Source organism: Lysinibacillus parviboronicapiens, assembly GCF_003049575.1.
Classification (GTDB): domain Bacteria; phylum Bacillota; class Bacilli; order Bacillales_A; family Planococcaceae; genus Lysinibacillus; species Lysinibacillus parviboronicapiens.
Genome location: NZ_PYWI01000002.1, coordinates 115,344 through 230,686 on the forward strand (window position 1 = coordinate 115,344; position 115,343 = coordinate 230,686).

Annotated in this window: 102 protein-coding genes, 2 pseudogenes, 1 riboswitch and 1 other annotated feature (1 of these 106 only partly in view); of the genes and pseudogenes, 78 read left to right on the forward strand and 26 right to left on the reverse strand. The window is 38.5% G+C overall.

The genetic code is table 11. The features are described 5' to 3' along the window. Both C9J35_RS02970 and C9J35_RS02975 read right to left on the reverse strand, forming a co-directional pair. A protein-coding gene (locus tag C9J35_RS02970; RefSeq protein ID WP_107923375.1) for an NAD-dependent epimerase/dehydratase family protein crosses the window boundary here: on the reverse strand, positions 1–98 show its beginning. It extends 808 nt beyond the left edge of the window; 98 of the gene's 906 nt are visible here — the first part of the coding sequence; its start codon is at positions 96–98; its stop codon lies off the left edge, out of view. A gap of 88 nt (positions 99–186) precedes the next feature. Then, complete coding sequence (locus tag C9J35_RS02975) at positions 187–3,213, reverse strand: transglycosylase domain-containing protein (protein ID WP_107923376.1); 3,027 nt, start codon at positions 3,211–3,213, stop codon at positions 187–189. A 102-nt stretch (positions 3,214–3,315) separates the two neighbouring features. After that, positions 3,316–3,518 (forward strand) — a binding site (T-box leader). Positions 3,519–3,587: 69 nt separating this feature from the next. On the opposite strand from C9J35_RS02975, the gene tyrS reads away from it, so the two are divergent. Beyond that, positions 3,588–4,856, forward strand: a complete 1,269-nt coding sequence (tyrS, locus tag C9J35_RS02980) for a tyrosine--tRNA ligase (RefSeq protein ID WP_054767249.1) — start codon at positions 3,588–3,590, stop codon at positions 4,854–4,856. A 48-nt stretch (positions 4,857–4,904) separates the two neighbouring features. Here the strand turns inward: tyrS and C9J35_RS02985 are convergent, their stop codons facing one another. Continuing rightward, positions 4,905–5,714 (reverse strand): cobalamin-binding protein, encoded by an 810-nt coding sequence (locus C9J35_RS02985; RefSeq protein ID WP_107923377.1) that lies wholly within the window; start codon positions 5,712–5,714, stop codon positions 4,905–4,907. Positions 5,715–5,845: 131 nt separating this feature from the next. Then, positions 5,846–7,051, reverse strand: a complete 1,206-nt coding sequence (locus tag C9J35_RS02990) for an iron-containing alcohol dehydrogenase (RefSeq protein WP_054767250.1) — start codon at positions 7,049–7,051, stop codon at positions 5,846–5,848. A gap of 819 nt (positions 7,052–7,870) precedes the next feature. On the opposite strand from C9J35_RS02990, the gene C9J35_RS24020 reads away from it, so the two are divergent. Continuing rightward, positions 7,871–8,062 (forward strand): hypothetical protein, encoded by a 192-nt coding sequence (locus C9J35_RS24020; protein WP_235616184.1) that lies wholly within the window; start codon positions 7,871–7,873, stop codon positions 8,060–8,062. Positions 8,063–8,266: 204 nt separating this feature from the next. Here the strand turns inward: C9J35_RS24020 and C9J35_RS03005 are convergent, their stop codons facing one another. Together C9J35_RS03005 and rpsD are read right to left on the reverse strand one after the other, a co-directional pair. Next, complete coding sequence (locus C9J35_RS03005; protein WP_107923378.1) at positions 8,267–9,124, reverse strand: PhzF family phenazine biosynthesis protein; 858 nt, start codon at positions 9,122–9,124, stop codon at positions 8,267–8,269. Positions 9,125–9,528: 404 nt separating this feature from the next. Beyond that, positions 9,529–10,131 (reverse strand): 30S ribosomal protein S4, encoded by a 603-nt coding sequence (gene rpsD, locus C9J35_RS03010; RefSeq protein ID WP_054767251.1) that lies wholly within the window; start codon positions 10,129–10,131, stop codon positions 9,529–9,531. A gap of 468 nt (positions 10,132–10,599) precedes the next feature. Here rpsD and C9J35_RS03015 point away from each other — a divergent pair, with 468 nt between their 5' ends. Beyond that, positions 10,600–12,483: a sensor domain-containing diguanylate cyclase gene (locus tag C9J35_RS03015; RefSeq protein ID WP_107923379.1), complete on the forward strand. Its 1,884-nt coding sequence runs from the start codon at positions 10,600–10,602 to the stop codon at positions 12,481–12,483. A 95-nt stretch (positions 12,484–12,578) separates the two neighbouring features. On the opposite strand, the gene C9J35_RS03020 is transcribed toward C9J35_RS03015, so the two are convergent. Together C9J35_RS03020 and hisJ are read right to left on the reverse strand one after the other, a co-directional pair. Continuing rightward, complete coding sequence (locus tag C9J35_RS03020) at positions 12,579–13,058, reverse strand: free L-methionine (R)-S-oxide reductase MsrC (protein WP_054767252.1); 480 nt, start codon at positions 13,056–13,058, stop codon at positions 12,579–12,581. A gap of 24 nt (positions 13,059–13,082) precedes the next feature. Next, a complete protein-coding gene (gene hisJ / locus C9J35_RS03025; protein ID WP_107923380.1) occupies positions 13,083–13,877 on the reverse strand; it encodes a histidinol-phosphatase HisJ in 795 nt (264 codons plus the stop codon). Between the two features lie 198 nt (positions 13,878–14,075). Between hisJ and ezrA the strand changes: the two genes are divergently transcribed. The 5 genes from ezrA (at position 14,076) to C9J35_RS03050 (ending at position 22,014) form a co-directional block, all read left to right on the forward strand. After that, positions 14,076–15,776 carry a septation ring formation regulator EzrA gene (gene ezrA, locus C9J35_RS03030; RefSeq protein WP_107923381.1) on the forward strand — a complete coding sequence of 567 codons (1,701 nt, stop codon included), beginning with the start codon at positions 14,076–14,078 and terminating at the stop codon, positions 15,774–15,776. Positions 15,777–15,962: 186 nt separating this feature from the next. Then, complete coding sequence (locus tag C9J35_RS03035; RefSeq protein ID WP_107923382.1) at positions 15,963–19,094, forward strand: sensor histidine kinase; 3,132 nt, start codon at positions 15,963–15,965, stop codon at positions 19,092–19,094. Positions 19,095–19,228: 134 nt separating this feature from the next. Then, the gene (locus C9J35_RS03040) at positions 19,229–20,389 is read left to right on the forward strand and encodes a cysteine desulfurase family protein (RefSeq protein WP_107923383.1); all 1,161 of its coding nucleotides are present in this window, start codon (positions 19,229–19,231) and stop codon (positions 20,387–20,389) included. After that, on the forward strand, positions 20,386–21,594 hold the full coding sequence (gene thiI, locus C9J35_RS03045) for a tRNA uracil 4-sulfurtransferase ThiI (RefSeq protein WP_107923384.1): 1,209 nt from the start codon (positions 20,386–20,388) through the stop codon (positions 21,592–21,594). Before C9J35_RS03040 ends, thiI begins: the two co-directional genes overlap by 4 nt. A 201-nt stretch (positions 21,595–21,795) precedes the next feature. Beyond that, positions 21,796–22,014 carry an alpha/beta-type small acid-soluble spore protein gene (locus C9J35_RS03050; RefSeq protein ID WP_010860203.1) on the forward strand — a complete coding sequence of 73 codons (219 nt, stop codon included), beginning with the start codon at positions 21,796–21,798 and terminating at the stop codon, positions 22,012–22,014. 87 nt (positions 22,015–22,101) lie between these two features. On the opposite strand, the gene thiE is transcribed toward C9J35_RS03050, so the two are convergent. The 3 genes from thiE to thiM are packed head-to-tail and all read right to left on the reverse strand — an operon-like array spanning position 22,102 to position 24,306. Then, complete coding sequence (thiE, locus tag C9J35_RS03055; RefSeq protein WP_054767253.1) at positions 22,102–22,737, reverse strand: thiamine phosphate synthase; 636 nt, start codon at positions 22,735–22,737, stop codon at positions 22,102–22,104. Continuing rightward, positions 22,730–23,551 (reverse strand): bifunctional hydroxymethylpyrimidine kinase/phosphomethylpyrimidine kinase, encoded by an 822-nt coding sequence (gene thiD, locus C9J35_RS03060; protein WP_107923385.1) that lies wholly within the window; start codon positions 23,549–23,551, stop codon positions 22,730–22,732. Before thiD ends, thiE begins: the two co-directional genes overlap by 8 nt. Further along, positions 23,551–24,306: a hydroxyethylthiazole kinase gene (thiM, locus tag C9J35_RS03065; protein ID WP_054767254.1), complete on the reverse strand. Its 756-nt coding sequence runs from the start codon at positions 24,304–24,306 to the stop codon at positions 23,551–23,553. The genes thiD and thiM overlap by 1 nt, the downstream gene beginning before the upstream one ends. 86 nt (positions 24,307–24,392) lie before the next feature. Then, positions 24,393–24,491: riboswitch (TPP riboswitch) on the reverse strand. Between the two features lie 190 nt (positions 24,492–24,681). Here thiM and mbcS point away from each other — a divergent pair. From mbcS to C9J35_RS03090, 5 genes are all read left to right on the forward strand, one after another. Beyond that, positions 24,682–26,268 (forward strand): acyl-CoA synthetase MbcS, encoded by a 1,587-nt coding sequence (gene mbcS / locus C9J35_RS03070; RefSeq protein ID WP_107923386.1) that lies wholly within the window; start codon positions 24,682–24,684, stop codon positions 26,266–26,268. A gap of 180 nt (positions 26,269–26,448) precedes the next feature. Continuing rightward, positions 26,449–27,462, forward strand: coding sequence for a signal peptide peptidase SppA (gene sppA, locus C9J35_RS03075; RefSeq protein WP_107923387.1), 1,014 nt, complete (start codon positions 26,449–26,451; stop codon positions 27,460–27,462). A 12-nt stretch (positions 27,463–27,474) separates the two neighbouring features. After that, positions 27,475–28,086 (forward strand): RDD family protein, encoded by a 612-nt coding sequence (locus C9J35_RS03080; RefSeq protein ID WP_107923388.1) that lies wholly within the window; start codon positions 27,475–27,477, stop codon positions 28,084–28,086. Positions 28,087–28,341: 255 nt separating this feature from the next. Beyond that, positions 28,342–28,845: a thiol peroxidase gene (gene tpx, locus C9J35_RS03085; protein WP_054767256.1), complete on the forward strand. Its 504-nt coding sequence runs from the start codon at positions 28,342–28,344 to the stop codon at positions 28,843–28,845. Positions 28,846–28,934: 89 nt separating this feature from the next. Next, the gene (locus tag C9J35_RS03090) at positions 28,935–29,864 is read left to right on the forward strand and encodes a class I SAM-dependent methyltransferase (RefSeq protein WP_107923389.1); all 930 of its coding nucleotides are present in this window, start codon (positions 28,935–28,937) and stop codon (positions 29,862–29,864) included. 72 nt (positions 29,865–29,936) lie between these two features. Here the strand turns inward: C9J35_RS03090 and C9J35_RS03095 are convergent, their stop codons facing one another. Continuing rightward, entirely contained in the window at positions 29,937–30,389 is a 453-nt protein-coding gene (locus tag C9J35_RS03095; RefSeq protein WP_107923390.1) for a universal stress protein, read from the reverse strand. Positions 30,390–30,689: 300 nt separating this feature from the next. Between C9J35_RS03095 and ald the strand changes: the two genes are divergently transcribed. Beyond that, positions 30,690–31,811, forward strand: a complete 1,122-nt coding sequence (gene ald / locus C9J35_RS03100; RefSeq protein ID WP_107923391.1) for an alanine dehydrogenase — start codon at positions 30,690–30,692, stop codon at positions 31,809–31,811. 218 nt (positions 31,812–32,029) lie between these two features. Here the strand turns inward: ald and C9J35_RS03105 are convergent, their stop codons facing one another. Further along, positions 32,030–33,118, reverse strand: coding sequence for a M24 family metallopeptidase (locus C9J35_RS03105; protein WP_107923392.1), 1,089 nt, complete (start codon positions 33,116–33,118; stop codon positions 32,030–32,032). Positions 33,119–33,245: 127 nt separating this feature from the next. Between C9J35_RS03105 and C9J35_RS03110 the strand changes: the two genes are divergently transcribed. After that, a complete protein-coding gene (locus C9J35_RS03110; protein WP_107923393.1) occupies positions 33,246–33,929 on the forward strand; it encodes a metal-dependent hydrolase in 684 nt (227 codons plus the stop codon). A 153-nt stretch (positions 33,930–34,082) separates the two neighbouring features. Then, positions 34,083–35,390, forward strand: coding sequence for a DRTGG domain-containing protein (locus C9J35_RS03115; RefSeq protein ID WP_010860190.1), 1,308 nt, complete (start codon positions 34,083–34,085; stop codon positions 35,388–35,390). Between the two features lie 146 nt (positions 35,391–35,536). On the opposite strand, the gene C9J35_RS03120 is transcribed toward C9J35_RS03115, so the two are convergent. Then, on the reverse strand, positions 35,537–35,842 hold the full coding sequence (locus C9J35_RS03120) for a YtpI family protein (protein ID WP_010860189.1): 306 nt from the start codon (positions 35,840–35,842) through the stop codon (positions 35,537–35,539). A 90-nt stretch (positions 35,843–35,932) separates the two neighbouring features. On the opposite strand from C9J35_RS03120, the gene C9J35_RS03125 reads away from it, so the two are divergent. From C9J35_RS03125 to C9J35_RS03160, 8 genes are all read left to right on the forward strand, one after another. Continuing rightward, complete coding sequence (locus C9J35_RS03125; RefSeq protein ID WP_107923394.1) at positions 35,933–36,877, forward strand: DHH family phosphoesterase; 945 nt, start codon at positions 35,933–35,935, stop codon at positions 36,875–36,877. A 26-nt stretch (positions 36,878–36,903) separates the two neighbouring features. After that, a complete protein-coding gene (dnaE, locus tag C9J35_RS03130; protein WP_107923395.1) occupies positions 36,904–39,987 on the forward strand; it encodes a DNA polymerase III subunit alpha in 3,084 nt (1,027 codons plus the stop codon). A gap of 129 nt (positions 39,988–40,116) precedes the next feature. Then, complete coding sequence (locus tag C9J35_RS03135; protein ID WP_107923396.1) at positions 40,117–40,749, forward strand: FadR/GntR family transcriptional regulator; 633 nt, start codon at positions 40,117–40,119, stop codon at positions 40,747–40,749. A 30-nt stretch (positions 40,750–40,779) separates the two neighbouring features. Beyond that, positions 40,780–41,637: an acetyl-CoA carboxylase, carboxyltransferase subunit beta gene (gene accD / locus C9J35_RS03140; RefSeq protein ID WP_107923397.1), complete on the forward strand. Its 858-nt coding sequence runs from the start codon at positions 40,780–40,782 to the stop codon at positions 41,635–41,637. After that, entirely contained in the window at positions 41,630–42,586 is a 957-nt protein-coding gene (locus tag C9J35_RS03145) for an acetyl-CoA carboxylase carboxyltransferase subunit alpha (protein WP_107923398.1), read from the forward strand. The genes accD and C9J35_RS03145 overlap by 8 nt, the downstream gene beginning before the upstream one ends. A gap of 230 nt (positions 42,587–42,816) precedes the next feature. After that, the gene (gene pfkA, locus C9J35_RS03150) at positions 42,817–43,776 is read left to right on the forward strand and encodes a 6-phosphofructokinase (protein WP_107923399.1); all 960 of its coding nucleotides are present in this window, start codon (positions 42,817–42,819) and stop codon (positions 43,774–43,776) included. Between the two features lie 26 nt (positions 43,777–43,802). Continuing rightward, complete coding sequence (gene pyk, locus C9J35_RS03155; protein ID WP_107923400.1) at positions 43,803–45,563, forward strand: pyruvate kinase; 1,761 nt, start codon at positions 43,803–43,805, stop codon at positions 45,561–45,563. 225 nt (positions 45,564–45,788) lie between these two features. Further along, positions 45,789–46,178 carry an FxsA family protein gene (locus C9J35_RS03160; RefSeq protein WP_107923401.1) on the forward strand — a complete coding sequence of 130 codons (390 nt, stop codon included), beginning with the start codon at positions 45,789–45,791 and terminating at the stop codon, positions 46,176–46,178. Here C9J35_RS03160 and C9J35_RS03165 read toward each other — a convergent pair. Then, positions 46,162–47,127 carry an AI-2E family transporter gene (locus tag C9J35_RS03165; RefSeq protein ID WP_235616185.1) on the reverse strand — a complete coding sequence of 322 codons (966 nt, stop codon included), beginning with the start codon at positions 47,125–47,127 and terminating at the stop codon, positions 46,162–46,164. The two genes, C9J35_RS03160 and C9J35_RS03165, sit on opposite strands and share 17 nt — an antisense overlap. Positions 47,128–47,380: 253 nt before the next feature. Here C9J35_RS03165 and citZ point away from each other — a divergent pair, with 253 nt between their 5' ends. The 24 genes from citZ to C9J35_RS03285 all read left to right on the forward strand — a co-directional run bounded on the left by citZ (position 47,381) and on the right by C9J35_RS03285 (position 71,752). Next, positions 47,381–48,496, forward strand: a complete 1,116-nt coding sequence (gene citZ / locus C9J35_RS03170) for a citrate synthase (RefSeq protein WP_054767257.1) — start codon at positions 47,381–47,383, stop codon at positions 48,494–48,496. A gap of 80 nt (positions 48,497–48,576) precedes the next feature. Then, positions 48,577–49,839 (forward strand): NADP-dependent isocitrate dehydrogenase, encoded by a 1,263-nt coding sequence (gene icd, locus C9J35_RS03175; protein WP_107923403.1) that lies wholly within the window; start codon positions 48,577–48,579, stop codon positions 49,837–49,839. Positions 49,840–50,020: 181 nt separating this feature from the next. Beyond that, on the forward strand, positions 50,021–50,959 hold the full coding sequence (mdh, locus tag C9J35_RS03180; protein ID WP_107923404.1) for a malate dehydrogenase: 939 nt from the start codon (positions 50,021–50,023) through the stop codon (positions 50,957–50,959). A 338-nt stretch (positions 50,960–51,297) separates the two neighbouring features. Next, positions 51,298–51,738, forward strand: coding sequence for a MaoC/PaaZ C-terminal domain-containing protein (locus tag C9J35_RS03185; RefSeq protein ID WP_054767259.1), 441 nt, complete (start codon positions 51,298–51,300; stop codon positions 51,736–51,738). A gap of 56 nt (positions 51,739–51,794) precedes the next feature. Further along, positions 51,795–52,511: a response regulator transcription factor gene (locus C9J35_RS03190; protein WP_107923405.1), complete on the forward strand. Its 717-nt coding sequence runs from the start codon at positions 51,795–51,797 to the stop codon at positions 52,509–52,511. Further along, on the forward strand, positions 52,508–54,061 hold the full coding sequence (pnpS, locus tag C9J35_RS03195) for a two-component system histidine kinase PnpS (protein WP_054767260.1): 1,554 nt from the start codon (positions 52,508–52,510) through the stop codon (positions 54,059–54,061). The genes C9J35_RS03190 and pnpS overlap by 4 nt, the downstream gene beginning before the upstream one ends. A gap of 492 nt (positions 54,062–54,553) precedes the next feature. Next, complete coding sequence (locus tag C9J35_RS03200) at positions 54,554–54,922, forward strand: CidA/LrgA family holin-like protein (protein WP_054767261.1); 369 nt, start codon at positions 54,554–54,556, stop codon at positions 54,920–54,922. Then, on the forward strand, positions 54,919–55,632 hold the full coding sequence (locus C9J35_RS03205) for an LrgB family protein (protein ID WP_107923406.1): 714 nt from the start codon (positions 54,919–54,921) through the stop codon (positions 55,630–55,632). Before C9J35_RS03200 ends, C9J35_RS03205 begins: the two co-directional genes overlap by 4 nt. A gap of 120 nt (positions 55,633–55,752) precedes the next feature. Then, positions 55,753–56,739, forward strand: coding sequence for an FtsH protease activity modulator HflK (hflK, locus tag C9J35_RS03210; protein ID WP_107923407.1), 987 nt, complete (start codon positions 55,753–55,755; stop codon positions 56,737–56,739). Then, positions 56,739–57,749, forward strand: coding sequence for a protease modulator HflC (gene hflC, locus C9J35_RS03215; protein WP_107923408.1), 1,011 nt, complete (start codon positions 56,739–56,741; stop codon positions 57,747–57,749). Before hflK ends, hflC begins: the two co-directional genes overlap by 1 nt. Positions 57,750–57,912: 163 nt before the next feature. Continuing rightward, on the forward strand, positions 57,913–58,341 hold the full coding sequence (locus C9J35_RS03220) for a DNA polymerase I (protein WP_107923409.1): 429 nt from the start codon (positions 57,913–57,915) through the stop codon (positions 58,339–58,341). Between the two features lie 224 nt (positions 58,342–58,565). After that, positions 58,566–61,193 carry a DNA polymerase I gene (gene polA, locus C9J35_RS03225; protein ID WP_107923410.1) on the forward strand — a complete coding sequence of 876 codons (2,628 nt, stop codon included), beginning with the start codon at positions 58,566–58,568 and terminating at the stop codon, positions 61,191–61,193. Between the two features lie 12 nt (positions 61,194–61,205). Next, a complete protein-coding gene (gene mutM / locus C9J35_RS03230) occupies positions 61,206–62,078 on the forward strand; it encodes a bifunctional DNA-formamidopyrimidine glycosylase/DNA-(apurinic or apyrimidinic site) lyase (protein WP_107923411.1) in 873 nt (290 codons plus the stop codon). 13 nt (positions 62,079–62,091) lie between these two features. Next, positions 62,092–62,685: a dephospho-CoA kinase gene (gene coaE / locus C9J35_RS03235; protein WP_107923412.1), complete on the forward strand. Its 594-nt coding sequence runs from the start codon at positions 62,092–62,094 to the stop codon at positions 62,683–62,685. A 296-nt stretch (positions 62,686–62,981) separates the two neighbouring features. After that, entirely contained in the window at positions 62,982–64,004 is a 1,023-nt protein-coding gene (locus C9J35_RS03240; protein WP_107923413.1) for a glyceraldehyde-3-phosphate dehydrogenase, read from the forward strand. Positions 64,005–64,220: 216 nt separating this feature from the next. Then, positions 64,221–64,691 carry a transcriptional regulator NrdR gene (nrdR, locus tag C9J35_RS03245; RefSeq protein ID WP_107923414.1) on the forward strand — a complete coding sequence of 157 codons (471 nt, stop codon included), beginning with the start codon at positions 64,221–64,223 and terminating at the stop codon, positions 64,689–64,691. Between the two features lie 18 nt (positions 64,692–64,709). After that, positions 64,710–66,077: a replication initiation and membrane attachment family protein gene (locus C9J35_RS03250; RefSeq protein WP_235616186.1), complete on the forward strand. Its 1,368-nt coding sequence runs from the start codon at positions 64,710–64,712 to the stop codon at positions 66,075–66,077. Positions 66,078–66,101: 24 nt separating this feature from the next. Then, positions 66,102–67,031 carry a primosomal protein DnaI gene (dnaI, locus tag C9J35_RS03255; RefSeq protein ID WP_268807907.1) on the forward strand — a complete coding sequence of 310 codons (930 nt, stop codon included), beginning with the start codon at positions 66,102–66,104 and terminating at the stop codon, positions 67,029–67,031. Positions 67,032–67,432: 401 nt separating this feature from the next. Further along, positions 67,433–69,367 carry a threonine--tRNA ligase gene (gene thrS, locus C9J35_RS03260; RefSeq protein ID WP_107923415.1) on the forward strand — a complete coding sequence of 645 codons (1,935 nt, stop codon included), beginning with the start codon at positions 67,433–67,435 and terminating at the stop codon, positions 69,365–69,367. A gap of 383 nt (positions 69,368–69,750) precedes the next feature. Then, positions 69,751–70,254, forward strand: a complete 504-nt coding sequence (gene infC, locus C9J35_RS03265; RefSeq protein WP_054767264.1) for a translation initiation factor IF-3 — start codon at positions 69,751–69,753, stop codon at positions 70,252–70,254. A 31-nt stretch (positions 70,255–70,285) separates the two neighbouring features. Beyond that, on the forward strand, positions 70,286–70,486 hold the full coding sequence (rpmI, locus tag C9J35_RS03270; protein ID WP_054767265.1) for a 50S ribosomal protein L35: 201 nt from the start codon (positions 70,286–70,288) through the stop codon (positions 70,484–70,486). A gap of 59 nt (positions 70,487–70,545) precedes the next feature. Then, positions 70,546–70,905, forward strand: a complete 360-nt coding sequence (gene rplT, locus C9J35_RS03275) for a 50S ribosomal protein L20 (RefSeq protein WP_010860160.1) — start codon at positions 70,546–70,548, stop codon at positions 70,903–70,905. Between the two features lie 292 nt (positions 70,906–71,197). Then, positions 71,198–71,455: a hypothetical protein gene (locus C9J35_RS03280; RefSeq protein WP_153062938.1), complete on the forward strand. Its 258-nt coding sequence runs from the start codon at positions 71,198–71,200 to the stop codon at positions 71,453–71,455. Between the two features lie 24 nt (positions 71,456–71,479). Further along, positions 71,480–71,752 carry a DUF1294 domain-containing protein gene (locus C9J35_RS03285; RefSeq protein ID WP_054767267.1) on the forward strand — a complete coding sequence of 91 codons (273 nt, stop codon included), beginning with the start codon at positions 71,480–71,482 and terminating at the stop codon, positions 71,750–71,752. 94 nt (positions 71,753–71,846) lie between these two features. On the opposite strand, the gene C9J35_RS03290 is transcribed toward C9J35_RS03285, so the two are convergent. Then, positions 71,847–72,239, reverse strand: coding sequence for a sigma-w pathway protein ysdB (locus tag C9J35_RS03290; protein WP_107923416.1), 393 nt, complete (start codon positions 72,237–72,239; stop codon positions 71,847–71,849). 104 nt (positions 72,240–72,343) lie between these two features. Between C9J35_RS03290 and C9J35_RS03295 the strand changes: the two genes are divergently transcribed. From C9J35_RS03295 to C9J35_RS03345, 11 genes are all read left to right on the forward strand, one after another. Then, complete coding sequence (locus tag C9J35_RS03295) at positions 72,344–72,829, forward strand: dUTP diphosphatase (protein WP_054767268.1); 486 nt, start codon at positions 72,344–72,346, stop codon at positions 72,827–72,829. 118 nt (positions 72,830–72,947) lie between these two features. After that, the gene (locus C9J35_RS03300) at positions 72,948–74,036 is read left to right on the forward strand and encodes a M42 family metallopeptidase (protein ID WP_107923417.1); all 1,089 of its coding nucleotides are present in this window, start codon (positions 72,948–72,950) and stop codon (positions 74,034–74,036) included. A 406-nt stretch (positions 74,037–74,442) separates the two neighbouring features. Further along, complete coding sequence (gene argF, locus C9J35_RS03305; RefSeq protein WP_054767269.1) at positions 74,443–75,408, forward strand: ornithine carbamoyltransferase; 966 nt, start codon at positions 74,443–74,445, stop codon at positions 75,406–75,408. Positions 75,409–75,852: 444 nt separating this feature from the next. After that, positions 75,853–76,752, forward strand: a complete 900-nt coding sequence (locus tag C9J35_RS03310) for a LysR family transcriptional regulator (protein WP_107923418.1) — start codon at positions 75,853–75,855, stop codon at positions 76,750–76,752. Positions 76,753–76,952: 200 nt separating this feature from the next. Then, complete coding sequence (locus C9J35_RS03315; RefSeq protein ID WP_107923419.1) at positions 76,953–78,281, forward strand: LLM class flavin-dependent oxidoreductase; 1,329 nt, start codon at positions 76,953–76,955, stop codon at positions 78,279–78,281. A gap of 46 nt (positions 78,282–78,327) precedes the next feature. Further along, entirely contained in the window at positions 78,328–79,341 is a 1,014-nt protein-coding gene (locus tag C9J35_RS03320; protein ID WP_107923420.1) for an LLM class flavin-dependent oxidoreductase, read from the forward strand. A gap of 13 nt (positions 79,342–79,354) precedes the next feature. Continuing rightward, positions 79,355–79,633, forward strand: coding sequence for a glutaredoxin family protein (locus tag C9J35_RS03325; RefSeq protein WP_107923421.1), 279 nt, complete (start codon positions 79,355–79,357; stop codon positions 79,631–79,633). An 18-nt stretch (positions 79,634–79,651) separates the two neighbouring features. Then, positions 79,652–80,476 carry a transporter substrate-binding domain-containing protein gene (locus C9J35_RS03330; RefSeq protein WP_107923422.1) on the forward strand — a complete coding sequence of 275 codons (825 nt, stop codon included), beginning with the start codon at positions 79,652–79,654 and terminating at the stop codon, positions 80,474–80,476. A 26-nt stretch (positions 80,477–80,502) separates the two neighbouring features. Continuing rightward, positions 80,503–81,207: an amino acid ABC transporter permease gene (locus tag C9J35_RS03335; RefSeq protein ID WP_107923423.1), complete on the forward strand. Its 705-nt coding sequence runs from the start codon at positions 80,503–80,505 to the stop codon at positions 81,205–81,207. Between the two features lie 11 nt (positions 81,208–81,218). After that, positions 81,219–81,926 carry an amino acid ABC transporter permease gene (locus tag C9J35_RS03340; RefSeq protein ID WP_107923424.1) on the forward strand — a complete coding sequence of 236 codons (708 nt, stop codon included), beginning with the start codon at positions 81,219–81,221 and terminating at the stop codon, positions 81,924–81,926. A gap of 17 nt (positions 81,927–81,943) precedes the next feature. Continuing rightward, complete coding sequence (locus tag C9J35_RS03345) at positions 81,944–82,456, forward strand: GNAT family N-acetyltransferase (protein ID WP_107923425.1); 513 nt, start codon at positions 81,944–81,946, stop codon at positions 82,454–82,456. Between the two features lie 99 nt (positions 82,457–82,555). Here C9J35_RS03345 and C9J35_RS03350 read toward each other — a convergent pair whose 3' ends face one another. Together C9J35_RS03350 and C9J35_RS03355 are read right to left on the reverse strand one after the other, a co-directional pair. Further along, positions 82,556–83,164: a hypothetical protein gene (locus C9J35_RS03350; protein ID WP_107923426.1), complete on the reverse strand. Its 609-nt coding sequence runs from the start codon at positions 83,162–83,164 to the stop codon at positions 82,556–82,558. Next, entirely contained in the window at positions 83,161–83,427 is a 267-nt protein-coding gene (locus C9J35_RS03355; protein WP_107923427.1) for a hypothetical protein, read from the reverse strand. The genes C9J35_RS03350 and C9J35_RS03355 overlap by 4 nt, the downstream gene beginning before the upstream one ends. Positions 83,428–83,537: 110 nt before the next feature. On the opposite strand from C9J35_RS03355, the gene C9J35_RS24465 reads away from it, so the two are divergent. The 3 genes from C9J35_RS24465 to C9J35_RS24035 are packed head-to-tail and all read left to right on the forward strand — an operon-like array spanning position 83,538 to position 84,227. After that, entirely contained in the window at positions 83,538–83,726 is a 189-nt protein-coding gene (locus C9J35_RS24465) for an ATP-binding cassette domain-containing protein (protein ID WP_438941195.1), read from the forward strand. Then, positions 83,710–84,024 carry an ATP-binding cassette domain-containing protein gene (locus C9J35_RS24470; RefSeq protein ID WP_268807903.1) on the forward strand — a complete coding sequence of 105 codons (315 nt, stop codon included), beginning with the start codon at positions 83,710–83,712 and terminating at the stop codon, positions 84,022–84,024. The genes C9J35_RS24465 and C9J35_RS24470 overlap by 17 nt, the downstream gene beginning before the upstream one ends. Positions 84,025–84,077: 53 nt before the next feature. Next, complete coding sequence (locus C9J35_RS24035) at positions 84,078–84,227, forward strand: hypothetical protein (protein ID WP_235616188.1); 150 nt, start codon at positions 84,078–84,080, stop codon at positions 84,225–84,227. A 73-nt stretch (positions 84,228–84,300) separates the two neighbouring features. On the opposite strand, the gene C9J35_RS03365 is transcribed toward C9J35_RS24035, so the two are convergent. Continuing rightward, positions 84,301–85,680, reverse strand: coding sequence for an FAD-binding oxidoreductase (locus C9J35_RS03365; protein WP_107923428.1), 1,380 nt, complete (start codon positions 85,678–85,680; stop codon positions 84,301–84,303). Positions 85,681–85,758: 78 nt separating this feature from the next. Next, positions 85,759–85,968: a small acid-soluble spore protein SspI gene (sspI, locus tag C9J35_RS03370; protein WP_010860143.1), complete on the reverse strand. Its 210-nt coding sequence runs from the start codon at positions 85,966–85,968 to the stop codon at positions 85,759–85,761. Positions 85,969–86,202: 234 nt separating this feature from the next. Here sspI and C9J35_RS03375 point away from each other — a divergent pair, with 234 nt between their 5' ends. Both C9J35_RS03375 and C9J35_RS03380 read left to right on the forward strand, forming a co-directional pair. Further along, complete coding sequence (locus tag C9J35_RS03375; protein ID WP_107923429.1) at positions 86,203–86,730, forward strand: sigma-70 family RNA polymerase sigma factor; 528 nt, start codon at positions 86,203–86,205, stop codon at positions 86,728–86,730. Positions 86,731–86,937: 207 nt separating this feature from the next. After that, positions 86,938–89,109, forward strand: a complete 2,172-nt coding sequence (locus C9J35_RS03380; RefSeq protein ID WP_235616189.1) for a bifunctional diguanylate cyclase/phosphodiesterase — start codon at positions 86,938–86,940, stop codon at positions 89,107–89,109. A gap of 92 nt (positions 89,110–89,201) precedes the next feature. On the opposite strand, the gene C9J35_RS03385 is transcribed toward C9J35_RS03380, so the two are convergent. The 3 genes from C9J35_RS03385 to C9J35_RS03395 all read right to left on the reverse strand — a co-directional run bounded on the left by C9J35_RS03385 (position 89,202) and on the right by C9J35_RS03395 (position 91,131). Further along, on the reverse strand, positions 89,202–89,393 hold the full coding sequence (locus C9J35_RS03385; RefSeq protein ID WP_054767271.1) for an H-type small acid-soluble spore protein: 192 nt from the start codon (positions 89,391–89,393) through the stop codon (positions 89,202–89,204). A gap of 12 nt (positions 89,394–89,405) precedes the next feature. Next, on the reverse strand, positions 89,406–89,564 hold the full coding sequence (locus C9J35_RS03390; protein WP_107923430.1) for a YfhD family protein: 159 nt from the start codon (positions 89,562–89,564) through the stop codon (positions 89,406–89,408). Between the two features lie 157 nt (positions 89,565–89,721). Beyond that, entirely contained in the window at positions 89,722–91,131 is a 1,410-nt protein-coding gene (locus tag C9J35_RS03395; protein ID WP_107923431.1) for a glycoside hydrolase family 18 protein, read from the reverse strand. Positions 91,132–91,321: 190 nt separating this feature from the next. Here C9J35_RS03395 and C9J35_RS03400 point away from each other — a divergent pair, with 190 nt between their 5' ends. Beyond that, positions 91,322–92,671, forward strand: coding sequence for an FAD-binding oxidoreductase (locus C9J35_RS03400; protein WP_107923432.1), 1,350 nt, complete (start codon positions 91,322–91,324; stop codon positions 92,669–92,671). Between the two features lie 91 nt (positions 92,672–92,762). Here the strand turns inward: C9J35_RS03400 and C9J35_RS03405 are convergent. Together C9J35_RS03405 and C9J35_RS03410 are read right to left on the reverse strand one after the other, a co-directional pair. Further along, positions 92,763–95,650: pseudogene (locus C9J35_RS03405) on the reverse strand (DEAD/DEAH box helicase). Between the two features lie 34 nt (positions 95,651–95,684). Further along, positions 95,685–96,080 (reverse strand): (deoxy)nucleoside triphosphate pyrophosphohydrolase, encoded by a 396-nt coding sequence (locus C9J35_RS03410; RefSeq protein WP_107923433.1) that lies wholly within the window; start codon positions 96,078–96,080, stop codon positions 95,685–95,687. A gap of 247 nt (positions 96,081–96,327) precedes the next feature. Here C9J35_RS03410 and C9J35_RS03415 point away from each other — a divergent pair, with 247 nt between their 5' ends. The 7 genes and pseudogenes from C9J35_RS03415 to C9J35_RS03445 all read left to right on the forward strand — a co-directional run bounded on the left by C9J35_RS03415 (position 96,328) and on the right by C9J35_RS03445 (position 105,977). Then, positions 96,328–96,810, forward strand: coding sequence for a PTS sugar transporter subunit IIA (locus tag C9J35_RS03415; protein WP_107923434.1), 483 nt, complete (start codon positions 96,328–96,330; stop codon positions 96,808–96,810). Positions 96,811–97,081: 271 nt separating this feature from the next. After that, positions 97,082–98,474, forward strand: a pseudogene (nagE, locus tag C9J35_RS03420) (N-acetylglucosamine-specific PTS transporter subunit IIBC). A 132-nt stretch (positions 98,475–98,606) separates the two neighbouring features. Then, a complete protein-coding gene (locus C9J35_RS03425; protein WP_054767273.1) occupies positions 98,607–99,371 on the forward strand; it encodes a TrmH family RNA methyltransferase in 765 nt (254 codons plus the stop codon). A 558-nt stretch (positions 99,372–99,929) separates the two neighbouring features. Continuing rightward, positions 99,930–100,967 carry a phenylalanine--tRNA ligase subunit alpha gene (gene pheS / locus C9J35_RS03430; protein ID WP_107923435.1) on the forward strand — a complete coding sequence of 346 codons (1,038 nt, stop codon included), beginning with the start codon at positions 99,930–99,932 and terminating at the stop codon, positions 100,965–100,967. Between the two features lie 12 nt (positions 100,968–100,979). Beyond that, positions 100,980–103,397: a phenylalanine--tRNA ligase subunit beta gene (gene pheT, locus C9J35_RS03435; RefSeq protein ID WP_107923436.1), complete on the forward strand. Its 2,418-nt coding sequence runs from the start codon at positions 100,980–100,982 to the stop codon at positions 103,395–103,397. A 211-nt stretch (positions 103,398–103,608) separates the two neighbouring features. Continuing rightward, positions 103,609–103,815 carry a hypothetical protein gene (locus C9J35_RS03440; protein WP_054767274.1) on the forward strand — a complete coding sequence of 69 codons (207 nt, stop codon included), beginning with the start codon at positions 103,609–103,611 and terminating at the stop codon, positions 103,813–103,815. Positions 103,816–104,009: 194 nt separating this feature from the next. Then, on the forward strand, positions 104,010–105,977 hold the full coding sequence (locus C9J35_RS03445; RefSeq protein ID WP_107923437.1) for a methyl-accepting chemotaxis protein: 1,968 nt from the start codon (positions 104,010–104,012) through the stop codon (positions 105,975–105,977). Between the two features lie 100 nt (positions 105,978–106,077). On the opposite strand, the gene rnhC is transcribed toward C9J35_RS03445, so the two are convergent. Further along, the gene (rnhC, locus tag C9J35_RS03450) at positions 106,078–107,007 is read right to left on the reverse strand and encodes a ribonuclease HIII (protein WP_054767278.1); all 930 of its coding nucleotides are present in this window, start codon (positions 107,005–107,007) and stop codon (positions 106,078–106,080) included. Positions 107,008–107,143: 136 nt separating this feature from the next. Here rnhC and zapA point away from each other — a divergent pair, with 136 nt between their 5' ends. From zapA to C9J35_RS03480, 6 genes are all read left to right on the forward strand, one after another. After that, positions 107,144–107,404, forward strand: coding sequence for a cell division protein ZapA (gene zapA, locus C9J35_RS03455; RefSeq protein WP_054767279.1), 261 nt, complete (start codon positions 107,144–107,146; stop codon positions 107,402–107,404). Positions 107,405–107,409: 5 nt separating this feature from the next. Continuing rightward, positions 107,410–107,955: a CvpA family protein gene (locus C9J35_RS03460; protein ID WP_054767280.1), complete on the forward strand. Its 546-nt coding sequence runs from the start codon at positions 107,410–107,412 to the stop codon at positions 107,953–107,955. 254 nt (positions 107,956–108,209) lie between these two features. Then, positions 108,210–109,919, forward strand: a complete 1,710-nt coding sequence (gene polX / locus C9J35_RS03465; protein ID WP_107923438.1) for a DNA polymerase/3'-5' exonuclease PolX — start codon at positions 108,210–108,212, stop codon at positions 109,917–109,919. Positions 109,920–109,937: 18 nt separating this feature from the next. Continuing rightward, positions 109,938–112,304, forward strand: a complete 2,367-nt coding sequence (locus tag C9J35_RS03470; protein ID WP_107923439.1) for an endonuclease MutS2 — start codon at positions 109,938–109,940, stop codon at positions 112,302–112,304. A 176-nt stretch (positions 112,305–112,480) separates the two neighbouring features. After that, on the forward strand, positions 112,481–112,894 hold the full coding sequence (locus tag C9J35_RS03475; protein ID WP_010860124.1) for a DUF350 domain-containing protein: 414 nt from the start codon (positions 112,481–112,483) through the stop codon (positions 112,892–112,894). Positions 112,895–113,526: 632 nt separating this feature from the next. Continuing rightward, complete coding sequence (locus tag C9J35_RS03480; RefSeq protein ID WP_107923440.1) at positions 113,527–115,218, forward strand: AMP-binding protein; 1,692 nt, start codon at positions 113,527–113,529, stop codon at positions 115,216–115,218. Positions 115,219–115,343: the final 125 nt, after the last annotated feature.

A 115,343-nucleotide genomic window follows, 5' to 3' on the forward strand; every position in this document is an offset into this window, starting at 1 on the left:
CCACGTGTTAAAATCGTTACATCATGACTGTTTTGAAGGCAAAGTTCCACTAATTTTCTCCCCAAAAAACGTGTGCCCCCTAAAATTAAAATTTTCAACGTTAATCCACCCCTTCATGTAGTTGTCTTCTCTATCATGACAAAAAACCGGCTCACTACAATTTAAATAATGTAGTGAGCCTGTTTATTATTGACTTGGCTTTTCAGGAGGTGGGGTTGTGGTTGTGCCACCATTATTTTCTCCAGTGGAGCCATTACCGTTGTTATTACCGTTGTTATTACCGTTGTTATTACTGTTGTTGTTGCCATTGTTTGAGCCATTGGAACCGTCAGAGCCATTGCCATTTTCAGTGCCTGTGCCATTATTTCCTGAACCATTCCCATTATTCGAACCATTTTCATTACCCGAACCTTCATTGCCATTTGTAGGTGGAGTAGGTGGTTGTTCTTGATTTTCTTCTGGATCAGGTTCAGTTTCGCTGCCACCTGTAGATACAACATTGGATTGAGCTGAGGTCAATCCTGTAATATCGACAGCTACAACTACATATGCTTGTCCACTTGCAACTGAAATACTTTGTGTAGCTTCTAGTACTGAATTGACTAGAGTATTCCCGCCATTCGTCACGTTATATATACGATAGCCGACAACATCATTGGAAGAGCCAGACCAAGATAAGGTATTGCCATTAATCGCTGCCGTTACAGTTGCTGGTGGACTTCCATCTGCTGGGAAATCGACGGCTGATACTGATGAATTCGATAATGATGAATTTTTTGGAAGTAAACTTCCAGGATTTCCTCCAAGTCTTCCTAGCATACGTTTAATAAAGGCTTGGTTAATACCCGCACCACCTGATTTTACAAACTCTGATGGCGTATTTGGGTGTGCGTTGTATGTCTTTCCTTTAATCGTTACAACGCTTGAAGATGCTAAGCTATCATCTGGCTGTGATGGTAAAAATACTTTAGCATTAAATAAATCTGAGCGCACTAACCCAGCATTTGAACATGCTGCAGAGGGTGCTAATCCAGAAATACCACAGAATGAAGCGGTCACTACATTTTTTGGTGCCTTAAAGTTCGTAGGAGCATCAATTAATTTTGGATCCACATCGTACATAGCATTCATTAAGGTACCCCATAGTTTGTTAATACGGACACTTGGTTGCAAATACGTATTATTAAATGCATATAATGAACGTTGCTTATCATAGCCCATCCATACGCCTAATGAAACATTCGGATTATAGCCGACTAACCAAACATCTTTGTACTCTTGTGAAGTACCAGTTTTGGCAGCGAAATCAGAAGAGAATTTTAATGTATTTCTGGCAACTGTTCCTGTTCCTTTAGTTAAAACATCACGCATCATGTCTGTGACAATATAAGATGTTTCAGGACTAAATACTTGTACAGGTTCTACTTCATGTTGATAGATGATATTACCATCTAAATCTTCAATTTTTTCAATCATATAAGATTCAATAAATTGACCACCGTTCGCAAACGTTGCAAAGGCATTTGTATTTTCTTCAACAGTCGTTCCTACTTCTAATGCCCCAATACCTGTTGCAAGATTCGTATAATCTTCAGGCTGTAGCTTAGAGAAGCCCATTTTAGCTAAATATTCGGCAGGACGTTTATTAATAATATCATTGTACAAACGTAATGCAGACAAGTTTTGTGAATCAGCTAATGCTTCACGTGCAGGAATCAGTCCACGCTCATCACTCGTAATATAGTTGTTGGGACTCCAAGAGCCGATAGAGAATTTCACGTCTACTAGTGGGCTACCTGCACCAATAACACCGTATTCTACTGCTGGAGCATAAACGAGTAATGGCTTCATCGTCGAACCATTTGGTCGAAAAGCTTGAGTCGCATGGTTTAACTCTGTAGTTTTAAAGTCACGACCACCAACGAAGCTTAAAATACGTCCTGTACTATTTTCAATTAAAATACTGCCAACTTGTACAGGCATTTCAATATCTATTTCTTCACCTGTTATAGGGTCCTTACCTTTACCTGTATACGTATGGCCGTAGTATTTAAAGTTATCTGCCGCTTTTTGCATGGCATCGTACATGTCTTTATTAATAGTAGAATAAATACGATAGCCCTTTGAACGGACATCGCGGTCTGCCAAAATCATATACTTTTCTTTTAATTTTTTTTCTGTTGTCAAGCGTTCTGGATCTACGCCATCTTCTTTCGCTAGCTTTGCAGCAATAATTTCTTTTGCACGATTTTCAAGCTCATACGTTAACCAAGGATAGCGATCTTCTGATGCTATTTCTGGTGAACGGAAGTCTGCTGTAATGTCGTAATTTATTGCGTCTTTGTACTGCGTATCGTTAATATAGCCTGCTTCTTTCATGCGGTAAAGAACAGTTTTCATACGATCAATACCTGGCTTAAGAGCCTCTTCGCTTTTTAGTACACCTGTATTCGTAAATGGAGTATAAGCATAAGGAGCTTGCGGAATACCAGCTATGTAAGCGGCTTGCGCTAGAGATAAATCTTTGGCCTTTACTCCGAAAATTCCGTCAGCTGCTGTTTCAACCCCTGCAATATTACGACCAGAAGCATTACGGCCATAAGGAATAATATTTAAATAGGACTCTAAAATTTCTTCCTTAGTCATAAAGTGTTCTAAACGCATAGCGAGTAGAATTTCTTTTGCTTTACGTTCATACGATACTTCATTTGTTAATACTTGGTTTTTAATAAGTTGTTGTGTTAATGTAGAGCCACCTGTTTGTGTCGCAGAATTTGTCACGTCTTGCAGTAGCCCACGAATAACAGCTTTCGGAACAATGCCATTATGTTCCCGGAAATATTCGTCCTCTGTTGCTAGTACGGCATTAATAACATCTGGTGCCACAGCGCTTAGTGACGTTTCACGGCGATCTAAATCGGTGCGCAATTTCCCGATATAAATATCGTTGGCAAAATAAATTTCACTTGTTTCCTCATAGTTGAAAATATGCTCACGTAATTCTTCTTTAGAGCGCAGTGGTTCTTCTTTTACAAGTGAGGCGAAGTAGCCGGCGCCAACCGAGCCAACAAATACAGTGCCTACCAATGCAAAGACTAAAAATAGTAAAAATAAGTTCCAGGTAACACTACCTGAAATACGTAATGTCTTCATCCATTTTTGTTCGAGTAATTCATCGATCTTTGCATTGATTTTCTCAATCCAATCTTTCAAGGTATCGACCTCCTAAAATCTTGTCTATTATAGCATAGATTGAATTGACTCGAACATAGTTATTGACATTGAAAAAGAATCGTATAGAATAGTGCTTATAGTTTTCTAGTGATGAAGAGTTTGCAGTAGTGTCTATATTCCCTGTATAGAGAGCCAGCGGTTGGTGAAAGCTGGTCATAGTGTAGAGACGAATTACGTGCTTGGAGCTTAGACGTGCGCGCCTGCGATAAAGGCGATTGAATGAGTGGAAGATGGATGACATCTTCAAGCTGGGTGGTACCGCGTTAGTTATTAACGTCCCTGCATGCAATGTAATTTGCGTGTAGGGACTTTTTTGTTTCTATACGCGACAATACAAATTAGGAGGAAAAACAATGGCAAACGAATTATTACAAGATTTAGAATGGCGTGGTCTGCTTTACCAACAAACAGACGCTGAAGGAATGGAAAAGCTGTTACAACAACAATCGGTTTCTTTGTACTGTGGTGTAGACCCAACTGCTGACTCTATGCACATCGGACACATCGTACCATTATTGACACTGCGTCGCTTCCAGAAAGCTGGTCATCGTCCAATTCTACTTGTAGGTGGAGCAACAGGGATGATTGGGGATCCATCTGGTCGTTCGGAAGAGCGTCAACTGCAAACAGTTGAACAAATTGATAAAAACGTGCAAGGTATTCGTGGTCAATTAGAACGAATTTTTGATTTTGCTGAAGATGGAAATGGTGCACAACTTGTCAATAACCGTGACTGGATTGGCGAAATAAACACGATTGAGTTTTTACGAGATTACGGGAAATTAATTAACGTCAACTACATGCTAGCAAAGGATACAATTGCTTCACGTCTTGATACAGGGATTTCATTTACTGAGTTTGCTTACACGTTAATTCAAGGTATTGATTATAATCATTTATATAACCATTACAATTGTCGTATTCAAGTGGGTGGTTCTGACCAGTGGGGGAATATTACAACTGGTTTAGAAGTTATTCGGAAAACACATGAAGAAGAAACAAAAGCTTTTGGTATCACAATTCCGTTAGTAACGAAGGCAGATGGTACAAAGTTTGGTAAAACAGCTGGTGGGGCTGTATGGTTAGATAGCACAAAAACTTCTCCATATGAGTTCTACCAATTCTGGATTAATGCAGCGGATGCCGACGTTGTCAAATATTTAAAAATCTTCACATTCCTATCTCGTGAAGAAATCGAAGCATTAGCCGTGTCTGTAGAAGAAGAGCCGCATCTACGTAAGGCTCAAAAAGCACTGGCCGAAGAGATGACACGTTTAATTCATGGTCAGGAAGCATTAGAGCAAGCAATCCGAATCACGGCTGCCTTATTCTCGGGTGACTTAAAAGCACTTTCTGCCGATGAAATGAAGGATGCTTTTAAAGATGTACCTTCTATTGAAATGGCAAAAGAAGATAAAAATATAGTGGACTTACTTGTGGAAGCGGGCATTTCATCATCAAAACGTCAAGCTCGTGAAGACGTAACGAATGGTGCGATTAGTGTTAATGGTGAAAAGGTAACAGCTTTAGAATATGTTGTCGATGCCAAAGACCGTTTAGAAGATGCATTCAGCATTGTACGTCGAGGCAAGAAAAAATACCATATGGTAAAATTTTTATAATGACATATAACGACATCCCCTCGAGTTTACGCGAGGGGATGTTTCTTATTAGCATGCTAAAAAACGCGGAAGCTTTAGATGCGCATATTCTTCTGGGTGAAGTAATTTTGCTAGTTTTAATGCCCCTTCCACCAGACGAGGTGATGGGCGACAATAAAGCCATTCTTCCATTACATGAAGTTGATTCATTTTAATGGCTTGTAGCTCCTGTGCATGTGGTCGTTTTAATAAATTTGCTGGCTGTATACGCTCGAAGGTAACACCTACCCAAGCCATCATAATATAGTCAGGATTACGACTTATTACATCTGTCCAATCCGTTTGCACGCTTGCTAGCTCGACATCTTGAAATAGATTAGAGCCTCCTGCAATGGCACTAATTTCGGTGAGCCAGTTTATTTTTCCTGGTGTGAAAATGGGATTTGGCCACCATTCCCAATAAATGGTAGGGTGATGATGGATGGATTGTGCAACTGTGCGAAGGTGCTCGATAAATTGTGAATATTCTTCTGCTATTTGTTGTGCACGCTGTTCTACTCCACAGGCTTTCCCTAATATTTTAAGTTCTTGAGCGATTTCCGCTAATGAATTCGCGTTAAAGACAAGATGAGGAATATTTCTTTCTTGTAATGCTTCTATATTTTTTTCCATGCCAGGTACACTTAAAGATGCAAGTACGAGATCGGGCTGTAATGCTTCTAATGCATCTATGTCAATCGATAAATCAGGCCCTAGCTTGGGCAGTTCGTGGACAGTCGCAGGCCAATCAGAAAAATCATCGACACCAACAAGCTGATCTGTCAAACCTAAATAAGCGACTAGTTCGGTATTACTAGGACAAATCGAGATTAAACGCATATTTTTTTTCCTCCCAATTACTTTTATGAAAAGTATAGCTGGTGTTGCGCTTGTATACAATGTTTGGAAATTTTTCATGTCATAGAAAAAGACGTGCCTCAAAAATATGAGACACGCCATTTCGTTATATTTTAAGAAAGTGCGACAGCTTCAAGCGACTCTGCTGTTTTCACTACAGGCCCCATCGCATTTGTAATAATCTGTTTGATGTCTTCTAATGTGGCTTTACGCGGATTTGTGGCAGCACATACGTCTAGCATTGCATTTTTCGCTAAAGTTTCAATATCCTCATCCTTCACGCCTAATTCACGGAAGCCACTTGGAATATTTAAGTCTTTTGATAAGCTTTCAATGGCAGTGATCGCTTTTTCCGCAGCATCACGTTTGCTTAAGCCCTCAACATTTTGCCCTAATAGTTCGGCAATCCTTGCAAAACGCTCTGTACGTGCCGTTAAGTTGAAGCGACAAACATGAGGTAGTAAAATCGCGTTACATACACCATGTGGAAGATTGTAGAAACCACCTAATTGGTGAGCAATCGCATGCACATAGCCAAGTGAAGCATTATTGAACGCCATACCTGCTAAGAATTGCGCGTATACCATTTGCTCTCGAGCTTCTAAATCTGCACCGTTAGCATAGGCGCGTGGTAAAAATTCAGGAACTAGTTGAAGTACCTTTTCACCACAAGCATCTGTAATAGGTGTGGCATCTGTTGATACAAATGATTCAATTGCGTGTGTTAGCGCATCTAAACCAGTAGCCGCTGTTAGAGCTGGCGGTAAGCCAATCATTAACTCAGGATCGTTAATCGATACTAACGGTGTCACATGCTTATCAACGATCGCCATTTTCACTTTACGAGCAGTATCTGTAATAATCGTAAAGCGTGTCATTTCGCTTGCTGTACCAGCTGTCGTGTTAATAGCGATTAATGGCACTAGTGGGTTTTCTGATTTGTCAACGCCTTCATAATCATGAATGCGTCCACCATTCGAAGCAATAATTCCAATACCTTTTGCTGCATCATGTGCACTACCGCCTCCAAGTGAGACAATTGAATCACAGTTCTCGGCATGATATACTGCGATACCATCTTCAATGTTTTGGTCTGTTGGATTTGGTTCTGCTTTCGGGAAAATTGCAACATCAATTCCAGCTGCTGTAATGATGTTAGCAATTTGTTCTGAGAGACCTAATTTGTGTAAGCCCTCATCTGTTACGATCAATGTCTTTTTCACTTCTAAATCATTTAAGCGTTTACCAACTTCTTGAATTGCTCCAGGTCCAAATAAGTTTGTTTTCGGCATGACAAATTGCTTTAGAACGTCTGACATATTTCCAACCCCTTTAAAATAATTGTTATTGCTTGAATGATGGCGAACCACCTTCCGAAATTCATGTTATTCTATTTTTTGTAAAAATTCAACTCGTATTTTTATTAAAATTGTTAATATTTAATGTGTTATTATCTTACAAAAAAGTTAAACCGTTTTACAATAGTGTGGAAGCTTTAGTTACATAGGAATGTTGATATATAAACGATTTAGAAAATATTTTCTTATGAAAGTAATATATATATTTTGGGAATTGGTTCTATTTTGAAGGAGATTTGAATAGTAAATAAATGATAATCTGTTTAGAGTATAAGGATAGTGATTATGGTGTTTAAAAAGTAGGGAATTGCTATTTTAATGTATGAAAAATCAATTCTCTAAGTAAGAAAGATAGTAATGTCCTCTTTAGGAAGTTAAATGGAGAGGGGATAGCCCTACGACATAAAAAGTTTAAAATTAAATGCTACTAAAGTTTAGATTTTTTACTGTGTGGATTTATAATATTTAAAGCAATATTTTTTTAATGTCCATTGCTTTCTTGTATTGTTGTAGTGCTCCATATAATCATCTACCATATATTTAATTCTGCTAAGCTTTCAGCTTACGTGCCTCTGCTTTTTCTAATTTCTTTTCAGCAGATAGGTTATCTTTTTTTGTCGACCAGAACCTCCTTTTCCACGTCTTTCCTCTAAAAATGCTTGTTCTCCATGAGTGTCAAAACACCTGGGGAAGATGAAGTATTACGGTACGCAAAGCAAGCACTAAAGACGCAAGTTGAAGAATTAATGTTTAAGTACTTAACCTAGGGAGAGAATGAGCATGGCTACAATATATAAATTTTCAAATAAAACATTTCGAGATATAACAAAGGAAAGAGTAGATGTTGTGAAAATCGCTTCTGGTTTTATGGGAGGGACGGTTAAAGTTTATGAGCGTAAAGGAGCAGTAATTATCCATAGTGAAAACAAACAATCAAGTCATGCAAGTATTTCAAATGAAAACGGCCAGTAAAAGAATGGGAAATTAGATATGCTATAGAACACATTTTAAAAAGAGACCTAACAGATGTGAATATACGTGTCAGTGAAACTGGTGTTGTCCATATTCGCAATAAAGCAGAAATTAATACACTTACAAACTAAAGAAAAGTCATTTAAAAATAATGAAGGTTGAGAATTTATTTTCTCAACCTTTTTATTCGGTGTTTTTTTATTTTCACTCAATATTTTCTACATTTAAACACTTAGTTTCACAGTAATAGCCTTTGCCGCCAACATAAACTTTTTCTATTTCATTCTTGCTATTGGTTGCTAATTTAACTAATATTTCGGAAGGCGAGTGTAAAGAATAACCTTGTTCAAATACATAGACTTCTTTTTGCAAGTAGTGCTGTTCATAAAGGTAGCAAGCTAATGCACCGTTTGAAGTTCCAGTCGCTGCTTCTTCATTGATGTCGTATAGTGGAGCAAAATTTCTGCATATAATTCGATTGTCATTAAAAGTATATAGATGCATCCCGACAACATTATAATACTTGCTGATTTCTTTAATTTTTTCAAAATTAGGTTGCAGTGCATGTAATCGTGTTTCGCTTTTTATAGGAATTAAAATATCTTTTAAGCCCGTGGAGACAATTTGAATTGGGTATTTATTGTCTATAGCTTTAATGTCAAAACAGTCGATGAACTCGTTTGGAGATACAACATCATAGAATATCGGTTTGTTTTGTTCCATGAATATGATGTCATCTTTTATGGTAATAGTAAGAACACCGCTGTTCGTTTCAATCGTATAGCGATTCCTGAAAAGTTTATTTAAATGCATCAGTATCGCGAAAGAGCCAATTGTGGCATGACCACATAAATCAACTTCTTCTTTTGGTGTAAAATACTCTAATTTATAATCAGCAATTTCAGATTCTGATATAAATGCGGTTTCCGCATAGCCCAGTTGTTTGGCTATTGCCATTTTTTGAGTAGTGGTCAATGTATTCTCCATAAATACCACTCCTGCTTTATTTCCGCCTTTATGATCCTTGCTAAATGCACTTGCAACATAAACGGATATTTTCATAAGACATCTTCCTTCCTCACTTATAATAAATTGTAGCATAGAAAGCACTACGTATAAATGTTATTGGATAAATTTTCCGTAAAACAAGAGACAAACTATTTTTTAGCATCTGAACTCTCCAAAAATAGTTTGTCTATAGTCTGAGTCACTCATTTGAAAATAATGAGTGATTTTCTTCTATTATTGTATATATTTGTATAACTAAAATTGTATCAATAATGGAAAATGTTATCAGTGTATAATCAGGTGTGAGAATGTACCTAGTTGATTTTATTGAAATAAATGTACACCTGTCCGTAACCCTCATTTTTTTCCGAATATAAGAACATAAACAAAAACCTCGCAAACACTTGTATAACAAGGTTGCGAGGTTTAAGAAACCGAAGTATTCTAACTCTAAAAGATTATCGAGAGTAGAACTCTACGATGAATGCTTCGTTGATTTCAGCAGATAGTTCAGAACGTTCTGGAAGGCGAGTGAATGTACCTTCTTTTTTGTCTGCATCAAATGCTAAGTAGTCAGGTACGAAGTTATTTACTTCGATTGCTTCGCCAACTACAGATAGGTTTTGAGATTTTTCGCGAAGAGAAATCGTTTGACCTGGTTTAACGCTGTATGATGGAATATCAACGCGTTTACCGTCTACCATAACGTGACCGTGGTTTACTAATTGACGAGCTCCACGACGAGTGCGAGCTAAACCTAAACGGTAAACTAAGTTGTCAAGGCGAGTTTCAAGAAGGATCATGAAGTTTTCACCGTGAACACCTTTCATTTTACCAGCGCGGTCAAATACAGTACGGAATTGACGTTCAGTCATACCATACATATGACGAAGTTTTTGTTTCTCTTGTAATTGTAAACCGTATTCTGATAATTTTTTACGTTGGTTCGGGCCGTGTTGACCTGGTGCGTAAGGGCGTTTTTCGATTTCTTTACCAGTACCGCTTAGTGAGATACCAAGACGACGTGATAATTTCCAAGATGGACCTGTATAACGAGACATATTGTTGTCTCCTCCTTTAAATTTGGTTTTTTTGTTGTAAAACAAAAACCAGTAGTACCCATTCTTAAATGCATTTTATTTTCATGTATTTTCGCCTATGCAGCCGTTAGGTTACACGATACACCATCTATTTTCATAGAAGAAAAACTGTTTAGTAATACTCTTTAAAATAGAGGAATAAAATACTATATTAAGCTCATACCACTGCTGCGTTTATTTTACACAAACTTCATTGTAACTGCTTATGTCATAGACGTCAATTATTAGTATTGCTATTTTTAAAAAGGGACAATAGTAGGAAATTCCTTTTCATACATTTTACACTATTTCGAAATAGTTAATGATATGGTATTAAATGGTAAATATAAAAGTAAAACAGAATAACATAGTCAAAATGACACAAATTATGTATAATATATCATAAGTTAATAGTAATTGATTTGTACGTTATATAGAAAAGGTGATTTCATGACAGACCATTTACAAACGCTAAAATATATAAAATCAGATGTTTTGAGCTTTTGGGTGAGTTCGAATGGAGAGCTCACCGGTTTTAATGAGTATTTTTATTCATTAAAGCAGTGTCTAAAGAAGCACTTGAAAATTGTAAATGCTGCTTTTCTTAGCTATGAAGGTAATAGTTTAATACCCATAGAAGAATTAGCTACTTTAACAATCGAAACAAAACTAAATGCTGTGTCATGGCTGATGATTGAAACTAGCTTTTATCAACAAAAAATGGTAAAACTCCCTTATATATTAAAAGAAAAAGAAGCCTATAACATGATGACTGACATGGTGCTTTTCCAACCAGAGGGCAAAGACCCCATTGGTGTTTTACTGGTTGAAGCAACAGATGCTTGGACGGACTTTATGGCTTCTGATTATGGTGAAGAATGTGTAGAAACGCTTATGAGAGTTTTGCAGATTTTCAGGGAGAATTTAGAAGTAAAATCAAATGAAGACCAATATAGAAAACTGTATAATATGACTGATTTATTTCATTCAACTATGGATATCGATTTAATTTTAGAAAATGTTCTAAAAAATATTAGGGATAATTTCCCAGAATTTAATGTTGAGCTTATACTATCGAATGATCAAGACCGCCATACGACCATCGATATTAAACTTTTTGATTATTTATCCGAAAGACCTGCAACTATAGAAGCTTTTGTCTCAGGAGACCTGACAACCGAATTGGCAGGTGACTTGAATTGTCGTTTATTAAATGCGCCTATTAAAGGAAGGCAAGCTATTTACGGTATTTTACAAGTTAGCGCACCCACAACATATCTTTTTTCAACGACTGAAAAGGATTTTGTGCGAATGCTAGCGCAAGCATCAGGAAATGCACTAGAAAATGCAAAATTATATCATCAATCGCATCGTCTCGTAAGTGACTTACAACTAATAAATGAAACATCGCATCGTTTAAATATGCGAATTGATATTCATGAAATGTTGCTTTTCCTACAAAAACAGTTAATGAAATCTTTTCAACCGATGGAAGTTTGTTTCGCTTTTAAAAATAATGATACCTTTGAAGTGACGGATGCCAGTACAACATTATTCACGACAGAGGAAGGGCAAACGTATATAAAACATGTTGAACAACATTTTGAACATACCAATGACCCATTGTTTATTGCCGATTTTAGCCGATTAACACCTAATCAAATCGAATATCGTTCAATTATGGCCATTCCAATTTTGATGGAAGAAAAAATAAATGGTTTTAGTATCGTACTACATAAAGAGCCATATTTCTTTTCATTTGACAGCTTTAAGTTAATGCAGTCTTTAATCCATCATTCATCTTTAGCGATTGCAAACTCCATTTTACGGAATCAACTGCAAGAAATGGTAGATAGGGACCATCTAACTAAATTATATGCAAGAAGTTATTTAGATCAGTATGTAGAAAAATCCCTTAAGAAAGATCATTCTGGGATGTTTTTACTTATCGATATTGATAATTTTAAGCGCGTCAACGACACCTACGGCCACCAAATTGGCGATAAAATTCTTGTGCAAATTGCAATGAAATTAAATGAAACGATTGGTACACAGGGGATTTGTGCACGGTGGGGTGGAGAGGAAATGTCAGTCTATGTGCCAAATATTGATGAAAAAGAATCAATCCAATTGGCGTCGACTATTGTTGCAATGATCCCGGACGCAACTGATCCCCAAGTAACAATTTCAGCAGGGCTCATTACATGGGATCAAAATTATCGACCAGCATTTCAATCTGTTTTTTTACATGCAGATACAGCTCTATATGAAGCTAAAAATAGTGGGAAAAATCGATTTTGTATTCATGATCGTTTCCTCCAAACAAATGCATAGAAAAAATAAAATATAGATTTGCCCCGAAATGATATGTAAAAAAACAACATTTCAGGGCAATTTTTAATGTGCAAGTTTAGAATGGTGAATAGCTTTTATAGATGTAGCAGCAATGCTTTAACAAATTGCTCTAAGCCAACTCGATCTTCGATGGAGAAGCGATTTGTAACTGGGCTATCGATATCGAGCACAGCTATTACTTTATCTTGCTTAATAAGAGGTATGACAATTTCAGATTGCGAGGCAGCATCGCAAGCAATGTGCCCAGGAAAAGCATGGACATCTTTTACAACAATTGTTTCTTTTTCTTTCACAGCTGTACCACAAACACCGCGACCAATTGGAATTCTAACGCAAGCAGGTAAGCCTTGGAATGGACCTAAAACTAGTTCCTCTCCCTGTAAAATATAAAAACCAACCCAGTTAATATTTGTTAGAAATTGGTTAAGTAAAGCGGAAGCATTACTTAAATTAGCGATTTGATCGGTTTCACCTGTTAGCAACGCATCTAATTGTTTTGCTAATGAATTGTATTGGTCAGCGATAGGACCTTCATAATTTATTTGTGTAAACATAATAGCACCTCGTTTAAAAGTTATTCATATTGGAAATATAACATTATAATGCTGATGTAAATCAACTGCGGCGTGGGCATCAGAGCCAAAAACAAAAGGCAATCCAATTGACTTGCTATAATCAATTAAGGAGAATGGTGGATAGGGTTCTTGACAATGTGCTTTACTTAAACCTGCACTATTCAAATCGAGCTCGTACCCTTGTTTCTTCATAACATCTAAAATCTCTCGAATACGAATTGTATCATCAATTTTCACATTGTGTGCTAATTGAAACTTATGAATGAGAGATGGATGTCCAATACGTTTAGGTTTGTATTGTCCTAAATCAGCATGGATTGATTGAAGGACAGTATCATAATATAGATGATAGACATGTTCTACGGAGCCTAACTTTCTTGAAAAATCTTTAAAGGTTTCCGCTGAATAGTCGATACATACAAAGTTATCTTGCCATTTTAGAAAATGAACGGACAAAATAGCATCATCTAAAAAGTGACCATATGTATCAAGGAAACTTCGAGTTTCTCGCTCAAAACCTATAATGTAGTCAATTTCTAACCCGATACGGATACGGATGTCCTGCGCGTATTGCTTTTGTAAGTGCTGTAAATCTTCAAAATAAGGCATCAAGTACGCTGGATTCATACCACTATCCTTGTTAGGTGTAGGGTCAACAAAGCCAAGCGGCAATGGAGCATGTTCTGTAAACGTAATATCCGTAAATCTTTCTGCAATTGCTTTTTCGATATATTGCGTAAATGTATCTGTTGTACCGTGTGGACAATAAGGGCTATGGATATGCCCGTCTCTTTTCATAAAGTAAACACTCCTTTGGCTATTTGAATGATGTCTAGATATTAACGCCATACGTTCAAGGACAGGAGTTGCCAGTTTGTCTGTTGGGCGTGAATACACTTTTCTGAAAAACACTTAAATTTTAGTACAAAAGGGGAAAACATAGTATATAATAAATACAACTAGCCAATTCGTATATTGTAGAATAGGAGGCTTACGATGGAGTATATCATCATTCCGATTATCCTACTATTAATTTTAGCCATAGTAGGATTTATGATGCGACGAAAACATACAGCAATTATTGCACAACTTGAAAATGAAAAATTACAAATACAAAACAATCCCATAAATGAGGAAATTTCTAAAGTTAAATCATTAAACATGAATGGTGAAACGGAGGAAATGTTTGAACGATGGCGCAATAGCTGGGATGAAGTCATCGATGTACATATGACAAAAATTGATTCACTCCTATTCGATGCGGAGGACCAAGTCAATCATCTTCGTTTTAAAAAAGCAACGTTGATTGAACGTGAAATTGAGGATTATGTTCGTAAGTGTGAACAAGACAAAGATAAAATTTTAGAAGAATTAAATGAATTGATTGGCAGCGAAGAAAAAAATCGTATTGAAATTGAACAACTAAAGGAATATTATCGATCAGCCCGTAAAACTTTGCTTGCCCACCAACACTCATTTGGCATAGCGTTACCAGCACTTGAGCAAAAATTAGAAGTATTTGTTCAAAAGTTTGAAGAGTTTGATGAACTTACGCGCGATGGTAACTATTTGCAGGCACGTGAAATTGTTATTGGCTTGAATCAGGAATCACAAGAGACATTTGAATATATCAATGACGTACCAACTATTTTGACAGAACTGCAAGTGAAATTACCAGGTGCTGTTCAAGAATTACGCAATGGTCAACGAGAAATGGAAGAGAAATCTTATTATTTACATCATTTAGAGCTAACAGAAGCACTGGACAACCTAGAGACGGAGTTTACTGCTTTAAAGGGTGAATTGGCTGAACTTAATTTATCTGCTGTAAAACCGCGAGTTGTTGAAATAAATGAAGAAATCGACCATTTCTACGATTTGCTTGAAAAAGAGGTTATTGCGAAAAACTACGTAGATCAAAATTGTGAACGTTTATTAGGTTCCATCACAAATGTCATTAGCTCAACCCGCTTAGTTAGCGATGAGGCAACTTTTGTTCAGCAAAGCTACCATCTTAATGAAAAGGATGCTGAAATACCAAAAGCGGCATTAAAACAATTAGAAGCACTTCAACGCCGTTATGATTTACTGGCAATGCGTGTAACAGAAGAAAAGTCTGCATATTCAAGTTTGCAAGAAGAACTGATTGAAATCAGTGAGGAGCTTGAACGTATTCATGAGGAGCAAGATCACTTATCGAATACGATGAAAAAGCTTCGGATTGACGAAAATAAGGCACGTTCACAAGTTGAAAATCTGAAAAAAACGTTGCAGGATACAGACCGTCTGTTAAATAAGGCGAATATTCCCGGTATTCCCGAAGAGATGGATGCACGTTTAGATGAGGCTGCAGAGCACATTTATGTGGTGATGCAAAGTTTACAAGAAGTACCACTCAATATGGGAACAGTTCACAATAACTTAAATGCAGCCACTCTTTGTGTGGAAGATGTTCATTCAAAGGCACATGAATTGATTGAAAATGTAATGCTGATTGAACGTATTATTCAATATGGCAACCGTCATCGAGCAACAAATCCAAAATTAAATGCTCGTTTAAAAGAAGCAGAAGAAGCATTCCATCAATTCCGTTATACAAAAGCGCTAGAAGAGGCAGGGACAGCTGTTGAAGAAATGGAGCCGGGTGCATTAAAACGTATCCAAGAAATTGTCGCAGAGGATTTAGTTTCCCGTTAGCTCCACCATATAGATGTCGAGGATAAAATTAAAAATATTATTATAATGAAAAAAAGTAACCACCACACTGGATTTAAGTTGGTGGTTTTCTTATGAGAATAAGGAGTTCGGGTGGGGGATTTTTTAAAGTTTAATTTTTTATACAAAATTGAACAAAGAAGATGAAGGGAGGTACGATTAAAAACGATGGCAAAGTTTAAGGAGTTAGGCTTTTCGCCAGGTTTTTTTATAAGAAAAGGAAAAATTTTTATTATAGTAAGCTTGTTTTTAATGATTCTTACAGGGGCACGAATTTTGTGGATTGTGACGTTACATAATTCACAGCAACCACATGCTATAAACGGACAACTTGATTTACGACAATGGGATGCAAATAAAGGTCGTACGGTTACATTAGATGGGCAGTGGGAGTTTTATCCTGACATTCAGCTAATGAGTGTGGAAAAGGTTATTGACGATAAAGCTCAATTTATCCAAGTCCCGGGTGGGTGGAATCAGTCAATATCAGCCGAGAATTCTCCATACGGCTATGGTTCCTATCGCTTACAAGTTCTTGTCAATCCAAAAGACGAAGTAACCTACAGTGTTCGAATTCCGAGCATTCGAAGTTCTTCAGAATTATATGTAAATGGACGGTTGTTAAGTAAATCAGGTCAACCTGGGAAAACTGCCCAAGAAACGATTGCATATAATATACCTTACTCTGCCTCCTTCACAACGAATGGTCGCAATGTAATTGATATAGTAATTCATGTTGCAAATTTTAAGGATCCCCGTAACAGTGGTATTGTTCGTTCCATAAAATTTGGGAAAGAAGAGGCGATTGCACGCGAGGCACAATTTTCTGTGACAATGCAGCAAATGGTGGCCATCGTATTTTTGATGCATGCGGTTTATGCACTTATTTTATATCTAGTTGGTAATAGAGAGAAGCGGTTACTCTATTTTGCTCTATTGACCATCAGTGCCATGTTCACTAATTTGCTGGGTAGTGATGAGAAATTATTATCTTATTGGTTTCCGATAAATTATGAATGGGGATTTAAGCTAGTCCACCTTTCTATGGTTAGTCTTGCCTATGCTTTATTACAATGTGTGAAACATCAATTCCCAACTAGTTGGAGAAAATTTTTTCCATATTTCTTTGCCCTTTGTGGTTTATCTATCTTAATGTCACTACTTTTATCAGCTCATTATGTTATAATTCTACAGCCCTTATACACAACTCTTATGGGCATATCGATAACGTTAACGATTATATCTATGTTTTATACGTCCATTAAGAAAATTAAGGATAATACCTTATTACTTTTAGCTATTATGGCATTTGGTAACAACCTGATTTGGTGGGGTTTATTTCTTATAACGGGTATTAAAATTGTTTATTATCCATTTGATTTAATAATAGCGGTAGCCTGCTTTGCTTCATTCTGGTTTAAACGCTATTTTAAGGTTCACTCAGAAGCACATGAATTGACGAAAAAGCTTCAGAGAAGTGATAAGCTAAAGGATGAATTTCTTGCAAATACGTCCCATGAGCTACGAAATCCACTTCACGGTATATTGAATATTTCAAAAGCAGTATTAGAACGAGAACAGTTAACACTACACAATAAAAGTATTAAGGATTTGGAAACTGTTCTTTCTGTAGGTCGCCGAATGACTCTCATGTTAAACGATTTATTGGATACGATGAGTCTAAAAGAACATACATACCGTTTGAAGTATCAAACCTTTTCAATCGATACAGTCGCAACGGGTGTATTAGATATGCTTCAATTTATGACGGAGGGGAAACAAATACGGTTAATAAACGATATTCCTGAAGATTTCCCGCAAGTGTTTGCCGACGAAAATCGAGTCATCCAAATCGTTTTTAATGTTCTACACAATGCTGTTAAATATACAGATGAAGGTACAATTGCTATACGTAGTTTTGTAAAAGACGGACGTGCACAAATTGTCATTTCAGATACTGGCGTTGGCATAGATGAGGAAACGATGAAAAGGATTTTTGAACCTTATGAGCAAGCTTATCTAGGCAATACGATAATTGAAGGTGGATTTGGTCTGGGTCTGAGCATTAGCAAACAATTGGTTGAATTACATGGAGGTACATTGCAGGTTAAATCTGTTCTAGGTCAAGGGTCGGAATTCAGCTTTACATTACAATTAGCCGATGACACAATTGACCAACAAGACGCAGTGAACGTGAGTACAATTCTTTCGTCTTATAATATAGCACGCTCAGCATTGGCCGCGACTGCTATCCATGTTGATGATAGAACTGAACCACAACTCAAGATTGTAGAAAATCGCCCTCGTGTTTTAGTAGTAGACGACGATCCGATTAATCTAAGAGTAATAGAAAGCATTCTTACATTAGAAAAATTTGATATAGTAACGGTGACAAGCGGTAAAAAAGCATTGGCTATTTTAGATACTAAAGAATGGGATTTGATTATTTCAGATGTAATGATGCCACAAATGTCTGGTTATGAGTTGACTCGAAGAATTCGTCAACGTTTCACCATTGCAGAACTTCCAATCCTCCTCCTCACTGCGCGGAGTCAGTCACAGGACATTGAAAATGGATTTTTAGCGGGTGCCAACGATTATGTAGTAAAGCCTGTAGATGCCTTGGAAATAAGATCTCGAGTTAGGGCTTTAACTGAAGTGAAACAATCTACTCATGAGCGATTACGAATGGAAGCTGCGTGGCTTCAGGCACAAATACAACCTCATTTCTTCTTCAATACATTAAATGCAATTTTAGCGTTAAGTGAAATTGATATGAAGCGGATGCGTAATCTACTCGAAGCGTTTAGTGACTATTTGAGGGAATCATTTAAGTTTCAAAATCTCGATGAACTCGTGTCAATCGAGGAAGAGTTAAGTCTTGTTCGATCCTATCTTTTTATTGAGAAGGAACGATTTGGAGATCGCTTACAAGTAACTTGGGACATAGAAGAAAATATACAGTTGTTGATTCCTGCGCTAACCATTCAACCAATAGTTGAAAATGCTGTTAGACATGGCATTACGAAGCAAGTTCAAGGTGGAAATATTCGAATTCGAGTTTTAGACTATGTAAACTATGTTGAGATATCAGTGACAGATGATGGTGTTGGAATGGATGAAGTGATGGTACAACGCTTACTGGTAAGGCAAACAGCTAATAAATCTGGCGTTGGGCTATTAAACACAAATCTCCGATTAAAACAGCACTATGGTGAGGGCCTTCAAATTAATAGTAAGCTAGAGGTTGGTACGACGATATCGTTTATCGTTTTAAAAAATAATGCAAAGTCACATTAATTCTTATCATTAACAGACAAAAATGGATTGAATAGAAATTTTTTTGTCGTGTAATTATAGTTAATGGTTTTATAAGTAAGTTTGAACTATAATAAATACCGTTAAATTAACGTTTTGAAAGTGTGTGAATAACAATGAAAGAAAATACAATCTATCTAGATAACAGTGCAACAACTAAACCTTATGAAGAAGTGATGCAAGCATTTATGGCAGTAAATGAGCAGTATTACGCCAATCCTTCATCGATTCATGCAATGGGTGTAGAATCAAATGAATTATTAATGCGAGCTCGTGAACAAGTAGCAAATATTTTGCATACTGAGGCAAAAAATGTCCTGTTTACTTCAGGAGGAACTGAATCCAATAATACAGCTATTTTCGGTTTAGCGCATGGTAATACTCATAAAGGCAACCATATTTTGACGACAGAAATCGAACATCCATCTGTGTTAGAATCAGTAAAGCAGCTTGAGAAAGAGGGCTTTGAGATAGAATATCTACAAGTCGACAACATGGGAGTAGTGTCGTTAGATGAGCTAAGACAAAAAGTTCGCAAGGATACTATTTTAGTAAGCATGATGCATGTCAATAATGAGATGGGTGCCATCCAGCCGATTTTTGAAGCGGCCAAAATTATCCATGAAGCAAGTCGTGCCGCATTTCATGTGGATGCAGTGCAAAGCTTTGGGAAATTGCCCCTAACATTTAATGAAGATGAAGGTCCAGACTGTATCACCATATCAGGTCATAAAATTCATGGTTTTAAAGGTTCTGGTATATTAGCTTTTCGTAAAAAAATGCAATGGCAGCCATATGCACTTGGTGGTGGACAGGAATTTGGCTTACGTAGTGGTACAGTAGCTGTCCCGCAAGCTGTTGCATTATCGAAAGCAGCGCGCATTGCAATAGAAACTATGAGCGAACGTGCAAAAAAATATCGTAATTGGCAGGATGAAATATGCACAGAGTTAAAAAAATATGGTGACGCTGTGACTATTTTATCGACACCTCAAGGCGCACCACATATTTTATCGTTTAGTATACGCGACTTAAAAGGTGAAATTATGATAAATGCATTTCAGAAACGTGGAGTTATTGTGTCAACATCTAGTGCATGTTCTTCTAAACAAACGAAAACGAGTCATGTAGTAGAAGCTTTAAACATCGATGAACATTTTAAAAAAGGTGTTATTCGCATAAGCTTTGGTGCACATGTAACGGACGAAGATATTGCGCAATTTAAACAAGTATTACATGAAGTACTAATGGAACTTAAAGGAGAATATGTTTTATGATTTGGAAAGAAATTTTAATTCGATATGGTGAGCTATCTACAAAAGGACGCAATAAGATGGATTTTATCCGTCGCTTGCGTGAAAATATTCGCCATGCATTTGCAGATTTAGGCCATCTACACATTCGTACAGAGCGAGACCGTATGTTCATTGCAATTCAAGATGAGGCACAAATGGACGTATTACTAAACGGATTACCAAAAATTTTCGGAATCCAATCATTTAGTCCAGTTGCCGCATGTAATAAAGACATGGAAGCAATGAAATCACTAGCGATTACAATTATGGATACATTTAAAAGTGAAAAATTGACTTTTAAAGTTGAAGTAAAACGGACAGATAAAACATTCCCATTAGATTCGCATGCTATTCAGCGTGAAATTGGGGGATATGTGTTACCACAGTATCAAAATTTATCAGTTAAAGTGAAAAAACCAGATGTTGAGCTTCGTGTTGAGGTGCGCCATGATGCAACTTATATGATGGCGCAAGTTATTGCGGGTGCTGGTGGCATGCCAGTTGGCTCTAACGGTAAATCTTTATTGATGCTTTCAGGTGGTATCGATAGCCCAGTAGCAGGATATTTAATGATGAAACGTGGCGTTCGCTTAGAAGCAATTCATTTCTTCAGCCCACCATATACAAGTCAAAATTCATTAGAAAAAGTAAAAGTACTTGCCAATGAATTAACGAAATTTGGTGCAAGTATTCGTCTACATGTTATTCCTTTTACAGAGGTTCAAGTTCTTATTAAAGAAAAAGTACCATCAAATGTGTCGATGACAACAACGCGTCGTATGATGTTAAAAATTGCGGACAAAGTACGTGAAGAAATCGGTGCACTTGCAATTGTAACAGGAGAAAGTCTTGGGCAAGTAGCAAGTCAAACACTTGAAAGCTTAACAGCAATTAACGCTGTGACAAGCACACCGATATTACGTCCGCTAATTTCAAATGATAAATTAGAAATCATTGATATTGCGCAGAAAATCGGCACATACGAAACGTCTATTCAACCATTCGAAGACTGCTGTACAATTTTCACGCCGGCTAGTCCAAAAACGAAACCAAAACTTGAAAAAGTGGAGCATTATGAAAGCTTTTCTGATTTCGATGAACTCATTGAACGAGCTGTGAAAAATCGTGAGGTCTATATTTTCCCGAAAAAAGAGCAGCCTGCAGATAAATTTGCAGATCTTTTATAAAAAAAGCCTACAATTGTTTTGCTGTTTATGCAAACTTGAATTTGTTATATATATAGGAAAGAAACCATCTCAAAATTCAATTTTGAGATGGTTTTTTATTTGATTGTCAATAGGTTTCCTTTGCAGTTACATTTTACCTATAAAATTTTTGTATTAAAAAACAAATAACGCACATTCTATATTCACAAGGAGGTGAGAAACATGACAAACAACAACAACCGCAGTTCTAACAAGCTTGCAGTACCTGGTGTACAACAAGCACTAGATCAAATGAAATACGAAATTGCACAAGAATTTGGTGTTCAATTAGGAGCTGACGCATCAGCTCGTGCCAACGGTTCCGTTGGTGGTGAAATCACTAAACGTCTTGTACAAATGGCAGAATCTCAATTAAAAGGTATGCCAAACAACAACCAATAAATGCAGCATAAGCATTTATAAGCTTAAAACCAGTGACCGTAAAAGGCACTGGTTTTAGTTTGTTTAAATTTGCTTTTTTTATCCCGTTTAAGAAGGTTGAATTGATGTCAAAGTTAAGACAGTATCTTTAATATTTACACTTTCACATATAGCAGAAATAACAGCAATTCCATGTGCACCAGCTTTAAATACTAGTTGTGCATTGGACTCATCAATTCCGCCAATTGCCACGATAGGCAAGTCAGGGTGTTCAGAACGAACTTGTTGTAGAAATTCAGTACCACTTGGAGGTTTGGCATCACTTTTAGAAGTGGTTGCGAAAATAGGACCGATACCTACATAATCAGCTGCGTACTGTAAAGCAGTGTGCACTTCATCTTTTGTATGAACAGACACACCAAGTAACATATCTCCAATTTTCTCGCGGATAACTGCAACAGGAAAATCATCTTGCCCAATATGAATGCCATCCGCACCAAGTTTTAAAGCAAGCTCAATATCATCATTGACGATAAACGGAATATGATACTGCTTACATAGCTTTTGACAACTTTGAGCAAAAATTTCATAAGCTTGCCCAGTTAATGCATCTGGCCCCTTTTCGCGAAATTGAAACATGGTAATGCCTGATTGTAACGCCTCTTCAAGTACTTCTAATGGAGGTCGTTTATGAACGTTTGCCGAACCCATAATAAAATAGAGCTTTAAATCGTGGTTATTCATGAATAATCACCTCGCAAAAACCTTTGTATTTATGGTAGGCAAAATGATTGGTCGGACCGTGTCCATTGCCAATAGATAAATCATGTGTAATGGCAAGCTGAATAAATTTTTTCGCTTCCAAAATAGCCTGATCTATTGGTAAGTTAGACCCAATAAAAGCTGTTAATGCAGCAGAAAATGTGCAGCCTGTACCGTGTGTATTGTTTGTTGCAATACGTGCCGTTTGCATGGAAAATGATCGACCATCTTTAAAAAATACATAATCAGTCGCAAATTTTTTGTCAGATAAATGTCCACCTTTAATGACAACACATCGTGCGCCTAGTTGCAAAAGTGTATGAGCAGCTTGCTTAATTGATGCTGGGGTATCAATCTTTTTGCCTGTTAATACTTCTGCTTCCGGGATATTTGGCGTAATAACAGTTGCTAATGGTAATAAATAACATCGCAATGCCTCGATTGCTTGTTGTTGCAATAAGCTTTCGCCACCTTTAGCAATCATTACTGGATCAATGATAAGTGGTATATCCAAGTCAGCCATTATATTTGCAATGGTCTGAATAACATCAGCAGAAAAAAGCATTCCTGTTTTGATAGCACTAATTGAAAAATCCTCTAATAGTGCATAAAATTGTTTTTCGATAAAGTTTGGATCAATGGATAAAACATCATACACACCTAATGTATTTTGAGCAGTTAACGCTGTAATCACAGATGTGCCAAATACCTTTAATTCTTGAAATGTTTTTAAATCTGCTTGAATGCCTGCACCGCCGCCACTATCTGAGCCTGCAATTGTAGTCACGATGTGCACTATTTTTCACCGTCCTTTGAAAGACGATGTAACTCATTTAAGACAGCAATTTGAAAATCACCAATATATTGAGTAGAGCAAGCAGCATGTTCAGCTATTTTTTTATAGGCCAATAAGGTATTTACTAATTGTTTATATGGCTCATTTTGTGCAACATAAGCGGCTGCGCAAATTGCACTTAATAGGCAGCCTGTCCCTGTGACTTCTGTCATTTGCTGATGTCCCCCATCAATCCAATGCATTTGTTTACCATCAGTTATAAAATCTTTTTCACCGGTCACAATAACTATACAATCATAGCGTTGAGCAACTTGCTTTGCCTCATCCTCCATACAAATTGACCCGCTGCCACTGTCGACGCCTTTTTGTTGCCAATTTACATTGGCAATAGCAGCAAGCTCACCAACATTGCAACGAATAACAGCAAATTTAACTTGCGTTAATAAATGCTGTATTGTTTTTTTGCGAAAAGTAGTCGCTCCTGCACCAACGGGATCTAAAATAATTGGGATGCCAAGTGTGTTGGCCATTTCTCCCGCACGTAACATAGATCCTTTTGTACGATCATTTATCGTACCCGTATTTAATAATAGCGCGGAAGCGATTTTTACCATTTCTGTAACTTCATCGATTTCATCGGCCATTACAGGAGAAGCACCAATTGCCAGTAAGCCATTTGCTTGAAAATTGGCCACGACATAATTTGTGATACAGTGAATAAGTGGCTGTTGTTTACGTATTGTTTGTAAAATCATAGTAAGTCCTCCTTTTTGGGTGGACGTAAGCATGCAAAAAAAGCTCTTTTCGTGCAAAGAGTACACGTAAAAAGAGCTTTTCATCAATAACAAGATGTATTGCTCCCTACGTCAGTATTAACTAACAGGTTCAAAGGGTCAGGTTTTACCTTCTCAACTCAAGACGAGTCCCCCTGCAATCATGATTTTAGTTGACCAAAATGTACCATACTTTTTCTCGGTGTTCAATAGCGATTTCCAATTATCATAAAAGCAGTGACTGTTGCCATATAAAGAAGTATGATAGTTGTCATGACTTTTCAAAATTAAGGCTTCTTCCATTGAAAATCAAGAAAAATGAGTTTTATAATGGGCATAGCGAAGGGGGCATATGCCATGAATAGACAAGATTTACTCGCACCAGAGTGGTATAACATTGCAGAAGAAATTGAAAAGTATGCACAGAATCCAACCAAAAATGCTTTAATAGTTTATAACGAAAACGAAGATATACAATATATTACATATGCAACTTTACTTGAAAAGGCAAATCAGGCAGCACATGTATTCACATCTCAAGGATTAGTCAAAGGAGATGTAATTTTAGTTATGGTGCCAAGATCAGTTGAGGCGTACATTGTTTATATTGCTGCATTAAAGGCTGGCTTAACAATTATTCCAAGCTCTGAGATGTTGCGTGCAAAGGATATAGACTATCGAATCACACATGCTGATGCAAAGGCGGTTATTGCCTATGAGCCATATATTGAACAATTTGATGAGGTGGAAAATTTAGAGGACGTGCAGCAGTTTGTCATTGGTCAGGCACATGCACCATGGCAACCTTTGCTAGAGCAAATGAAAAATAAACCCACTACCTATACAAGCGCCACACCAACGAAATGTACGGATCTTGCATTTCTTGCCTACACAAGTGGCACAACAGGCAATCCAAAGGCTGCTGTTCATACACACAGTTGGGGTTACGCACATTTGCGGACAACAGCACCAAATTGGTTAGGCGTTGAAGAAAATGATATAGTGTGGGCTACTGCAGCTCCAGGGTGGCAAAAATGGATATGGAGTCCATTCCTTGCAACATTGGGTAGTGGAGCAACAGCTTTTGTTTACAAAGGAAAATTTGATGCAGCTACATACTTAACGTTACTTGAAAAATTTAATATTAATGTTCTGTGCTGTACGCCCACTGAATATCGTTTTATGGCAGCACTTGAAAATTTACAACACTACAATTTGAGTAGCATTCGTCAAGCTGTATCTGCAGGAGAACCGCTGAACAGTGAGGTTACGAAAATATTCTTACAAAACTTTAAACTTCAGGTACGTGATGGCTACGGTCAAACTGAAAATACATTACTTGTTGGAACAATGGTAGGTATGGAGCCACGTGTTGGCTCAATGGGTCAACCAACGCCAGGAAATACGGTAGAAATTATTGATGATTTTGGTAACCCTGTTGCAGATGGTGCCGTTGGTGATATAGCGGTTCATCGTGAAACACCAGCATTATTTAAAAAATATTTTAAAGACCCAGAACGTACAAGCTTACAATTCCGTGGTGATTGGTATATCACTGGAGACCGTGCATATAAAGATAAAGATGGTTATTTTTGGTTTGAGGGGCGCAGTGATGATGTCATTATTTCTTCAGGCTACACCATTGGACCATTTGAGGTTGAAGATGCATTAATGAAACATCCAACTGTGAAAGAAGTTGCAGTAGTTGCGAGTCCTGATGAAGTACGTGGTAATATTGTAAAGGCATTTGTAGTATTGCATGATAGAAGAATAGGCATTGCATCACTTATTCAAGAACTCCAAAATCATGTAAAAGCATTAACAGCGCCCTACAAGTATCCACGTGCGATTGAATTTGTTGAGGAGTTGCCAAAGACCGCATCGGGTAAAATTCGCCGTGTCGAACTACGTCAGCTTGAAAAGTATCAGTATACGCAAAAATAATTTCCTAGGAAATAATGTCGAAAATCAAAGTTCATGCCAAATTTATGAACTTTGGTTTTTTTTATGTGTAAAGAGCTTTTTTATGGCAAAATGTATAAGATAAAACTATTGCATAATATTGCAAAAAAGTGAAACATTTTAGACGTTTACACGTATAAGGTGTTGAGGAGGCGGAAAGACATGAATGTTAAAAGGTGGGTAGCCTTAATTATTGCAAGTGTATTATTGGTAGTTTCACTAGGTATTAACACCGTATTTGCAATATTTAAAGCAGACTTCTTTGGTAGTTTTGACAGCTTAATGGCTGGTAATAATTTAGAAGTATTTGAAACGGTGATTGAGGGTGAGGATTATAATAAACGAATCGCGTACTTAAAAGTCGATGGGACGATTCAAGATATTGGGTCTAGTTCCTTATGGCAGCCGGTAGCTTATGATCACCAGTTTTTCTTAGAACAATTAGACAATATTTTATATGATGAAACAGTACAGGCAGTTGTGTTGAGTGTTAATTCGCCAGGTGGTGGTGTAAAAGAATCAGCAGAAATTTATAAAAAGCTTTTAGAAATTAAAGAGGAGCGCCAAATTCCGATTTATGTATCAATGGACTCAATGGCAGCTTCAGGCGGTTATTATATTGCCGCACCTGCAGATAAAATTTTCGCGCATCGCGATACGATAACAGGCTCTATTGGCGTTATTATGCAATCAATTAATTACCAGGAGCTAGCAGAAAAAGTGGGCGTGAAATTTCAGACATTTAAATCAGGTGAACATAAGGATATGTTAAGCCCGATGCGTGATGTTACGGAAGAAGAACGTGCGATGATGCAAGATATGATTAATGAAACCTACGAAGAATTCGTTGATATTGTTGAAAAAGGTCGTAATATGTCTGAAGCCGATGTTAAAAAGGTAGCGGATGGTCGAATTCTTGGAGGAACAAAGGCACTTGAAGCAGGCTTAATCGATGAAATCGGTGACGAAGAAGCAACGATTGCCGCTTTACGTGCTGATTATGGTTTAGAGGATGCAGCACTGTTTGAATACACATACGATATGGGTGGCTGGCAGTCTTATGTTGGCATGAAGATTGGTTCAATGTTTGGTCCATCTGCTGAGGAAAAAATGCTAATGAAGATTATGGCTGACTATAGAGCGCCAAAAATGATGTACTTATACGGTGAATACTAAGGAGGGTGTACCATGACAAATAATGAATTCGTTATACAAGGGCAACCCTCTTTTGATTTAGAGCGTTTTCCTGATAAGGAAGAAACGCTGTTAGCAACTAAACACTACGCATTAAAAACGGCAGGCTTTTGGATACGCCTTTGGGCCTTCTTATTGGACGGCCTCATTATTAGTGCTGTTGTCGGCATACTTGTTAACCCGATTTTTTATTTAATGGATTGGTCGTTATCGGAAACAGTATGGTATGCACCAATTTCAATTATTTCAGCGATTATATATTATGGCTATTTCGTATTGATGACGAAATTTCTCGGTCAAACTTTAGGGAAAATGGCTTGTGGTTTGCGTGTTGTGTCATTAAAGCATGATAAGTTAACATGGTCAGATGTGCTTTTCCGAGATTGGATTGGCCGCTTTATTAGTAATATCTTTATGCCACTGTATATTTTTGTAGCGATATTGCCAGACAATCAAGGCTTACATGATTTTTTTGCGGAGACAACAGTTGTCCATGAGAAAATTTATGTAGAAAAAAAAGAAGAGTCTGTAGCTTCACCTCTTCAGAAGAAAGTTCCTGAGCCTGAAAAACTGGAACAAACGATAGATGAAAAAATAGAAGAGTGATGATTGGGCTGTCTCAAAAAAATTGAGACAGCCCTTTCTAACACAACAGTATAAAGGATAGAAAATTTCCAAACAATGACGTGTCAACAACATAAATGGTATGATAAAAATTCCACTAATTTTATCAATACAATTAAAGCTAGAAACTAAATCACTCGGACTTAAAAAGATCATTTTTCAGTTTAAGCTGTCTCAGTTGCAATTAATTCCCTACATTTAGTAAGATTATGTACATATGATGAAGGAGGCGTTAATATGGCACAAGTAACATTTAAACATGGTCCAGTAACACTAGTAGGGAACGAAGTAAAGGTTGGAGACCAAGCACCAGATTTCACTGTATTAGCTAATGACTTATCAGCTGTTTCTTTAAAGGATTCAGAGGGGAAAATTCGTTTATTTAGTGTTGTCCCATCATTAGATACAGGTGTATGCGATGCGCAAACACGTCGTTTTAATGAAGAAGCAGCAAATTTAGGTGATAATGTCGTTATTTACACAGTATCTGTGGATCTACCATTTGCACAAAAACGCTGGTGTGGCGCTGCAGGCATCGATGCCGTTCAAACAGTTTCTGACCACCGTGACCTGTCATTTGGTGAAGCATATGGCGTGTACATTCAAGAATTACGACTTCTAACTCGTGCCGTATTTGTTGTGGATGCTGCAGGTAAAGTAACGTATGTTGAATATGTTCCAGAAGCTACAGATCATCCAAACTATGAATCAGCAATTGCAGCTGTAAAAGCACTAGCATAATCTGCTTCTTTTAGGCTAAGATAATACTAGACAAAGGAGCTGTGACAAGTTTTTGTCACGGCTCCTTTCTGCGTGAAAGGAAGTTTTGTATGGAAAAAATCGAGAAATTATTTGCAATGCTAAATGAGCATGCCGAAAAGCAAGAAAAAGAGCACAATACAACACTATTAGAGGGCATACTGGATGGTTTAGAGGCATGGCTAGATGGAGAAGTCGATTTCTCACAGCAAGGTGCGACGAAAGAAGATGTACGAAAAGCAATTCAAATTGCCATTTTAAAGGGAATGCGTAAAGGCTCTCAGCCAAATCATCAAATGACGCCAGATACGCTTGGTTTATTAGTCGGCTATTTTGTTGAGCAAATTTTTGCAGAGCGTTTAGAAAAAGAAAAAATTTCTATAATGGATCCAGCGGTTGGTACAGGTAATTTACTATTGACGGTTATGAACCTATTAGATGGGAAAACCGAAGCATCGGGTGTAGAGGTAGATGAGTTACTCATACGTTTAGCAGCAGCAACTGCAGACTTGACGGAGCAACCCGTATCACTATTCCGCCAAGATGCACTACAGGATTTACTAGTAGATCCTGTGGATGCAATTGTTTGTGATTTACCTGTTGGTTATTATCCAAATGAAGAGGTAGCATTGGATTACGAAGTGTGTGCACCAGAAGGAATGAGCTATGCACATCATTTGTTCATTGAGCAGTCTGTTAATTATACAAAGGACGGCGGTTATTTATTTTTCCTAGCTCCAACTCATCTTTTTGAATCAGAGCAATCAAAGCAATTGCATAAGTATATTCAAAAACATGCATGGATTCAGGCTATTATCCAATTACCAGATACGATGTTCGCGAATAAAGCACATGAAAAAAGCATTGTTATTTTACAAAAGCAAAGTGAGCATTTTAAGGCGCCAAAAGAGGTGTTACTTGCGAAGGTACCAAACATGCAAAATAAACAAGCGCTTGCCATGTTCTTCGAAAAAGTGAAAATGTGGCAAGAGGGGAAATGACCGGACGCATGTTCTAAAATAATAGATTAAAAAAGGTATCCAAGAGTCCTTGGATACCTTTTTATGTATTACTTAATTACCTTCTGGTGTACGGATTACAAGTACATCACATTTAGCTGAACGTACGATTGCTTCAGAAACAGAACCAATTAGGAAACGTTCTACAGCGTTAAGACCAGTAGCACCACAGATGATTAAGTCTGCGTCTACGATGTTAGAAAGCTCTTTTGTGATAATATTTTTTGGAGAACCGTATTCGATTACAAGGTTTACATTTGTTAAGCCTTCTTCTTCAGCTTGCTTTTTGTAACCGTTTAGTAAATCTTCAGAGAATGCTTGTGCGCGTTCCGCGATTGAACGGTCATATGCTTCGATTGCAGCAAATGAACGAGTGTCAATAACGTTTACTAGATTTAATACAGCACCCTCGTTACGTTTTGCAACGTCGATCGATTTACGGAAAGCGTATTCAGCTTCTTTTGAACCGTCTACAGCAACTACAATGCTTTTATAATGATTAGCCATTTGTATTACCTCCCTATATTTATATTCTGATTATACCAAATGATTTCCTAAAGGAAATACTTTCCGAAGGAAAAATTGTGAAAAACTAAAGGCGTTTACTGCTAAATTCATATTTGTTATTAAAAATCTTACTATTCAGCATTATGAAAATCTTATAAATTTCACTTGAAGCCGCATTAATTAAAGCATTTTTTGCACTTTTTTGGTAAGATGGAAGTGCATAAGGGGTGTATCAATTATGCTAATGCAGAATTGATGAAACAATGCTTATTTCAAAGGTTACGGAAGGGGACAGGAAACATGAAGATTGGTATTCCAAAAGAAATTAAAAACAATGAAAATCGTGTAGCAATGACACCAGCAGGAGTTGTAACATTAACACATGCAGGCCATGAAGTGCACATCGAAGCAGGAGCTGGTCTAGGCTCAAGCTTCACAGATGCAGATTACCTAGCTGCTGGAGCTCACATTGTTGCAACTGCAAAAGAAGCATGGGCACAGGAAATGATATTAAAAGTAAAAGAACCTGTAGCAGCGGAATTCGATTATTTTTATGAAGGCCAAATATTATTTACTTATTTACATTTAGCGCCGGAGCGTGAGCTGACGCAGGCACTTTTAGATAAGAAAGTTGTAGGTATTGCCTATGAAACAGTACAGTTAGCAAATGGTTCTTTACCTTTACTAACACCAATGAGTGAAGTTGCTGGCAAAATGGCGACACAAATCGGTGCACAATTTTTAGAAAGAAATCATGGTGGTAAAGGGATTTTACTAGGAGGCGTATCGGGCGTGCCTCGTGGAAAAGTTACAGTTATCGGTGGAGGTATCGCTGGAACAAATGCAGCAAAAATAGCTGTTGGAATGGGTGCAGATGTAACTGTAATTGATTTAAGTCCAGAGCGTCTACGTCAAATAGAAGATTTATTTGGGCGTGAAGTTCAAACATTAATGTCAAACCCTTATAATATTGCGGAATCGGTGAAAAATTCGGATTTAGTTATTGGAGCTGTTCTAATTCCTGGAGCAAAGGCACCAAAGCTTGTTTCGGAGGAGATGATTCTTTCAATGCAACCGGGTTCTGTAGTAGTTGATATTGCAATTGACCAAGGGGGAATTTTTGCATCGTCTGATCGTGTAACTACACATGACGATCCTACGTATATTAAACATGGTGTTGTGCACTATGCAGTGGCAAATATGCCAGGCGCTGTACCACGTACATCAACAATTGCTTTAACAAATAACACAATTCCATATGCATTGCAAATTGCAAATAAAGGCTATAAGCAAGCATGTATCGATAATCCAGCACTGAAAAAAGGTTTAAATACTTTTGACGGGCATATTGTGTATAAAGCAGTTGCAGACGCACAAGAATTACCATACATCCATGTCGATGATTTAATGACATTAAGCTAATTAAAGTGGCAGTTAAGCGGTGAGGCTAGTGTCTTCAGCGCTTAACATGTGAACTTTTTGTATAACATAAAAAGGGAAGCACCATTGAAAAATGGATGCTTCCTTTATTTGTTTTATCGGCACTAACTTAAGTTGAAGGTAAAGCCATCAACAACTCTACGTCCTGTCGCGCTTCATAAATCAATTATTCTTTATGACATTGCGATTAAAATTTTACGCTACAGAACAATTAATTCTTTTGGGAATTTTGTTAGCACTTCTACGCCATCATTTGTAACAACGACATCGTCTTCGATGCGAACACCTGTTACATCAGACTTGTAAATACCTGGCTCAATAGTGAATACCATACCTGGCTCCATCGTCATATCGTTAGCACCTGTAACAGAAGGGAATTCGTGTACAGAAATGCCAAGACCATGACCTAGACGATGCGTAAAATATTGTCCGTAGCCAGCGTCAGTAATGGTATCACGTGCAATTTTATCTAAGTCCATTGCGCGAACACCTGGTTTTACGGCTGCAATCGCATTGTTATTAGCTGCTAGTACTGCATGATATATTTCCTTCTGTGCATCCGTAGGTTGGCCAAAAGCAACAGTACGTGTAATATCAGAGCAATACCCCTCGTAAATAACACCGAGGTCGAATAATACCATATCGCCTTTTTCAACTTTCCGGGCACCTGGTTTACCGTGAGGGGAAGCAGTTTTAGGACCACTTAATACCATTGTTTCAAAGGACATCTTACAACCCTTTTCTTGAATCGCACTTTCAATGGCAGTTAAAATCTCCATTTCTGTTTTACCTTCAGCAACCTCTTTGCATCCAACTTCAATAGCATAATCTGCTAGTTCTGCAGCTTTTCTTAATTTATCTAACTCATCTTCATCTTTGATAACGCGCATTGCATTAATTTGTTCGTCAAGGCGAACAAAACTTGCCTGTGGGAATGAGTGCTGTAAAGCTTCTAAACGTTCCACGATGAGCTGCAATTTTTCAATTGCACATGTAGATGGATCTCCATTTCGAGCTTTGATAGCTTGAGCAAGTATTTCCATAGCATTTTCCGTATCTTGGTGACCAATTACTTCATATGGCCAACCGGCATCCTTTGCATCTGGCATCTCCATTTGAGGACAAATTAAAAAGGGCTCCGACTCTTTAAAAATCATCACACCTAGTAATCTTTCATGGGGATTGCTTTTAAAACCTGAAACGTAAAAAACATTATCTGGTGTCGTTACAAAAGCAGCATCAATTTGATTTTGTTGTAAATAATTTTGAATTTCTTCAACCTTTGACATTATCATTTCCTCCTCATATTTCTCTATAGTTTTTATCCTGTACAAGCATATCAAAAAAAGGGAAAAAGCGCATGGGTAGCGAATTAAAATGATGAAGCAAAAAATGTAATGCAAGGAGGAATGACAAATGGAAATAAGTTATCATGGACATTCTGTTGTCAAAATTCAATCAAATGGTAAGACGATATTAATTGATCCTTTCATTAATGGAAATGGACAAACTGATTTGCAGGTTTCTGAGGAAGCACCGGATATTATATTACTTACACATGGGCATAATGACCATGTGGGCGATACGGTAGAGCTTGCCCGAAAAAAAGATGCGCTTGTCATTGCACCAAACGAGCTGGCAAACTGGATCTCATGGCAAGGCGTAAAAGCGCATCCAATGCATATTGGCGGTGCGAAAGAATTTGATTTCGGTAAAGTGAAATTTACACAAGCTTTCCATGGCTCCTCCTATACAACTGAAAATAATGAAATTATTTATATGGGTATGCCAGCCGGAATCTTACTATTTATCGAAGGTATAACGATCTATCATGCAGGTGATACGGCATTATTTAGCGATATGGAACTAATTGGCGAAAGACATCCAATTGATGTGGCGTTTTTACCAATAGGTGACAATTTTACAATGGGGCCAGAGGATGCGGCTTGTGCCGTGGCGTTTTTAAAGCCGAAAATTGTCGTTCCGGTGCATTACAATACATTCCCTCCAATCGAACAAGATCCTCAAATTTTTGCAGATTTAGTTCAAAATGCAGAGGTTCAAATTTTAAAAGCCGGTGAAAAAGTAAACTGTTTCTAATTTGTGACGTCGCTGTACTATATAGACTGACACCACGTGCGTAGTTGAAACGGTGGGCAAAGTTCAACAATTTCACCACTTTATACTCAATATTTTTATAAAAAATATGGTACACTAAGAGCAGAATTGATTGCTTGAGAAATAGGTGATATTTTGTCTACAAAACATGAGAAGATTTTACAATATATCGAGTCACTACCCGTGGGCGATAAAATTTCAGTACGTCAAATTGCAAAAGAAATGCAAGTGAGTGAAGGAACAGCTTACCGTGCCATTAAGGAAGCCGAAAATCGCCGTTTAGTGAGCTCCATTGAACGTGTCGGAACGATTCGTATTGAAAAGAAAAAGAAGGAAAACATTGAGCGATTAACTTTTGCGGAAATTGTTAATATTGTAGATGGCCAAGTTTTAGGTGGTAAAACAGGTCTACATAAAACGTTAACAAAATTTGTTATAGGAGCAATGCAATTAGAAGATATGATGCGTTATACAGATGCAGGGAGCTTACTGATCGTAGGTAACCGTATAAGAGCACATGAAAATGCGTTGCGAGCAGGTGCTGCTGTGTTAATCACAGGTGGTTTTGATACAACGGAGGCTAACAAACAGCTGGCAGATTCATTAGATTTACCGATAATTTCAACGAGCTATGATACTTTTACCGTAGCGACAATGATTAACCGTGCAATTTATGACCAATTAATCAAAAAAGATATATTATTTATTGAGGATATTTATGTACCGATGACAGATACATCAGTACTTCGCAATGATGAAACGATTCATCATTTCCATAAGCTGAATGAGCGTACGACGCATGGTGCATTTCCTGTCGTAACGATGAATAATAAGCTGATTGGCATGGTAACTGTAAAAGACGTTATAGGTAGGGAAGAAGATGAGCTAATTGAAAAGGTCATGACGAAAAATCCAATTGCTGGATCCATGAAGATGAGTGTTGCTTCAGCAGGACACCGCATGATTTGGGAGGGCATTGACCTACTGCCAATTGTTAACGATGATAATGTTTTACAAGGAGTTATTAGTCGTCAAGATGTGCTGAAGGCATTACAACTTGCACAAAGACAGCCACAGCATGGAGAGACAATTGATGATTTAGTTAAGAATGAAATGAAGGTGCTTGGCGATGAGAATTTAATCGTTGAGTTTAAAGTGACACCACAAATGACAAACCAATATGGGGCGATTTCCTACGGAGCATTTACAACGCTACTTGCAGAGGTTGGTTCATTTGCATTGAAGCGTCGAAAGCGTGGAGATGCAGTGGCAGAGAACATGACGATTTATTTCATTAAGCCTGTGCAAATGGAAAGCACCCTTACTGTTAAACCTCGAATTTTAGATATGAGCCGTAAGTTCGTGAAGATGGACTTCGAAGTATTTAATCATCAAGTACTTGTTGGTAAGGCAATGATGATGTTCCAGCTACTAGAGCGTTAAGCGTACAAAAAAGGGATGGTCTAGCGCAAATACTAGGTCATCCCTTTATGGCTTTATGCAGTTTAACGGTTACTGTAACTTCCGTTGTCATAACTCAAAAAGTGAGCACAAATCAGACTCTGGTTAATGTCCGATTAAGTTATTACTTATTGGTTAATACGGAATTCTTCTTTAACGTATTGACCGTAGTGACGGACCTTTTTAACATTCTCTATTACAACAAAGATGCCTAAAACGACAAGAATTGCTACAATAATAAAGGTATACGTACCAGGGAATAAATACGCCTGGTTTAAGGCGAACAATAAGATAAACGCGCCTAGACCTACGTTTGCTTTACTTTTATACCAGTTTTTAGCGATTGGTAAAGTAGAACGGAATTGTCTTGTTTTAAAATAAAAATAAAATACAAACGCTATGATAATCGCAAATACAAAAATTAAATTGAGCATAGTAAACCTCCTAGCATAACTAGTCATTATTGTAACGATAATTTAAGAAAATTGCTAACGGTTATTACTATCATTTTGGGGGAAACCATTTTGAAAAGACAAATCATCGACACAATTGCTTCATATGAAACAATCGTTATCCACCGACATGTGCGCCCTGATCCCGATGCATATGGGTCACAAATTGGCTTAAAGGAGTTACTTTTAGCAAATTACCCAGAAAAGAAAGTTTATGCAGTTGGTGAGCATGATACATCCTTGTCATTTTTAGCAATGCCAGATCAAGTTGCAGATGATGTATATGCAGATGCACTAGTCATTGTTACGGATACAGCAAACACTGAACGAGTAGATGACCAACGCTATACGAAAGGTAAAATGGTCATTAAAATTGATCATCATCCAAATGACGATGCATATGGGGACTTACTGTGGGTTGATACGACAGCAAGTTCATGTAGTGAAATGATTTATGAACTTTTTGAGGAAGGCAAAGAAGTAGCTAACTGGACGCTATCTGCTGCAGCGGCAAGATTATTATTTGGTGGAATTGTTGGTGATACTGGTCGTTTCCAATTCCCAAGCACGACCGTGAAAACCTTTAAAATTGCTGGCGAGCTCATTACATATGATTTTGATCGAAATCAAATCTTCGATGGTATGTATGAAATGGAACGTAAACTATTAAATTTACAAGGCTATATTTATCAGCATTTCCAAATGGATGATAACGGTGCAGCTTTTGTGAAGCTTACGAAGGAATTGCTTGCTGATAATAATGTTGTGCCATCAGAAGCATCACTTTTAGTAGGTTGTCTTGGAAGTGTAAAAGGGATTTGTGCATGGGTAGTCTTTATTGAAGAAGGCGATCAAATTCGCGTACGTTTACGTTCAAAAGGGCCTATTATTAATACATTGGCCAAGGAATTTAATGGTGGTGGACATCCGCTCGCTTCAGGCGCAACTGCGTATTCATGGGAAGAGGCGGACCGTGTCACAAAACGTTTACAGGAAATCTGTCAGGCATATCAATAAAAATGGAATGAGAGGAAGGGATTCTTTTGACACATGTGTATACACAAATGCATACGAGTGCGGATTTATTGAAAAGTACGATTCGACTTGAGCAATTGATCCCTTTTTTACAAGAGCAGAATACACAGGCCTGTGCAATCGTCAATTCGAAATTGTACGGGCTTTTGCCTTTTTGTAAAGCAATGCAGCAGGCCAATATTCATGCTGTATTAGGGCTAACGGTGAATGTGCAGTGGCAGGAAACTGTCATTCCAGTTGTTTTGTATGCACAAACACAAGAAGGCTACCAACATCTATTAAAGATTAGTAGTGCCGTTTCGATTAAAGAGAACGAGGTATTACCATGGAAATGGCTTAAAGGCTATTCGGCAGGCTGTCTGGCAATGCTTCCTACAAGTAGCTCACTAGAGATAGATGAATGGACTAAGGTTGCAAGTGCGCTGCACCATGTCTTTATAGAACGTTTTTATGTAGGTATTGCAAGACCAGCAGGCATTGTTTCGGCAACGGAAACAGCTATTTCACGATGGTGTGAAGCTGAACATATACAGATTGTCGCCACACATGATAGCTATTTTTTACGCCCAGAAGATCATTTTGCCTATGAAGTTGCTAGAGCCATTGATCAAGGAGCAAAGCTCAGTGAAACAATGTTAACAGCCCATTTACAAGGGAATTTTGCACCAACTAAAGAAGAGATGCTTGCATGGTTTGATGATCGTCCACAATGGCTTGAAACAAGTTCAGTCATGCTCGCTAGTTGTAGAGCGGAAATTCCGAAAGCGCAAATCCAAATGCCGAAGTATCCTGTACCAGCAGATGACACGGCTGACAACCTTCTTATAAAAGCAGCTTTTTTGGGACTTGCCACACGCTTGCAACAAAATGACATACCGACAGCCTATCGCGAACGACTCCATTATGAGTTAGATGTTATCTGTTCAATGGGCTATGCAGATTATTTTTTAATTGTTGCTGATTTTATGCGCTTTGCCAAAGAAAATCATATTTTAACTGGTCCGGGGCGGGGGTCATCGGCAAGCTCACTTGTTGCCTATAGCTTATCTATTACCCGTGTTGATCCACTTGAATATGGTTTATTATTTGAACGTTTTTTAAATCCTGAACGAGTAACATTACCTGATATAGATATTGATTTTGTTGATAGCAAAAGACAAACAGTTATCCAATACGTCGCACAAAAATATGGCAAGGCAAATGTAGCACAAATCATTACCTTTGGAACATTGTCTGCGAAAGCAGTTGCTAGAGATGTAGCGCGTGTTTTTGGATTTGAGGCAGAGGAACTTGAAAAAATATCAAAAATGATTCCTAATAAGCCAAGGATGACGATACAAAGAGCGGTAGCAGAGTCTCAGAATTTTCAAGCTTGGCTAGCTGAAAATGAATACCATCGTCGTTGGTATGAGGTGGCGTTAAAGCTAGAGGGCTTACCGAGAAATTCTTCTACACATGCGGCTGGAATTGTACTATCACCAACACCATTAGTGAATACTGTACCGATTGAAAATGGCCATGACGATATTTATTTAACGCAATGGCCAATGGGCGATGTTGAAGCCAGAGGTCTTGTAAAAATGGACTTTTTAGGCTTACGTAATTTGACTATTTTAGAGCAAATACGTTGGTCAATTTATAAAGCGGGCGGGCCTTGGATTGAATTTGATCTCATTCCAATGCAAGATGAGAAGACGTTACAGCTATTACAAACTGGTGATACGGTAGGAATATTCCAATTAGAATCCGAAGGGATGAAGCAAGCATTACGTGATATTCATCCTACACATTTTTTGGATATTGTGGCAGTCAATGCACTTTATCGTCCAGGTCCGATGGATTTTATACCAGTCTATGCACGACGAAAAGCAGGTAAAGAGCCTGTTATAATGCCACATCCGATACTGGAACCAATTTTGCAAGAGACGTTTGGCGTCATTGTCTACCAGGAGCAGATTATGCACATTGCTTCAGTTATGGCTGGATTTACGATGGGGCAGGCTGATTTACTGCGTCGTGCGGTTAGTAAGAAAAAGCGTGAGGTCCTTGAGGAGCAACGTGCTGCATTTGTCAGTGGAGCTAGTAGGCAAGGGTTTGAAAGCCACATAGCAGAAGAGGTGTATGCGTTAATTGTTCGCTTTGCAGACTATGGTTTTCCAAAAAGCCATGCGGTGGCCTATAGTATAATCTCTTATCATATGGCCTATTTAAAGGCACATTTCCCACAAAGTTTCTATGCGGCGTTATTATCGAATGCAACAGGCAATGCCGATAAAATTCAGCAGCTTGTCGCTGAAGCAAAGGAAAAAGGTATTCCGTTTTACCCGCCTTCCTTACAGCGCAGCACAAAGTTTTTTACTGTCGAAAGTGGGGGCATTCGCTATAGTTTATCGGGCGTTAAAGGGGTGCCGCAACCGTTTTTAGAAAAGCTAGTTGCCTTGCGAAAAACCAATCAAGATGCCTTTCATAATTTATTTGATTTGGCTGTTGCTTTAAGTGCGCAACATTTTAAACCAAAAGTGATGGAGTCTTTAATTTTTGCAGGAGCACTGGATTATTTAGGCAAGGATCGTGCAGTGTTGCTGACGACTTTAGAGGCGGCCCTTAAGCAGGCGGAGCTCTTACGCCCAACAGAGGATATCGATATTGAAACAGCTACAGCTTTTGACTTTGGTAAACCGAAGTATATGGAGGCACATGCAATGTCACAAAAGGAAAAGTTGCAGCATGAAAAAGAAAGTTTGGGCTTTTATATAACAGCACATCCAGTCACTGAGGAAAGAGTATCTTGGGGCAATGTGAATGCTACGTGCCGTGAGTTGAAAAATTTGCGTGAAGGTACGTATGTTAAAATGATTGGCATGATTGAAGAAGTGAAAAAAATTCGTACAAAAAAAGGTGAGCAAATGGCTTTTGTTCAACTTCAAGATGAATTTGGTACTGTATCCGTAACATTATTCCCTCAGGTGTTTCAGTTAGTCGAGGAAATGTTGCTAGAGGACGAACTGCTTTACATTGAAGGGTCACTAGAACTACGTTTTGGCAAGCCACAAGTAAAAGCAAAACATGCGCAAACGACAAAAAAAATATGAAATTAAACAAGATTTTAGAAACTGCATAACTTTTATGCAGTTTTTTCTTTACTTTTAAACAGTTATTTTGTAAGCTAGAGTCAACGTTAAAAAGTGGTCAGACCACTTTTTTGATAGGGGAGTTATCATATGGATAAACAAACCGAACAGAAGAAAGTGTTTTTAGAAATCGTTCAGCAACTGCGTCAGCTTATTCGCTTGGAGAAAATTCAAGCTGGAGAGAAGCTACCTTCTGAACGAGTCCTATCAGAGCGTCTAGGTGTCGGTCGTTCCTCTGTGAGAGAGGCCCTTCGAAGTTTAGAATTGTTGGGACTTATAGAAACGAGACACGGTGGAGGGACTTTTCTTGCCGCAACACATAAGCATCAGCTCGTAGAAGTCTTGTCGATGTTTATATTAGAAGATGAAAAATCAAAAAAAGATGTCGAATATACGCGACAAATTCATGAAAAGGAAGCTATCCGCGTAATAAGTTGTACAGAGATTCTGCGAACACTACCCGTGTGGGACAGTTTTTTTGTGAAACTAGAAATAGAAGGGGCGGTAAATTGTCGGGATGTTTTACGAGAGGTATTAATTACGACAGGCAATCGCCTTGCGCTAAAAATCTGGTTTCAATTGGCAGCTTATGACGGTGACCGTTTAAATCGAAACTCAACAGATGAAGAAAAAATAATCATTCAAACAATGTTGAAATCGATGCAGCTTGGCTATGAGAAAGAGGCATTACAAGCTTACGAGCAGTGGATGGGTACTGTATAAAGCATTTAGACAACAAAGGGGGAGTCAGACATGGCAATACGCAATTTATTTAGTGGCAACCGAAAAAAGAAGCAGGATGGGCAGGAAAAGGCATTTCCAGAAGGACTCATGACAAAATGTCCTGAATGCCGTCATATCCAACTGACGAAAGAATTAGAAAAGCATCACAAAGTATGTACAAAATGTGGGCATCATTTTAAAATGACCGCACAGGAGCGTGTAACGTACTTCTTAGACGAAGGTTCATTTGTGTCTATGGACGACCATTTACAAACGAGTAATCCACTTGGTTTCCCAGCCTATGTAGAGAAAATTACTGCCGATCAACAAAAAACCGGTTTAAATGAGGCTGTATTAACGGGTCTAGGTACACTTGACGGTGAAGAAATTGTTGTAGCGATTATGGATTCTCATTTCCGTATGGGTTCAATGGGTTCAGTAGTGGGTGAAAAGATTACACGTGCTGTTGAAAAAGCAACAGAATTACGTTTACCATTTATTATTTTTACAGCAAGTGGCGGTGCACGTATGCAAGAAGGTGTTCTATCGTTAATGCAAATGGCAAAAACGAGTGTAGCATTAAAGCGCCATAGTGAACACGGTCTACTATTTATTTCAATTTTAACGCATCCAACAACGGGCGGCGTTTCTGCAAGTTTTGCCTCTGTTGGTGATATTAATATTGCTGAACCACAAGCACTGATTGGCTTTGCTGGTCGACGAGTAATTGAAGAAACAGTTAGAGAAAAGCTCCCAAGCGATTTCCAAACGGCAGAATTTTTATTAGAACACGGCCAGCTTGATGCAATTTTCCATCGTAAGGATTTACGTAACCAAGTAGCAGTGCTTGTAAAAATGCATACGAAGGGTGGCGTGCAACATGTCTAAAACATTAGCTTTTGAAGAACCAGTTGTACAATTACGAGAAAAAATAGATGAACTTAAGACAATTGCTGCCGAAGCAGATGTAGATATGACAGGCGAAATTGAAAAGTTAGAAACGCGTTTAACACAGTTAGAACAATCTATTTATGCAAATATGAAACCATGGGATCGTGTACAAGTCGCACGTCATCCAGAGCGTCCAACAACGCTTCAATATATTGAAGCAATGTGTGAAAATTTTATTGAACTACATGGAGATCGTACATTTGGAGACGATGCGGCAATTCTTGGAGGCGTTGCTCTTTTCGAAGGACAGCCAGTAACGATTATCGGACATCAACGTGGAAAGTCTACAAAAGAGAATATCCGTCGTAATTTTGGTATGCCTCATCCAGAAGGATACCGAAAAGCATTGCGATTAATGAAACAGGCAGAGAAGTTCAATCGTCCAATTATTTGTTTTATTGATACGAAAGGTGCTTACCCAGGTAAGGCGGCTGAAGAGCGGGGGCAAAGTGAAGCGATTGCTCGCAATCTAGTGGAAATGGCAGGTCTATCAGTGCCAGTTATTAGCATTGTTATTGGAGAAGGCGGAAGCGGGGGTGCACTTGCATTGGGTGTAGCAAACCGTGTCTTTATGCTTGAAAACTCAACATATTCGGTAATCTCCCCTGAAGGTGCTGCATCTATTTTATGGCGTGATGGTAGTCTTGCGAAGCAAGCCGCTGAAGCAATGCGAATTACAGCACCTGATTTAAAAGAACTTGGTGTTATTGATGGTATTGTTCCAGAAGTAACCGGTGGCGCGCATCGCAATGTGGCCAAACAAGCACTCTATTTAAAAGAATGCATAAGTGATACATTAAAGGCTTTAAATTCTTTGAACGGTGAGCAATTGATTGAAGACCGTTACGAGAAGTTTAAAAAAATCGGGCAATATACTGAAGTATAATCTCGTTTAGAGTCGAGGTGATGAGGGTATAAAATAAGTACAATAATACATAGGTATTATTGGAAAAATGGTATATTTTAGATTTTTTTTGATGGAAGGGGTGTGTGAAAGCGCATTCTTTTCATTTTTTATGTAAAAGTTATGTTTTTGTCGTTCCAGAACCCTTACATAGTTTGTTTTTTCGTGTTAATGTGAATAATAATAGTGTAACTGCAGGAGGTTGTTCGACAATGAAGAAAATTGCCGTATTAACAAGTGGTGGAGATGCGCCAGGCATGAACGCAGCCATTCGTGCAGTCGTTCGTAAGGCAGCTTATCATGGAGTTGATGTTATTGGGATTAAGCATGGCTATGAAGGTTTAATAAAAGGCACGTTTGAGCCTTTAGATTTAGGCTCTGTAGGTGGCATCATTCAAAGAGGTGGCACTAATTTATTTTCAGCACGTTGCCCCGAATTTAAAGAAGATGCTGTACAACAGCAGGGCATTGAAAAAATGCGGGCAGCTGGTATTGATGGTCTTGTCGTCATCGGTGGTGACGGTTCCTATCGTGGTGCAATGGATTTAGTGAAAAAAGGATTCCCAGTTGTGGGCGTGCCAGGGACTATTGATAATGATGTCCCAGGTACAGAGTATACAATTGGTTTTGATACTGCATTAAATACAGTTGTAGAATCTATCGATAAAATCCGTGATACAGCGACTTCTCATGAAAATTCATTTATTGTTGAAGTGATGGGGAGAGACGCAGGGGATATCGCATTATGGGCAGGTCTTGCTGCAGGTGCGGAGACAGTGTTAATCCCTGAAGAAGATTATAATTTAGAGGACATTGTAGCACGTTTAGAGCGTGGTGAAGCTCGTGGTAAAAAGCATAGTATTATTATTGTGGCTGAAGGCGTCATGTCAGGTAATGAGTTGGCAAAATTACTAAAAGAGAAAACAGGAAAAGAGACGCGTGTTTCTGTACTTGGACATATTCAACGCGGAGGTTCTCCTACAGCGCGTGACCGTGTGCTAGCAAGTCAGTTTGGCGCACATGCAGTAGAATTGCTAATAGAAGGTAAATTTGGTCGAGCAGTCGGTATTCGCAATCATAAAGTGATTGACTATGATATGCCTGAAGCTTTTGAAAAAGACCATGAGGCAGATGTAGGTTTATATACTTTAATGAAAGAACTTTCAATATAATTTAGCAAAAACGGAGTGGGCAGATAATGAGAAAAACAAAAATTGTATGTACAATTGGACCGGCAAGTGAATCACCAGAAACTTTAGAAAAATTGATTGAGGCAGGTATGAACGTAGCCCGTTTAAATTTTTCGCACGGCACACACGAAGAACATGAAGTGCGCATTAATTTAATCCGAGAAGTAGCGGAGAAGTTAGGTAAACCTGTCGGTATTTTACTTGATACAAAAGGGCCTGAAATTCGTACGCATAACATGCAAAATGGCGAGCTACATCTGACAACAGGTCAAGTTATTGATATTTCAATGACTGAAGTAGAAGGAACAGAAGCAAGTTTCTCTGTCACTTATAATCGATTAATTGAAGATGTTGAACAAAACTCTATTATTTTATTAGATGATGGATTAATCCAATTACGTGTATTAGCTACTGACACAGAAAAAGGCCTGATTCACACGATTGTGGAAAATGCCGGTGTCTTAAAAAATAAAAAAGGTGTTAATGTACCTGGAGTTTCTGTACAGCTTCCTGGCATTACTGAAAAAGATGCCCAAGATATTTTATTCGGCATAAAGCAAGGTGTCGATTTCATTGCGGCTTCATTCGTACGACGAGCAAAGGATGTGTTAGAAATCCGAGAGTTGCTTGAGCAAAACGGTGGTAGTCATATTCAAATTATCCCGAAAATCGAAAACCAAGAAGGTGTCGACAATATCGACGAAATCATCTTAGTATCCGACGGGTTAATGGTAGCACGTGGAGACCTTGGCGTGGAAATTCCTGCTGAAGAGGTACCTCTTGTACAAAAGAAATTAATTTTAAAATGTAACCAAGTTGGTAAACCCGTAATTACAGCAACACAAATGTTAGACTCGATGCAACGTAACCCTCGTCCAACACGTGCAGAGGCAAGTGACGTGGCAAACGCCATTATCGATGGAACAGACGCCATTATGCTTTCAGGGGAAACTGCTGCTGGGCTTTATCCAGTTGAATCTGTACAAACAATGAATAAAATTGCAGAACGTACAGAACATTCATTGGATTATAAGGCAATCGTCTCTACAAGAAGTCGTGAAAAAGAAGCAAATATGACAGAAGCGATTTCACAGGCAGTTGCTTATACTTCGATTAACTTAGGCGTTAAAGCCGTACTTGCACCAACAGAAAGTGGTAACACCGCTCGCATGATTGCAAAATATCGACCAGGTGTGCCAATCGTTGCAGTAACAGGTTCTGCTAATACTGCACATACATTAACACTTGTTTGGGGTGTAAATCCAGTTGTATGTCAACGTGTTACAACGACAGACGAAATTTTAGAGCTTGCTGTTGACGAAAGCTTAAAGCATGGTTATGTAACGCATGGTGATGCAGTTGTTATTACAGCTGGTGTACCAGTGGGCGAAGCAGGTACAACAAACTTAATGAAAGTTCACATTATAGGAGATTTACTTGCTCGTGGACAAGGTATTGGCAAAGCTTCAGTCATTGGTAAAACAGTTGTTGCAAAAAATGCAGCAGAAGCACTTGCTTATGATACTGAAGGTTGTATTTTAGTGACAGTTGGTACGGATCGTGATATGATGCCAGCGCTTGAAAATTGCAGTGGTCTTATTACGGAGGAAGGTGGACTTACAAGTCATGCAGCTGTTGTTGGGCTCAGCCTTGGAATTCCAGTCATTGTTGGTGTTAAAGAAGCAACAACATTAATTCGTCACGGTCAAGAAATAACAATGGACGCTGAAACAGGTGTCATTTATAAAGGGCATGCGAGTGTTCTTTAATAGCTAATGAAAAAGCTCTAATACATAAAACTGTATTAGAGCTTTTTTGTTTAAAGATAAATAGTACGGGGTAAATATTAGTTACACCTATTGCTATTGTTCGAATAAAGTTACACACTAGCTAGAGCTTTTTCTTATAATTTAGGCTCTTTGTTTTTTATATGAAACTAATTGGGCTATAATAACGTATAAAAGGTATAGCTTTTCAATAGGAAGGGGAAAAATATGCGAAAATTTTTTCTTGGTTTCATTGTGTATGCATTAGCCGAATTGGCGTTATTAATAGCAGTTGGTCAAAAAATAGGTGTATTGAGTACTTTATTGCTCATCATGGCGACGAGTGTTATAGGTATTTATGTAGCAAAAAATAAAGGTATGAATTCTGTACAAAAAGTAAAAAATACGATAGCTAAGGGTGAAGCACCCGGACCTGCTTTGATTGATGCATTACTGAATTTTAGCGGTGCTGTGCTGTTAGCCTTACCTGGTTTTTTAACTGATATTATAGGGTTATTACTACTCATGCCCATCTCAAGAAAGTTGTTCCAGCCAATTGCATTTTATTGGATTCGAAAAAAAATGAAAAAAGGTCAATTTATCATCGTTCAAAGATAGATTTTTCTTTAAGTTTAACGGCCAAAAATAAAAATATGGGGCTGAGTAAAATCCCGTAAAAACCAAATAATAAAATAGATGCAGCACTGATGAAAAAAGTGTGAAAAGTACGCAATTGTAATGTATTAGACCACAGCATAGAATCAGCTAACTGCCTTGTTAATTGGACAAATAAATACAAAAGTAAAATAGCAACGCATAAAAAAGTATTGCCATTGAAATAAAAGTAAATACTCATGGGAATGAGAAAGACTCCGATACCGAAGAATGGAAGTACATCTGCGAATGCAACGATAAATGCTTTAATAATGGCTTGTTCGAATTGAAAAATCATAAAGCCTGCACACAGGATGAAGAGTGTAATGGTGAATAACTGAAATTCTACAAATATAAAGTAATGAAAGAGTTGCATAATTTTTGAAAAATGCGATCGCCATTCGTTGCGAAATTTCTTAGGCACATATTGAAAAAACCAATAACGGGATTTACGTGTTTCTAGTAGCGCAAAATAGTACGCGACAAGGAAAATAAACACTTCAATGACGTGCTTCATGAATAATTGTAATAGGTTTGCTGTGTAAACGAGGATAGAATCAAAAATTGACAACGATTTTTCTTGTAAGACTTGTATAAACATGGACTCGTATTCAGTGAATAATTGGAAATTTTGCAGTGTATCTCTTATTTCAGGGAAGATCAGAATGATGCTGTTAATGGATATAATGATGAGGAGAAAAATACAAGTTAGTATAAGTATTTCTACCAATATTGCTGCGAGCCAATATGGGATTTTACAATAAGCATTGAGAAATTTTATAATAGGATACGTAGAAAAAGATAAAAATATTGCAAGGGATACAGGTAATACGAACCAAAGAATTAACAGATAAAAAATAAATAGTAGAACATTTATGGTTCTTTCGTATGAAAAATACTTAATATTCCTCATTTTTACAATTTCACCCCGATTCAAATAAAAAAATAATGTCAAAAAATACAAAAAAATCTCTTTGGAACGTCTTTATAGTCGCTCGGGCGGCATTTTCTTAATTTGAAGGTTTTTCATTCACAAAGCTGTCAAAAATGATTATAATAGCAATGTAAGCGATTTACTTAATGGTTCATATGAGCAAAAACCGTAAATGTTAACAAATTAAAATGCATTTACAACAAAATTTAAAAGTATGAGGGAGCGATAATTTATGTCAGCAACAAAAGGTTTAGAAGGTATCGTAGCGGCGGAATCTAAAATCAGCTCAATTATCGATGACACACTTACATATGTTGGTTACAACATTGATGATTTAGCAGATAACGCATCATTTGAAGAGGTAATTTATCTATTATGGCACACTCGTTTACCAAAAGCGGACGAGCTAGCTGAGTTAAAACAACAATTAGCAGACAACATGTCTATTCCACAAGCAATTGTAGACCAATTCAAAACATACCCACTATCAACTGTACATCCAATGGCTGCGCTACGTACTGCAGTATCTTTACTTGGTGTATTCGATGAAGAAGCGGATGTCATGGATCCAGAAGCTAACTACCGTAAAGCTATCCGTCTACAAGCTAAAATTGCTACAGTAGTAACTGCGTTTGCGCGTGTTCGTAAAGGCTTAGAGCCAGTTGCACCAAAACCAGAACTAGGTTATGCAGCGAACTTCTTATACATGTTAAAAGGTGAAGAACCAGCAGCAATCGAAATCGAAGCATTCGATAAAGCATTAGTATTACATGCCGATCATGAATTAAATGCCTCTACATTCACAGCACGTGTATGTGTAGCTACATTATCAGACGTTTATTCAGGTGTAACTGCAGCTATCGGCGCATTAAAAGGACCACTTCATGGTGGTGCGAATGAACAAGTTATGAAAATGTTAAGTGAAATCGGTTCTCTTGATAATGTTGAATCTTATATTCAAAATAAATTAGATAACAAAGAAAAAATCATGGGCTTCGGTCACCGTGTTTACCGTAAAGGCGACCCACGTGCACCACACCTACGTGTAATGTCACAAAAATTAACTGAACTAACTGGTAAACCAGAGCTTTATGAAATGTCAGTTAAAATCCATGACATGATTGTTGAACAAAAGAAATTACCTGCTAATGTAGACTTCTTCTCTGCGTCAGTGTATGATTCTTTAGGCATCGATCATGACCTATTCACACCAATTTTCGCAGTATCACGTACTTCTGGTTGGGTAGCACATATTCTTGAACAATATGCTAACAACCGCTTGATTCGTCCACGTGCAGAGTATGTTGGACCAGGTATGCAAAAATATGTTCCAATCAGCGAGCGCTAATTTGGAAAATATGCTAGAATATTTGGGACTGTGTTACCTATAACACAGTCCTATGATTATGAATTTAGGAGGCAACAATAATGTCAAACAAAATTGTAGTTGAAAATGGCGTACTTAATGTACCAAACAATCCAGTAATCCCGTTCATCGAAGGTGATGGAATCGGTCCAGATATTTGGGCTGCAGCATCTCGTGTTATTGACGCAGCTGTTGAAAAAGCTTATAACGGTGAAAAGAAAATCGAATGGTTAGAAGTTTTAGCTGGTGAAAAAGCGTTCAACCAAACGGGTGAATGGTTACCACAAGAAACTTTAGACAAAATTAACGAATACCTTATCGCAATCAAAGGTCCTCTTACAACTCCAATCGGTGGCGGTATCCGCTCACTAAACGTAGCATTACGTCAACAACTTGATCTATATGTTTGCTTACGTCCTGTACGTCACTTTGACGGAGTACCTTCTCCAGTTAAACGCCCAGAAGACGTTGAAATGGTTATCTTCCGCGAAAACACTGAAGACATCTACGCTGGTATCGAGTTCGAATCAGGCTCTGAACAAGCTAAAAAAATCATCAACTTCCTACAAACTGAATTTGGTGTTAACCAAATCCGCTTCCCAGAAACTTCTGGTATCGGTGTAAAACCTGTATCTAAAGAAGGTACTGAGCGTTTAGTGCGTTCTGCTATTGAATATGCTATTAAACATAACCGCCCATCTGTAACATTAGTTCACAAAGGGAACATTATGAAATTCACTGAAGGTGGATTCAAAAAATGGGGTTATGAATTAGCTGAAACTGAATTTGCTGATAAAACTTTCACTTGGAATCAATATGATGCAATCAAAGCTGAACAAGGTGAAGAAGCAGCAAACAAAGCACAAGCTGACGCTTTAGCTTCTGGTAAAATCTTAGTGAAAGATTCTATCGCTGACATCTTCTTACAACAAATCTTAACTCGTCCAACTGAGTTTGATGTAGTAGCTACAATGAACTTAAACGGTGACTATATTTCTGATGCACTGGCTGCACAAGTTGGTGGTATCGGTATTGCTCCAGGTGCGAACATTAACTACGTAACTGGTCACGCAATCTTCGAAGCTACTCATGGTACAGCTCCAAAATATGCTGGTTTAGATAAAGTAAACCCATCTTCAGTATTACTTTCAGGCGTATTAATGCTTGAACACTTAGGATGGCAAGAAGCAGCTGATAGCATTACAGCATCAGTTGAAAAAACAATCTCTTCTAAAGTTGTAACTTACGACTTTGCACGTCTAATGGACGGTGCTACAGAAGTGAAATGTTCTGAGTTCGCTGACGAGCTAATCAAAAACTTATAATTTTTCCAACATTAGTTGCATAAAATTATCTGTAATGAATGCAAAATCTGTCGAAATATGTTTGTTTAACTATTGTCTTTTTTTCAATAAAGTGTTTACGAACTTGTTTAAGCAAGGGAGAGAGAGTTATTCTCCTCCCTTTTTTTTTAACATAAAACCCAAATCAAAGGAGCGTATTCAAATGTCTTTGAAACGTAAAAAAATCTCAGTAATCGGTGGCGGATTCACTGGCGCTACTGCAGCATTTTTAGCAGCTCAAAAAGAACTTGGTGATGTAGTATTAGTAGACATTCCTCAAGCTGAAAACCCAACAAAAGGTAAAGCTTTAGATATGTGGGAAGCTGCTCCAATTCAAGGTTTTGATTCTTATGTTAAAGGTACTTCTGACTATGCAGATACTGCGGATTCTGATGTAGTCATCATCACTGCAGGTGTTGCTCGAAAACCTGGTATGAGTCGTGACGACTTAGTTCAAATCAACCAAGGCGTTATGAAAACTGTTTCTAAAGAAATTGCGACTCATTCACCAAACGCAACTATTCTCGTTTTGACAAACCCAGTTGATGCAATGACTTACACTGTATACAAAGAAACTGGATTCCCTAAAAATCGTGTAATCGGTCAATCTGGTGTTCTGGATACAGCTCGTTTCCGTTCTTTTATCGCCGAAGAACTTAACATTTCTGTTAAAGACATCACAGGATTCGTATTAGGCGGGCATGGTGATACAATGGTGCCACTTACTCGCTACTCTTTCGCTGGTGGTATTCCACTAGAGACTTTAATCGCTCCTGAGCGTTTACAAGAAATTGTTGACCGTACTCGTAACGGTGGTGCTGAAATCGTAAACCTACTTGGTAACGGTTCTGCCTATTACGCTCCAGCTGCTGCACTTATAGAAATGGCTGAAGCGATTCTTAAAGACCAAAAACGTATTCTTCCATCTATCGCTCTGCTTGAAGGTGAGTATGGCTACAACGATATTTACTTAGGTGTACCTACACTTTTAGGTGCAGATGGTATTGAAAAAATTTATGAACTTGAATTAACGGATAAAGAAAAAGCTGCATTAGACAGCTCTGCAGAAGCTGTAAAAGCAGTTATGAAAGTTTTAGCTTAATAAAAAGTTTATGAAATCGAGTGGGAATCATTCCTACTCGATTTTTTATTATGCTGTAAATTAAGTATTGATTAAGGGAAGTTGTTTGGCGTACCTGTAGCATCAAGACCTAGTGGCATCTTTTTACTGCAAAAAACGCATTTATAGATATAGAAATATACAACTTAACTTTAATAGAATTTAGTTGATGTGAAGATACTTTGACATATCCGTCGTTAAGTTAAACGCTTAGTGCATAGTATGCATATTTATGAAATGGTTATTCTGCTTTTCATTGTACTTTTAGAATAAAATTGATACTATGAAGGTAGTATGATAGAAAAGGGGTTGGCGTATCTTTGCTTCAAAAGAACAGTAAGCTTGGTCTCACTATAGATGAAATCACGATTGGCGAGAAAATTCATATTACTGAAAAAGTAGAGGATAAAGATTTATTGCTTTATTTAGGGCTTACAAATGATAGCAATCCGCTCTATATTCAACATGATTATGCAGCAATGACGCCATTTAAAAAGCCCATTGTACCAACAATTATGTTAAATGGTATCATTACGTCAGCTGTGTCGAAGTATATCCCTGGACCAGGTGCACGCATCATTGAACAGCATCTAAAATACTTAGGTCCACTCTATCATTATGAACTATTTGATACGCTATTAGAGGTAACCGCAGTCAATAAAGGACAAAATACAATTACGGTTTCAGTGAACTCATATAATGAGCAAAAGCAGCTTGTGATTGAAGGTACATTACTGGTAACGCCACCACTTGCGTTATAGTAAACGTCTTGTAGATTTGAAATGGGGGTTTCAAATCACTAACGGAGGCATTATACATGACAAAGACAATTTTAGTTGTAGAAGATGAATTTTCAATTGCAACATTACTAAAATATAATTTAGAGCAGGCTGGCTATGTTGTTGAAACAGCTGTGGATGGTCAAGAAGGTTTAGAGAAGGCTATTGCGCTACAGCCAGATTTAATGCTATTAGATTTAATGCTGCCGAAGCTAGATGGTATGGAAGTGTGTAAGCAAATTCGACAGCAACGCTTGAATACACCCATTATTATGCTAACGGCAAAAGATGATGAGTTCGATAAGGTGCTTGGTTTGGAACTCGGAGCAGATGATTATATGACGAAGCCCTTTAGCCCACGTGAGGTTTTAGCACGTGTGAAAGCAGTATTACGACGTTTTACACAAAATGTAGTAGCTGAGGATAAGGATGAACCGCTAGAAAAAATGTATGAATTTGGTCAACTCCGTGTGTATCCTGAGCGTTTTGAGGTATTTTTACAAGATGAAGCACTTGAATTTACACCAAAGGAATTTGAGCTTCTTATTTATTTACTCGAAAATAAAAACCGTGTATTAACGCGTGATCAGTTATTAAGTGCTGTATGGAAATATGATTTTGCAGGAGATACTCGTATTGTGGATGTGCATATTAGTCACCTTCGCGATAAAATTGAAGAAAATAGCCGTAAACCAATCTTTATTAAAACGATTCGTGGTCTTGGCTATAAATTTGAGGAGCCGAAATCGTCATGAAATCAATGAGCAACCGCTTATTCTTGACATTCATGCTATTGCTCGGAACAATACTAGCTGTCCTAATTATTGTTATAGGTCAGCTTTTTCCTGTTTATATAGAACAATACAATGAACAGGCGAGCCCGCAGATGCAAGAAGCGATAGAAAAAGTATTAGAGGAACGACAGATTACATTATCTGCTGACGACAAAGAGGCGTTACTAGCAGTACAAACAATTGAAAATAATGATTCGCTATTATCCTATCTACATGCGCGTCTCTATATAGTGCTCGCGATTTTATTTTTCATAACCATTATTTTAATAGCCATAGTAAGTCGCTATATGATAGTGAATTTCACTGCACCTATTGATAATGTGACGGAAACGGCACTTGAGCTTGCAAAAGGGAATTATCGAGCACGTGCTCATGAAAATGAGCAGGAACGCACGATGCCGCTTAGTCATTCTATCAATATTTTGGCGCGAAATTTGCAGGACATTACAACGATTCGTGAAGTTGAAGAGGAAAGACTTAAAACTTTAATCGAGAACATGGGAAGTTCGCTCATGATGATCGGGCGCGAAGGTAATATATCGATTGTCAATCGTGTATTTTTGGAGCGCTTTGGCATGCAGCTGGAAGATGTACAAGGAAAGGTATTTCGTACAATTGGCTTGCCAAAATCGCTAGAGCAATTTATCGACCATGTGTTTTTAACAGAGATGCCATATCGACAGCAAATTAAAATGGAAGTTCAACAAGAGCTATATAATAAAGAAGTATATGGTGCACCGGTCATCGGTGATCACGGACGATGGCTCGGAGTTGTGATTGTTATGCATGATATTACGGAGCTTGTGCGTTTAGAGCAAATTCGGAAAGACTTTGTCGCAAATGTCTCCCATGAACTTCGTACGCCTATTACATCTATTAAAGGTTTTTCGGAGACATTGCTGGACGGAGCCTATAAGGATGAAAAGATGTTGCTGTCATTTTTAGAGATTATTCATAAAGAAAGTAATCGTCTACAAATGCTCATTCAAGATTTACTAGAGCTTTCGAAAATTGAACAACATGGTTTTACTGTTAATATTATGCCTATGTATTTACAAGATGTGCTTATACGAGGAGCAGAGCTAACTGGCCCACGTCTGGATGAGAAAAATATGAGCTTTAACGTTGATATTGCACGTGATGTAGAGGTAATGGGTGACGCCAATCGCATTATACAAATTGTTATGAATTTAATTACCAATGCGATAACATATTCACCAGAAAATACGACTGTGACAATTCGATTGAAGGAAGATGAAACATACGGCATTCTAGAAATTGAGGATGAAGGTATCGGAATTGAAAAACATGAAATTGCTCGTGTCTTTGAACGATTTTATCGAGTAGACCGTGCCCGAAGTCGAAATTCTGGTGGGACAGGCTTAGGACTTGCCATTGTCAAGCATTTAGTGGAGGCACATCATGGGCGTATTCAAGTGGAAAGTGAAGTTGGCGTCGGAACAAAAATGATTGTCATGATTCCTAAAGAATTAACGAATTCTTTACAATAATAGCATGTAAGATTCACATTACGGGGCTATACTAATTTATAGAAACCCCCTATATAGTTTGATAAGACGAAAAGTTGCTTGCTAAGCATTCATGCACATGCATAGATGTTTTATCCCGCATAACGGTCAGTAATTTATCTGTTCCGAAAGCGAAGCGTCAGGTACAAAACGCCCACCTCAAGTTGAAAGATGAGCACGAGTCAACTTGGTTATCGATCAACTGACCGTAAAAGCCCAATTGGTTCGGGGCAACAGGATGTTGGTCACACAAGCCTTTTCACAGGATGTGAAGGTTGTAGCTTGTATTCCTCTATTTATTGTGGGGAATGTAGAAATCCCTCCACTGATTGGAGTTTCATTTTATAGTTGTTGCTACACCGCATAAAGAATCTATTTCCAAAGTTTTTTGGAGATGGGTTCTTTTTGTGTTTTACTCTTACGCAAAAGAGGTGTAAAGTATAGTAGCATAATAAGATTGAGAGAAGGTTGACCATGAAAATCGCCAAAAGTCTCGTGCAAATTGGCTATCTTTATATATTATTATTTATCGGAAATAGTATTGCACGTTTACTTCACTTGCCGATTCCAGGGAGCATAATAGGTTTAATATTATTGTTTTTATTATTACAGTTCCATATCATAAAACTTGAATGGATTGAGCTAGGTGCTGGATTATTACTGAGTGAATTACTATTGTTTTTCATTCCATCTGCAATTGGTGTTATCGATTATGATGCATTATTCGGTGTTCAGGGCGTGAAAGTCGTTCTTGTCATCGTAGTGAGTGCCATTGTTGTCATGCTCGTAACGGGTTACACAGCCCAATGGCTAGAGCAACGAAAGAAGGGGAATGCTGCATGAGTATCCTGATTGCTGTAGTTAGTTTACTAGGGACAATTGCCATTTTTTACACTTGCAAAGTCTTCTATCAAAAGTTTAAAAAGGAATGGCTAACGCCTATGCTCATAACACCGCTAGTCATCATCTTTGTTTTGCTGCTAACAGGAACATCCTATGATTCCTATAATGCAGGAGCCAATATTTTAACAAACTTACTTGGGCCGGCGACAATTGCCTTTGCCGTACCGATTTATAAAAATTTCTCGCTTCTAAAACAACATGCCTTTGAAATTTTTCTTAGTATTGCTATTGGTTCGGCTGTTGCGATTATATCATCATTTTTCATCGCATTAGTGGTTGGCCTAAATGACAAATTAGTGCATAGCTTAGTACCACGGTCTGTTACAACACCAATCGCCATGGATATTTCAAATATGATTGGTGGTTCTCCTACACTTACGGCTGTTTTCGTGATGACGACGGGTATACTTGGTAGTTTACTTGCCCCAATCATTATTCGCATAAGTCATTTCCGTTCACCATCCGCAAAAGGTTTAATGCTAGGGATGGGGGCGCACGGAACAGGGACTTCAAAAGCATTTGAGTTTGGTGAGTTGGAAGGTACTTTTGCAAGTCTTGCCATGGTTGTTGCGGCATTAATTAGTATAGTTTTATCTACAATGTTTTTCCCTATATTCGAACAATTTGTAATGAATATCCTGTTGCCTTAATTGGTGACAGGATATTTTGATTTATATAACTGTGTGAAAAGCTCAAAAAATATTATTTTCTTGAAACTTTTTGTAAGTTTTCCCGTAAACAATAGTACTAAGTAAAAGGGAGGAACAGACATGAGTGTGAAAAGAACACTAATGATGGTGGGACTTGGAATTTTCGGCATTGTGGCACTGATCGCTGTCTTTACATCGTGGTATACAGTGGATGAATCGGAGCAAGCAGTTGTCGTTACATTTGGTCGTGCTGATGATATGGTTACAAATCCTGGTTTACATTTTAAATTACCTTGGCCAGTACAGTCGGTTGAGATTTTATCGAAAGAAACATTTAGTTTACAGTTTGGTTATAAACAAAATAAGGCTGGAGAAATGGAAGCTTATGATGCTGAAATCAAAATGATTACGGGAGATGAAAATATAGTCTTAACGGATCTTGTTGTGCAATGGAAAATTACAGATCCACGCAAGTATTTATTCAATGCACAAGATCCAGAAGAAATTTTACATAGTGCCACATCAAGCGCGATTCGTTCAATTATCGGCAGTTCAACTATTGATGCAGCGCTAACAGATGGAAAGGCAGAGATTGAAGCAAATACTCGAGATTTACTCGTATCATTAGTAGAAAAATATGATATTGGTGTTGGGATTTTGGGCGTTAAATTGCAAGATGTAGAGCTACCAAATTCAGAAGTACGAGCAGCCTTTACAGCGGTAACAGATGCACGTGAAACAAAAAACACCAAAACTAATGAAGCACAAAAGTATAAAAACCAACGCATCAGTGAAGCAGAAGGTGAAAAGGATGCCATCATTTCAAAGGCTGAAGGTGCGAAAAAGGCGCGAACAGAGCAAGCCCAAGGTGATGTAGCTGTCTTTAATAAAATGTATGAGCAATATAAAGGCAATCAACAAATTACACGTGAGCGCTTAGTATTGGAAACACTTGAAAACGTCCTACCGAAAGCACAAATATACTTTATGAATGATGATGGCAGTACCATGAAGTACTTACCATTGCAAGCATTGCAACCAACAGAACAGCAAAAGTCTACAGAGACAAAAGAGACAAAAGAGACAAAAGAGGGGAGCGGTAACTAATGGATCAAAAAAATAAGGACCTTGATAAATTTCTAAGTTTTTTATCAGGTAAATCAAAAACTACCGCTTCTAGTGATGGTGACAAGGGCGACAACGTTGTGAAAATGTCTAAAAAGAGTCCGCTAAATCCGAAGAAACTTCTTTCGCTAGTTGTTACTTTAACTGTTGTATTTGCGATTGTAGTAATTTTATTTGCAAATGTTTATATTGTGAAAGAATCGGAGTATGCCGTTGTACGTCAATTTGGTGAAGTGGTAAAATTTGAGCGTGAGCCAGGATTGAATATGACAGTACCGTTTATTCAAAGTGTGACAAGATTACCAAAAAACCAAATGACATATGATATTTCTGAAGAGGAAATTAATACAAAAGATAAAAAACGGATAATTATCGATAACTATGCAGTGTGGCGTATTACAGATCCGAAGGCACTTATTTCAAATGCTGGTACACTGAGCAAAGCAGAATCTCGTATGGAGGAGTTTATCTATTCAGTTATTCGTACGGAACTTGGGCAATTAAAGTATGAAGAAATAATTAATGATGAAAATTCCTCTCGTGGTAGCTTAAATGATCGTGTCACTGAACGTGTCAATGAACTATTGTTAAATGACAAATATGGTATTGAAGTAGTCGATGTTCGAATTCGTCGTACCGATTTACCATCTGAAAATGAGCAATCTGTTTACACAAGGATGGTATCTGAGCGTCAATCTATTGCACAGCTTTACTTATCCGAAGGGGATGCAGAAAAACGGCGCATTGAAGCACAAACAGATCGTCAAGTGCAGGAAATGCTTGCTACGGCAAATAAAGAAGCATCTTTAATACAAGCCGAAGGAGAAGCTGAGGCGGCCAAAATTTATAATAGCTCATTCTCAAAAGATCCTGAGTTTTATTCACTGTATCGTACGCTTGAATCATATAAGAAAACTGTAGGTGAAGATACGGTCATTATTTTGCCATCAACCTCACCTTATGCGAAACTTTTATCGGGCTATATACAATAATCTAGTAATCCTTGCAGGGATTTGTAAAAGTGGCAATCACGTACGTATAAAGTACGTGATTTCCGCTTTTTTTGTTATAGTAAATTCATAATTTAGTGTTTCATAGATAGCTATTTTCTGATAGAATTATGATGTTTAGAAATGATAAATGGGGGTAATAGCTGTGAAATTACAAATTAGCACATGGCTCCAAAATTTAGGGATAGCTTGTAGTATGGCATCGTTGTTTACACTTTTCTTCCGCATAACGGATTTTGCATGGGTGACGAAAAGTGTTTATTATATACCGGTATTTTTTGTAGTTTTAGTTTTATTAGGTTTAGTGATCGCAGAAGATGTACGTAAGGCATTTAAAAAAATGTTCTGGTACGAGAAACGCAAAGTACAGCGTCCTATTTGGCAGGTTGGGGTTGGATTTATTTTCTTCATGGCGCAAATTGGTACTGTCATGGTATTTAGTTCAGAGCTTACACAGCCTGAGCTTGGTGGCATGCCTTTATTTTTAGTGATTGCTTTTATGAATGCTTTTATCATGACGGTTATTTACGAGGAAATTTTCTTTCGTAAAGATCAAGCAAGTAGAGTGAGTTAATATTGTGTGGGAAGTCGATTGCAACGTATGTGCAATTGGCTTTTTTTGTGATCATGTGAATGCGAATTGCTCCTGATTTATGTTATTTATAAATTTTAACGAAATTTCGTCTCTATGATTGGTAAAAAGTTTGTTTTCCCGATAAAGTAATGGGAAGAGGCATTTTCAAACATACGTTTTCGTTTTACAATAGAATGACGACGACAACGCAGGAGGAATATAAAATGACAAAGGAAAAATTGTTATTATTGGACGGCAATAGTTTAGCGTATCGCGCGTTTTTTGCGTTGCCATTGTTAACGAATGATAGTGGAATTCATACCAATGCAGTATACGGATTTACGACAATGTTACAAAGAATTTTGGAGGAGGAGCAGCCGACAAAGATGCTCGTTGCCTTTGATGCGGGAAAGACTACTTTCCGTCATGATACGTTTACAGAATATAAAGGTGGACGTCAAAAAACCCCACCAGAATTGTCTGAGCAGTTTCCCTATATACGCAAGCTAATCGATGCCTATGGTATTAAGCGCTATGAGCTTGAAATGTATGAAGCAGACGATATTATTGGGACATTGGCTAAGGAAGCGGCGTCTCAGGAGATCGACGTTATTATCGTGTCTGGAGACCGCGACCTAACACAGCTCGCAACAGAACAGGTAACCGTGTATATTACGAAAAAGGGTATAACGGAAATTGAAAAAAATACCCCTGCCTTTATCGAGGAAAAATACGGCTTAACGCCATTGCAAATCATTGATATGAAGGGTCTAATGGGGGATGCTTCCGACAATATTCCAGGTGTACCAGGCGTGGGTGAAAAGACTGCGGTTAAATTGTTAAAAGAGTACGGATCTGTTGAGGCACTTTACGAGGCGATGGATTCCGTAAAGGCTTCTAAAATGAAAGAAAAGCTTGTGGCGAACGAAGAACAGGCAATTATGAGTAAACAGCTGGCAACGATTTTTACAGAGGCACCGATTGAAATAGCACTGACAGAGCTTAGCTACAGCGGTCCGAATGAAGAAGCGTTAATCGATGTATGGCAAGAGCTTGGCTTTAAATCACTGCTCGAAAAAAGTGATTTTACGGTTGAAGAAGAAGAACGTGCGCCATTTGCCTATGATATTGTCCAAGAAGTAAAACCTGAGTTCCTAAAGGATGTAATGGCACTGCATGTAGAGCTTGCGGACGAGCACTACCATACATGTCAGCAACTTGGGATTGCTTTTACAGACGGTACAGCTACAAAATATGTTCCGTTTGATGTTGCGGTAAAATCAGATGTACTTCGTCGCTGGTTAGAAGATGCCACAAAGGTGAAGTATATGGCAGATTCAAAAGCATCTCAGGCAGCGTTAAAGCGTGAGGGTATTCGTTTAGCAGGTGTTGACTTTGATTTACTGCTTGCATCCTACATTAATAATCCTGCACTCAGTGGCGATGATGTAGCAACCCTTGCAAAGGATGTTGGCTATCGTGATGTACAAGCCAATGAATCCGTTTACGGAAAAGGAGCAAAACGTGCTGTGCCAGACACAGAGGTACTTGCAGAACATGCAAGCCGTAAAGCCTTTACTGTGTGGACATTACAACCCAAGCTTGAGGAATTATTGCGTGAAAACGAACAGTATGACCTTTATAAAAATTTAGAACTTCCCCTTGCAGCCATCTTAAGTGATATGGAAAGTGAAGGTATTACCGTGAACCGTGCCACGCTGGAAGAAATGGGGCAGGAGCTGAATGAGAAGTTAGTAGTTATAGAGCAAGCTATTTATGCTGAAGCAGGCGAGGCATTTAATATTAATTCACCAAAACAGCTAGGGGTTATACTCTTTGATAAGCTTGGCCTTCCAGTAATTAAAAAAACAAAGACAGGCTACTCCACAGCTGCAGATGTATTAGAAAAATTAAAACCTGAGCATGCCATTATTGAACATATTTTATTGTACCGTCAATTAGGCAAGTTACAATCCACATATATTGAGGGTCTACTAAAAGAAATTCATAAAAAAGATAGCAAGGTGCATACGCGCTTCCAACAGGCACTAACAGCAACAGGACGCCTGAGCTCGACAGACCCGAACTTGCAAAACATTCCTATCCGTTTGGAGGAAGGGCGTAAAATTCGTCAGGCATTTGTACCTTCACAAGAGGATTGGATTTTATTCTCTGCCGATTATTCGCAAATCGAACTGCGCGTACTTGCTCATATGACTGAAGATCCAAACTTAGTAGAAGCTTTCCGTGAAGGTATGGATGTGCATACACGTACTGCAATGGATGTCTTCCACGTATCGGCCGAAGAAGTCGATAGCAATATGCGTCGAGCTGCTAAAGCAGTTAATTTTGGAATAGTTTACGGAATTAGTGATTATGGTTTATCGCAAAATTTAGATATCACGCGTAAAGAAGCTGCTACATTTATTGACAAGTATTTTGCAAGTTTCCCGGGTGTGAAGCGCTATATGGATGAAATCGTACAGGATGCCAAATTTAATGGCTTTGTGACAACCATTTTAAATCGACGTCGCTATCTGCCTGATATTACTAGTTCGAACTTTAATCTACGAAGCTTTGCGGAGCGCACAGCCATGAATACGCCAATTCAAGGTAGTGCAGCGGACATTATTAAAAAAGCGATGATTGATATGGATGCTCGTTTGAAAAAAGAAAATATGCAGGCAAAGCTTCTTTTACAAGTGCACGATGAATTAATCTTCGAAGCACCAAGAGAAGAGATTGCCTTACTTGAAAAAATCGTACCAGACGTAATGGAGAATGCCATCAAGCTTACTGTGCCACTAAAAGTGGACTTCAACTATGGGGCAACATGGTACGAAGCGAAGTAGGAGGTGTTATAAATGCCTGAATTACCAGAGGTGGAAGGTGTTGTACAGGCGTTAAAACCTGAAATTGAAGGACGTACAATTAAACAGGTTCAGTTATCTGAAATTATTCGCTTTTCCTTTAGTGAGGGAAAACAATGTATCGTTAAACAATCGGAGCCGGATGCTTTTGAAATGGCACTAACGCAAATGACGATTCAAAAGATTGAGCGTCGTGCAAAATACATCTTTTTTCATCTGTTAAAAGAGGATGTGTCTTATATTTTAGTGAGTCATTTAGGGATGACTGGTGCGTGGTTCGTGGTCAATTCACCTGAGGAAATCGGGGAGGCTAAATTTAAAAAGCATATTCATGCAACATTCCAAATGACAGATGGAGGCTATTTAATATACTCTGATATTCGTCGCTTTGGTGAACTACGTTTTTTAGCACAACTAGCAGATCATGCCCCTCTCACAAAAATGGCACCTGAGCCGTTTGATGAGGCAGCAAGTGATTTCTTTATTGCCAAATCGTTGCTACCGAAATACGAGAAAAAGGCTGTTAAAGAAGTGATTATGGATGGGCAAGTGATTTCTGGCTGTGGCAATATATATGCCACTGAAGCTTTGTTTGCTCAAAAAATTCATCCTGCTCGCAAGATGAATCGTATTAGTGAAAAGCGGAAACGTCAATTATTTGAGGCGATTGTAGCAGTGCTACGTCAAAGTATTGAAGCTGGTGGTTCAACAATTTCAGACTATCGCAATATTAACGGTGGGGCAGGAAGCATGCAAAACCGTCTAAAAATGTATGGGAAGAAGATATGCCTTGAGTGTGGAACCGACACGAGTCAAATGACGATTGGCGGGCGCACATCAGTCTTTTGCCCAAATTGTCAACATTAAAGGGGAATTTACTATGATTATCGGACTAACAGGAAGTATTGCGAGCGGAAAAAGTACAGTAGCGAAAATGATGACAGCGCTCGGTTTACCGATTGTCGATGCGGATATTGTAGCACGTGATGTCGTAGAACCAGGTACAAAGACGTTAACATTAATTGCTGAAAATTTTGGTGAAGATATCTTACTTGAAGATGGTAGTTTAAATCGCGCGAAGCTTGGCGAAATCATTTTCCATGAGCCTGCAAAGCGTAAAATCTTAAATGATATTATGCATCCTGCTATTCGGGAAGAAATGCTTCGTCAACGCGATGCTTTTATAAAAGCGGGTCAAAAACATATTGTTATGGATATTCCACTGCTGTTTGAAAGTAAATTACAGCATTTCGTAGAGCTCATTATCGTTGTATCAGTCAGAGAAGATGTGCAACTCCGCCGTTTAATGGAACGTAATCATTTAACGAAGGAGGATGCGTTAGCCCGCATTCATTCCCAGTTGCCATTGTCCGTAAAGGAAAAAGGTGCTCATGCAGTGATTTACAATAATGAAAATCTGGAACAAACGGAAGAGCAACTAAAGAAAATCCTGCACCATTGGGGCGTTCTTTAATATTAAGTGCGTAGCGAGAACATATCGCTACGCATTTTTTTGCGTGTAAGCGCCATAATAAAAATAAAGTAAAAACTTTCATCGATGGGAGTTTTCTTCGATTTTTTAGTTGAAGCAAACGGTTGCTACGGTGGAGTATCCGTTAGTATGAGAGGAACTTATTGGTCATTTATTTTTCAGAAAATAAGAACTTTTTTATTATGAGTATATAATGTTCATCTTTTTTAAAATTGTGTTATACTAATCAGCATAAAGTATAATTAATATGAGTACGTACTCACAGGAGGATTTTATAAATGACAGTATCAATTGCTATTAATGGTTTCGGACGTATCGGACGTATGGTTTTCCGCCAAGCGATCGTACAAGAAGATTTAAATATCGTTGCGATTAACGCGAGCTATCCAGCTGAAACGTTAGCACATTTGATTAAGTATGACACAAATCACGGAACATTCGAAGGTACGATTGAACCTGCAGGCGATGCTTTAATTGTAAACGGTAAACACGTGCAAATTATTAGCGAACGTGATCCTTTACAATTACCATGGGCAAAAATGGGTGTGGATATCGTTATCGAAGCAACTGGTAAATTCAATGAGCGTGAGAAAGCAGCAATGCACTTAGAAGCGGGAGCAAAAAAAGTCATCTTGACAGCACCAGGTAAAAATGAAGACATCACAATTGTGTTAGGTGTAAACGATGAAAAACTGGATGTTGAAAAACATGACGTTATTTCTAACGCTTCTTGTACAACAAACTGCTTAGCGCCAGTGGCAAAAGTATTGAATGACACATTTGGTATCGAGAGCGGTTTAATGACAACAGTTCACGCTTATACAAATGACCAAAAGAACCTAGACAATCCGCACAAAGACTTACGTCGTGCACGTGGTTGCGCACAATCCATCATTCCAACATCAACAGGTGCTGCAAAAGCATTACGATTAGTGTTACCAGAGTTAGATGGCAAAATTCATGGTATGGCACTTCGTGTTCCAACACCAAACGTATCATTAGTTGACCTTGTTGTAGATTTAAATACAGACGTAACAGTAGAATCTGTGAATGCTGCATTTGTGAAAGCTGCTACTGAGGGGCCAATGAAAGGCATCTTAAACCTCTCAATCGAGCCGCTTGTATCGATTGATTACAATACAACAACTTTCTCATCAACAGTAGATGGTCTTTCGACTATGGTAATGGGCGACCGTAAAGTGAAAGTTCTTGCTTGGTATGACAACGAGTGGGGCTACTCAGCGCGTGTTGTCGATCTGATGAAAAAAGTGGCAAAAGCATTAGAAACAGTTAACGCCTAATTTATCGGATATGTAATACGGGCTATAAAAGGTACTAATAGCGACCTTTCCCATTTATTTTTTAATGAGCACATTGAAATCCTCGTGGTTTCGATGTGCTTTTTTGTTGGACAAATATACTACATCTTGCCAGAAAAAACGAAAGTGATTTTTTACAAGCGGGAAATTTGTTATAATAGAAATATTAAATTGTTGTGGAATCAGGAGAGTAAATATATGAGATGTCCATCTTGCCAATTTAACGGAACACGTGTAGTGGATTCGAGGCCTGTAGATGATAATAAAGAAATTCGTAGACGTCGTGAATGTGAGTCATGTGGCTTCCGCTTTACAACGTTTGAAAAAATTGAAGAGACACCATTAGTCGTTGTAAAAAAAGAAGGCTCACGGGAAGAGTTTAGCCGCGAAAAGGTATTACGCGGTTTAATTCGTGCTTGTGAAAAACGTCCTGTTGCACTTGAAGTACTAGAGGGACTTGTATTATCTATTGAAAAAGATTTGCGTCGTATAGGGAATGCAGAAGTACGATCAGAGGATGTCGGAGAAATGGTGATGGATCGCTTAGCGAAAATTGATGAGGTTGCCTATGTGCGCTTTGCATCGGTTTACCGTCAGTTTAAGGACATCAATGTCTTTATTGAGGAAATTAAAGAAATTATTCAACGTCAAACTGAAAAAAAATCATAAAGCAAACAGAGAGGGTGAATGACGTTGATTCATTTGTATAAGGAGTTACAGCCAGCTGATACTTTTGACATTCGTCTACCTCATGCGCTTTCTACACAGGAACGTCAGTTAGTAACATTGTTTTATCAGCCTTTAACTGGAGCAGAGCCCATCAGTCTGTACTTAACGTTATGGGCAGAAGCAGAGCAAATGCCCGGACAGCAAATGACGCATTATTATTTAATGAATGTATTAGGTTTACCCATTGGCAAAGTTTTCGAGGCACGTATTGCACTTGAAGCAATTGGCTTATTGCGAACGTGGAAAAAAGAAGACGCTGAACAACGGAGCTTTTTGTATGAGCTTATGCGTCCGCTTGATGCCGATAGCTTTATGAAGGATCCATTGTTGTCGATGTTTTTGTTCAGTAAAATCGGAGAACAAGCGTATCGGAAGCTACGTCAACGATTTATTCGACCTGTAAGAGATAGTGAGTTTAAGGATGTATCACGTGCCTTTATCGATGTATTTAAGCCAGTCAGTACACATATTCCTGCAGAGCTTCAGGTCGGTACTGCAAGCGATAAACCACAAAAAGTCTATCCGTTCTATTTTGAACAGTTTGACTTTGAGTTGCTGCAGGCTGGTTTATCGGACCAACTCGTACCAGCGAGTTTATTAACGCTTGATGTACGTGAATCCATTGCAAAATTAGCTTTCTTATATCACCTAACTGCATTGGATATGCAAAAAGTTGTCATTTTAGCACTTGATGATGACTTAGGCATCTCACAAGATCGATTGCGCAAAGCGGCAGCTGATTTTTATAAACTGACCGTGTCCAAGGAACCGCCAAAACTTGCTAGAGTTTATGAGGTACCAGTTGCTGTAGAGGATTCGATGCAAAAAACGAAAGATCAAGAGTTACAGCATTATTTAGAAACGACTGCACCTGTTCAAGTGTTACGTGATATTAATAATGGGAAAGAGCCATTGCAAACATCTGTCCAACTTGCTGAAAGCTTAATCGTTCAGCATGGTATGCCAGTAGGCGTGGTCAATGCGTTACTGGAATATGTCATGTTAACGACCGACATGAAACTACCTAAGAAATATGTAGAGACGATTGCTGACCATTGGGTACGTAAAAATATCCAAACAGCAAAGCAAGCAATGGAACTTGCACGGCAGGAGCATGATAAATATACAACGTGGAAGAATAAGCCTCAGACATCGGCGAAAAAGAACACCTATTCAAAGAAACGCCGCGAAGAAAAAGTACCAGATTGGTTTTATAAGAGAAATGATAAGCAAGTAGAGGTTCAATCAGAAGCAACTGTTGATGCAACAGATTTTGAAAAGGAACGTCAAAAAATATTAGAGAAGTTAAGCAACCAGCAGGAATAAGGTAGGTGAACAACAATCGAACCAATTAATGGACCACTACAACGGGCGATTAAAATGCCATCTTTTCAAGAACGTTATGAAGCGATGCGTAAGGAAATATTAGAACACTCTCGTGTGCAGACATTTTTAGCAGAACATGCAGAGGAGTTAAGTTGTGAAGCAATCGAACGTAATTTGCCAAAACTACATGAATTTATAAGTCAATCAACAGAATGCTGTGGGTGCGACCATACTGCACATTGTACAAACTATTTAAAGGGTTTTATTCCAAAGCTGCGAGTAGTAAGGAATTCGGTAGAAATTGATTATGTACGTTGTGAGCAAAAGGTTCGTGAGGATGAACGTCGTGATATCACTAATTTGATTGCGAGCATGCATATGCCAAAGGATGTTTTACAGGCGACCATTACGGATTTATTTATTGATGATTATTCGCGTGTGGACATTGCAAACCGTGCAGCAGATTTTGTGCAACGTACTCGTGAAACCGGGATATTGCCTACAAAGGGCTTTTATTTATATGGGCAATTTGGTGTCGGAAAATCGTTTGTGTTAGGTGCATTAGCCAATGAACTTGCAACAATTAAAGTGAGATCTGTTGTCGTTTTTGTCCCTGAATTTTTACGTGAGATGAAAAATGCAATCGGTGACAATTCCCTACAAGAGAAAATTGACTACGTCAAAAAGGCACCAGTTTTGATGCTGGATGATTTAGGGGCAGAAACAATGTCGGCTTGGACACGAGATGAAATATTAGGAACGATTTTCCATTATCGAATGGCAGAACAATTACCAACTTTCATTACGTCTAATTTTAACTATGATGAATTAGAACATCATTTAGCACAGTCGCAAAAAGGGGACTTGGAAGTAGTCAAAGCTGCTCGAATAATGGAGCGTATAAAAGCCATTACGGAGCCTGTGCAAATGGGTGGCAAAAATCGACGCGGGTAATATTGACGGTTGCAATTTACGACAATCGCGCGTATACTTTCCATATACTAAATAACAAAATGCATTGATGAGGACATGAATTTTGTGTATCAGCTTAAAGAGAGGGAAGTCATCGGCTGTAAACTTCCTAGTGTGAACACATTATTTACTACCTACTGAGCAGCGAGAGGGCATATCTTTCGCCGGTCCCTAGCCCGTTAGCTAGCCTTGAGCTTCGTCTGACTTTATAGTCGGAAGGAAGAAGGGTGGAACCACGAGCATACGCTTCGTCCCTTTTATTAGGGACGGGGCTTTTTTGTTTTTACGGTTTGTTTTTCGATAAATGCTCCATCATCAATTTGAAGATGCTTATTCCCACATCATTATGCATCAAAAAAACAACTATAAGGAGTGCAAACAATATGTCAGACATGATTAAATTAACGTTTCCAGATGGCGCTGTAAAGGAATATGCAAAGGGTACGTCAACTGACGACGTAGCAGCATCTATTAGCCCAGGACTTCGTAAAAAAGCTTATGCAGGTAAAGTGAATGGTGAATTGCTTGACTTAAAAACACCAATTGAAGAGGATGCAACAATTGCTATTATTACGCAAGATGATCAAGAAGCACTAGAAATCCTTCGTCACTCAACAGCACACTTAACTGCACAAGCCATTAAACGCCTTTTCCCAGATGTAAAGCTTGGTATCGGTCCAGTGATTGAAGGTGGATTCTACTACGATATTGATGCACCTACACCAATTACTGCTGAGGACCTACCAGCAATTGAAAAAGAAATGAAAAAAATCATTGCTGAGAACTTAGAGGTTGAGCGCAAAAATGTTAGCCGTGCTGACGCCCAAGCTATTTATGAAGAAGTTGGCGATGAATATAAATTAGAGTTACTTGAAGCAATTCCAGCTGACGAGCAAGTATCTATTTACTATCAAGGTGAATTTTTCGACCTTTGCCGCGGTATTCACGTACCATCAACTGGGAAATTACGTGAATTCAAACTTCTTTCTTTAGCAGGTGCTTACTGGCGAGGAAATTCTGATAACAAAATGCTCCAACGTATTTACGGTACAGCCTTCTTCAAAAAGGAAGAGCTAAAACATCATCTACAAATGCTTGAAGAAGCAAAAGAACGAGATCATCGTAAAATCGGTAAAGAGTTAGAGCTATTCACAACTTCTCAAAAAGTTGGTCAAGGTCTACCGCTTTGGTTACCAAATGGCGCAACAATCCGCCGTGTTATCGAACGTTATATCGTGGATAAAGAATTGTCGCTTGGTTATAAACATGTGTATACACCAGTGCTTGGTTCAAAAGAGCTGTATCAAACTTCAGGCCATTGGGATCATTACCAAGATTCAATTTTCCCGCCAATGGAAATGGACAACGAAACATTAATCATGCGTCCAATGAACTGCCCGCACCATATGATGGTGTACAAAAACAGCATGCACTCTTATCGTAATTTACCATTGCGTATTGCAGAGCTAGGTACAATGCATCGTTACGAAATGTCAGGTGCTGTTTCAGGGCTACAACGTGTACGCGGGATGACGCTAAATGATGCGCATATCTTTGTTCGTCCAGACCAAATTAAAGTGGAGTTCCAAAAAGTAGTACAATTAATCTTAGAAGTTTATAAAGACTTCGATTTAAAAGATTACTCGTTCCGTTTATCTTATCGTGACCCAGCGGATACAGAGAAATACTTTGATGACGATGCAATGTGGGAAAAAGCACAAAGCATGTTAAAAGAAGCAATGGATGAGCTTGGCTTAGATTACTTCGAAGCCGAGGGGGAAGCTGCTTTCTACGGCCCTAAACTTGACGTACAAGTAAAAACAGCTATTGGTAAAGAAGAAACTTTATCAACAGTTCAGCTGGACTTCCTTTTACCTGAACGTTTTGACTTAACTTACGTTGGCGAAGATGGTAAACCACATCGTCCAGTTGTTATTCACCGTGGCGTTGTATCAACAATGGAACGTTTTGTTGCCTTCTTAATTGAAGAATACAAAGGTGCATTCCCAACTTGGTTAGCACCTGTACAAGTAGAAGTAATTCCTGTATCAAATGAAGCGCATTTCGATTATGCAAAACAAGTTGAAGAGCAATTAACAGCTGCTGGCTTACGTGTAGAGATGGATGATCGCGAAGAAAAGCTTGGCTATAAAATCCGAGAAGCACAAATGAAAAAAATCCCATACATGCTTGTGATAGGGGATAAAGAAGTTGAGGCAAATGGCGTAAATGTTCGTCGCTATGGCTCAAAAGATTCACAAACAATTAGTTTCGAGGATTTCCTAGCAAATATTAAAGCGGAAGTTGCACGCTTCTAATAAAACATATGAAAACCTCGCTCGCGCAAAAAAGTGAGTGAGGTTTTTGTAGGTTAATAGAAAATGAGCTAATTAAAAATAATTGTTTGACAGCTTGTTAAGTACATGCTAATATAATGAAGGTTAATGAATACAAAGTTTGTGGTTGAAGTAGAGGCTGCCCGCTTCTCACCTGATACAACGCTTAGGCTGTGAACAGGTATGACACGTTGAATTGTTTTGCGTAAACTTGCGCATGCACATATAGCGGGCGGACATCTTCAAAAATGTCCGTCCTTTTTTTATGGACATGACGAGAGGATGTACCGTTCAACCGGGCAAGGCTTTGCCCAAACCATGTATTCGCGACAACTACTTGGAGGTGGATTACTATTAGCAAAGACATGTATGTAAACGAAGGCATTCGCGCACGTGAACTTCGATTAATCGATCACAATGGTGACCAGCTTGGTGTAAAGACACGTAATGAAGCGCTAGAAATCGCCGCTCGTGTAAACTTGGATCTTGTCCTTGTGGCCCCTCAAGCCAAGCCGCCAGTCGCTCGTATCATGGACTATGGTAAATTTAAGTTTGAACAGCAAAAGAAAGACCGTGAAATTCGTAAAAATCAAAAAGTCATCGTGTTAAAAGAGGTTCGTTTGAGCCCATCTATCGATGAACATGATTTCCAAACGAAGCTTCGTAATGCTATTAAATTCCTTGAAAAAGGCGATAAAGTAAAATGTAGTCTACGATTCAAAGGTCGTGCGATTACACACAAAGAGATTGGTCAACGTGTGTTAGATCGTTTTGCTGAAGCTTGTGCTGAAGTATCGACGGTTGAACAAAAACCGAAGATGGAAGGCCGAAGCATGTTCTTAGTTCTTCAACCAAAGAACGAGAAATAATATTAGACGAACAGTTTAGGAGGAATTCGATATGCCAAAAATGAAAACACACCGTGGAGCTGCGAAACGTTTCAAAAGAACGGGTTCAGGTAAATTAAAATATGACCGTGCTTACGGTAGCCACTTATTTGCAAACAAATCTACGAAACAAAAACGTCACCTACGTAAAGCAAACGTAGTTTCATCTGGTGACTTCAAACGCATTAAATCATTACTTGTTTACATGAAATGATTAACTACACAAAATAAACTAACATTCATTATTTAAATGAAAAGCAGGAGGTAATTCATATGCCACGCGTAAAAGGCGGAACAGTGACGCGCAAACGTCGTAAAAAAGTATTGAAATTAGCTAAAGGTTACTATGGTTCTAAACATACATTATATAAAGTTGCTAACCAAGCAGTAATGAAATCAGGTCAATATGCATACCGTGACCGTCGTCAGAAAAAACGTGATTTCCGTAAATTATGGATCACTCGTATCAACGCAGCTGCTCGCATGAACGGTCTTTCATACAGCCGTTTAATGCACGGATTAAAAGTTGCTGGTATCGAAGTTAACCGTAAAATGTTAGCTGACTTAGCTGTAACTGATGCAGCAGCATTCACTCAATTAGCAGACGCTGCTAAACAAGCAGTAGCTAAGTAATATTTGACATAGTCAAATTATTTCTGCGATGAAAGCGAAGCGTCAGTCGCAGGTGTGAAACAAGCAAACACTAAATAAGTGTATCGTAAAGATTGATGGATTTTTCCATCAGTCTTTTTTTATGTTACACTAGTGAAAAATAGAAAGAGTAGTGGATTTTTATGCTGCCACTAACATTTCTGGCGAACTGCTATTTTTGAAGCAATGCAAGAGCAGTGCAAAATAATCGGACTCTATATTTGCGATGACAGGGCGAAGGGAACAATCTAGTTATAGCGAAATCGAGTTTTGTTTGAGCAAGTGGAAAATTCCCTGTGAGCTTATTCAGTACGAAGGCAGTGGCAAAGAACGTCAGTCAAATACAATGAGTTGGCAATTCAAGCGCAGTAATTTCTCTGGAGAGCTCCAACAAGCCCTCGAGGAAATAACAACTTTCGCAAAGAATAGTGGTCCTGCTATCGATTGCTCAGCAGAATCTATTGCTTTTATGTTTCAACAAATAGATAGAAACGAAAAACAGGTGATACTACATATTGCAAAGGTATATTAAGTAAGTCACCAAAAGGAGTTTTTTATGGTACAAGCATTACTTGCTTATATGGCGATTGTATCAATTGTCCTGCTAGTTATGATGGGGATGGATAAATCGCGTGCGAAAAAGCATGAATGGCGCATTGCTGAGCGTACATTATTTACATTAGCAATTGCTGGTGGTGCAGTTGGAGGCGTGCTAGGGATGTATTTATTCCGTCATAAAACACGCCATAACAGCTTTGCTTTCGGCTTTCCACTGCTTGCAGCTATTCAAATTTTTATTATTGTGCAATTATGGGGTAGCTCTCTGTAGGGTGCGTCCTTTTTTATGGATAACTGAGTAAGTTAAGCGATAAACAGAAAAAAATAGGCGATAATTACAAAAGGAACATGAAAACACATCCTCATTAAGAGGATGAGTCGCGCATAAGCTGTTCAATGGGTTGTTTCCAGTTGATTTTGGCGTTTGGATAATTCATTAAGATTTCCTGTTGCAGGTACATGAAGTCACTTTTAGTAAAACCTTGTAGTGTCGCAGCATCTCGAGCACCAACGAAAATTGTGACAACCTCAAATGCATCTTCGGTTGTGCCTAAGTATTTTTCGCCTTCAAAAAGTGCACCCTTAAAAGAAATAAAGAAATTTTTTCTTACATTTTTAACGTCATCATAAAAGTAGTAATGGCCATTTTCATAGGCTTCATCAAGTTTTCGCTTAGGATCAGTTATATAACGAATCGCTTTATAAAATACATAAATAATAAGCGCAATGACAGCAAGTCGAATTAGTAAAGGTAACATTTTTTAAATTCCCCCTTGAAGAAAGGTTATTCCTTCCTATACGATTAGAGGAGGCAATTAGTTTCACTATTTATAAATATTTTTAAGAAATTTAGGAGAAAAACATGAATTTACAACAATTGTTTAAAATGCAAAAAGAGCTTGATGAATTTATTGAGAAAACACAAAATATTGAACATGATGTTTTTAAAGAAAAAGGTTTAGCATTAATGGTCGAACTAGCAGAACTTGCGAACGAAACTCGTTGTTTTAAGTTTTGGAGCACAAAAGGGCCTTCAGCACGTGACGTCATTTTAGAGGAATATGTGGATTCTATTCATTTTATATTATCACTGGGATTACTAAAAGGTTTTACAACCATTGAAAAATGGCCAGTCATAGAAGAAAAACGTGATTTAACGGAAACATTTTTAATGACACAGGACTATATTTTAACGTTTATTGGTCAGCCAACTGCGGATAACTATTTAGCCATTTGGCAATGCTATGGTTTACTTGCGTACAATCTGGGCTTCACTTTTGAGGATGTTGTATCAGCCTATATTGAGAAAAATGAAGAAAATTATAATCGTCAACGTAGCGGCTATTAATTTATTGAATAGTCAGATGTCAAGCAGTAAAATACATCAATATTCAGACGATTCACTAGGAATATTTCGGTAAACGAAGTATAATAGAGGAGATATATAAGAAGTAGGAGGCAAAAGTATGACACAACTAGATTCGACTTTGCAAATGTTTAAGGATTTGACAGATGCAAATGGTATCGCAGGTAATGAACGCGCACCTCGCGAGGTAATGAAAAAATACATCGCACCGTATGCAGATTCAGTAGAAACCGATAATTTAGGTAGCGTTATTGCAAAAAAAGTGGGCGATGAAAATGGTCCGAAAATTGTAGTCGCAGGTCATTTAGATGAAGTCGGTTTCATGGTCACACATATTGATGACAAAGGGTTCATTAAATTCCAAACTGTAGGTGGCTGGTGGAGTCAAGTGATGCTTGCTCAGCGTGTCACAATTACAACGCGCAAAGGGGAAGAAATCATCGGGGTAATTGGTTCTAAACCCCCTCATATTTTACCAGCAGAAGTACGTAACAAAGTAGTAGATATTAAAGATATGTTTATCGATGTTGGTGCGGCTTCAAAAGAAGAGGTACTGGAATGGGGCGTTTGTCCTGGCGATATGGTTACACCATATTTCGAATTCAATGTGATGAAAAACGACAAGTACTTATTAGCAAAAGCATGGGATAATCGTATTGGTTGTGCCATTGCTATTGATGTTATGAAAGCATTAAAAGATGAAAAGCATCCAAATATCCTTTATTCTGTAGGAAACGTACAAGAGGAAGTAGGTCTTCGTGGTGCGAAAACAGCTACACATAAAATTCAGCCAGATATCGGCTTTGCTGTCGATGTTGGCGTAGCTGGGGATACACCGGGGGTAACACCGAAAGAATCTAACAGTAAAATGGGTGCTGGTCCACAAATCGTTGTTTACGATGCATCGATGGTATCACATCGTGGCTTACGTGAGTTTGTGTTAGATGTGGCAGATGAAAACAATATCCCATACCAATTTGAGGCGATGGCAGGCGGCGGTACAGACGCGGGCTCTATTCACCTAACTGCAAATGGTGTACCTGCGCTATCAATCGGTATTGCGACACGCTATATCCACTCACATGCAGGTATTTTACATCGTGATGATTATGAAAATGCTGTGAAACTAATGGTTGAAGTGATTAAAAAATTAGACCGTGATACAGTAAATAAAATTACATTTGACTAGAAAAGTGAAGGAGAAAAAATGGATAACACACGAATCTGTTTTCTCTCTTACACTGTAGTGTCGTAAAAGTAGGGCAATACGTATATAAAGAGGCAAAGCATTCATTCGAATGTTTTGCTTCTTTTTCATTCCAACAAAGTGATAAGTTAGAATGATCCTTGCCCAAATTAAGAGCACCAGTCGAGGAAAGAAATCGGCCTATAAACTTCTCAAGACTAGAGTTTACTTGTATAAAGTAAACTTTTTCTATTTATTGAATTATGCATAAATATACGTATCGACGCATTCTTGACACAATTAATAGATGAATTCTAAGTTTTGCAAATAAACATAAAAATTCAGTTGATTTTATAATTATGCATGTGTATACTAATCTCAACAGCAACAAAAGCAAGGAGCGAAGGCTATGAAATTACTAGAAGAAGTACAGTTAAAGTTAGTGTCTAGCTTAAAAGGAAAAGACCTACTGACTTTGTTAGACTATACAAGTGAAGAAGTTCAGGGATTAGTGGCACTGTCAATTCAACTGAAAATCATTACAAAAGAAGGTAAATGTCCGCAGTTATTAGAAGGAAAAACACTCGGTATGATATTTGAAAAACATTCAACACGTACACGTATTTCATTCGAAGTGGGCATGAATCAATTAGGTGGGAAAGGTATGTTTATGCATGCGCGTGATTTACAAATTGGTCGCGGTGAGTCCATTTTTGATACAGCACATGTGCTATCCGGTTACTTAGATGGTATTATGATCCGTGCAAACTCACATGCCATGGTAAAGGAACTTGCAGAGCATGCTGCGATTCCAGTTATAAATGGATTAACAGATATTTATCATCCATGCCAAGCTTTAGCGGATTTAGAAACAATTGCAGAACATAAAGGTGAACTAAAAGGCCTTAAAATTGCATATGTTGGGGATGGCAACAACGTGGCGCACTCATTAGTAGTCGCTTCTGCTCACGTCGGTATGCATGTAGCAGTGGCAACGCCAGTTGGCTATGAATGTGATACAGAGGTTATCACACAAGCACAAGCTATCGCAGCGGCAAATGGCAGTACGATTACGATTACAAATGATCCAGTAGAAGCGGTGAAAGATGCTGACGCAGTTTACGCAGATGTTTGGACATCAATGGGTCAAGAAGAAGAAGCTGCAAAACGTCTACAAGATTTCGCTGCTTACCAAATCAATGATGAGCTAGTTGCTCATGCGAAACCTGATTATATGTTCTTACATTGCTTACCAGCACATCGTGAAGAAGAGGTCGCAACATCCGTTATAGATGGTCCTAATTCTTACATCTTTGAACAAGCAGAAAATCGATTACATGCACAGAAAGCAGTACTTGCATCAATTCTAGGCTAATACAATGAATATGGTCTTGAGTTCTGCGTCAAGCTAGTAAGCGGTTGACATATACTTCTCGGGTTGAGAAGTGCGATATATTTACAGTTCAAGTTGGCAACAGAGGGTGGCAACTTTGAATAACATAATAGCGGCAAGCAGACAGAGGGATGTGAGTCGCACGCGATGTAAGTTGTCAAGATGGATGACCTCATCGCTACATAGTGAAAGTAACCTGGGAGACGCTAGGTTACTTTTTTATTTGTAAGTAGCAATTGATGCGCCAAACCGCCTATTCTTCTAACTCCACATTCACAGACCTTGCAATAACAACTTTTTGTTTCCTAAAAGTCCTACGTAGTGATGAGTTTCAAAAGTTAAATACCTAGTTTTCCAATCTTTTATAGAGAATAAAGCTGATAATCTATATAATAGGATAAATAAGTAATTATGGGAGGGCTACGGTTGAATATTGATCATATTGAAGCGTTTTTATATGTTGTGCATTACAAGAGTATTCATAAAGCTGCCAATGCATTGTTTTTATCGCAACCAACAGTAACAGCTCGTATTAAATCATTGGAGCGAGAATTAAATGTTGATTTATTTCACCGGGATGGCCGAAGTGTCATTTTATCGGATAAAGGTAAGGATTTCTTACCTTTTGCAACACAGATTGTGCAAACAATTCAGCAAGGAAAGAAGCAATTGAAGGAAACGCAGCAATCAGATGAAATTTGCATAGGCACAAACCTAGTGACGGCCCAATATTTTTTAGCTTATGCATTACCTAAATGGAAAGAAAGTTTTCCGCACATGCGCTTTCAAATTATTACTGGTTCAACAAGTGTTATTTTAGAAAAACTGCAGAGTCACCAGATCGATATTGGATTTATTCAATATGTGCATAAAGAAGGTGTTAATAATGAGCTACTACTCAGTAATGCTGTCAAACTGGTGATGCACCAAGATCATCCTTTTATTCGACATACTCTTATTAAAGCCAAGGAACTGGCCAAGCAAAAGATGGTATTTTTTGAGTGTGGGGCGTTTGATTGGAATTATGTCCATAAGATGTTTGAGGTAGAGGGGGTTACGGCAAATATAGAGGTTCGTACAGACCATCTAGAAGTAGCTAAGGCATTAATTCGTACGCAAGAATACATGAGTTTTTTGCCACATTTATGTGTAAAAAAGGAACTTGAAAGTGGAGAGTTTGTAGAAATTAATGTGAAACATTTACTTGATATGAACCAGCATATCTTTTTAACATACATGAAAAAGGATACGTTGGCACCAGCATTCTGGGAGTGGATTCTGGAAACCGCTGTGCAATTTGAAAACGTACAAGAAAAACTGGATTGATAAAATATTTTATGAAGTATTAAATTTTTTTCTATTATAGAACCTATTGCATAATATTTAAATGAACTGTAATATCTTCCTCAATCCTATTTTATTTATGAATGTTCATTGAGCAACATAAATGAAATATTATTTTTTAAACATAAAACAAACTTTACCACTATGTTTAGTAAAAATAAAAGAATTAGGGGGAAAAAATGATGGTGAGACAGGATAAAATTCGATTTGGCGCAATTATTCATGGAGTTGGTGGAAATATTTCAGGTTGGCGTCATCCAAAAGTAGCAAGCAATCAAAGTGTCAGCTTACCGTTTTATATCCAACAGGCGCAGAAGGCAGAACAAGGGAAATTTGATGTTGTTTTTATCGCAGATGGTGTATTTATTAATGAAAAGTCGATTCCCCATTTTTTAAATCGCTTCGAGCCACTGACAATTTTATCGGCATTAGCAGTAGCAACGAAAAACATTGGGTTAGTCGGGACAGTTTCAACGTCTTATAGTGAGCCATTTACAGTGGCTCGCCAGTTTGCATCACTCGACCATATTAGTGGCGGTCGTGCAGGCTGGAATGTAGTAACGACACCACTTGAGAGTACTGCTTTGAACTACAATAAAACAATCAAGCAACACCCAAGTCATGCGGAACGCTATCAAATTGCAGAGGAGTATTTAGAGGTAGCAAAAGGGCTCTGGGATTCTTGGGATGATGATGCTTTTGTGGCAGATGTTGAAAACGATGTATTTTTTGACCGCGAAAAACTTCATACATTGCACCATAAAGGTAAATATTTCTCTGTACAAGGACCGTTAAATATTGCCCGCTCACGACAAGGTCAGCCTGTAATTTTTCAAGCAGGATCATCAGATGCCGGTATTCGTTTAGCGGCTAAAGATGCAGATGCAATATTTACACATGGTGGGTCCATAGAAGAGTCACAACAGTTTTATAAAAAGGTCAAGGTAGCGGTTAAAGCATTTGGGCGTAACCCTGATGAGGTAAAAATTTTCCCTGGAATTTCCCCGATAATTGGCGACACAATTGAGGAAGCAGAAGCAAAGTATCAAGAAATCGTAGAGCTCGTTTCCATTGAGCGTGCGCTTGCTTATCTTGGTCGCTATTTCGATCATCATGATTTTACACAATATGATGTTGATGCGCCGTTCCCAGAGCTTGGCGATATTGGCGCAAATAGCTTCCGCAGCACGACAGATTATATTAAAAAATATGCCAGAGATGAGGCGCTAACACTTCGACAAGTGGCTTTGCGAGAAGCTACACCAAAAACTGCCTTCTTCGGTACTGCACAGCATATTGCAGATTTAGTACAAGAATGGTTTGAAAAAGATGCGGCGGATGGCTTTATTATAGGAGTTACAGTACCTGAAGCACTTGACGATTTTGTCGATAAAGTTGTACCGATATTACAGGAACGTGGGCTGTATAGAGAAGACTATGAGGCAGATACATTACGTGGCAATTTAGGTTTACCTTTTAAAGAAAGCCGTTTTGTCAAACAGTCTGTCTAAAAACCTAGTAAATTTATTTGAATAAAAGAGATTGAGGAGGCAATGTATGAGTTATACATTAGGTATTCTAGATCAAAGTCCTATTATCGAGGATGCAACTAACGAACAGGCTTTACAAAATACTGTAGCATTAACACAAAAGGCGGAGCAGTTAGGCTATTCACGTTTTTGGGTGTCAGAACATCACAATACAGATACATTAGCCGGAACATCACCGGAAGTATTAGTATCGTATTTACTGGCAAAGACAAAAACCATCAATATTGGCTCAGGTGGCGTCATGCTGCAGCATTATAGCCCATTTAAGGTGGCAGAAAATTTTCATGTGCTCGCATCGTTGGAGCCTGGAAGAGTCGACTTAGGCATCGGAAAAGCGCCAGGTGGTTTGCCACTTTCTACAAAAGCACTGCAATATGGCACGATTAATAAAGGAGAAGATTTTGAGCAACGTCTTACTTTTTTACAGCACTTACTTGAGGATGCGGTGCCAGTAGAACATGCATTGCATGGTGTACAGGCGACGCCTATTCCAAAGGTGAAGCCATCGCTATTTTTACTTGGCGCGAGTCCACAAAGTGCCACACTTGCTGGGAAGTTAGGCATATCCTTTGTCTTTGCCCGTTTTATCAATAGTGATCTTGAAGTTTTAAAAGAAGCTTCTGAAGCATATCGCACGCATCATCCTAAAGGTCATTTTGCAATTTCCATTGCCGCTCTTGCTGCACCAACAAAAGAGGAAGCGCAAGACTTAGTCGGCGATCAAAAAATAACGAAGGTACATTTAGCCAGTGGTCGAAGCTTAACATTGAATTCTGTCGAGCTTGCTGAAAAATTTGGGCAAGAATCAGGGGAGACGTTCACGGTTCAGCAATATGATGCAGATATTTTATACGGTACTCCTGAAGATATAAAAGAAAAATTAGACGTCTATCATACACAATACCAGATTGATGAATTCATCCTGCATACGCCTGTATTAAAGGCAGTTGAACGGGAAAGGTCATTTGAGTTGTTAAGTCCAGTGAATTTACATTTACAACAAAAGGAAACAGTGCGTTAAGGGGGATTTGAACATGTCAAAAAAGGTAGATGTAGTAGTTTGGTCAAAACAAGGTTGTAGCTATTGTGAAGAAGTTAAAACGTATTTACAAGAAGAAGGTCTATCTTATAACACCGTAGACGTGACACATAATGATGCATTTCGTGACATTCTTGACACAAAGTACGGTGTACGTTATGTACCAGTGATAGAAATTGGCTCAAGTGAAAATGGTGTGTACAAAGCTGTAACCGAAATAGGGCTAGAGCATTTAAAGGCAGCGCTTGCCGATAGTGCACCTTCGCATATTTAATACGAAAAGAGGAAATGTATGAAAAAATTATCGCTTTATTTAACAATCGTGCTTACCTTCCTTTTAACAGCTTGCACAAGTGCTGAAAATTCCGAAGGGGATGCACGTAAAAATGATTCAGCACAACAGGGAAAAGACGTTCAAAAAATTATTGTGGGCACAGGCACGCAATTTCCAAATATATGCTTCTTAGATGATAAAGGAAACTTAACAGGCTATGATGTCGAGCTTGTTCGTGCAATTGATGAAAAGCTACCAGAATATGAATTTGAATTTAAAACAATGGAATTTTCTAACTTACTACTAAGTTTAGAAACAAGAAAAATTGATTTTATCGCGCATCAAATGGAAGTTAATAGTGAGCGAGAAGAGAAGTTTCTGTTCAATCAGGAACCATACAATGTCTTTCCATTAAAGGTGACAGTAAATGCTAAAAACGATGAAGTGCAATCCATAGATGATTTAAAAGGAAGGAGTGTCAGTGTTTCAGCCACGAGTAACTCTGCTGTGTTTCTCGAAAAATACAATAAAGAGCACGATTTAGGTGTAAATATTGTTTATTCATCTGGGGCGGCAGATGTCAATAACCAAATTGCTACAGGGCGTATCGATGCGATCATCACAACGCCATTTGCGGTAAAGTACTATAACGAAAACAATGAGGCCCAACAGAAGGTTGTAGGGGACGCATTATTAAACTCCAAAGTTTATTTCTTACTGAATAAAGATTCGGTGTCACTACAGGAACGACTTGATGAAGCCATTAAAGAACTAAAGGCAGATGGGGTTGTTAGTGAGTTAAGTAAAAAATGGTTAGGTGACGATTATTCAGTCGATTTCTAGATGAATCAAGAAAGGGTGAAGGGACAATGGCAAATGATTTCGACTTCATGCTAATAGCGGATGTGCTTCCCACATTGCTTCAATATTTACCCATAACACTTGAAATATTAGTATGGTCGATCTTTTTTGGCATGTTGCTTGGTATAGTAGTCGCTTTGCCGAAGCTGCTAGATATACCTGTCTTAAAGCAAATCGTATCGATTTATATATCGTATATTCGAGGTACACCGATACTGGTGCAGTTATTTTTAGTGTTTTATGGAATACCAGCGCTATTACAAATTATCCATATTGATGTGACAAGGATGGATGCCATTTATTTTGTTATTATAACGTACACATTCAGCAACGCAGCTTCATTTGCAGAAATTTTTAGAGCAGCGATTTTAACCGTTGATCGTGGTCAAATCGAAGCAGCCTATTCAGTTGGATTAAGTCGTATGCAGGCTTTTATACGCATTGTGCTGCCACAGGCGATTCGTGTTGCTTTCCCAAATATGACGAACACAATGATTAGTTCTTTAAAAGATACCTCGCTGGCCTTCTCAATCGGAGTAATGGACATGGTGGGACGTGGTGAAACGCTTATTGCCTCCACAACGCGAGCACTAGAAATCTATTTAGCACTCTCCATCGTGTATTATGTCATCGTTATAGTGCTAGAAAAGGTATTGAAACGTAACGAACGCTATCTCAATCGCTATATGCAGAAAGAAGTAGCGACGAGCTAGGGGGATTGACATTGACAATTGATATTTCTTTTATTTTTGAAGCCTTTCAGGAAATTTGTAAGGTGTTGCCGTTAACCTTGTTTATGACGTTTACACCTGTGTTATTGGGCATTTTAATAGGTATAGTGGTAGCCTTTGTACGGATACAAAATATAAAAATAATCGCGCCTATAGTAAATTTTTATGTATCTTTTTTCAGAGGAACACCGATTATTATGCATATTATGCTGATATATTTTGGGATACCAATTGTAGTGGATGCTGTCGCGCAAACCTTGAAGCTAGATTTTGATGCAAACGCGATCCCTATTTTATTTTTTGTGTTAGTAGCACTGACATTAAGTGCTGGAGCATATGCCTCAGAAATTATACGATCGGGTATTTTAGGCGTTCCAAAGGGGCAACTTGAAGCGGCCTATGCTGTAGGTTTAACATTTTCACAGGCGATGCGACGTTTTATATTGCCACAAGCATTTAGTCAGTCGATTCCAAACTTTACGAACGTTTTTATTGGATTTTTACATGCGACATCATTAGCATTTTTTGTTTCGATAAAGGAATTAACGGGCGTTGCCAATATTGTGGCATCCGTTAATTTAAAATTTTTAGAGGCATTTATTGCGGTGGGATTAATTTACTGGGGTGTGTCTGCAGTTATTGAATTGATAGCACACCGTATTGAAAAACGAGTGACTGCTTATAGTAAGGGCGGCATTTAGAAAAGGAAGCGTTGTGTATGGCAGTAGCTGAAATTGTTATCGAACATTTGCGTGAGGAAGATTATGCACGGTACTTAGAGGTGCTAGTTGAGAGCTATGCACAGTATGAAAAAGAATACGATAATCCAGAGGATTGGGCGCAGTATTTAAGTGATATTCGTGCATCGGTCGGTAACCCTGAAGCCGTGACGATTTTAGTAGCAAAGCGTGGACATGAAATTTTAGGTGGGCTGCAATTATTTACAAATTCTGTAAAGGCATATGGACTTCCAGAACTTGGCATTGAATCTACCATTGTACGCTTGTTAGGGGTGCATCCAAACGGTAGGGGGCAGGGCGTGGCCAAAAAATTATTGCATGAAAGTTTTGCCTTTGCACGTAGTCGTCAGGATCAGGCATTGTATTTACATTCCGGTGATATTATGCAGGCTGCCATTGACCTTTATTTATCCATGGGCTTTGTTCGTGATGTGTCAAAGGATTTTAATAAAGGCGATAAAATAGTGAAAAGTTTTCGTTATGATTTGTAGAAGAAGTTACCCGCTGATAGGGTCGGAGTCAGCGGGTTTTCTATGTGTAAAAAGTCAGCCGTTACAACAGAAGTCGCAAACAAACTAGATGTAAGCAAGTTATATGGTTCCATAGGCTAGGTAAGGGAAGAAGCCTTCAAAGAAGCGTTCTGTTGCTGGCATGAAGTAAGAACCAAAATGGAAGTCTGGATCGAGCGTTGTAATAATCCACGTTCCACCAGTTGTATGGCTATCTACATACATGACAGCACCACCATCTTCAGTTGAGATTAAAATTTCTGAGTGCTCAGGAGGCCAAAAAACACCATGTTGATGCCATGTGCAGTCAGCTAAAGTTAAATAGTCATTGAACAGTGGATGTGTAGGGTTTTGTAGGACTAAGCCGCTTGAAGCATCTTTTTCTAGCCACCACCAGAAATTTGTAGGGCGTTCCTCCCATTGCTGCGCTGGTAGCCAGTTCCATGGCTGTGGTCCGAAAGCGACAATAATACCTCCATTGTCAGCAAATGCATGAATTTTTGGTACACTCGCCAGTAATAATTTGTAATTTAGTTGGGATGGCACGATGAGTACATCCAAGTCTTCGATAGCTGTTTCTAAAAAATTTGGATGATAAATTAGTTTTGTAATATATTGATTGAATTTAGGTTCGTGAAATGTACGATAATGGGATTCATTGCCACTGTAAATTACACCGATTTTTCTCATTGTTCACCATCCTCCTTTAAAGTTTGTATTTCCTTTTCAAGCCATGCTAAAAACTGCGGGCGAATGCGGTCTGTCGATTTGTTTTCATCTGTATAACCGAGTAAATCACGCCCTGCATGAACTAAAATGGTGCCATTCGTTGAAGAGCGATCCACATATGTAACAGGCTTACCATTCTTAAATGATAGCAATATTTCAGCATTCTGAGGTGCATGGTGATAGCCACGTGCAAAGAAGCCCGCGACTCCTTTTTTGAACGTCATATCCGCAGTTGTCACACCTTCAAAAATAACTGATTGTGCAGTTGGAAATACCTCATAGTCTGTATAGTTACGAATAATTTGTGCATGAAAATGGTGCAGGGAAAACTACGATGTTGAAATGTATTACAGGGCTTCTCGATTGGAAAAAGGGGCAGACATTGATTGATGGAAAACCGCTTGCATCACTGGATCGCAAAGAGCTATGGAAGCGTGTTGGTTATGTGCCACAAGCGCATAAAATGGTCTTTGGCTTTACAGTGGAGGAGCTTGTAGTAATGGGGCGTGCACCATTTTATTAGTATATTGGCTCAGCCATCAGCAAGGGATATGGAAGCTGCTCATGTGGCACTTGAAACAATCGGTATTTTGCATCTTGCGAAGAAATCCTGTAATGAGGTTAGTGGTGGTGAGCTCCAGTTAGCTTTGATTGCACGTACGCTTGTATCTAATCCGGAGGTATTAATTTTAGATGAGCCTGAATCACATTTGGATATTCAAAAGCAAATTGTAATTTTACAAACCATTAAGCATCTGTCTCAGGCGCGTGGTATTTCGTGCATCATTAATACACATTATCCGAACCATGCATCGATCTAGTATTGATGACAGCGAAGGAGAAGGGCATAGTTTATGGAAATGTACAGGATGTGATGACGGAATCTCGAATGAAGGAGTTTTTCGGCATTGAATTGAAGAAAATTATTTACGAGGAAGAGGATTATCTCGTTGAAACAATGATACCTCGTGCACTTGGCACGGAGCGTGATTTTAGCAATTGTCGTTTTAATGATTTTCAATAAAAATACGGTCTCACCAAAGAGGTGGGGCCGTATTTTATAGAAGCATGGTATGCATGATGACCAAACCAAAATATTACATCGAAAAAATTTTACCTGGATTCATGATGTTGTATGGGTCAAGCGCAGCTTTGATGCTCTTCATGACTAATAAAGAAGCGCCGTGCTCCGTTGCCTGGTATTTCATTTTACCGATACCTACCCCGTGTTCACCGGTGCATGTGCCGCCGCGTAGCAATGCATATTGCACGATATGTTCGTTGAAACGGTCAGCTTTGGCTTGCTCCACAGCATTACTTGGGTCTAACATCAACAGGGCATGGAAATTACCGTCACCGACATGCCCGACAATTCCACCTGCTAGCCCAACTTCATCTAGCTGTTCACGTGCATATAAAATTGTTTCAGCTAACTTAGAAATTGGGACACAAACATCGGTCGACATGAGTTTTTTCCCTGGATAAGCATGAATATATGCATACGCCAGCGAATGACGTGCCTCCCAAAGTTTGTTACGTGCGGCATTGTCATGCTCGAATTCAACAGACATACAACCGAAATCTTCAAAAATTTCCGTTGCAAATTCTATATTGGCCTGCATACCCGCTTCATTTCCGTGGAATTCTAAAAACAATGTAGGTTTCTCATCATAAGATGTTTCGTTATAAATATTTGCTTGTGTAATAGAAGCCTCGTCAACAAGTTCGACACGTCCAACTGAGATGCCTGCTTGTAATAATGCAGCAACTGCACTGACAGCATCGCCGACTGTCGCAAATACTGCACGACCAGCAGTCACAAATTCCGGTATACCGTATACTTTCAAGGTCAGTTCAGTAAAGCATCCTAACGTGCCCTCAGAACCAACAAACAAACCATTCAAGTGATAACCTGAAGAAGATTTTGCTGCTAAACTACCTGTATGAATAACTGTACCATCTGCAAGTACAACCTCTAAATCTCGTACTTGATCCCGCATTACACCATACCGTACAGCAGTCGTTCCACTTGCATTTGTTGCTGCCATACCGCCAAGAGTAGCATCGGCACCAGGGTCTACAGTAAATTGAAGCCCGTGTTTTTTCAATTCTTTGTTCAACTGTGCACGTGTCACACCAGGTTGTACCTTAACGAGTAAATCATCTGGTCGTATATCCAAAATGGCATTCATTTCTGATAAGTCGATGGAAATTCCCCTTGCAATCGGAATAGCATTTCCCTCTAAACTTGAGCCGACGCCAAATGGTACAACTGGTATACGTTCTGCATGTGCAATTTTCAAAATGGCACTGACATCCGCTGTGCAACGCGGAAAAACAACGATGTCGGGCATGCTCATTGCATGATGGGATTCATCTTTTCCATGTAGCTCTCGCACCGTATCATTCGTTGATACTTGCTCATCTAATAATACATCTCTTAGTTGATTTACTATTTGCTCTACAGCAACAGTCATTCCAATCCCTCCAAACTTTCAGATAAATCTAATTTATCACGCGTTTATTGGAAATGGAATGAACTGACTATAAAAAAATCAGTGTGCAAACACTTTTTCTAGCTTTTGTACGAATTCATCCTGTTCAGCCGTACTAGATTGTTGCCACCACTTCTCAAAAAATACACCGAGACCTGGTAGTAAATGTTCCTCACCACGTTCAATAGCATCTACAACAATATCTTTAATTTCTGTTGCTGATTGTCCATGTACGTTTGCTGTAATAGCATCTCTTATTTGAAAATTCATCTATTTCGCCTCCTTAGTAGTAATTTGTCCATCGGTTAAAGAAATATGTATAGAAATGTGAGCAAAACTTAAGTTTTTTGAAATTACACGCTGTATTTCTTGTATATATATAAACAGCTATTTCTATTTCGTTACGGGTTTTTTATCGTAAAGGCTGTTCGACGGTCGCATGATGAATGGCTACGATAGTGTTACCTAGGAATAACGGATTGTGCACAGTCGGCAGGATTAAAAATGACTAAACCACAAAAACAGCAAATCCTATCGCCCGAACTACCATTTGAAAAAGTTTTAGAATTAGTGCAGCCAATGATTACGTCTATTTTGTTGAAATGTCATATTTACAAAAATTTTGAGTATTATCGTCATATTGCCGCAATAGCGGTTTGGGAAGCTTGGAAAAAAGCAGACCCTGAAAAAGGGCTATTTTCTTCATATGTTTATACAACTGTGAAAGGAGAAATTATGAAGGAGTTGACAAGAGAAAAACAGTTCGAGCAGCATTTTACGGTTATGGATGACGAAACATTAAATGTATACCGAGAGAACCAACTAGAACACGAGGGAGCACCCGTTTTGTTAGAAAGTATAATGCCTCACTTAAACATGGAGGAAAGAAAACTGTTAGTGCTTTTTTACTTGGAAGGATATAGCTATGCTGAAATAGCAAGTGAACTACAGTTGACCGTTGTGGCAGTCAAAAAAAGACGTGTAAGACTGATGATAAAACTTCGTCAGCTTCTAACACTTACAGAAGTATGAATCAAAAGTATGCCAATATCTAAAATAATTGAATATTGGCATACTTTTCGTAATTGCATACAAATTCCAAAAAAAATGCTATGATTTGTAAGAAGTCAAAGAAATATACAATTTTAAAAGCTTTATTTCCTGTTAATAGATGAAATTACCTAGTTATTTTGAGTGATACATACTGGTATTAGGATTCAAATGTATGGAGGGTTAGTGTTGGAGAAAAGGAGTTATCATCAAAAGATAGAAAAGATAGAGGTTTGGTATATAGCATTACCATTGCTACTGTTAATACCTCTCATAGTGTATGGTAATCAGCTCTACGGGGTTTATAAGGAAGAAAGTTACATATATTTAAATTTAATTATGCAAATACTTATTGTTGTTTTTACTATGGCAATTGCGATTCATTCTTGGCTAGTATTTTCCCACTTATTTGCGAGTCGAACATTATACATAGGAAGCTTATTTTTTGTCATTGCGCTATTAGAAATGTCAAATATTGTTATATTTAGTGCGAATGCTTTACAAACGTCCTATATCAACGTATGGCTGCATCTGGTCATGCGATTGTGTTTAGCAATCGGCGTATTGTTTATTATTTTAAAACCTAAAAAACAATTAACAATGCATTATCGAGTATATACATATGGTTTTTCTTTTTTATTTGTTATGTTTACACTTTTAATGTTATCTAGCCCCCCAATGAGTATACAGCCGTTTATTGAAGACGGTGATTGGGTAATTATTGCACTCGATAAAGTGCACCTAATAGCGGCGATTCTGCAAGGTGTGACTATATATATTTTAAGTAAGCATTATAAAAAAACACCTAAACGCGTAATGTGGCTAATGAGTGCAGCACTTTATTTAATTATTAGTGATATTTTCTTTGTTATTGGCAAAGATCTAAATGAAATTTGGAATTTTTTAGCACTTATTTACCAATTTTATGCGTATTATTTAATTTTAAAAGCTATTTACTATACATCGGTTGAAAAGCCTTATCAACAGCTGTTAAAAATTAAGCAGGACCTTGAACACTCGCAACAGGAACTACGATTTCAAGCCTATCATGATGATATAACTCAACTACCAAATGAACGCCTGTTGCTGAAAACGTTGAAGGAAGATTTGCATGCCGATAAAGCACAAAAAGCAGTAATCGCAATTGAAATTGATCGCTTGGCAACGATTAGCGCATCTATCGGAATTAGTTATTCCAATAAAATGATGAAGCTCGTTTCGGAGAGAATTCAAGCTATTTTACCTCCGCATTACTTTGCGACAAAACTACGTGAGGGTCAATTTGTAGTTTATATTGATGATGTTCAGACACAAGAAGAGCTATTGCAATTTTGTTTTAACTTAAAAAATGCTATGAAAAAGCCATTACAAGTAGAGTTATTCTCCCTAAACGGTAATTTAAATATTGGGATTGCTCTTCACGAAACTAGTTACTCAGGAGAAGAATTATTGATGCATGCGCAGTTAGCTATGCGGGAGGCAAGCCAAATCCCCCAAAGATTTCTTTTTTACAAACCTTTTATGTCTAGCGGTATGGCAGATCGTATTATCATGGAGCAAGAGTTACATAAAGCACTAGCCCATCAAGAGTTTTATTTAGAATATCAACCACAAGTCAATTTAAAAACAGGTAACATTGAATCTTTAGAAGCACTTGTACGCTGGCACCACCCAACACGTGGCTTTGTACCTCCGGATATGTTTATTCCGATTGCAGAGGAATCAGGGCTTATTATTCCTCTTGGTAAGTGGATATTAGAAACAGCATGTTGCCAAGCAAAGGCATGGGAAGCACAAGGTTTGCCGCAAATGAAGGTAGCAGTCAATTTATCGCTCGGACAGTTATTCCAGCAGGACTTGGTGCAAATGGTGAAAGGTATTTTACAACAAACTAAGCTAGAACCACATTATTTACAACTAGAAATTACAGAAAGTATGACGATGAATATCGATCAAATGACACAATTGCTTCATGAACTAAAAGCACTTGGTATTCAAATTGCAGTCGATGATTTTGGTACGGGATATTCTTCGTTGTCATACCTAAAAGATTTTCCAATCGATTGTTTGAAAATCGATCGTGCCTTTGTGCGTAATATTCAGCATAATCCCAACGATGAAGCACTTGTTTCCATGATTATTTCAATGGCTAAGCATTTACGCCTTAAGGTAGTTGCCGAGGGCATTGAAGAAGTGGCTCAGCTAGCATTCCTCATGGATGGCGGATGTGATTATATCCAGGGTTATTTATTTAGTAAACCAATTGCAGCTGAGCAGCTTACTGAAACTTTTCAAGAACTACATAGTCATGCGGAAGAGATTTTAGGCCAGTTTAAATATGTTGAGGAATATATGATTTGAAACTTTAAAAGTGCGTTTTACAATGATTCCCTTAAATCTATACCAAAACAAGCACGCAAAATATAATAATTTTTGCGTGCTTGATTGTTTTATTAATGTACGAGGTATTCTTCTTTTAACTCTGAAATATCTACTTCGGATCGTTCTTCTAACGAGCGTCGTAAATGCACAGTTGCTGTTTTGCCATCATCGTGAAGCTTGTCAATCCATACAGAAACGTTATTGTAGGTTACTTCATATTCTGATGGAGAGGCGACTATCTCTTGCGCACGTTGATATTCCAATCGAAGCCCCCCTTATTTTTTTTGCTTATTTTTTGTCACTGCATTAATAAGCTCTGTAAACTCTTGCGAAAACTCTTCTTTTACTTTGTTTGGCGCAATTTTTTGGTTTTTAGGCGTCTGAGGTAGTGAACCTTTGTTGTTACTTTGCCCTTGCTTATTGTCTCTTCCCATGTTGGATTCTCCTTTCAATGTGATATTTCTTAATATGGCATTGAAACGGATTTTTTATCATGGGGAAATATTGGACAAGAAAAGTTAAGAGCAAGTTACAAATATATTTTAAGTTCAAGACCAATAATAAAAATGGCTGTTATATATTTAGCATCATTTATCGTTTTATAATCGAAAAATCGTTATTTAATAATACCCAGTTCTGTGGGAATGGGAAACCTAATGCCCAATAGCTGATACCACGCAGATTGTATTGTTTAACCATATCGAACTTCGCTTGAGCACTTCTAGCATCCTCAAACCATACTTCATGATTTCTACCTTGTTCATCGACATAACGGAAATAAGGAGACTGTGCTGTCCTATCATATTGAATGGTTGCGCCATATTTGACTGCTCTACTGATTGCTTCTTGTGGGCTAAATGTCTCAGCTTCTTGCCCTTGAACATGTGGCAGAAGCCAATCTCGTGCATAAATTTGAAAGCCTAAAAATATTTTTTTAGCTGGCATAACTGACAAGGCATATTCCACAACTTTTCTCATTTCGTTAATGGGGGAGATAGCTTGTGGAGGTCCAAGTCGATAGCCCCATTCATAGGTCATCAACACCACAAAATCTGCAATTCTCCCGTGTGCCTCATAATCATGTGCTTCATATAATGGCCCCGTTTGGCTGGCGCTTGTTTTTGGTGCAAGAGCAGTCGACACTAAATAACCTTTCGGGTGTAGACGATCAACAGCTAATTGTAGAAATTGATTGTAATTCTCTCGATCTACAGGTAGGACGTTTTCAAAATCAACATTTAACACTTTATAGCCTTTATCTTGCATCACTTGTAGTACCTCATTTATCACTTTTGTTCGTAATTCTGCACTAGATAAAATAACATGCGCTAAGTTGGACCCTGCCTCTGTTGACGAGAAGTTAGTAATAGTGAGCATAGGTAAGATGCTTTGTGAAATAGCTGCATCTATCATTGCTTTATCATTTATTGGCTGTAATGATCCGTCTTCCTTAATCATATAAGCAAACGGGCTAAAATAAGTAAGAAGATGGCCAATGGCATTAAGTGAATCAACAGCTTCTTCACTCGATTGATACGTATAAGCATTGACTTCAATCATTGGTTTCTTTCTTGGAATAGTTAAGCTCATCCCCACATAAATGATATTGGGATTCGTAATGTCATTTTCTAAAGCTATAGCTTGAACGGTCGTACCATAACGATTGGCAATCTGTGATAAGGACTCCCCTGGCTGTACAATATGCATAATGGGTGGAATCACTAGTTTTGTTCCTGGCGTTAAAGTATCTGGATTTGTTAAGTGATTCTCTAAGATAATCGATTGAATGGACACGTCATATTGTTGGGCAATCGTCCCTAAATTTTCGCCACTTTTGACGATGTGCGTTGTATAAGGCGAAGGAATTACGAGTGATTGTCCGACCACTAATTGATTTGGATTTGGCAACGCATTTAATTGGACAATCGTATTGATGGGGACAGCGTAGCGGTTGGCAATTTGCCAAAGTGTTTCACCGGCGCTCACCACATGTATAATCATCCGGACACCTCCTAAGTGATTTCATTATTGCATCTTATGTACAAAGCCATAAAATGAGTATTTATCTGATTTGTACTAAGGAGATTATCTTCATTTTTCTAGATATTAATTGTGAAATTTATATTTCTTTCTCCATGCTATGCATAGGATAGTACATGCACATGGCATGATTTGAAAAAGGAGTTGGATGTTGAAAAAAGTAAAACTCACAGGAAGAATTGTTACCCCAAGTGATCCGGATTATGAACAGGCAAGAATTAATAATAACTTAAGTATTGCAAAATTTCCGAGTAAAATTGTATTTTGCCAAAATGCGAAAGATGTAGTAAATGCCTTGAGGTGGGTAAGGGAAAAAAATGAACCCTTTCGAATAAGGAGCGGTCGGCATAGCTATGAAAATTATTCTCTAGTGAATGAAGGCGTAGTAATTGATGTAAGTGATATGAACGACATATCTATCAATGTGGCCGACATGACCGCAAGAATTGAAGCAGGGGCAGATTTAGGAAAAGTATATCGTGAATTGTGGGAATCTGGTATGACCATCCCAGCAGGAACCGAAAGCAGTGTCGGAGTTGTGGGCTTAACTCTCGGTGGGGGAATTGGTATGCTCTCAAGACAGTTTGGGCTTACTTGTGATAATTTATTGGAAATTGAAATGGTCGGTGCAAGTGGCCATCTAGGAGCAGAACTTATAAAAGCCAACAACCACTTGAATAGTGATTTATTTTGGGCTAGCTGTGGGGGAGGTGGCGGGAATTTTGGCATTGTCACTGCACTTACATTTAAGCTCCATGCCATTTCAGATGTGTCTATTTTCTCAATCACGTGGGGCTGGGAGGACTTTGAGGTCGCCTTTGATGCTTGGCAAAAGTGGGCTCCTTATACAGACGAACGCTTAACCTCACAGCTTGAGCTCAAATCAAAGGAAGTGGGTGAAATTGTTGCGCAGGGAGAGTTTGTCGGTTCAGCACATGAATTAAAAAAACTTCTTCGACCATTAAGGAAGACTGGCTCACCGATAAGGGTATGGATAAAGGAAGTCCCTTACATTAAAGCGGTACGATTTTTTGATGTCCCAAGTGGCAATGTACCTGCTCTTCGCAAAAGGTCTGGTTCGTTTATTGAGAAGCCATTTCCCCATGCTGCTATTCGAAGAATGAAAGCATTTTTAGCTAACGCACCAAATAGAAATGCTAAAATTTGGCAGCAATCGCTGCGAGGCGCTGTCAGTCAGGTTGCATCAAATCGTAGTGCCTATTTTTATAGGAACGCCCTCATTGCCCAAGAGTACCTCACTACATGGGAAAAGCCACAAGAAGAGAACCAAAACATTCAATGGATAGAGGACTTGAGACGTGCATTATCGCCTTATACTGCTGGTGATTACGTAAATTTCCCTGATCACTATATAAAAGATTGGCCTAGCGCTTATTATGGACGTAATTTCAGACGCCTTAGAGAAGTAAAGACGAAATATGATCCATTCAATGTCTTTACATTTCCTCAAAGTATCCCACCTGTTAGGAAATGGATTTGAAGGTGCCAGGCACCCACACAATTTGCTACAATTATTAAACGGAAAAAAAGATGACATTAAGAAAAAATCCTTAAATGTCATCTTTTTTTAGTTATTCTTCTACTAAATAATGATAGATATCGTGTTGCACCGGGTTTTCTAGTAACATGTTCATAGTAGCTACAGAGTATGACTTCCCTTTATCAATTAGTTCAGCATTTTGAGCACTATTAGAATCAACAATTACTTTACCTAGGTAATAAAAATCTTTCCCCTCACCATTATGCTTTTTTACAAACAAATGAACAGCTATATTTAAAGCATGTGAATTTACAATTGGTGCAATGTCTTTAGCTGTGATGCTTCGATTCTTTGTAGAACACCATTTGAAAATTTCTGCTGATAAAAACTCATCCATGTATTTAACTTCAGAATCATCATCTTGAGCTTTATGATAATTTACTAAGATAGGACAAGAATTCATCTTGATTCGACCACCATTAAGTGTACCTTCTTCATTGCGATCCCAATTCAGCAGTCTACAGATATCTTTTCGAGAATACTTTTTATAGAGTGTAAACGGTTGAGTAATATTATATTGTTTATTCTTCTCATAGGCGCATGAAAGAATATCAGCAAGCATGGATTTGTATTGTGATTTCTGAAGGCTAGCTTCCAGCTCGTTGTTAAAATAATATGTGTCATTTTGCAACATGATGATAGGTATTGAACCATATTTCTCTCGCGCGGTAGTGACAAAGAAATCTAAAGTTAAATAGTTCTCAACAGAAATAAGTGTTTCATCATCTGAATATGTACCAGATTGTTCTAGTAAACGGATATAATCCATTTTTGAAACTGCGCCAGTTTTTAATAATTGATTGAGTAAAATGATTTCGTGAATTCTTTTTCCATTCATAAGCTCTAATGAAAACATTGTTAAAATAGCAAGCTCATAGCATGACAAGACAGGTACAGTTTCTTTCATTTTAGCTAAAAAGGCGTGGTAGTTTGGACTATTTTCAAAAATAACTTCGGGATCTAATGAGTTATATTTTATAAAATCAAGGAGCGTAGGGACCTTACCGAGACGATATTTTAGATCTGTGTATTTTGAGCGTAAAAATCTTACTGACGATAAATTTAACTTTTTTTCATCAATAGCTGCAAAAATCCGCTTCTTAGCAATTTCCTCAAAATTTATTGTGGAGACCCCTTGAATGTAATTTGTATTTACTGTTTTGCGCCGTATATTATCTTTGTTCATAGTTTGGTCACCAGATAATGCGATTGGAATTAAGTAATTGTTTTTATAATTACCAATAAAATCAATTACAGTGACATACTCTTTAGAATCATGTTTACGTAATCCTCGTCCAAGCTGTTGAATAAAGATAATGCTAGATTGCGTTTGACGGAGCATAATGATTTGATTTAAATAAGGGATATCAATTCCTTCATTAAAAATATCTACTGTTAAAATGTATTCAAGCTCAGATCGCTCTAATTTTTTAATGGCCGCCTCTCGTTCTGCTTGTGAGTGGTCACCTGTAAGAGCCATTGTTTTTAAACCACGGAGATTTAATGCAGTTGATAATGCATGTGTTTCTTCTTTTGAACGACAGAATATTAATCCTCGAACTTTTTCGCCTGAATAGCCATAGTAATTGATTTTTTCGATAATATGTTTAATCCGTTCATCAGAAACAAGGAACTGAAGTTTTGAAGTATCATCAATGAGTTCACCATCTTTTTCGTATTCAGTAACACCGAAATAATGGAAGGGACAAAGCATATCTTCTTCAAGAGCTGCTTGAAGGCGAATTTCATAGGCAATGTTATAATCAAATAGCTCGTAGGTATTGTAATTATCTGTACGTTCAGGAGTTGCCGTCATACCAAGAAGAAATTCTGGTTCAAAATAATTGAGAATGGCCTGATAAGTATTTGCTCCTGCACGATGCGCCTCATCTATTATAATATAGTCGAATTCATTCTTTTTAAATTGTAGTAAATAGCGCTGTGAAGATATAGTTTGAACGGTTGCAAATAAATACTTAGCATCTGTGTCTTTTGAGTTACCCGAAAGAATGCCGAAATCGTTTTCTGGACCACCTAGTATTTTTTGATAATCTTGCAGTGCTTTCTTTAAGATTTGCTCTCGATGTACAACAAAGAGCATTTTTTTCGGTGCAAAATTTCTTACATCAAATGCAGATAAATATGTCTTACCTGTTCCAGTTGCTGAAATAATGAGGCCTTTCTTCGCACCAGATGCTCTGAGGTTTTTTATTTGTTCAAGAGCTGCTGTTTGCATTTTATTTGGCTGGACAGCAAGACTATCCGCTAGAGCGTTTGTTAAATATTGTACGTTAATATCCAAAGCATTTGCAGTAGTCTGTTTAATGAATGGTTGTAGGACATAACTTTGTTTGTAATTTGTAATCCATTCTTTCGTTAATGGAATTGCTTCATACCAAGCATCTTCAAATTGCCTTTTAAAATGATTGATAACTTCACCATTTTCTAATGATGTTAAAAACATATTCCATTCATAATTTGCTTTTAGTGCGCTATCAGTTAAATTTGAGCTTCCTACTATTAACGAATAGTAATTTTGATGTTCGAATATATATCCCTTGGAATGAAAGCCTTTAATGCCAGTCAATCGAACCTCAACATTCTCAAGCTTCAATAATTCTATAAACATCTTCGGTTGATTAAAGTTTAAAAATGTCGAGGTTAAAATTCGACTTTTATGCCCTTAAGTTTGAGGTCATAAAGCATTGTTTTTAAGGTAGCTAGTCCGCCTTCTGTAATAAAGGCGACAGAAAAAGTAAAAGTTTTGCATGTTTTTAATTCTTGTAGTAGTGTAGATAAAACATTTTCGTGTGTTTTATTTGTTAATAGTTTTGGCTTAAATTGCGTAGGTACAGCTCTATCTTGATCAATAAAACCTTTATAAAAAGATTGTTCAATTTTGTGAATTAGTTGCTCCATATGCTTCACACCATTTCATCCAAATTCATAACCATTATTTTTCATTCATAATTTTTTCAACTGCAGGTATATCAGCAGGAGCGAAGTTAAGTTCAAAAAGTTCTTTACGAGGAACCCATCTAGTTTCAGCGTGTTCGATCGCAACGGGTATGCCTTTTAATAATCGAGCTTTATACGTTTCTAAGCGAACAATAAACTTTTCATATTCGTATGTAGTATCTTCTACTTTTTCTCCAACTTTTATAGAGCAATTAAATTCTTCTGTGATCTCTCTGGTTAATGCTTGTTCAGGCGTTTCTCCTACTTCAATTTTACCTCCAGGGAATTCCCAATAATTTGCTAATGTCATATCGGGACTTCTTAAAGCACAAAAAATCTCCTGCATCTCATTCTCAATAATTGCGCCAACTACATGTACATTTTTTTTCATAAATTTTCACCCTATAATATTATTTATATAATAATCATAGCCGATTTAACGGAAATGAACAGCAAATTTTAGCAGATTGTTTGAACGTTAAGAAATGTTTATAAATAAAGGTCAAGTAACTGTTGTTATGACTAAATATTTTAAGATATCCCCTTATCAGTTCTGCTTTATCCCACAACACAATATAGTGAAATATACGTTTTTTTTGATTCCTTTTAATAAGATACATCTAAGGGAGGTCATGTGGATGCTCTCAAAATTATTTGGTAAACGGAAGTTGCACATTTATGCACCGATGCATGGAGAGATTGTGTCGCTTGATCAAGTACCTGATCCCGTTTTTAGCGAAAAAATGTTGGGAGAAGGGCTAGCAATCGTACCTATTGATGGGCATGTTTATGCACCGATTGACGGTACAGTCATATTTGTTGCTGAGACGAAACATGCAATAGGGATTCGCGCAAAGGATGGTACAGAGCTTCTTATTCACATTGGTTTGGAAACAGTTTCTTTAAATGGGCAAGGCTTTACGGTTTTGGTGAAAGAAGAGGATCGGATATCAATGGGTCAAATACTAATTAAGGTAGATTGGCACTTTGTTCGAGAAAATGCCAAGAGCATTATAACGCCAATACTCATCACTAACAGCAAAGAGCGACAAATTCAATATCAAGGATCAAAGGAATGTATTGTGGGAGAAACATTGTTAATGATTGTTATTGCAAAGTAAAGCAAAAGGAGGTGTCAATTCTCAACGAAATGGTGACTGTGTAAGTGCGTACATTTCATACTTTTACGATAACACACTAAAGTGTCTTCCCCTCGAGTTTGTTTTCCATGGAGGAAGAAATCTTTCACTTCGGACTCCGTCACAAATGAATGTCTAGTGCCTCAATAGCAACAAGAATTAGTGTCTTTGTATGGTGCTTGAGGGAAAAGCAGACACTTAATGGCATTTTGTGGGTCTTCACCTCATTATGATGGAAAGGGGATCGTTGTGTATGAAGAGATATCTACAAAGATTAGGACGCTCTTTGATGTTACCGGTTGCTGTGCTATCAGCTGCTGCCATTTTAATGGGAATTGGTTATTGGATTGACCCTACTGGATGGGGATCAGGGAATGTGCTTGCCGCGTTTTTGATAAAAGCAGGTGCTTCGATTATTGACCATATTCCGATTTTGTTTGCGGTTGGAGTTGCATTTGGGATGGCGAAGGAAAAAGATGGTTCTGCGGCGATTAGTGGTTTGGTGGCATTTCTAGTAGTAACAACGATGCTTTCAACTGATACGGTTGCCCTTCTGCAATCAGTTGATCCTGCAACTGTTGATATCGCCTTTAACAAAATTGATAATGCGTTTATTGGTATTCTATCAGGTTTGATTGCAGCAGCGATGTTTAACCGTTTTAGTCATGTTAAGTTACCAGATTTCTTAGCATTTTTTAGTGGTAAACGACTTGTACCGATTGTATCAGCAGTGATTATGCTCTTTGTTTCAGCATTATTATTTTATATTTGGCCGATTGTTTTTGGAGCATTAGTATCATTTGGTGAAGGTATCAGTGGTTTAGGTGCGGCAGGTGCTGGTTTATATGGCTTCTTCAATCGCTTATTGATTCCAACGGGCTTACACCACGCATTGAATACTGTTTTTTGGTTTGACACAATTGGTATAAATGATATCGGGAAGTTCTGGGACGGTTCTGGTGTCAAAGGGATAACAGGTATGTATCAGGCTGGTTTCTTTCCAATTATGATGTTTGGTTTACCAGCTGCTGGTTTAGCAATGTACCATACAGCGAAAACCACAAGAAAAAAACAAGTAGCATCTTTAGTGATGGCCGCAGGTTTTACTTCGTTCTTTACAGGCGTGACAGAACCGCTTGAATTTTCGTTCATGTTCCTAGCACCAGTTCTTTATTTTGTGCATGCTGTGTTAACAGGGTTATCTATGTTTATAGCGGCTACTTTCCAGTGGACAGCAGGCTTTGGATTTAGTGCGGGCTTTATCGACTATGTCTTGACCCTCCGCCTTCCACTCGCAAATTTACCACTAATGCTTGTGTTACAGGGACTCGTCTTTGCTATAATTTATTACTATGTATTCAAGTTTTTAATATTAAAATTTTACATAAACATCATTAGACTCGTCGTTTTCAAAATTAGCGGCAGAAATTTATGCTGGCTTAGGTGGTACTGCTAACGTTAGTTCGATAGAGCATTGTGCTACGCGTTTACGAGTTGAGGTCGCACATATGGAGAAGGTTGATCAAAAGCGCATAAAAAATACAGGGGTCTATGGCATAAATATTGTTGGGCCAAATAGTATTCAAGTAATTGTTGGTGCAAATGTACAATTTGTTGCGGATGAAATAGAGAAATTACGAAAATAATGAAGGAATGTCAGCTGTTTAACGAGAAGATTCAATAATCGTTAAACAGCGTTTTCTCCCTGACTATGAAATTCCTCATTTTCTAAGGTATAATAATGAGTAGTAAATAGGAAAAAGGCGGTACGAGGAACGATGAAGAGAATTGAGTCTACGCAAAATGCGTTAGTGAAATATTGGAAGAAGTTAGCGACGACACGTAAAGAACGAGAGCGTTCTGGTGAGTTTTTAGTGGAAGGTTTCCATTTGGTGGAGGAAGCTTTGAAAAATAACGAACAAGTGTTACAGCTAATTGTGCGTGAGGGTGTCGATTTGCCGATGCTCTGGCCGATTGATAATGTAGCAATGGTGGAAGTGACGGCAGCTGTGGCGAAGGAGTTTGCAGAAACAGAAACATCTCAGGGTGTATTTGCGGTTTGTAAACAGCCAGCTGTAGAAGAAGAGATGATGGCTTCATGGCGTAAGGTACTGCTGATTGACGCGGTGCAGGATCCAGGTAATATTGGAACAATGATTCGTACAGCAGATGCGGCAGGAGTGGAAGCAGTTATACTTGGCAAGGGTTGTGCGGATTTATATAACCCCAAAACGTTGCGTTCTGCGCAAGGCTCACATTTCCATGTTCCTGTTGTGCGTGGTGATTTAGAGGATTGGATTGATAGGCTACAGGATAATGGTGTGCCCGTATTTGGAACGGCACTGGATGAAGATGCTGTCCTGTACAGTGAAATTCAACATAACGGTGCATTTGCGATTATGATGGGTAATGAAGGCAGTGGTATTCACCCACAGCTGTTAGCAATGACAGATCAAAATATTATCATTCCAATCTTTGGACAAGCTGAATCATTAAACGTAGCTGTTGCCACAGGAATTGTTCTGTACGGATTTGTGAAGTAGTTGCTTTGGCACTGTGAATATCGCTGATAAAAGCACAACAAATATCGCAGATAAAAAGCAATAATCGCAGGTCGACCCACGACTATCGCCGCTAAAAGAGCGTTTATCGCCGGTAAACCATCGGGAATAGCCCGCAAATCAGCAAAAAACGCCGCTAGACCTGATAAGATAGCTGAAAACGGGCACTTGACCCTTGAAATGCGACTGCATATTATTGTATAATCACTTTTAAATGTAATCATGTATACAAAAATGCTTTGACCGGGAAGTAGTAAAGATTGTGAATGGACGACAGGGAGTGTGGGCCGGAGATTGAGAGCCAGCACCGTACCAATGCAGTTTTGAATTCAGCCCGTTAGCAGCTACCGGGACCAGCGAAATGCTGTAAAGGTATGCCGGCTTCAATCGAGTCGTTATGGCAATGAAGTGATTGTGCGGAATTTACGTGCAATAACTAGGGTGGTACCGCGAATATGTCCTCGTCCCTTTTTTAGGGGCGAGGTTTTTTTGTGTCATTAGCGCAAGCGGGCATTTACATGAACAAGGAGGATTTAACACATGGAAGAGCAACTAAAGCAGTTAGAGCAAGAAGCACTGGCGAAAATTGAAGCGGCAGCAAATTTAAAAGAATTAAATGATGTGCGTGTAGCCTATTTAGGGAAAAAGGGACCAATCACAGATTTACTAAAAGGCATGGGTAAATTATCAGCAGAGGAACGTCCCAAAATGGGGGCCTTAGTCAACACTGTTCGTGAAAATGTTACAGTTGTGCTTGAAGCAAAAGTGACAGTTTTGGAAGAAGCAGCGATTGCTGAAAAATTAGCAAGTGAGTCGATTGATGTCACATTACCGGGTCGTGCAATTAAAGTCGGCAACCGTCATCCATTAACACGTGTGATCGAAGAAATTGAAGATTTATTCATCGGCATGGGCTACGAAATTGCAGAGGGGCCTGAAGTTGAGAAGGATTACTATAATTTCGAGGCATTGAATTTACCAAAAGGACACCCCGCTCGTGATATGCAGGATTCGTTCTATATTTCCGAGGAAATATTATTACGTACGCATACGTCACCTGTTCAGGCTCGTACAATGGAAGCCAAAAAAGGTGAGTCGATTCGTATTATTTGTCCAGGGAAAGTATTCCGTCGAGATAACGATGACGCTACACACTCTCACCAATTCATGCAAATTGAAGGTTTAGTAATTGGCGAAAATATTCGCATGAGTGACCTTAAAGGTACATTAGATACTTTAGCAAAAAAAATGTTCGGTGCAGACCGCGAGATTCGATTGCGTCCAAGTTTCTTCCCATTCACAGAACCGTCAGTTGAAATGGATATTTCTTGCTTCAAGTGCGGTGGCTCAGGCTGTAACGTATGTAAAGGTACTGGTTGGATTGAAATTTTAGGTGCAGGTATGGTGCATCCAAATGTACTTGAAATGGCTGGCTATGATCCAAAGAAAGTTTCTGGTTTTGCATTCGGTATCGGTGCAGAACGAATCGCAATGCTAAAATACGGAGTCGACGATATTCGTCATTTCTATACAAGTGACACACGTTTCTTATCACAATTCGAGCGAACAGAGGCGTAAGGAGGACTAAAAATGTTAGTATCATTAGAATGGTTAAAAGATTATGTAAGCACACAGGATTTAGTGCCTGAAGAGTTGGCAGAAAAAATTACGCGCTCTGGGATTGAGGTAGACGCAGTAATCGACCGTGCGAACGGAATGGATAAGGTCGTTGTCGGCCATGTTGTATCAAAAGAAAAACATCCTGAAGCAGACAAATTAAATATTTGCCAAGTAGACGTAGGGGAAGCAGAGCCACAACAAATTATTTGTGGTGCGCCAAACGTTGATGCAGGTCAAAAAGTGATCGTTGCTCGCCCAGGTGCACATTTACCAGGTGGCATTAAAATTAAAAAAGCTAAACTTCGTGGTCACGAATCGAACGGTATGATTTGTTCATTACAAGAGCTGGGTGTTGAAGGCAAGCTCGTACCAAAAGCTTATGCAGAGGGCATTTATGTGTTACCAGCTGACGCAGAGGTGGGTGCTGATGCACTTGCACTTTTAGGTTTACGTGACACAGTGTTAGAACTTGGTTTAACACCAAACCGCTCGGATGCACTTTCAATGTTAGGTGTAGCATATGAAGTCGGAGCAATTCTTTCAGAGGAAGTAAAATATCCAGAAATCGCCTACAAAACATCATCTGAAAAAGCTCAGGACGTGTTAAAACTTCGCGTAGAAGATTTACAAGCGAATCCAATGTACGTGGCAAAAGTCGTGAAAAACGTAAAAATCGCAGAATCACCAATGTGGTTACAACACCGTTTAATGGCTGCCGGCGTACGTCCACACAACAATGTAGTTGATGTGACGAACTATGTTTTAATGGAGTATGGCCAACCGCTACATGCATTTGACTACGACAGTCTTGCAACAGGTGAAATTGTCGTGCGTAAAGCGACAGAAGGTGAAAAAATCACAACTTTAGATGAGCAGGAGCGTACATTAAAAGCGACTGATTTAGTAATTACAAATGGCAAAGAACCTGTAGCTATTGCCGGTGTAATGGGTGGCGCAAACTCTGAAGTAACAGAAACGACAACAACAGTTGTTATTGAATCTGCTTACTTCGATGGTTTAACAGTACGTCAAACTTCTCGTAACTTAGGACTTCGCTCAGATGCATCAGCTCGCTTTGAAAAAGGTGTTGATCAAAACCGTGTTGTACCTGCAGCTGAACGCGCTGCGGCATTACTTGCTGAATTAGCTGGTGGTGAAGTGCTTGAAGGCACATGCATGGTGGACGAATTAGATAAAACACCAGCACGTGTCGTTGTTTCACCAGATTTTATCAATGAGCGTCTAGGGATGAAAATCTCATTAGAAGATATGTTGTCAATTTTAGAGCGTTTAAAATTTGGCGTAGAGGCGGCAAATGGATTATTAATTATTGATGCGCCGACACGTCGTCAGGATATTAAAATCGAAGAGGATATTGTGGAAGAAATCGCACGTCTTTACGGCTACGATGAAATTCCAATGACTTTACTAGAAGGTGCAAACCAAGTAGGCAGCCTAACTCCTTACCAAGCAAACCGCCGCGTTGTACGTAACTATATGGAAGGTGCGGGACTTTACCAAGCAGTAACGTATTCATTAACATCAGAAGCCTTATCACAACGCTTTGCTTTGAAAGCAGCATCGGTAACGCGTTTATTAATGCCAATGAGTGAAGAACGTTCAACGCTTCGTCAAAGCTTAATTCCACATTTAATTGAGGCTGCCGCATATAATGTCGCGCGTAAGGCGGACAGTGTGGCGTTATACGAAGTGGGTTCTGTATTCCTTGGTCAATCAGCAGAAGGTCAACCTTTTGAGGAAGAGCATGTTGCAGCTGTTCTAACGGGTAAATGGTTAGACCATGCTTGGCAAGGAGAGAAAAAAGAAGTAGATTTCTTCGTGTTAAAAGGAATTATTGAAGGTGTTGTGAATAAGCTAGGTCTTGGCAATCGTATTTCCTTTGTCAAAGCACAAGTAGATGGTCTACACCCTGGCCGTACAGCAAGCATTCTATTAGACGGCGAGCAAGTCGGCATTATTGGTGGTTTACACCCTGCTGAGCAAAAAACTTGGGGTGTGAAAGATACGTACGTAATGGAAATGAACCTAGTGGCCTTACTTGATGCTACTGCAAACGAAGCACCACTTGGCTATCAACCAGTACCGCGCTTCCCAGCTATGTCCCGTGATATTGCATTGGTGATGGACAGTGCAACTGCTGCAGGAGAAGTTGTTGCTGTTATTCATTCAGCTGGCGTGAAACTGTTAAAAGACATTCGAGTATTCGATGTGTACGAAGGGGAGAAAATGGAAGCTGGCAAAAAATCGGTTGCTTTCTCATTAACATACTTCGATCCAGAACGTACGCTAACAGATGATGAGGTAGTCGCAGCACACAATAAAGTACTAAAAGCCATCGCTACAATTGAAGGTACAGAAGTCCGTTAATAGAAAATTATAAGTCAAAGGCTGTCTCAGAATCATTGAGGCAGCCTTTTTATTTGTTTAAATGAATCCATATCAGAATTCAATTCCATATCAATAAAGGCGAATATTATTAAAGTAAAAAATAATTGTTCATATCACTAGGTATATGCCACTACAGACGGAAGCTATCTGCGGTTAAGCACCGAACCGCTTCGGGGCAACAAGTGTCTTTATGTGCGAAAGCGAAGCGACAGCAACAAGTGTCTTTATGTGCGAAAGCGAAGCGACAGCAACAAGTGTCTTTATGTGCGAAAGCGAAGCGACAGCAACAAATGTCTTTATGTGCGAAAGGGAAGCGGCAGCACAGAATGTTGGTCTCAAAGGCGTTGTCACAGGACGTGACGCTTATAGCCTTCGTTCCCATAAAAGCGTATTCTAGGGGCTTGGTTTGCTCGTTTTTTCCACTGGAGTCGCCGCCTTACGCTCCTACAAAAATATTCGAAATTTATTCAAATCACTATTATATTTTTAGCTTTTAATAATATTTAGAAATAACAAAAAATAAATCAAACGTATTTATTGTGTGTATAGTAGAAACTGGATAGAAATTTTTAGTAAGAGGAGATAAGCATTGTGAAAAATCATCGAAAACGAGGAACCTTATCCGTGCGTGCTCGATTAATATGGGCATTTACATTGACGCTTTTAATTCCAAGTTTTGCAATTGGAACATTGTCATACATGAAGGCGGCCAATCAATATCAAGCAGAATTGAGTAAGAACTCACGCGAAAATGTAGATTTATTAAATTCATTAATTTCAGAAGAAATAGCACCCATCCTTGATGATGCCGAATATTTGGCTGCTTATTTTAATAAGGACTGGCAAGATGCCGAGCTTTTAAAGGAAATAGAAAAATATAATGCGCTACATAGCAGTGTTTCCGTTGTCAATTTAGCAATGGAAGGGCACAAATTTTTACGCTCTCCATATGCCGAATCTGACCCGGACTATAATCCCTTTACGAGACCTTGGTATGTAAAGGCGATAGAGTCGCCAGGCAAGAGTGTTATGGTTGATCCATATCAATCAACTATTACAGGAGAATTAATATTATCAGTTTCAGCAGGTTTACAGGACGGTTCAGGGGTTATTTCGATTGGGCTGAATTTAGAGGGAATTTCTGAGCTTGTACATACGGTGAAGATTGGTAAAAACGGCTATGCTTCATTAGTGAACGCCAACAATGTTAGTATTGCGGATCCTTTCTCAGAAGTGGGGACGGCGCTTAAAGATTCTTATGTAGAAAAGATGGAAGGCAAGAATGAAGGCCAATTTAATATAGAGGAAGATGGCAAGGAGTACCAAGTATTCTTTGTAACGAATAAACTAACAGGTTGGAAAATTATCGGCACCATGGATATGGCAGATGTATCAGCTGTCACAGCACCTATCTTCACCACAACTTTGCTAGTAATTGCGATCGCTTTAGTCATCTGTGGCGTAATTGGTGCCTTTATCATCAGTTCGATTACCCGCCCATTGAAACAGCTGGCTACTGTCGCTGAGCAGGTAGGTGATGGAGATTTACGTAATTTTATCGAAATGAACACTAATGATGAGTATGGCAAATTGGCTAGTATCTTTAACAAAATGATTAGCTCCTTACGTGAGGTTGTTCGTGACGTTAGTGAAAAATCAACCCTGCTAACTTCATCGTCGGAACAGCTTACAATAAGCACAGACGAAAATAAGCGGGCCACTACGCAAATTGTCGAGTCAATCCAGGTGTTTGCAGGAACTGTTGATTCTCAAGCCGAAATCATCCATAAAAGTTCAAATGCTGTTCGAGAAATGTCTTCATCGATTCAAAACATTTCACACAAGGCAGATACCGTCAATGTAATGTCGAACAAATCGATGGAAGCAGTGGTTGTAGGAAATCAGACTATTCAAACAGCTATTGAGCAGATGCAAATCATTCAACAAACGGTTCACGCGCTTGAAGACACTGTTCAAACATTAGGTACTCGTTCACAGGAAATTGGCCATATTGTTGAAGCGATAACGCAAATTGCTGACCAAACAAACTTATTGGCATTGAATGCAGCGATAGAAGCGGCACGAGCAGGAGAGCACGGCAAAGGTTTTGCAGTCGTTGCCGATGAGGTAAGAAAGTTAGCTGAACAGTCTGCCCAGTCAACACTGCAAATTAAAGATATCATTACTTATATTCAAAAGGATACGAAGCTAGCGGTCGAGTCGATGGCCATTGGAACAGCAGAGGTTGTAAAAGGCATCGAAGTGACGACAATTGCAGGGCAGTCGTTTGGAGAAATTCGTAGTAATGTGCAACAAGTGACAAAAGAAGTTGGAGAAATTTCACAAGCAGCGAAGGTGATTTCACTTCACTCTGACGAAGTGGCGAACGGAATTGAAATTGTGTTAGAACGTACAAATGAAAACGTAGCAAGTGCACAAAACATTTCCGCTGCAACAGAGGAACAGCTTGCCACGATGGAAGAAATCGCATCCTCAGCTGAAGCACTAGCTGAAATGTCAGATAATCTTCAGCAATCGATTCAGCAATTTAAATATTAAAGATAAACAAGGGTGTCTACAGTGATGTGACACTCTTGTTTTTCTATCTAAGATGTTAGAAGGGGAGAACGCATGAATTATCTTCTAAACGAAGTAAATTTTATTTGATTTTTCGAGCCTTCTCAGTATTGGCGAAGTGCCATTTAGTGATGGAGCGTAAAAATTCTTCACCTTGTCCACGCCATATTCGCGCGGCTAATGCATCGACCTTTGCAGAGGCCCCCTTCAACAGTTCTATACCTGCAAGTTCACTTAGTCGATCCATTTCTTTTAAGAAAGCTGCGCGTGCTAAGATGGAAGCCGTTGCTACTGACACATGAAGCTGCTCGGCTTTGGTAGATAACAATACATTTTCACGCACAATATCCTTTTCGTTCTTTAAATAATTGTAGTAAACCCCACGCTCTGCAAACTGGTCAATAAGAATATGCATAGGCTTTTCTGGGGCCATTTTAGACAGTGTATGCCCTAGTGCTTTATTGTGCATCATGGCTTTCATTTTACCCTGTGAGTAGCCTTTTGCTTGTAACGCGTTATATTTTTCATTGCGTAATATAAGTACACTATGGATACATGCTGCACGTAAATCTGGTGCAATTCGTCGCATATAGTCATCTGTTAGCATTTTTGAATCCTTGACGCCTAGCTCGTTCACTAATTCGATTTTTGAAGCAGGCACATAAACCGCCGCAACTGTAATTGGGCCAAAATAATCGCCAGTACCTGTTTCATCCGAACCTAAAACAGACATCGAGGCAAAACCATCTGGAAGCACGTCGCCCTTTGCGCCAATAGAGGATGATTTGGGTGAACTCGTTGTTTGGGCGCTACCACCCCAACGTGCTGCTTCTCGATCTGCACCGCTTCCTTGAAACATTAATTTCCCTGATTTATATAAAGTTATTGCTGTATCTGGTAGTTTGGCAGCAAATACCACACCAGGTGCTTTACGCTCCACAAAATTGCTTGCGTAATAAGTTATCACCTCTTTTTGCATATTTGTTGAAATTAAAAGTACAATATTTGACATTTTATAGTTCCTTTCTGTCCTCGTTGTTCACAATTTTATACCTTTCATGGTATGATAATAAATAGCTTTTTTGTGTGGACGTTGCTCACTACTGAATAAAATCGTGAGCAAAAAGATTTTATTGGAGGGTGCGACTATGGAAAATCAAGAAAAGAACAAAATTTCTGTGGAAATATATGGTCATACATATAAAATGGTCGGCTCTGAATCTATTGGACATATGCGACTTGTCGCTTCGATTGTTGATGACCGTATGCGCGAAATGAATTTACATAATCCCTCACTTGATAGCGCAAAGCTTGCCGTCCTTACAGCAGTGAATACGGTGCACGATTATTTACTCTTAAAAGAGCAAATGGAATTACTAGAAGAAGAATTGAAAAAATTAAAGGGTTGAAGTGAATGCTAGATTTAATTATATTATTAGTGTTATTGGTTGGACTCATTGTTGGGGCAAAACGTGGCTTTATCGTTCAAATGATGCATATTGTCAGTTTTGTAGTTGCCCTAATTGTTGCGTATATCTATTATAAGCCATTAGCGCAAAAATTTGTGTTTTGGGTGCCATATCCAGGTGTAACGGATTCAGGAAGTCTTGGCGTAGTTATTGATAGCTTAGATTTAGACCGCACGTTTTACCGTGTAGTTGCGTTTGCAGTCATTTTCTTTGCGGTGAAAATTTCGTTACAAATTGTGGCATCGATATTTGATTTTATTGCCTACTTACCTGTTTTAGGAACATTGAATCGCTGGCTTGGTGCGCTTTTTGGCATCATTGAAAATTATTTAATTATGTTTATTGTGCTGTATATACTGGCATTGTTGCCTATTGATATGATTCAAAATTTAATGTCGAAGTCGTTGTTATCCGGGCTCATATTGGAGCATACACCGATTATCACGAAGATGTTCCAAAACTGGTGGTATATTTATCTCCATTCATCATAAGAATTAACCGCTATCTTTATTGATTGACTGTTAATGTCCTTAAGTATTTTTGGAGAGTTACACTTAAAATGAAATCGCAGTTATTAGGCGTAATGATGTTCTGTGAGAAAGTAGTATAGCCACGAAGCATCTGCGTCAACTATTTTTTGTACCGAAAGCAAAGCTCAGTGATCACTGTGTTTTGATAGGCAATAGCAAACTATGCACTTCTCTCGGACTTGAGGGAAGTGTTTTTAAGATAGGAGGAATTCCCAATGAACAAAAAAACAATTATTCGTACACTTGAAAAAATTGCTTTATATATGGAATTACAAGGTGAAAATCCTTTCAAGGTCTCTGCCTTTCGTAAAGCAGCGGCGGCACTTGAAGCGGACGAGCGTTCATTAAGCGAAATGGAGGATGTTACGAAACTAAAAGGCATCGGTAAAGGCACAGCTGCCGTTATTGAGGATCTTATCGCAACAGGCGAATCGAGCCTCTTAAAAGAATTAGAAGACATCGTGCCGAAAGGATTACTGCCATTATTGAAGCTGCCAGGTTTAGGTGGCAAAAAAATTGCCAAGCTTCATCAAGAGCTAGGGATCGATTCAGCAGAGAGTTTAAAGATTGCTTGTGAGGCTTGCAAAGTACGTGAACTAGCAGGTTTTGCAGCAAAAACAGAAGAAAAGATTTTAAAAGAGCTTGCGAATTTTGCAAATCGTTCGGAGCGCTTGCCGATTTGGCAATTAGAGCCTGTCGTTTTACAAATCGAAGCACTTCTCGGTAGTATGGAAGAAGTGGAACGTTTTTCAGTTGCTGGGAGCTTCCGTCGTGCATCAGAAACAAGTAAAGATATCGATTTTATCGTTGTAACAGAGACAGTCGAGGTTGTACGTGAAAAATTACTGAATGAACTTTTAATCCAAGAGGTAGTGGCTGCAGGTGATACGAAAATTTCTGTTGTATTAGATTTTGAGGAGCCGATTAGTGTTGATTTTCGTTTGGTGAAAGATACAGAGTATACAACAGCCTTGCATCATTTTACAGGCTCAAAAGACCATAATGTGCGTATGCGTCAAATTGCAAAGGCACGTGGTGAGAAAATAAGTGAGTACGGTGTAGAACAAGCTGATGGTTCTGTGCTGACATTTCCAGACGAAAGTGCATTCTTTGCTCATTTTGATTTACCTTTCATCCCACCTAGCTTACGTGCAGGGACAACAGAGTTTGACCGTACAGCAGAAATTGCGGATTTAGTAATGCTTGACGACATTGTGGCGGATTTGCATATGCATACGACATGGTCGGATGGAGCGTACTCTGTTGCCGAAATGGGTGAAGCTTTACTTACGCGTGGTTATCAATATAGCGTTATTACCGATCACTCACAGTATTTAAAGGTGGCAAATGGTTTAACACCTGAACGATTAATGAAGCAACGCTTAGAAATTGAAGCATTTAACGAAGCGCATCCAGACTTTTATTTATATGCCGGAACAGAGATGGATATTTTACCAGATGGTTCGTTAGATTTTGAAGACAACGTACTGAAAGAGTTGGATTTTGTGATTGCCTCCATACACTCTAGTTTCACACAATCACAAGATAAAATCATGGCTAGGTTACACACAGCGATGCAAAATCCGTATGTTCATATGATTGCTCATCCTACTGGCCGCATTATTGAAGACCGAGCTGGCTATCATCCAGATATGGTACAGTTAATTGCGTGGGCTAAGGAATATGGTAAAATTTTAGAGTTAAATGCGAATCCATATCGTCTCGATTTATGTGTCGAGCATTTAGAAATGGCGGTAGCAGCAGGTGTACCTATAGCAATAAATACCGATGCACATGATATCAATCATTTACGTTTTATGGATATCGGCGTGCGCTATGCAAACAAAGCATGGTTGAAAAAAGATATGATTGTCAATACATGGACGCGTGAACAATTTGAAGCGTTTATTCGACGAAATAAATAGGTTGAGGAGGTGTTCTCAGTGATCGCACAACGCGCATTGAAAACACTAGAATATGATAAAGTGCGTCAGCAAGTGGCAACACACTGTACATCATCCATTGGCAAATCAGCCATTGATGAGCTTGTGCCACAAACGGACTTTGAAAAAGTCGTGCAATTATTAGAAGAAATGGATGAAGGTTTATCCATTTTACGAGTTAAAGGTAATGTGCCAATGGGCGGCATTTTCGATGTGCGCCCTGCGGCAAGACGTGCACAAATAGGTGGCATGTTGTCAGCGATGGAATTAATGGAAGTTTCAAGTACGATTCGAGCAAGCCGTATTCTTCGCAATTTTATCGAGGATTTACAGGCGGATGAAATGATAGAAATTCCACACTTCGTTGACAAGAAGGACGCAATGCCAGTCCTAACAGGCTTGCAACATGAAATTAATAACTGCATTGACGACAATGGCACAGTATTGGATTCCGCCAGTCAAACATTACGTACCATACGTCAATCACTCCGTTCAGAGGAGGCTAAAGTACGTTCAAAGCTAGAAAGCCTTACACGTGGTAGCAATGCCACTAAAATGCTTTCTGATGCACTTGTGACGATTCGAAATGATCGCTATGTAATTCCTGTCAAGCAGGAATACCGTCATCATTATGGTGGCATTGTGCACGACCAATCATCTTCCGGTCAAACACTCTTCATCGAGCCTGATTCGGTTGTGCAAGCGAATAACGAAATTCATCGTCTCAAAATGAAAGAGCAGGTAGAAATTGAACGCATTTTACTTGCACTAAGTGCGATGGTGGAGGAAGTTGCACCAGATTTATTTAATTTAGTTAGAATTCTAGGTGAAATCGACGTTATTTTAGCAAAAGGTAAATATGGTCAAGCAAACAAATGTACGATGCCGAAAATGAACAAGGAAGGCTATATCCGACTTGTGCGAGCACGTCACCCACTACTACCAAGTGAAATAGCTGTCGCAAACGACATTGAGTTTGGTAAAGACATTACAGCTATTGTCATTACAGGGCCTAATACAGGTGGTAAAACCGTAACTTTAAAAACAGTTGGTCTATGTACATTAATGGCGCAGGCAGGTTTACCTGTCCCAGCATTAGATGGGTCAGAACTTGCGGTGTTTGAGCAACTCTTTGCAGATATTGGAGACGAGCAGTCGATTGAGCAATCACTTTCCACTTTCTCATCTCATATGGTGAACATCGTCGACATCTTGCAAAAATTTGACCACGCATCACTTGTTCTCTTTGATGAATTAGGTGCAGGGACTGATCCACAAGAAGGGGCAGCCCTTGCCATTTCAATATTAGATGAAGTACATGGTCGCGGAGCGCGTGTAATGGCTACAACGCATTATCCTGAATTAAAAGCGTATGGCTATAATCGTCCAGGTGTTGCCAATGCAAGTGTAGAATTCGATATTGAAACACTGAGCCCGACTTATCGTTTGCTTATAGGGGTCCCCGGTCGCTCGAATGCCTTTGAAATTTCAAGTAGACTTGGATTACCTGAAGCCATTATTAATCGTGCGAAAAGCTTCACAGGTACTGACCGCCATGAGGTAGAATCAATGATTGCCTCACTTGAAGAGACGCGACGCCAATCAGAGGATGATGCAGAACGCTCTCACGATTTACTTTTAGAGTCAGAATCCTTACGAAAAGAGCTTGAGGATAAGCTACAAGCCTACGAAGAACGTAAAGAAGCACTCGACAAAAAAGCGAAGGAAAAAGCGCGCAAAATTGTCGATGAAGCGAAACGAGAGGCCGAAACCATCATTGCGGAGCTTCGAGAAATGCGTAAAAATGCTAATCAGGTTGTGAAAGAACATGAGCTTATTGAAGCGCGTAAACGCTTGGAGGAAGCGATACCACTCGAAAACAATAAAGTGCTAAAAAAAGCAGCACAAGTAAAGGCTCGTGCGCAAAACTTAGTTGTCGGGGACGAGGTAAAGGTGTTAAGCTATGGTCAACGAGGTACTTTAATAGAAAAAGTATCAAATACTGAGTGGATTGTACAATTGGGCATTTTGAAGATGAAAATTGCAGACAGTGACCTTGAATACATTAAACCTGAGAAAGAACCCATGCATCGGGTTACGGGCGTGAAGAATCGCGATAGCCATGTGAAATTAGAATTAGATTTACGAGGTGAGCGCTTTGAAGATGCAATTATGCGCACTGAAAAATACATTGATGATGCACTACTTGCCAACTATGGGCGCGTATCCATTATTCACGGTGTAGGTACAGGTGCTTTGCGTCAAGGCATTCAAAGCTACTTGAAAAAGCATAAACGCGTAAAATCCTTCCGCTTCGGTGAGGCAGGGGAAGGTGGCTTTGGTGTTACAGTCGTAGAATTGAAGTAGATAAGTAAAGTGTATTCGTACTTGTCTATGCTTAACGTCTTGCTATTGTATAGACAAAACGCTGGCGTGCAGAAAGCACTCCATATAACTGTATGGCAAACGTAGAGAAGAGACAGATAGCCAGGTTTAACACATAGTACGAGGTACGAATAACTGAGGTAAAGGGGACGGAGAAAATGCTAAATTCTAGCTTTTGGCGATATCCAATTATCGAAACGGCAGGATATTTTAGTGTTGTTGTTTTATGTTTAGTCGTCTCGATGGCATTGTTCGAAGTCGTTACGAAATATAAAAATTGGGAAGAAATAAAAAATGGGAATGTTGCAGTGGCGTTAGCAACGGGCGGGAAAATATTGGGGATTTGTAATATTTTTCGGTACTCGATTGCACGTCATAGTACATTGAGTGAAATGATTGGTTGGGGACTTTTTGGTTTTACATTACTAATTGTGGCATATTTCTTATTTGAATTTATGACACCTCGTTTTAATGTAGATCAGGAAATTGCCAATGATAATCGCTCGGTGGGCTTCATTTCTTTCACCATTTCAGTCGGTCTATCGTTCGTTATTGGGGCAAGTATTGCATAGGAGTGTAATGAGATGGAAAAATTAGCGAAAGTATTAATCGTTGTCTGCATCGCATTTTTGGCAGTCGGTGTCTACTATATGCTGACAGTTTAAATTGAAAAACGCATCCTCTTTCTGAGGACGCGTTTTTTTGTATATAGGGCTTGGCGCCACCCGGGAAGTAGTAAGTATCACTCAGGTGAGGCCCGTTAGCGCTCGGGTAGTTGCAAGTATCGCTCAGGTGAAGTCTGTTACCGCTCGGGTAGTCACAAGTACCGCTCAGGTAAAACCTGTTACCGCTTAGGTTTCACTTTACAGTGCACAGACACCACATCGAAACAACAGCAATATCACAAAATTCTATTAAACTCCAATAATATTCTCTCAATTAGATAATGCCCTCGCTTAAAAAATTGTTTTTCGACTATAGAAATATTAGCCACCACATTTGCATGAAAAAAGAAAGAATGAATGAGTATTCATAAGGGGAATCAACATATAACCCTTTATGTCACAGTCATAATAATGTTGTAAAATGCATAATAATTAATCGGAAATGCATTTATTTTCTATTTTGTGTTTGAAAGTGTATTCCTTTTTCATTATAATTAAAATAAGAGTTTACAAAGTTTGGGACAAAGGGGAGAGGACGTATGACAACAAAACCATGGCTAGCAAATTATCCTGAAGAAGTACCATCGTCTTTAACGTTTGAGGAAATTCCTGTGCAAGAGTTTTTGACACGTGCCTATCAAAAGAATCCATCTAAAGTCGCGATTCATTTTATGGGTAAGGATTTGACGTACACCGAGCTATACGAGTCTGCACTTAGGTTCGCAAACTATTTACAATCACTTGGAGTGGAAAAAGGAGATCGTGTGGCGATTATGCTACCAAATACACCGCAAAGTGTCATTGCCTACTATGGCGCAATGTATGCGGGCGCAGTTGTTGTACAGACAAATCCACTTTATACTGAACGAGAGTTACAATATCAAATGGCTGATTCTGGTGCAAAGGTTATTTTAGTAATGGATATATTGTATCCACGCGTGATGAAAATCATGAAAGAAACAGCGCTTGAAAATGTCATCGTTACAGCGATTAAAGACTACTTACCATTCCCGAAAAACTTAGTGTATCCTTTTATTCAAAAGAAGCAGTACGGCTTTAGTGTAAAAGTTGAGCATAGCGGACAAAATCATTTGTTTACAGAGATTATGCGTTCTGCACCAGTAAAAATGATTGATCTCCCGTTTGATTTTGAAGAAGATTTAGCATTATTGCAATATACAGGGGGGACGACTGGTTTTCCGAAAGGTGTAATGCTAACTCACAAAAATTTAATTGCAAATACGACAATGTGTGATGCATGGATGTATAAATGTGTGCATGGTGAAGAGACGATTATGGGGGTGCTTCCATTTTTCCATGTATACGGAATGACAACTGTGATGTTATTATCTGTCTTCACGCAAAATAGAATGGTGTTGTTACCGAAGTTTGACGCGGAAACAGCCTTGAAAACGATTGATAAGCAAAAACCAACGTTATTCCCAGGTGCACCAACATTATATATTGGCTTATTAAATCATCCAGATATTGCGAAGTATAATTTATCGTCCATTAAGGCGTGTTTGAGTGGCTCCGCTTCATTACCTGTAGAGGTTCAAGAGCGCTTTGAAGAAGTTACAGGGGGCAAACTGGTAGAGGGATATGGTTTAACAGAAACTTCACCTGTTACACATGCAACACCAATTTGGAGTAAACGCGTGATTGGTTCAGTTGGCTTACCTTGGCCAAATACCGATTCAGTCATTCTTCGTACCGGAGATATCGAACAATTACCGGTTGGTGAGGTTGGCGAAATCGCTGTGAAAGGGCCACAAGTGATGAAGGGCTATTGGAATCGTCCTGAAGATACGGCGGCGACCTTTGCGGATGGTTGGTTCTTAACTGGCGATCTTGGTTATATGGATAAAGATGGGTTCTTCTATGTTGTTGATCGTAAGAAAGATTTAATTATTGCAGGTGGCTTTAATATTTATCCACGAGAAGTCGAAGAAGTATTATACGAACGTGAAGAAATTCAGGAATGTGTGGTAGCAGGTATTCCAGATCCATACCGTGGCGAAACGGTAAAAGCTTATATTGTTTTTAAAGAAGGATTTTCGATGACTGAGGACGAATTAAATAAATATTGTCGTCAACATCTAGCTGCCTTTAAAGTTCCACGCTTTTATGAGTTCAGAGATGAACTACCGAAGACGGCGGTCGGCAAAATATTACGACGTACATTAGTGGAAGAAGAAAAAACGAAAATGACGACTAAAGAAGCAAAATAACTACGTGATAAAGTATTGACAAGCGGGAATGTAGAATATAATATGAAAATATGAATGAATGACCATTCATATTTTCATATTTTTTATTTTTCAATCTCACGCTGCTTCCTCAAAGTGTTTTGTTA

Bases quoted from the DNA above. Each gene is read 5' to 3' on its own strand.
- tyrS (WP_054767249.1), top strand. From the start codon at position 3,588: ATGGCAAACGAATTATTACAAGATTTAGAATGGCGTGGTCTGCTTTAC.
- C9J35_RS02985 (WP_107923377.1), bottom strand. From the start codon at position 5,714: ATGCGTTTAATCTCGATTTGTCCTAGTAATACCGAACTAGTCGCTTAT.
- C9J35_RS02990 (WP_054767250.1), bottom strand. From the start codon at position 7,051: ATGTCAGACGTTCTAAAGCAATTTGTCATGCCGAAAACAAACTTATTT.
- C9J35_RS24020 (WP_235616184.1), top strand. From the start codon at position 7,871: ATGGCTACAATATATAAATTTTCAAATAAAACATTTCGAGATATAACA.
- C9J35_RS03005 (WP_107923378.1), bottom strand. From the start codon at position 9,124: ATGAAAATATCCGTTTATGTTGCAAGTGCATTTAGCAAGGATCATAAA.
- rpsD (WP_054767251.1), bottom strand. From the start codon at position 10,131: ATGTCTCGTTATACAGGTCCATCTTGGAAATTATCACGTCGTCTTGGT.
- C9J35_RS03015 (WP_107923379.1), top strand. From the start codon at position 10,600: ATGACAGACCATTTACAAACGCTAAAATATATAAAATCAGATGTTTTG.
- C9J35_RS03020 (WP_054767252.1), bottom strand. From the start codon at position 13,058: ATGTTTACACAAATAAATTATGAAGGTCCTATCGCTGACCAATACAAT.
- hisJ (WP_107923380.1), bottom strand. From the start codon at position 13,877: ATGAAAAGAGACGGGCATATCCATAGCCCTTATTGTCCACACGGTACA.
- ezrA (WP_107923381.1), top strand. From the start codon at position 14,076: ATGGAGTATATCATCATTCCGATTATCCTACTATTAATTTTAGCCATA.
- C9J35_RS03035 (WP_107923382.1), top strand. From the start codon at position 15,963: ATGGCAAAGTTTAAGGAGTTAGGCTTTTCGCCAGGTTTTTTTATAAGA.
- C9J35_RS03040 (WP_107923383.1), top strand. From the start codon at position 19,229: ATGAAAGAAAATACAATCTATCTAGATAACAGTGCAACAACTAAACCT.
- thiI (WP_107923384.1), top strand. From the start codon at position 20,386: ATGATTTGGAAAGAAATTTTAATTCGATATGGTGAGCTATCTACAAAA.
- C9J35_RS03050 (WP_010860203.1), top strand. From the start codon at position 21,796: ATGACAAACAACAACAACCGCAGTTCTAACAAGCTTGCAGTACCTGGT.
- thiE (WP_054767253.1), bottom strand. From the start codon at position 22,737: ATGAATAACCACGATTTAAAGCTCTATTTTATTATGGGTTCGGCAAAC.
- thiM (WP_054767254.1), bottom strand. From the start codon at position 24,306: ATGATTTTACAAACAATACGTAAACAACAGCCACTTATTCACTGTATC.
- mbcS (WP_107923386.1), top strand. From the start codon at position 24,682: ATGAATAGACAAGATTTACTCGCACCAGAGTGGTATAACATTGCAGAA.
- sppA (WP_107923387.1), top strand. From the start codon at position 26,449: ATGAATGTTAAAAGGTGGGTAGCCTTAATTATTGCAAGTGTATTATTG.
- C9J35_RS03080 (WP_107923388.1), top strand. From the start codon at position 27,475: ATGACAAATAATGAATTCGTTATACAAGGGCAACCCTCTTTTGATTTA.
- tpx (WP_054767256.1), top strand. From the start codon at position 28,342: ATGGCACAAGTAACATTTAAACATGGTCCAGTAACACTAGTAGGGAAC.
- C9J35_RS03090 (WP_107923389.1), top strand. From the start codon at position 28,935: ATGGAAAAAATCGAGAAATTATTTGCAATGCTAAATGAGCATGCCGAA.
- C9J35_RS03095 (WP_107923390.1), bottom strand. From the start codon at position 30,389: ATGGCTAATCATTATAAAAGCATTGTAGTTGCTGTAGACGGTTCAAAA.
- ald (WP_107923391.1), top strand. From the start codon at position 30,690: ATGAAGATTGGTATTCCAAAAGAAATTAAAAACAATGAAAATCGTGTA.
- C9J35_RS03105 (WP_107923392.1), bottom strand. From the start codon at position 33,118: ATGTCAAAGGTTGAAGAAATTCAAAATTATTTACAACAAAATCAAATT.
- C9J35_RS03110 (WP_107923393.1), top strand. From the start codon at position 33,246: ATGGAAATAAGTTATCATGGACATTCTGTTGTCAAAATTCAATCAAAT.
- C9J35_RS03120 (WP_010860189.1), bottom strand. From the start codon at position 35,842: ATGCTCAATTTAATTTTTGTATTTGCGATTATCATAGCGTTTGTATTT.
- C9J35_RS03135 (WP_107923396.1), top strand. From the start codon at position 40,117: ATGGATAAACAAACCGAACAGAAGAAAGTGTTTTTAGAAATCGTTCAG.
- accD (WP_107923397.1), top strand. From the start codon at position 40,780: ATGGCAATACGCAATTTATTTAGTGGCAACCGAAAAAAGAAGCAGGAT.
- C9J35_RS03145 (WP_107923398.1), top strand. From the start codon at position 41,630: ATGTCTAAAACATTAGCTTTTGAAGAACCAGTTGTACAATTACGAGAA.
- pfkA (WP_107923399.1), top strand. From the start codon at position 42,817: ATGAAGAAAATTGCCGTATTAACAAGTGGTGGAGATGCGCCAGGCATG.
- pyk (WP_107923400.1), top strand. From the start codon at position 43,803: ATGAGAAAAACAAAAATTGTATGTACAATTGGACCGGCAAGTGAATCA.
- C9J35_RS03160 (WP_107923401.1), top strand. From the start codon at position 45,789: ATGCGAAAATTTTTTCTTGGTTTCATTGTGTATGCATTAGCCGAATTG.
- C9J35_RS03165 (WP_235616185.1), bottom strand. From the start codon at position 47,127: ATGAGGAATATTAAGTATTTTTCATACGAAAGAACCATAAATGTTCTA.
- citZ (WP_054767257.1), top strand. From the start codon at position 47,381: ATGTCAGCAACAAAAGGTTTAGAAGGTATCGTAGCGGCGGAATCTAAA.
- icd (WP_107923403.1), top strand. From the start codon at position 48,577: ATGTCAAACAAAATTGTAGTTGAAAATGGCGTACTTAATGTACCAAAC.
- mdh (WP_107923404.1), top strand. From the start codon at position 50,021: ATGTCTTTGAAACGTAAAAAAATCTCAGTAATCGGTGGCGGATTCACT.
- C9J35_RS03190 (WP_107923405.1), top strand. From the start codon at position 51,795: ATGACAAAGACAATTTTAGTTGTAGAAGATGAATTTTCAATTGCAACA.
- pnpS (WP_054767260.1), top strand. From the start codon at position 52,508: ATGAAATCAATGAGCAACCGCTTATTCTTGACATTCATGCTATTGCTC.
- C9J35_RS03200 (WP_054767261.1), top strand. From the start codon at position 54,554: ATGAAAATCGCCAAAAGTCTCGTGCAAATTGGCTATCTTTATATATTA.
- C9J35_RS03205 (WP_107923406.1), top strand. From the start codon at position 54,919: ATGAGTATCCTGATTGCTGTAGTTAGTTTACTAGGGACAATTGCCATT.
- hflK (WP_107923407.1), top strand. From the start codon at position 55,753: ATGAGTGTGAAAAGAACACTAATGATGGTGGGACTTGGAATTTTCGGC.
- hflC (WP_107923408.1), top strand. From the start codon at position 56,739: ATGGATCAAAAAAATAAGGACCTTGATAAATTTCTAAGTTTTTTATCA.
- polA (WP_107923410.1), top strand. From the start codon at position 58,566: ATGACAAAGGAAAAATTGTTATTATTGGACGGCAATAGTTTAGCGTAT.
- mutM (WP_107923411.1), top strand. From the start codon at position 61,206: ATGCCTGAATTACCAGAGGTGGAAGGTGTTGTACAGGCGTTAAAACCT.
- coaE (WP_107923412.1), top strand. From the start codon at position 62,092: ATGATTATCGGACTAACAGGAAGTATTGCGAGCGGAAAAAGTACAGTA.
- C9J35_RS03240 (WP_107923413.1), top strand. From the start codon at position 62,982: ATGACAGTATCAATTGCTATTAATGGTTTCGGACGTATCGGACGTATG.
- nrdR (WP_107923414.1), top strand. From the start codon at position 64,221: ATGAGATGTCCATCTTGCCAATTTAACGGAACACGTGTAGTGGATTCG.
- C9J35_RS03250 (WP_235616186.1), top strand. From the start codon at position 64,710: ATGACGTTGATTCATTTGTATAAGGAGTTACAGCCAGCTGATACTTTT.
- thrS (WP_107923415.1), top strand. From the start codon at position 67,433: ATGTCAGACATGATTAAATTAACGTTTCCAGATGGCGCTGTAAAGGAA.
- infC (WP_054767264.1), top strand. From the start codon at position 69,751: ATGTATGTAAACGAAGGCATTCGCGCACGTGAACTTCGATTAATCGAT.
- rpmI (WP_054767265.1), top strand. From the start codon at position 70,286: ATGCCAAAAATGAAAACACACCGTGGAGCTGCGAAACGTTTCAAAAGA.
- rplT (WP_010860160.1), top strand. From the start codon at position 70,546: ATGCCACGCGTAAAAGGCGGAACAGTGACGCGCAAACGTCGTAAAAAA.
- C9J35_RS03285 (WP_054767267.1), top strand. From the start codon at position 71,480: ATGGTACAAGCATTACTTGCTTATATGGCGATTGTATCAATTGTCCTG.
- C9J35_RS03290 (WP_107923416.1), bottom strand. From the start codon at position 72,239: ATGTTACCTTTACTAATTCGACTTGCTGTCATTGCGCTTATTATTTAT.
- C9J35_RS03295 (WP_054767268.1), top strand. From the start codon at position 72,344: ATGAATTTACAACAATTGTTTAAAATGCAAAAAGAGCTTGATGAATTT.
- C9J35_RS03300 (WP_107923417.1), top strand. From the start codon at position 72,948: ATGACACAACTAGATTCGACTTTGCAAATGTTTAAGGATTTGACAGAT.
- argF (WP_054767269.1), top strand. From the start codon at position 74,443: ATGAAATTACTAGAAGAAGTACAGTTAAAGTTAGTGTCTAGCTTAAAA.
- C9J35_RS03315 (WP_107923419.1), top strand. From the start codon at position 76,953: ATGGTGAGACAGGATAAAATTCGATTTGGCGCAATTATTCATGGAGTT.
- C9J35_RS03320 (WP_107923420.1), top strand. From the start codon at position 78,328: ATGAGTTATACATTAGGTATTCTAGATCAAAGTCCTATTATCGAGGAT.
- C9J35_RS03325 (WP_107923421.1), top strand. From the start codon at position 79,355: ATGTCAAAAAAGGTAGATGTAGTAGTTTGGTCAAAACAAGGTTGTAGC.
- C9J35_RS03330 (WP_107923422.1), top strand. From the start codon at position 79,652: ATGAAAAAATTATCGCTTTATTTAACAATCGTGCTTACCTTCCTTTTA.
- C9J35_RS03335 (WP_107923423.1), top strand. From the start codon at position 80,503: ATGGCAAATGATTTCGACTTCATGCTAATAGCGGATGTGCTTCCCACA.
- C9J35_RS03345 (WP_107923425.1), top strand. From the start codon at position 81,944: ATGGCAGTAGCTGAAATTGTTATCGAACATTTGCGTGAGGAAGATTAT.
- C9J35_RS03350 (WP_107923426.1), bottom strand. From the start codon at position 83,164: ATGAGAAAAATCGGTGTAATTTACAGTGGCAATGAATCCCATTATCGT.
- C9J35_RS03355 (WP_107923427.1), bottom strand. From the start codon at position 83,427: ATGACGTTCAAAAAAGGAGTCGCGGGCTTCTTTGCACGTGGCTATCAC.
- C9J35_RS24465 (WP_438941195.1), top strand. From the start codon at position 83,538: ATGTTGAAATGTATTACAGGGCTTCTCGATTGGAAAAAGGGGCAGACA.
- C9J35_RS24035 (WP_235616188.1), top strand. From the start codon at position 84,078: ATGACGGAATCTCGAATGAAGGAGTTTTTCGGCATTGAATTGAAGAAA.
- C9J35_RS03365 (WP_107923428.1), bottom strand. From the start codon at position 85,680: ATGACTGTTGCTGTAGAGCAAATAGTAAATCAACTAAGAGATGTATTA.
- sspI (WP_010860143.1), bottom strand. From the start codon at position 85,968: ATGAATTTTCAAATAAGAGATGCTATTACAGCAAACGTACATGGACAA.
- C9J35_RS03375 (WP_107923429.1), top strand. From the start codon at position 86,203: ATGACTAAACCACAAAAACAGCAAATCCTATCGCCCGAACTACCATTT.
- C9J35_RS03390 (WP_107923430.1), bottom strand. From the start codon at position 89,564: ATGGGAAGAGACAATAAGCAAGGGCAAAGTAACAACAAAGGTTCACTA.
- C9J35_RS03395 (WP_107923431.1), bottom strand. From the start codon at position 91,131: ATGATTATACATGTGGTGAGCGCCGGTGAAACACTTTGGCAAATTGCC.
- C9J35_RS03410 (WP_107923433.1), bottom strand. From the start codon at position 96,080: ATGAAAAAAAATGTACATGTAGTTGGCGCAATTATTGAGAATGAGATG.
- C9J35_RS03415 (WP_107923434.1), top strand. From the start codon at position 96,328: ATGCTCTCAAAATTATTTGGTAAACGGAAGTTGCACATTTATGCACCG.
- C9J35_RS03425 (WP_054767273.1), top strand. From the start codon at position 98,607: ATGAAGAGAATTGAGTCTACGCAAAATGCGTTAGTGAAATATTGGAAG.
- pheS (WP_107923435.1), top strand. From the start codon at position 99,930: ATGGAAGAGCAACTAAAGCAGTTAGAGCAAGAAGCACTGGCGAAAATT.
- pheT (WP_107923436.1), top strand. From the start codon at position 100,980: ATGTTAGTATCATTAGAATGGTTAAAAGATTATGTAAGCACACAGGAT.
- C9J35_RS03440 (WP_054767274.1), top strand. From the start codon at position 103,609: ATGTGCGAAAGCGAAGCGACAGCAACAAGTGTCTTTATGTGCGAAAGC.
- rnhC (WP_054767278.1), bottom strand. From the start codon at position 107,007: ATGTCAAATATTGTACTTTTAATTTCAACAAATATGCAAAAAGAGGTG.
- zapA (WP_054767279.1), top strand. From the start codon at position 107,144: ATGGAAAATCAAGAAAAGAACAAAATTTCTGTGGAAATATATGGTCAT.
- C9J35_RS03460 (WP_054767280.1), top strand. From the start codon at position 107,410: ATGCTAGATTTAATTATATTATTAGTGTTATTGGTTGGACTCATTGTT.
- polX (WP_107923438.1), top strand. From the start codon at position 108,210: ATGAACAAAAAAACAATTATTCGTACACTTGAAAAAATTGCTTTATAT.
- C9J35_RS03475 (WP_010860124.1), top strand. From the start codon at position 112,481: ATGCTAAATTCTAGCTTTTGGCGATATCCAATTATCGAAACGGCAGGA.
- C9J35_RS03480 (WP_107923440.1), top strand. From the start codon at position 113,527: ATGACAACAAAACCATGGCTAGCAAATTATCCTGAAGAAGTACCATCG.